The sequence below is a fragment of the Pseudomonas sp. EA_15y_Pfl1_P101 genome (genome assembly GCF_963970835.1).
In the GTDB taxonomy this organism is placed as follows: Bacteria; Pseudomonadota; Gammaproteobacteria; order Pseudomonadales; family Pseudomonadaceae; genus Aquipseudomonas; species Aquipseudomonas tritici.
In genome coordinates this window covers 1-113,388 of sequence record NZ_CAXAPA010000016.1, presented here as the reverse complement: position 1 = coordinate 113,388, position 113,388 = coordinate 1, and the positions used below count along the sequence as shown (strand labels likewise).

The following is a 113,388-nucleotide window of genomic DNA, read 5'->3' as shown; positions in this document are numbered from 1 at the left end:
GTTTATAAAAAATGGGTGTAAGAGAAGTCTTAAAGTAATAAGGAATAGCTTTGGTGCGAGCGGTTTTTTTCGGTAAAAGGTGCGGAGTATGCCGAACTTTTTATTTAAGGTTTTTCAGTCAGTGTCCTGTTCATAGGTGCGTCCGTGAACAGAAAAGATTTTACATTTGACGAGAGAGCGGCCACAAAAAAGCCGATGCAACTGCATCGGCTTTTTTGTTTGCGGGGTAAACCGCGGGTGCTACTACACGTTGAAGCGGAAGTGCATCACATCGCCATCTTTAACGATGTATTCCTTTCCTTCCAAGCGCCACTTACCGGCTTCCTTGGTACCGGCTTCGCCCTTGTACTGGATGAAGTCGTTGTAGGCGATCACTTCGGCGCGGATGAAGCCCTTCTCGAAGTCGGTGTGGATCACGCCCGCAGCCTGTGGCGCGGTGGCGCCGACTTTGACGGTCCAGGCGCGGACTTCTTCGACACCGGCGGTGAAGTAAGTCTGTAGGTGCAGCATTTCGTAGCCAGCGCGGATCACTCGGTTCAGGCCAGGCTCTTCAAGGCCCAGGGCCTCGAGGAACATGTCTTTCTCTTCGCCGTCATCCAGCTCGGCGATTTCCGCTTCGATCTTGTTGCACACCGGGACCACGATCGCGCCTTCTTCGTCGGCGATAGCCTTGACCACGTCGAGCAGCGGGTTGTTCTCGAAGCCGTCTTCAGCAACGTTGGCGATGTACATCACAGGCTTGGTCGTCAGCAGATGGAAGCCCTTGATCACCGCTTTTTCGTCGGTGCTCATGTTCTTCATCAGGCTGCGCGCAGGCCTGCCTTCGGTGAAGTGAGCAATCAGCTGCTCCAGCAGGCCTTTCTGGACCACTGCATCCTTGTCACCGCCCTTTGCGTTACGCGCAACCTTCTGCAGTTGCTTTTCGCAGCTGTCGAGGTCGGCGAAGATCAGTTCCAGGTCGATAATCTCGATGTCACGCTTCGGGTCAACGCTGTTGGAGACGTGAATCACGTTCTCGTCTTCAAAGCAGCGGACTACGTGGGCGATGGCATCGGTTTCGCGGATGTTGGCCAGGAACTTGTTACCCAGGCCTTCACCTTTCGACGCACCGGCTACCAGGCCGGCGATGTCGACGAATTCCATGGTCGTCGGCAGGACGCGCTTGGGATTGACGATGGCCGCCAATGCCGCAAGGCGCGGGTCCGGCATAGCCACGATACCGCTGTTGGGTTCGATGGTGCAGAAGGGGAAGTTCTCCGCTGCAATACCGGACTTGGTCAAGGCGTTGAACAGGGTGGATTTGCCGACGTTGGGCAGGCCGACGATGCCGCAATTGAATCCCATGGTGTTTCCCCTCGGTAAGAGTCAGGCCTTCTGGCTGTGCAGGTTTTTCATCGCGCGGTTCCATTCACCGGCGAAGATATCCGGCAGCACGCCGAGGGCAAAATCGATGCTGGCATCGAGTTTTTCCTGTTCGGCGCGTGGCGCACGACCCAGGACGAAATTTGAAACCATACTGGCAACGCCTGGGTGGCCAATGCCGAGCCGCAGACGGTAAAAATTATTCTGATTACCCAGCTGCGCAATGATGTCGCGCAGGCCATTGTGCCCGCCATGCCCGCCGCCGAGCTTGAGCTTGGCAACGCCGGGTGGCAGGTCCAGTTCGTCATGGGCCACCAGGATTTCCTCGGGTTTGATCCGGAAGAAGCCCGCAAGCGCCGCGACAGATTGGCCGCTGCGGTTCATGTAGGTGGTGGGAATCAGCAGACGAACATCCTGACCCTGATGCGAGAAGCGCCCGGTCAGGCCAAAATATTTGCGATCGGCCGCAAGGTTTACACCTTGTGCGTGGGCGATGCGCTCAACAAAAAGGGCCCCCGCGTTATGCCGGGTCTGTTCGTATTCGGCGCCTGGATTTCCCAGGCCAACGATCAGTTTAATGGCAGTCACGACAGGGGCCCTTCCTTTGGAGTTGTGGATAACATCGCCGCAACCTGGTTGCGGCGAAAGTGGACGACAGAAGCTAACTTATCCAGAGATAAACTTCGCGTTATCGCCCGCTTTCTCGCTACGTTTCGGTCCGCGATGTTTCCTCAAGCTCCGACGTTACAGAGAGAAATTACTCTGCAGCGGGTTCTTCAGCTTCGTCAGCTTCTACGACAACACGTGGAGCGTGGACGTTGGCAACAGCCTTGTCGTCATCGTGAGCCAGAGCGACGAATTCAACGCCTTTAGGGGCTTTGAGGTCGGACAAGTGAATGATGGTGCCGATTTCAGCAGCCGACAGGTCGACTTCGATGAACTCAGGCAGATCTTTCGGCAGGCAGCTTACTTCCAGCTCAGTAGCAGTGTGGGAAACAACGCCACCTTTCTTGATCGGTGCTTCTTCACCGACGAAGTGCACAGGTACGATAGCGCTCAGCTTTTGACCGGCTACAACGCGGATGAAGTCAGCGTGCAGTACGTGGCCTTTGGCTGGGTGGCGTTGCAGAGCCTTGATGATGACGTTCTGCTTTTTGCCACCGACGTTCAGCTCGATGATGTGGCTGTAGGCCGCATCGTTTTCGAGCAGTTTGGCAATTTCTTTAGCCAGCATGCTGATGGATTCAGGGGCTTTTTCGCCACCGTAAACTACAGCTGGAACCAGGCTTGCGAGACGACGCAGGCGGCGGCTCGCACCTTTCCCCAGGTCGGAACGCACTTCAGCATTCAGAGTAAAATCGTTCATGTTGTATCTCCAAAATAACCACATTCGCCCCAGCGTTTGCGACCAGCGCTAAAGGCGATATGGGCAAAAAAGCCCCGCCCCAACAAAATGCTGGGGCGGGGCGCTTTTCGTCAGTGAGGTGTGCCGAAGGTTTGACCCTTAACGGAACATCGCGCTGATCGATTCTTCGTTGCTGATACGGCGAACCGCTTCGGCAACTACCGGTGCGATATCCAGTTGACGGATACGCGAACAGGCTTGAGCAGCAGCGGACAACGGGATGGTGTTAGTCACCACCAGTTCGTCCAGCATGGAATTCTCGATGTTCTCGATCGCTCGACCCGACAGCACAGGGTGTGTGCAGTAGGCGAAGACTTTAGCTGCACCGTGCTCTTTCAAGGCTTTGGCCGCGTGGCACAGGGTGCCGGCGGTGTCGACCATGTCATCAACCAGAATACAGGTACGCCCTTCGACATCACCGATGATATGCATCACTTCAGAGTGATTGGCTTTCTCACGGCGTTTGTCGATGATCCCGAGATCAACGCCCAGGGATTTGGCAACGGCCCGTGCACGCACGACGCCACCAATGTCCGGGGACACGATCATCAGGTTTTCAAAGCGCTGGTCTTCAATGTCATCCACCAAGACTGGGGAGCCGTAGATGTTATCTACCGGAATATCGAAGAACCCCTGGATTTGGTCAGCGTGCAGGTCAACCGTGAGAACACGGTCGATACCTACCACGGTCAGCATGTCAGCAACGACTTTCGCGCTGATAGCCACACGTGCGGAACGCGGACGGCGATCCTGACGAGCATAACCAAAGTAAGGGATTACAGCTGTGATTCGAGTCGCTGAGGAGCGGCGGAAGGCATCAGCCATCACGACGAGTTCCATCAGGTTATCGTTGGTCGGAGCGCAGGTCGGCTGAATAATGAAGACGTCTTTACCGCGGACATTTTCATTGATCTCGGCTGTAATTTCGCCGTCGGAGAATTTACCGACAGAGATGTCACCGAGAGGGATATGCAGCTGACGTACGACACGTCGAGCCAGATCGGGGTTGGCGTTCCCCGTAAAGACCATCATCTTGGACACGCGCAGTACCTAGAGGCTGAGGGTAACCTGGATGAGTATAGGAAAATGGCAGGGGCGGCTGGATTCGAACCAACGCATGGCAGGATCAAAACCTGCTGCCTTACCGCTTGGCGACGCCCCTGTATCTGTTGCAACGAGTGCCTAACACTCGATTCCTTTTAGAGCAGACTTTGCAGCTTACGATGCAACATCGAAACGTTGCTTCCTTTTGCTACAAACCCTGTAAGGGTCTCTGTAAGAAGGGCCGAGACTTTATCAGCTTCAGCTTTGCTTGGGAAGCCCCCAAACACACAACTTCCAGTTCCGGTTAATTTTGCTTCGGTAAATTTACCTAACAAATTCAAAGCGTTACGTACTTCTGGATAACGCCTTGCTACAACCGGTAAGCAGTCATTTCGACTGTTTCCCTTGGGAACGGGGCGCACTTTAATGGGAGGAGAGTTACGTGTCAACAGCGGATCTGAAAAAATTTCTGCTGTACTTACAGATACTTGCGGAACAAGCACAACGTACCACGGTTCTTCGGGGTATTCCGGGCTGAGTTTCTCCCCCACACCCTCGGCGAAAGCCGCGTGCCCACGCACGAAAACCGGGACGTCAGCGCCCAGCGCCAAACCCAGCGCAGCCAGGCGATCGTGGTCCCAGCCCAGTTGCCACAAATGATTCAGTCCCAGCAGTGTGGTCGCGGCATTCGAGCTGCCGCCACCGATACCACCGCCCATGGGCAGGATTTTATCGATCCAGATATCGATGCCGAGCGGGCAGCCGGATTGTTCCTTTATTTTTTTGGCGGCCTTCACAATCAGGTTGCTGTCGTGAGGAACGCCTTCGAACTCGGTGTGTAACTGAATCACGCCGTCGTCGCGGACGGCGAAAGTCAGTTCATCGCCGTAGTCGAGAAATTGAAACAGCGTCTGCAACTCGTGATAACCGTCTTCGCGGCGACCCAGAATATGCAGCATCAAATTGAGTTTGGCCGGGGAGGGCAGGGTCAGCGTTTGTACTGCCACGTTATTGCCCCAGCTTGCGCGGTTGCCAGTCTTTGATCACCAGCGTGACGTCAAGGTCGGTACCGTGCAGTTTGATGCGCTCGGGCAACCAGTAACCGCTTTGTTCTACGTAGCTTAGGTATTCGACTTGCCAGCCATCCTGTTCCAGGGTAGCCAGGCGGCTGTCGCCATTCAGGCTCAGACGGCTTTTGCTGTCAGGCGCTGGCAGGCCGCGTACCCACCAGACCAGATGGGACACTGGCAGCTTCCAGCCAATCTGTTCTTCAAGCAGTACTTCCGGCGAGGTCGCCTCATAGCGCCCCTGGTTGGCCACTTCGAGGCTGACTTGCCCCGGACGGCCGGTCAGGCGTGCGGCACCCCGGCCGAGCGGGCCGGAAAGACGAATGTCGTAGTAGTCCTGGCGTTGCAGCCAGAACAGCGTGCCGCTGCCGGAATCTTTGGGGGCGCGAACCCCGACTTTGCCTTCGATCTGCCAGCCATCGATGCTGCTGAGCTGGTCTTTGTGCTGTTTCCATTGCGCCGGGTTGCCCTGGCCCTCAACGGATTCACGGGCGCCGAAACCCGCGCAACCGGCGAGCAGGGCGATAAAACTGAACACTACGATGTGGCGCAAGAACATAAGCTTAAAGGGTCTCGGAACCGGTCAGGCGCTTGATGGTGCTGCGCAGGATGGTGCTTTCGGGTTGTTCCTTGAGGAATTTTTCCCAGATTTGTCGTGCTTCGCGCTGTTTGCCATTGGCCCACAGCACTTCGCCCAGGTGAGCGGCGACTTCCTGGTCGGGGAAGCGTTCCAGTGCCAGGCGCAGCAAGCGTTCGGCTTCGTCCAGGTTGCCCAGGCGGTAATTCACCCAGCCCAGGCTGTCGAGTACGGCCGGGTCTTCAGGGTTGAGCTTGTGGGCTTGTTCGATCAGCGCCTTGGCTTCGTCGTAACGCGTAGTACGGTCGGACAAGGTGTAACCCAAGGCATTGAGGGCCATCGCATTGTCCGGGTCGCGCTTGATGATCAGGCGCAGGTCTTTTTCCATCTGCCCCAAGTCATTGCGTTTTTCCGCCTGCATGGCGCGGGTGTACAACAGGTTCAAATCGTCAGGGAATTGCAACAAGGCTTGTTGCAGCAACTTCCAGGCGCGCTCACCCTGATTGTTGGCCGACAAAGTCTCGGCCTGGATCAGGTACAGTTGGATCGCGTAGTCCGGCTCGGCATCGCGGGCGGCGGTCAGGCGTTTTTCCGCCTCATCGGTGCGACCGTTGCTCATCAGGATATCGGCCTGGCGCAATTGGGCTGGCAGGTAGTCATTGCCGGGGCCGACCTGGGCATATTCGAGCAGGGCGGCCTGCGGATCATTGCGTTCTTCGGCGATGCGGCCGAGGTTCAGGTGCGCCGAGTCCACATGGCTTTCGCGCTGGATCAGCTCTTCCAGGTAACCCTTGGCCTCGTCCCACGCCTTGGCTTCCAGGCATACCAGCGCCAGGGAATAACGCAATTCGTCGTCGTCCGGGTATTGCTGGACCAGATTGGCGAACTGCACTTTGGCGTCCTCCATGCGGTCCTGCTCTACCAGCATGCGTGCGTAAGTCAGGCGCAGACGCTTGTCGTCCGGGTACTTCTTGATACTTTTTTCCAGCAGCGGAATCGCTTCCTTGCCGCGATTGAGGTTCTGCAACAGGCGTGCGCGCAACAGTATCGGTGCAACCTCGCCTTCTTCCGGCGGATTCTGTTCCAGCAGTTTGAGCGCTGCGTCGGCTTCGTCACCCTGCTGCAGCAGCAAGGCCTTGCCGAAAATCAGCTGGCTGTTCTTCGGATGTTTTTGCAGCAGGCGGTCGAAACTCTTCATCAGGCCATTGCGCGTGTCCTGGTCGGTGTCGGCAGCTGACAGCGCGAGGAAGTCGAAATGGGTGTCGCCTTTGCCCTGCAGGACTTTCTCCATGTAGACCATGGAGTCGTCATAGCGCCCGGCGCGCGCCAGTTGGATCGCCGCCGCGCGCTGTGCTTCCAGGTCGTCCGGTGCGTTTTTCGCCCAGATCAGCGACGTGTCCAGCGCAGCCTGGTCGGCGCCCAGGTACTCGGCGATGCGAAACGCCCGCTCGGAAATTCCCGGATCCTGGGTGTTGATGGCCTGGGTCACGTAGTTGTCCAGCGCAATATCGAAGCGATTGCGCTGGCCGGCCAGCTCCGCGCTCAGCAGGCTGAACACCGTTTCTTCACTGAACGATGAATAAACCTTGGGCTTTTCAGGGGCGGGGGTGCTGTCTTCTACGGGCGGTGTACCGTCCGGCGACACGGGTGCCATGGCCTGGCAGCCGCTGAGGAAGACAAAAGCAAGGAGCAACGCGGAAGATCTATTCATATAGGAAGAGGACGACTAACCTGCGGTCGGATCATCATGACACAAGCCTTCGGCCAAACATAACCGAGACTCAGTGGACGCCTTTCATAGGCACAACATATAGGGACAATAGACGACGGTGGTTGTTCTGAATCTTTCGAAGTAGGACAATTGTCGGCTTCCCGACATCATCAGCGATATTGAATGGCCTTCCTCGCACTCGGTATTAACCACAAGACTGCCTCCGTAGACGTGCGCGAGCGCGTTGCGTTTACGCCAGAGCAGTTGGTTGAGGCCTTGCAGCAGCTCTGCCGGCTCACCGACAGTCGCGAAGCTGCGATCCTTTCAACCTGCAATCGCAGCGAGCTTTATATAGAGCAGGAACATCTTTCAGCGGATGTGGTGCTGCGCTGGCTGGCCGATTTTCACCATTTGAGTCTCGATGACCTGCGTGCCTGCGCTTATGTGCATGAAGAGGATGCGGCAGTTCGTCACATGATGCGTGTGGCGTCCGGCCTCGATTCGCTGGTGTTGGGTGAGCCGCAGATCCTCGGCCAGATGAAGTCCGCCTACGCCGTAGCGCGCGAGGCCGGAACCGTCGGCCCGTTGCTGGGGCGCTTGTTCCAGGCCACGTTCAACTCCGCCAAGCAGGTGCGCACCGACACTGCTATCGGTGAAAACCCGGTGTCGGTGGCGTTTGCTGCGGTGAGCCTGGCCAAACAGATTTTCAGTGACTTGCAACGCAGCCAGGCCTTGTTGATTGGCGCGGGGGAGACCATCACCTTGGTCGCCCGTCACCTGCATGACCTGGGGGTCAAGCGGATCGTGGTCGCCAACCGCACGCTTGAGCGCGCCAGCATCCTTGCCGAACAGTTCGGCGCGCATGCCGTGTTGTTGTCTGACATCCCGGCCGAACTGGTGCGCAGCGATATCGTCATCAGCTCCACTGCCAGCCAGTTGCCGATCCTTGGCAAAGGCGCGGTCGAAAGCGCGCTGAAGCTGCGCAAGCACAAACCGATCTTTATGGTGGACATCGCCGTTCCCCGCGATATCGAGCCCGAAGTCGGCGACTTGGACGACGTTTATCTCTATAGCGTTGACGATCTGCACGAAGTGGTCGCCGAAAATCTCAAGAGCCGCCAGGGTGCAGCCCAGGCTGCTGAGGAAATGGTCAGCACCGGCGCCGAAGATTTCATGGTGCGCCTGCGTGAATTGGCGGCGGTGGATGTGCTCAAGGCGTATCGTCAGCAAGGCGAACGCCTGCGCGACGAGGAGCTGATCAAAGCCCAGCGCTTGCTGGCCAACGGCAGCAGCGCTGAAGAGGTGCTGATGCAACTGGCCCGGGGCCTCACCAACAAGTTGCTCCACGCCCCCAGCGTACAATTAAAAAAGCTAACTGCCGAAGGCCGCCTCGATGCGCTGGCCATGGCCCAGGAACTCTTTGCCCTCGGTGAGGGCGCGTCAGAAAGCTCTTCGGATAACAAACCGCAATGAAAGCGTCACTGCTCAACAAACTGGACGTGCTCCAGGACCGTTTCGAAGAACTGACCGCCTTGCTCGGCGATGGCGAGGTCATTTCCGATCAGACCAAGTTCCGCGCCTATTCCAAGGAATACGCCGAAGTTGAGCCAGTTGTGGCCACCTACAAAAACTTGCTGAAAGTGCAGGCCGATCTTGAAGGCGCCCAGGCGCTGCTCAAGGACAGCGACCCGGACATGCGTGAAATGGCCGTGGAAGAAGTCCGCGAGGCCAAGGAAAAGCTGGCCGAGCTGGAAGGCGACCTGCAACGCATGTTGCTGCCCAAGGATCCGAACGACGGGCGCAACGTGTTCCTGGAAATCCGTGCCGGCACTGGCGGCGATGAGGCGGCGATCTTCTCCGGCGACCTGTTCCGCATGTATTCGCGTTATGCCGAGCGTCGCGGCTGGCGGGTCGAAATCCTGTCCGAGAACGAAGGCGAACACGGCGGCTATAAAGAAGTCATCGCGCGGGTTGAAGGCGATAACGTCTACGGCAAGCTCAAGTTTGAGTCCGGTGCACATCGCGTGCAGCGCGTTCCGGCGACTGAATCTCAAGGCCGCATCCACACCTCGGCGTGCACCGTCGCGGTGTTGCCTGAGCCGGACGAGCAGGAAGCCATCGAGATCAACCCGGCTGACTTGCGTGTCGATACCTACCGCTCGTCGGGCGCCGGTGGCCAGCACGTCAACAAGACTGATTCGGCGATCCGTATCACCCACTTGCCATCGGGTATCGTGGTGGAGTGCCAGGAAGAGCGTTCCCAGCACAAAAACCGTGCGCGGGCGATGTCGTGGTTGTCGGCCAAGCTCAATGACCAGCAGACCAGCGCCGCCGCGAACGCAATTGCCAGCGAGCGCAAGTTGCTGGTGGGTTCTGGCGACCGTTCCGAGCGTATCCGCACCTACAACTTTGCCCAGGGCCGGGTCACCGACCACCGCGTTAACCTCACCCTTTATTCCCTTGACGAAATTCTCGCGGGTGGCGTCGACGCGGTGATCGAGCCGTTACTCGCCGAGTATCAGGCCGATCAATTAGCGGCGATAGGTGAGTAAATGACCATCATTGCCAGCCTGCTGCGTGCCGCTGATCTGCCCGACTCGCCCACCGCGCGCCTGGATGCCGAATTGTTGCTGGCGGCTGCGCTGGGCAAGTCCCGCAGCTACCTGCACACCTGGCCGGAAAAAATTGTCAGCACTGAGGACGCGTTGACCTTTGCCGGCTACCTTCAACGCCGTCGCGGCGGTGAGCCGGTGGCGTATATCCTCGGCCAGCAAGGCTTCTGGAAACTGGACCTGGAGGTCGCGCCGCACACGCTGATCCCGCGTCCGGACACCGAACTGCTGGTGGAAACCGCCCTGGAACTGTTGCCAGCCACGCCCGCCACGGTCCTCGACCTGGGCACCGGCAGCGGGGCCATCGCGTTGGCCCTGGCCAGCGAGCGCCCAGCCTGGCAGGTCACCGCTGTCGACCGAGTATTGGAAGCGGTGGCCCTGGCCGAGCGCAATCGCCAGCGCCTGCACCTCAATAACGCAGCGGTGCTGAACAGCCACTGGTTCAGCGCGCTGCAGGGTCATACCTATGACCTGATCATTAGCAACCCGCCGTATATTGCCGACAATGATCCACACCTGGTGGCCGGTGACGTGCGCTTCGAGCCAGCCAGCGCATTGGTGGCCGGTCGTGACGGTTTGGATGACCTGCGCCGGATCATCAAAGACGCCCCCGCTCACCTGAATGCCGGCGGCCGGCTGTTGCTGGAGCACGGTTACGACCAAGCCCCGGCTGTGCGCGATCTGCTGTTGAGTGAAGGCTTTGAAGAGGTACACAGCCGTATCGATCTCGGCGGACACGAGCGCATCACGCTGGGACGCCGGCCGTGCTGAGCGATCAGGAGCTGTTGCGCTATAGCCGACAGATTCTGTTGCAGCATGTCGACATCGACGGCCAGTTGCGCCTGAAAAACGGCCGTGCATTGATCGTTGGTCTTGGTGGGCTGGGCGCACCCGTTGCGCTGTACCTGGCGGCCGCGGGTGTGGGTGAGTTGCATCTGGCGGACTTCGACACGGTCGACCTGACCAACCTGCAACGCCAGATCATCCATGACACCGACAGCGTTGGGCAGACCAAGGTCGACTCGGCCCTGCGCCGCCTGAGCGCCATCAACCCCGAAATCAAGCTGACTGCCCACCGCGCTGCGCTGGATGCCGATTCCTTGGCTGCCGCGGTTGGTGCGGTCGATGTTGTGCTCGATTGCAGCGACAACTTCTCCACGCGCGAGGCGGTCAACGCTGCTTGCGTTGCCACCGGCAAGCCATTGATCAGCGGCGCGGCGATTCGCCTTGAAGGCCAATTGTCAGTGTTCGACCCGCGTCTCGCCGAAAGCCCGTGTTACCACTGTTTATATGGGCACGGCAGCGACACCGAGCTCTCCTGCAGCGAAGCCGGCGTAGTTGGTCCGCTGGTGGGCGTGGTGGGCAGCCTGCAGGCGCTGGAAGCCTTGAAACTGCTGGCCGGTTTCGGCGAACCCTTGGTGGGCCGCCTGTTGCTCATCGATGCCTTGACCACGCGTTTTCGCGAGCTGCGCGTTAAGCGTGACCCCGGCTGCAGCGTGTGCGGGACCCAACATGGTTAAGGGCGCGCCCATCGGTGTGTTCGATTCCGGTGTTGGCGGCTTGTCGGTACTGGCCGAAATTCAGCAATTGCTGCCCCATGAGGCGTTGCTGTACGTGGCCGACTGCGGGCATATCCCCTATGGCGAGAAAACCCCGGCGTTTATTCGTGAGCGTTCGCGGCAGGTTGCGGCATTTCTGCGCGACAAGGGCGCCAAGGCATTTGTGATTGCCTGCAACACCGCGACCGTCGCGGCAGTCGCCGACTTGCGCCAGGACTATCCCGACTGGCCACTGGTGGGCATGGAGCCCGCCGTAAAACCTGCTGCCGCCGCCACCCGCAGCGGCGTGGTCGGTGTGCTTGCCACTACCGGCACCCTGCACAGCGCCAAGTTCGCTGCGCTGCTGGACCGCTTCGCCACTGATGTTCGGGTCATCACCCAACCCTGCCCAGGCCTGGTGGAGCTGATTGAAACCGGCGACCTGAACAGCCCCGCCCTGCGCCAGTTATTGCAGGGTTACATCGAACCGCTGCTCAGCGCCGGTTGCGACACCATCATCCTCGGCTGCACCCACTATCCCTTCCTCAAGCCGCTCCTGGCGCAGATGCTGCCCCCCAGCATCATCCTTATCGACACCGGTGCCGCCGTGGCCCGCCAGCTCAAGCGTTTACTGAGTGAGCGCGATCTTCTGGCCGTCGGCGACCCTGAACCTGCACAGTTCTGGACCAGTGGCGATCTGCAACATTTCAGAAACATCCTACCTACATTATGGAAAACTTCCGGAAATGTGAGTGATTTCAGCTTGTGAAAAATTCGTGAAAAAATCACGGTTTTCGACTGAACTTCTGCATTAACGGCGACTTCTATAGCACGTTAGCCTGTACATAAAATCTTACAACGTCGTTTGAAGGGATGTTTCATATGAAGCGTTTTCTCTGTTTGGCTGCGCTTGCGGCTGCGGTAATGGGACACTCTTTTTCGGCGCACGCCGCCGGGTTGGAGTTTGGTCTGGGGGCAACCAGTGATTCAACGCTGACCTATCGGCTGGGGTTGACGTCCGATTGGGACAAGAGCTGGATGCAGAGCGATACGGGTCGCCTGACGGGCTATTGGAGCGGTGCTTACACTTACTGGGAAGGTGACGATCGCGCCGGTGCCAGCAGCCTGTCGTTCTCGCCCGTGTTTGTGTATGAGTTTGCCGGACAGTCGGTCAAACCCTACATCGAAGCCGGGATCGGCGTAGCGGTGTTCTCCCGTACCCAGCTGGAAGACAACAACATTGGCCAAGCCTTTCAGTTCGAAGACCGCCTGGGTTTTGGTCTGCGGTTTACCGGTGGGCATGAAGTGGGCATTCGTGCCACGCACTATTCCAACGCCGGGATCAGCAGCAATAACGACGGGGTAGAGAGCTACTCGTTGCATTACACCATGGCGCTGTAATCTTCAGGCCACTGAAGATCCCCTTGTGGGAGCGGGCTTGCTCGCTTCCACATTTGGATTTCTACCTGTTTCAAGGTCAGCGATACGCCGTCGCAATCCCTTCGCGTTCGGTCAAGCACTCCGGCGCACCCATCTCGAACTCTCGGCAAATCAACGGCCGTCGCTCATAGATCGTGCACATCATCGTGTCCCGATCCAGCGCTGCGCACCAGCCGTCTTCCAGGCGCAGCATCACTTCGCCGCCCCAATCGTCGGTATCGATATAGCGCTCCGGCACGCCGGTGTCGGTAATCAGCATCACTTCCAGCTGGCAGCAGCAGGCCGCGCACGTCGAGCAGGTGACGGCGGGTTCAGCGATTTGGGTGTGGGGGATGTTGGACATGGCGGCAGCTTCCAGCTTTGAGCGGCAAGCTGCAAGTAAAAGCCGACCGACTTCAGTTTTTTCTGGCAACGCTTGCCAGGAGTATGAAGAGTAAAGCCCACAGCAGTGCCAATCCCACCAGGCTCGGCCCCAGGGCGTAACCGAAGCTTACCCCGGCCAGCTGACTGCCTGCGAAATAAGACATCGGACCGCCGACGGCCCCCAGTAACGCTGCGAGCCACCGAGGTTGGGTGCTCCAAGCCAGGCAATGACGCAGCGTGGTTGCCAACAGCGCCCATAGCATCACTAACCACAGCGGAATCAAAGGCCCAGGCTCACTGAACTGAAAAAAGCCGACGGTGCGTAATGACGTATCGACCAACGTGCCCAGCAAGGTCACGCCCAGGATCAACCTGCCGTCTTGCGCCCATGAACTTATCCACAGCAGATGAATGCCCAGTACAGCCAGCCCTACCAGTAACCATAAGCTGTCACCGCCGAGCACACAGGCGAACCAGCCGCACTGAAACAGCACGGCATTGGCCAATGTCTTAAGCACTGAAGCGGCCAAGCAACGGCGGGTTGATCGCCGACGGTTTGGCCAGCAGCAATTGCGCGGTGCCAATGGTGCGCTCCATAAAGCCGCCTTCGCAGTAACACAGGTAAAACTCCCACAGCCGAAGGAAGTATTCGTCGTAGCCCAATTCGGCGAGGCGGCCATGGGCGCGGCGAAAATTCTCATGCCACAGGCGCAAGGTTCGTGCGTAATGCAGGCCGAAATCCTCCATGTGCAGCAGGTTCATATCGGTGTCGCGGCTGACGATGTGCAGCATGTTCTGCACACAGGGCAAAGCGCCGCCTGGGAAGATATAGCGCTGGATGAAATCCACACTGCGCTTGGCCTGTTCAAAGCGTTGCTCACGAATGGTGATGGCTTGCAGCAACATCAGGCCGTCACTTTTGAGCAGGTGCGCGCACTGTTTGAAGTAGGTCGGCAGAAAGCGATGGCCCACTGCTTCGATCATCTCGATGGACACCAGCTTGTCGTACTGGCCGGTCAGGTCGCGGTAATCCTTCAGCAACAAGGTGACCTGGCTTTGCAGCCCCAGGACCTCGATGCGTTTTTCAGTGTAGGCAAACTGTTCCTTGGACAAGGTCGTGGTGGTGACCTTGCAGCCGTAATGCTGCGCCGCATACAGCGCCATGCTGCCCCAGCCGGTGCCGATTTCCAGCAGGTGGTCGCTGGGCTTGAGCGCCAGCTTCTGGCAGATGCGCTCAAGCTTGTTCAGTTGCGCCTGCTCCAGGGTGTCGTCGGGGGTCAGGAATTGCGCCGCCGAGTACATCATGGTGGGGTCGAGGAATTCTTCGAACAGGTCGTTGCCGAGGTCGTAGTGGGCGGCGATGTTTTTTTGCGAACCCTTGTGTGTGTTGCGATTGAGCCAGTGCAGGCCCTGGGTGAACGGCCGGGCCAGGCGTGCTAGGCCGCCTTCCATCGCATCCAGCACATCCAGGTTGCTGACCATCACGCGCACCACGGCGGTCAGGTCCGGGCTGCTCCAGTAACCGTGAATAAACGCCTCGCCAGCGCCAATAGAACCGTTGGCCGCCACTAGGCCCCACACGGCGGGGTCGAGTATCTGGATCTCCCCCAGCAAGTGCGCTTCGCGCGCGCCGAATACTTGCTGCTCGCCATCCTCGATCACCACCAACTGGCCATGGCGCAATTGGCTGAGTTGGCGCAGTACGCCTTTGCGCAACAGCGCGGTGGTCATGCCGTTGACGTTCAGGCGGTTGGCCTTGACCGATACGTTAGGGGATTTCATGGCGGCGATCCTTGGAATAACCGACTGCGGTGCGGGAGGCGCCATCGGCGGCCCGGTGAGGAAAAATCGGTGTGCGTTTAAGCAACAGGCGCATGGCTTGCCAGTAGATCGCCAGGCAGGTCTTGGCGGTCATCCAGGGGAAGCGCCTTAGGTAACGATGCAAACTGGTGCGGTTCAGCGCTTCCTTGTGCAGGCTCAAGGTGGCGTCGAACACTTTCAGCTCGCCCTGCCAGTCGGCCATGTGCACGCCGAGTTTGGCGGCGGGTGCGCTGAAGCTCATGCGGTATTCCAGGTCGCGCGGCAAAAACGGCGACACATGGAAGGCCTTGGCCACGGCGAAGTGCTGGTGTTCATCTGCGCCGAGGGTCTGGGCGGGCAGCACGTAGTGATAGCGCTCGCGCCATGGGGTGTTGGTCACTTCACACAGGATCGCGGCCAGACGTCCGTCGGCCTCGAAGCAGTAGAAGAAACTCACAGGGTTAAAAGCCAGGCCCCAACTGCGAGCCTGGGTCAGTAGGCAGATAACGCCCTGAGGTGTACGCCCCAGTGCCTTGCCGACTTCCTGGCGCACGGCATCGCTCAAGCTCATGCCGGTGCGCGTCAATTCACGCAGGTAATCCTGTTGGCGAAAACCAAAGGGCGCCAGCCAACTGCGCCCGGCCAGGGGCGAGAGCCCAAGCACTTCGTGTTCTTCGCTCAAGTCCAGGTACAGCAGGCCGATGCGGTAGCGAAAGGCGTGGGCCTTGGGCGCAAATCGGCGATGGGCAATCCAGCCGCTGTACAGGGCGCTGTTCACAGGGTTTCCCCAAACGCCTGGGCGACGCGCAAAGCGCTGACCACGCCGTCTTCGTGGAAACCGTTGGCCCAGTAGGCACCGCAATAGAAGGTGTTACGCACGCCAGACACTTCCTCCCAACGGCCTTGGGCCGCCACCGCTGCCAGGCTGTATTGCGGATGGGCGTAGGTGTAGCGCGCCAGGACCTTCAGCGGGTTGATCATCGACGTCTGGTTCAGGCTCACGCAAAAGGTCGTGGCGCTGTCTATGCCTTGCAGTATGTTCATGTCATAGGTCACCGCCGCCGGCGCCTGCCCATTGCCGGTCAGCCGATAATTCCAGCTGGCCCAGGCCAGTTTGCGGTCGGGCAGCAGGCGGGTGTCGGTGTGCAGCACCACTTCGTTATCGGCATAGGGCAGGGCGCCGAGGACCGCTTGTTCGGCTGGGCTTGGATCGGCCAGCAGCGCCAGGGCCTGGTCGCTGTGGCAGGCGAAGACCACTCGATCAAATGCCTCGCTGCCGGCCGGGCTGTGGATAACCACGCCGTCGTCGGTACGCTCAACGTTATGCACAGGGCAATTGAGGCGGATCTGTTCGCGGAAGCTGCGGGTCAGCGGTTCGATGTAACGGCTGGAGCCACCCTCGATCACGCACCATTGCGGGCGGTTACTCACCGAGAGCAAGCCGTGATTCTTAAAGAAGCGCACAAAGAACTGCAAGGGGAATGCAAGCATGTCAGCCAGGGACATCGACCAGATCGCCGCGCCCATCGGCACGATGTAGTGCCGGACAAACCGCTCGCCGTAGTGACCGGCGTTGAGGTAGTCACCCAGGGTCATTTCGGCGCTGATGCGTTGGTCTTGCAGGTCCAGCGGTGCCTGGCGATTGAAGCGCAAGATGTCGCGCAACATGCCCCAGAAGCCCGGCGAAAGGATATTGCGACGCTGGGCAAACAGGCTGTTAAGGTTGTTGCCGTTGTACTCGAACCCCGTCTGCTCATCGCACACCGAAAAGCTCATCTCGGTAGGTTTGAACGTTACCCCTATCTGCTCCAGCAGGCGGATGAAGTTGGGGTAGGTCCAGTCGTTAAACACGATGAAGCCGGTGTCTACCGCGTAGCTTTTGCCCTCGACGGTCACGTTGACCGTGTGGGTATGCCCGCCAATACGATCACCCGCTTCGAACAGCGTAATCTCATGCTGGCGGCTGAGCAGGTAAGCACTGGTCAGCCCCGCGATGCCGCTGCCGATGATGGCGATCTTCACAGGTCGTCCTTTTTCGGCGGCGGACTGCGCAACATGCGTTTACCGATGATCAACTGCGCGCGATTCGGCAATTTCGACAGCGGCCAGAGGGTGGCGATAAAGAGTGCAGGAAAGGCGATTTCCAGCGGGCGTTTTTCCAGCTTGGCGAAGATGTGCCGCGCGGCTTTGTCTGCCGACCAACTGAGGGGCATGGGGAAGTCGTTGCGTTCGGTCAGCGGCGTGTCGACAAAGCCTGGGCTGATCACGGTAACGTCGATGTTTTCCGGCGAAAGGCTGATGCGCAGTGCCTCGAACAGGTAGCGCAAGCCGGCCTTGGACGCGCCATAGGCTTCGGCGCGAGGCATCGGCAGGTAAGTCACGGCGCTGGCGACACCCACCAGGTGGGGGCTGCGCCCTGCCCGCAAAAGCGGCAGGGCTGCTTCGATGCAATAGCTGCTTGCCAGTAGGTTGGTGCGCACCACGTGCTCGATGATTGATGAATCAAACTGCTTGGCGTCCACATATTCACAGGTGCCGGCATTGAGGATCACCGTGTCCAGGGAACCCCAGGCCACGCCGATATGTTCGCCGATCTCGCGCACGGTCTGGCTGTTGGTCAGGTCGCCGGCCACCACCAGCACTTGGCCGGGGTAACGTTGGGCGAGTGCTTCCAAAGGCTCTTTGGTGCGGGAGCTGAGTGCGACGTGTGCGCCGCTGTTGAGCAGCTCCACGGCCAGCGCTGCACCGATACCACTGCTGGCGCCGGTCAGCCAATAACGACGGGGCGGTACTGCGTTCATCCCACTCTCCTTTTCAGCCAACTGACGAGTCTGCCCAGTACCGGCAAATGTTCGTACAGCATGGCGCCGGCATCGAAGTAGTCACGGTGGCGGTACACCTTGTCACGCCACATCAAGTGCGAGCAGCCTTCCACCCGAATCACCTTGCCCTTGGCCAGGCGCGGGTGGCAGAAACTCATTTTCCAGCGCAGGTAACCTTCGCCCTCGGCCACTTGGTCGAAACCGTGGAAGTCGAAGCGTAGCTGGCTGACGTTGCCATACAGCTCGCTGAAGTAACGGTGCAAGTCGGGCAGCCCATGGACTTCGTGGAGCGGGTCGGTAAAGACGATGTCCTTGCTGTACAAGCTGTCGAGCAGGTGCAGGTTGTGCTTGTCCAGCGTGGCAAAGGCCTGTGCGAAGCGGCGCAGGAAATCACTCATATTCGCCCCCTGCGGCTTGTCGCGAGGGCAGGCTACGGAAGGCGGCCAGGGCGCGTTCGCGGGATTTCTTCAGGTCGACAATTGATCGTGGGTAGTCGGCCACGCCGAACAAACCACCGGCTGTATCCGGGTTGTGCACGCCCTTTTTATTCAGTGCGGCAAGTTCCGGCAGCCAGTGCTTGATGAAGACGCCTTCGCTGTCGAATTTTTCCGACTGGCTCAAAGGGCTGAAAATCCGGAAGTACGGCGCCGAGTCGGTGCCGGTGGATGAACTCCACTGCCAGCCGCCGTTATTAGCGGCCAGGTCACCATCAATCAGATGGCGCATAAAGAAGCGCTCGCCTTCGCGCCAATCGATCAGCAGATTTTTAGTCAGGAACATCGCCACGACCATGCGCAGGCGGTTGTGCATCCAGCCAGTTTCAAGCAGTTGACGCATGGCGGCGTCGATGATCGGCAGGCCGGTGCGCGCTGCCTGCCACGCGGCGAGATCTTTGGGTGCATTGCGCCAAGCCACGGCTTCGGTTTCGGGGCGGAACGCACGGTGTCGCGACACCCGTGGGTAACCCACTAGGATGTGCTTGTAGAACTCGCGCCACAGCAATTCGTTGATCCAGGTGATGGCGCCCATGTCGCCACTCTCGAACTCGCCACCGTTGGCTTGTAACGCGGCGTGCAGGCATTGGCGCGGCGAAATCACCCCCGCCGCGAGGTAGGCAGAGAGCTGGCTGGTGCCGGGCTTGGCCGGGAAGTCACGCTCGTCCTTGTAGTAGCTGATCTGCTGGTCGGCGAAGGCGTCGAGGCGCCGCTGGGCCTCGTCTTCACCGGCGGGCCAGAGGGCACGCAGCGTGTCGCTGGGCGGCTCGAAACCTTCGACCGTGTTCGGGATGGGGTCGCTTTTCAGCTTGAGCGCAGCCTGGGCCTTTGGCGCAGCGACCCTCTGGGGTAACGCGCTGTGCAGGCGGGTGTAGCAAACCTTGCGGAACTGGCTGTACACCTGAAAGTAAGTGCCGGTCTTGGTCAGCACACTGCCAGGCTGGAAGAACAGTTGATCCAAGTAGCTGTGGAAAGTGACACCTGCCTCTTCCAATGCCTTGGACACTGCCGCATCGCGACGGCTTTCATGAATGCCGTATTCCTCGTTGACGTGCACCGACTCCACCGAGAGTTCGCGGCACAGCGTGCCCAGCACGCTGGGCGCCTGGTCCCAGGTGGCGGCGGTGCGAATCAGCAGGGGAATGTTCAGCTCGCCCAGCGTTTTACTCAGCGCTTGCAGGTTGCGCAGCCAGAAATCCACTTTGCACGGCGCATCGTCGTGGGCCAGCCATTGCTCGGGTGTGACCAGGTAGACGGCCGCCATCGGACCCCGCTGGCTCGCGGCGGTCAGGGCGGTGTTGTCGTGTTGGCGCAAGTCTGTGCGCAGCCAGATCAGATGCATTTAAAGAAGTCCACGCTGGATCAGTAGCTGATGAGCCGACAACGGCTCTTCGGCGACGAGCAACTCAGGGATGTCATGGGTTAATACCGCCAACTCCGCCTGGTGGATGCACACCGTTGGTCCGACGATCAACTTAGGGCAACTGATGCCGCCCAGAAGTTTCGCGAATGTCGACAACTGCAGCGCCTTGCTCGAATACAGCAACACGGCGCGCGGCCGCAGGTGTTCCACCGCCAGGGCCAGCTCGCCGACGGGCAGCGGCCAGTCGAACACTTCCACCGGGCAGTCGGCACTGCTGGCCAGCCAGGCGCTGAGCCACAAATGCGGTTCCAGTGGCAGGTCGGACTGGTTGACCAGCAGCAATGGCGCACCCTGCAGCTGGCGATTGTTGTGGTAGATGCGCGCACCAAACTTGCTTCGCAGCCAGGACAAGAAAAATACCCGTTCCATCTGCGCGCGGAATTGACCTTGCCAACGCTGTTCCAGCTCCTGCAGCAGCGGTAACAGCAGTTGCTCGCATAAGGTGCGTGGCGGGTACAGTGCCATGGCCTGGTTGAAGGCGTCGTCGACCCGGCGCTCAGTCAATTCACTGATGGCGTGTACCAGGTTCTGGCGCAGGGTGTGCCATTCATTTTCCACGGCATTGGGAATGGCCTGGGCGGAGTCGATCAGGCCTTTGACTTGGCTGACCGGCACGCCACGATTGAGCCAGGTGAGAATGGTGTGGATGCGTTGCACATGCTCGGCGCTGAACAGCCGGTGGCCCTTGGGCGTGCGCTGGGGCACGATCAGGCCGTAACGGCGCTCCCAGGCGCGCAGGGTCACGGCATTAACGCCGGTCTGGCGCGCCACTTCGCGGATTGGCAGCCAGCCTTCTTGGAGGGCTTGGGCGATGTCTTCGCCGGGTTCGTCTAGCAGGGCAGCTCTCATGGTCTAGATCGCATTTCGCAGGCTGAGGTTTTCCGGGTGCGGTTGCAGGTAGGCCTGCTGCGCGATGTAGCGGTCCGGGTGTTGGCGAAAGTGGTGCTTTAGCAGGGTCAACGGCACCACCAGCGGTACGATGCCGTGGCGGTATTGGCCGATGACGGTTTGCATTTCCTGCTTGTCTTCGGCGCTGATGGCCTGTTTGAGGTAACCGCTGATGTGTTGCAATACATTGGAGTGGGTGCCACGGGTCGCACATTTGCTCAGGCCGGTCATCAGGTCGCTGAAATAACAGCTGGCCAATTCGTCGAGGTTGGCGCCCTTGGTCATGCTGCCCAGCAGGTGACCAAGGCTTTTGTAATGCGCCGGGCTGTGGGCCATCAGCAAGTATTTATAGCGCGAATGAAAGGCCAGCAAACGGTGGCGTGTCAGTCCTTCGGCCAGCAGTTGTTGCCAACTGGCGTAGACGAATACACGGGCCAGGAAATTTTCCCGCAGCACGGGGTCATTCAGCCGACCGTCCTCTTCCACCGGCAGGTTAGGGTGGCGTTCACAAAATGCCTGGGCGTAGATGCCACGCCCGCCTCCGTCCACCGGGGTGCCGTTGTCGCGGTACACCTTGACCCGCTCCAGGCCACAGGACGGCGACTTCTGCATAAAGATGTAGCCACACAGGTCGGTGTGTTCCGCGGCCATTTGCTGGCCGTAGTCGTCCAGCGGCTGGGTCACGTTCAGTGCGCGATTAACGGTGCCGACAGCTTGCGGATGGGTCGCGTCGCCCACCAGGCGGATCGGTTCGCGGGGGATACCCAGACCGATCGCCACTTCAGGGCACAACGGCACAAAGTCGAAATAGTCAGCGAGGGTCTGACTGCACAGCAGTGATTGTTTATGGCCGCCGTTGAAGCGCACGTTTTCGCCCAGCAGGCAGGCGCTGATGGCGATCTTCGGTTTGGTAGTGCTGGACATAAACCAACCCTCTGCAAGGTTCCTGTACAACATAAAAATGTTGTACAACTAAGCCTCATCATAGGTTCGGTGCTGTACAAGTCAAATTATTTGTACAAGTTTTGCGTGCGGTCTATTTCCAGCCGATTTTCCAGGCGTCGATATCTTGCAGGGTTTGCCAGGGCAGGCGTTCGCTGCGCCGGGTCATGACGGCTTGCAGTTCTATTTCCAGTACGGTGCCTTCATCGTCGCGAAACAATTCGGTGACCAGAAAGTGTTTTTCCTTGTTTCGGGGGCGTGCTGCTGTCCACTTCGACAGCAGCAATTTGGCGGGATTGATACGGTTCATTGCAGGTGCTCGATCAAGCGTCGCGCGGCTTCCTGGCCGCTGAGCCATGCGCCCTCGACGCGGCCCGACAGGCACCAGTCGCCACACACATACAGGCCGAGGTCGGCATCAGCCAGCACGCCGAATTCGTGGCTGCTGGATGGTCGTGCGTAGAGCCAGCGGTGCGCCAGGCTGAACGACGGCGCGGGCATGGCGCTGTGCAGCAGTTCGGCGAAAGCACCGTGCAGGTGCTCGATCACGGCCTCTCTGGACAGGTCCAGGTGGGCCTTGCTCCAGGCACTGGTGGCGTGCAGTACCCAGGTGTCGAGTGTGGCGTCGCGCCCTGGTTTGCTGCGGTTGCGCGCCAGCCAATCGAGGGGGCTGTCTTGTACAAAGCAGCCTTGCATGGGCGTATCCAGGGGGGTGTCGAACGCCAGGGCGATGGCCCAGGTAGGGTCCATTTTCACACCGGCGGCGGCACTCGCCAGCTTGGGAGCGGCGGCCAGCAGCGCGGTGGCTTGCGGAGCCGGGGTGGCGATGATCACGTGGCTGAACGGGCCGTGGTTCTCGCCGTCGGCGTCCAACAGGTTCCAGTGTTGTTTGCCCTGGAACACTTCGGTGATGCGGCAACCAAACGCCACCGGCAGGTCGTCGAGCAGGGCGCGGGTGATCGCGCTCATGCGGGGAGTGCCGACCCAGCGGATCTGTTCATCGGGGGAGGGTGTGAGTTGGCCGGACTTGAAGTTGTACAGCTGGGGCTTCCATTGCTCGGCCCAACCGTTACTTTGCCAGCGCTGGACTTCGTTGACGAAACGCCGGTCGCGGGCGGTGAAGTACTGCGCACCCATGTCCAGGGCACCGGCATCGCTGCGCTTGCTGGACATGCGGCCACCGCTGCCGCGGCTTTTATCGAAGAGTTGTACAACGTGCCCCGCGTCTTGTAACGCTCGGGCGGCGGAGAGACCGGCGATGCCGGTGCCGATGATCGCGATGGGAACAGTCATGGGAGGCCTCGTTTTACCGTTGGGTACAGACTACGCCGACACCAATAGCTGTACAATATTGTTTTTTGGTATAAGTTTTGGCTTACCTGTTCTTACGGCGTGACCTATGGTTAACCCATAGGCTTAATCCAACGTTACGCCCGTTCAAATTGATCCCTGCTTATAAAATAGACCAGTGATCGGCGGCGAACGTTACATGAGGAGCGTCCCATGCACATTTTGCTGACCGGCGGTACTGGCCTGATCGGCCGCCAACTCTGCCAACACTGGATTGCGCAGGGCCATCGCCTGACGGTGTGGAGTCGTCATCCGGACCAGGTCGCCAAGTTGTGTGGCGACCAAGTGTCGGGGGTTGATCGCCTGCAAGAGGTTATCGGCCCGGTGGATGCGGTCATTAACCTCGCCGGCGCCGCCATCGCCGATCGCCCCTGGACCCACAAGCGCAAGGCCTTGCTGTGGAGCAGTCGTATCAGCCTCACCGAAACCTTGCTGGCGTGGCTTGAAGGTCTGGCACAAAAACCAGCGGTGTTGATTTCCGGCTCGGCGGTGGGCTGGTATGGCGATGGCGGTGAACGCGAATTGACCGAAGCCAGCGGCCCCGTGCAGGACGATTTCTCCAGCCAGCTGTGCATCGCCTGGGAAGAAACCGCCCAGCGCGCCGAAGCCTTGGGCATTCGCGTAGTGCTGGTACGTACCGGGCTGGTGCTGGCGGCTGAGGGCGGCTTTTTGTCGCGGCTGTTGCTGCCTTTCAAACTGGCGCTGGGCGGGCCTATCGGTAATGGTCGGCAGTGGATGCCGTGGGTCCATATAAAGGATCAAATCGGCCTGATTGATTTTCTTCTGCACAAGCCTGACGCCAGCGGTCCTTATAATGCCTGCGCGCCACACCCGGTGCGCAATCGCGAGTTTGCGAAAACCCTGGGCCAGGTGCTGCACCGCCCGGCGTTCATGCCGATGCCGGCCTTTGCGTTGAAGGTGGGCCTGGGCGAGTTGTCCGGCCTTTTGTTGGGTGGGCAGAAGGCGGTGCCCGAACGGTTACTGGCCGCTGGTTTCACTTTCCAGTTCACTGAGTTGCGCGCGGCTCTGGACGACTTGTCCAGCCGCCTCTAGAGATAGGATGTTGCATGACGGATCACGCGTTATTACTGGTCAATCTGGGCTCGCCAAAGTCCACTTCGGTGGCCGATGTGCGCAGCTACCTCAATCAATTCCTGATGGACCCTTATGTGATCGACCTGCCGTGGCCGGTGCGGCGCTTGCTGGTGTCGCTGATCCTGATCAAGCGCCCCGAGCAGTCGGCGCACGCCTACGCCTCCATCTGGTGGGACGAGGGCTCGCCGCTGGTGGTGCTCAGCCGCCGTCTGCAACAGCAGATGACCACGCAGTGGACCCAAGGCCCGGTGGAGTTGGCGATGCGCTACGGCGAACCGTCCATTGAAACTGTGCTGACGCGCCTCGCCGCCCAAGGCATCCGCAAAGTGACCTTGGCGCCGTTGTATCCGCAGTTTGCCGACAGCACCGTGACCACTGTGATTGAAGAGGCCAAGCGGGTTGTGCGCGATAAACAGTTGGACGTGCAATTCTCGATCTTGCAGCCGTTCTACGATCAGCCGGAATACCTTGATGCGCTCGCGGCGAGCGTTCGGTCCTATGTGGAGCAGGATTACGATCACCTGCTGCTGAGTTTCCACGGGCTGCCCGAGCGCCATCTGACCAAGCTCGACCCGACGGGCCAGCATTGCTTCAAGGACGCCGATTGCTGCAAGAACGCATCGGCTGAGGTGCTGCAGACGTGCTACCGCGCGCAATGCTTCAGCGTCGCCCGCGATTTCGCCGAACGGCTGGGTTTGCCGGAGGGCAAATGGTCGGTGGCCTTCCAATCGCGCCTGGGCCGGGCGAAGTGGATCGAACCCTACACCGAAGCCCGCCTGGAAGCCTTGGCCCAGCAAGGTGTGAAAAAGCTGCTGGTAATGTGCCCGGCGTTTGTCGCCGATTGCATCGAGACGCTGGAAGAAATCGGCGATCGCGGGCTGGAGCAGTTCCGCGAGGCCGGGGGCGAGGAGTTGGTGCTGGTGCCGTGCCTGAATGATGATCCACAGTGGGCGAAGGCGCTCAATACCTTGTGTGAAAGAGCGCCCACGACGCTATAACTTAAGCCGAATGAACATCAAACTGTGGGAGCGGGCTTGCTCGCGAATCGTCGCACCGCCGCTCCCACATTTTTTTACTGTGTTTACAGCTTGAGGGTCAGGCTGACCGTGAGATTGCGCGGCTCACCCGGATTGATCCAATAGCTGCTGTAGGACCGCTCGTAGTACTTCTCATCAAACAGGTTGTTCAGGTTCAAACCCACGGTGACATTCTCCGTGGCTTTGTAATGGGCCAGCAGATCCACCGTGTGGTAAGCCGGCAGTTCGAAACGCGTACCTGCTTCACCGGAGCGATCGCCCACGTAGGTAAACGCTGCACCCAAATCGGATCCGCGCAACGCGCCATCCTGAAACTCATACACCCCCAACAGACTGCCGCTGCGCTTGGCCACGCCGAGAATCCGGCTGCCGGCTGGAATGGCTTTGTCGCCCTTGGTGACTTCGGCCTCGATGTAGGCAACCGCGCCGATCACCCGTACCGCATCGGTCACTTGCCCGGTCAGTTGCAGGTCAAAGCCCTGGCTGCGCGCTTTGCCCATGGCGCGATTCAGGTTGGTGGCAGGGTCCAGGGCCAGCACGTTTTCCTTTTCGATATGGAACGCGGCGAGGGTGGCGCTGAGGCGGTCGTCGAACAGCTCGCTCTTGATCCCCACTTCATAACCCACGCCTTCTTCCGGCTTGAAGGTTCTGCCGTTGGCATCCAGGCCGCTGTTGGGTTTGAACGAGGTAGAGGCGTTGGCGAACACGCCGACGTCGGGCGTTAGCTGGTAGAGCAGGCCAGCGCGTTGGGTAAAGGCGTTGTGGGTTTGCCGGCTCTTGGCGTGATTGCGTGTGAAGTCGTCGGTGCTTTGTTCGAAATGCTCGAAGCGCGCGCCAACCATGCCGCGCAAGCGATCGGTGAAGATGATCTGGTCTTGCAGGTTCAGTGCCTGGCTTTTGGTCTGTTCGAAGAAGTCGGTGCCGGAGCGCACGCCGTTGGGTTTGGCCTTGCCGTAGACCGGGTTGTAGATGTCGATGGCATAGTCGCTGCCGCCGATAGCCGTCACGCGTTCCTTCTTGCGGTAGTCCTCGTATTCAGTGCCGACCAGCAGCTCATGCTGCCAGCTGCCAATGTCGAACAACCCACGCAGTTCAAGCTGGGTAATGCTGTCGTGCCAACCCATGGAGCGTTCGCGATAGCGGCGGTTGATAGTGTGGCCGTCGGGATTCAGTGTGCGGTTTTCCGAAGCGTCGCCCCACAGGCTGCCTTGTTTGTAGTGGCTGGCCAGGCGTAGTTTCCAGGCGTCGCTGAGGTGATGTTCCAGCGTGGCCTGGATGCGGTTGTTGTGGTTGTCGATGTCGCCATCATTGGGCTCGCCGAGGAAGGTGGAGCGCGATACGCCGCTGGCGTCGACGATGCCGCGGTCGAAGGTAGAGCTGTGGCGGACGAATTCGCTTTCCACCAGCAGGCTCGTATCCGGGTCCAGTTGCCAACTGAACGAGGGCGCGACGAATACCCGCTTGCTCTGCACGTGATCGCGGAAGCTGTGGTTGTCTTCCACGGCCAGGTTGACCCGCGATAGCACGTTGCCTTCGCTGTCCAGCGGGGTGTTCACATCCACGGCGGTGCGGTAGCGGTCCCAACTGCCGGCGCTGGTTTGCACGGTGGTGAAGGCTTCCGGTTGAGGCTTCTTGGTGACGATATTCACTGTGCCGCCGGGGTCGCCACGTCCATACAGGCTGGCGGCGGGACCCTTGAGTACTTCAATGCGCTCGATGTTGGCCGTATCCGGTGTGCTCGGGTAGCCGCGGTTGGCGCTGAAGCCGTCCTGGTAGAACTCTGACGTGGTGAAGCCGCGCACACTGTATTCGTAGAGGGTGAGGCCGCCGAAGTTGTTTTGCTTGGACACACCGCCGGCAAATTCCAAGGCACGTTCCACGTTGTTGCTGCCCAGGTCGTTGAGCACTGTGGCGGGAATCACGCTGATGGATTGTGGGATGTCACGAATGGCAGTGTCGGTTTTTGTCGCGCTGGCGGAGCGGGTGGCGCGGTAGCCTTTGACCGGGCCGGTGGCGGATTCATAGGCATCGGTGGTGACACTGATGGTGTCGAGTTCCAGGGTGTTTTCTTCAGCGAAAGCGGGTTCGAGCAGCAAGCCTAAGGCCAGGCCAGCCAAGGGCGCGATTTTTCGAGACGGCATGATAGAGCGTTCCAATAGCGATATTGAAACAATATAACATGACTAATGAGAGTGGATTGCTTTGAAATATGAGCTTACAGGTGTCCTCGAGCGGACACCCGTATGAGTCGGCTTATTCCTCTTCTTTAACCGGCGCGGGCGGAGGGCGCAGGCCTATTTCTGCCAGTAGCTTGATCTCCTTGCCGTTGCGCATGACCTGGATCGCCACCTTGTCGGTCGGCTTGATCCGCGCGACCTGGTTCATCGACTTGCGGCCATCGCCTGCCGGTTCGCCGTTGATGCTGAGGATCACATCGCCCAGATGCAGGCCGGCTTTCTGCGCCGGGCCATCGCGGAAGATCCCTGCGACCACAATGCCTGGGCGCCCGGTCAGGCCAAACGATTCGGCCAGCTCCTTGGTCAACGGCTGTACTTCAATCCCCAACCAGCCGCGAATCACTTGGCCGTGCTCAATGATCGATTTCATCACTTCCATCGCCAGCTTTACCGGGATCGCAAACCCGATGCCCTGTGACCCGCCAGACTTGGAGAAAATCGCCGTGTTGATGCCGGTCAGGTTGCCATTGGCATCCACCAGTGCACCGCCGGAGTTGCCCGGGTTGATCGCGGCGTCGGTCTGGATGAAGTCTTCGTAGCTGTTAAGCCCCAACTGGTTACGCCCGGTAGCGCTGATAATGCCCATGGTCACCGTCTGGCCCACCCCGAACGGGTTACCGATGGCCAGCGCCACGTCACCTACTCGCAAGCCGTCGGAACGGCCGAGGGTGATGGAGGGCAGGCTCTTCAAATCGATCTTCAGGACCGCGAGGTCGGTTTCCGGGTCGCTGCCTACTACGCGCGCCAGGGTTTCGCGGCCGTCACGCAGGGCCACGACGATCTGGTCGGCGCCGGTTGTCACGTGGTTGTTGGTAAGGATGTAGCCTTCCGGGCTCATGATCACCCCGGAACCCAGGCTGGATTCCATGCGGCGTTGTTTGGGCCCGTTGTCACCGAAATAGCGGCGGAACTGCGGGTCTTCAAACAGTGGGTGCGCCGGTTTGTTGATGACCTTGGTGGTGTACAGGTTAACCACGGCAGGTGCGGCAATTACCACCGCATCGGCATAAGTCACCGGGCCTCGCACCACCGCGTTGGTTTGCGGCGCCTGTTGCAGGTTCACATCAAGGCTGGGTAGACCCACCAGCTCGGGGAAACGCTGAATAATCAGCATCGCGATCAGCACGCCAGCCAACAATGGCCATCCAAAAAAACGCAGCGCCTTGAGCATCAAGTAAGTCCTGACAGGTTGCAGGGGGCGGGAGAGCGCCCATAATGTCGCGCATTATACGAGGCTGCGAGCGCCTTCGAACGGGATATTTAGGAGTCTTTTATGGCCGTCCCCCTTACCACCCTCGTCGAGGAAGCAGACCGCTACCTCGGCAGCGCAAAAATTGCCGATTATTGCCCCAATGGCCTGCAGGTCGAGGGCCGCCCGCAGGTGATGCGCATCGTGAGCGGCGTGACCGCAAGCCAAGCCTTGCTGGACGCGGCGGTTGAAGCCCAGGCCGACCTGATCCTGGTGCACCACGGCTATTTCTGGAAAGGCGAAAACCCTTGTATCACCGGCATGAAACAGCGCCGCTTGAAGACGCTGCTCAAGCACGATATCAGCCTGTTGGCCTACCATCTGCCACTGGACCTGCACCCCGACGTCGGCAACAACGTGCAGTTGGCGCGTCAGCTCGACATCACCGTCGAAGGCCCACTGGACCCGAACAACCCCAAAGTCGTCGGCCTGGTCGGCTCCCTTGCCGAGCCCCTGTTGCCCCGCGACTTTGCCCGTCGGGTGCAAGAAGTCATGGGGCGCGAGCCGCTGTTGATCGAAGGCAGCGAAATGATCCGCCGCGTCGGCTGGTGCACCGGCGGTGGTCAGGGCTATATCGACAACGCGATTGCTGTCGGCGTCGACCTGTTCCTGAGCGGCGAGGCCTCGGAGCAGACCTTCCACAGCGCCCGCGAAAACGACATCAGCTTCATCGCCGCCGGCCACCATGCGACTGAGCGCTATGGTGTGCAGGCGCTGGGCGATTACCTGGCACGGCGCTTCGCGCTGGAACATATTTTCATCGATTGCCCTAACCCGATCTGAGCCTCACCACGGGACAAACTGTGGGCGCTGGCTTGCCTGCGAACGCATCGCTGCGGTTCACCTGACTGACCGCGGTGCTTGCATCACAGGCAAGCCGGCTGCCACAGGAAGCCCAAACTTGGGGGCATATTCATATACCGTTTCGATCTAGCTGGCGCCCTGAATAGAAGCAGGTGCTGTGCTAGCATGCCCCGCTCGAACACGGCCCGCTGGCCGTCCACAAGATCGTTTTTCCGTGAGTAACCATGGTCGACAAACTGACGCATCTGAAACAGCTGGAGGCGGAAAGCATCCACATCATCCGCGAGGTCGCCGCCGAGTTCGACAACCCGGTGATGCTCTACTCGATCGGTAAAGACTCCGCCGTGATGCTGCATCTGGCACGCAAGGCCTTCTTCCCGGGCAAACTGCCGTTCCCAGTGATGCACGTCGACACCCGCTGGAAATTCCAGGAAATGTACAAGTTCCGCGACAAAATGGTCGAAGAGCTTGGCCTGGACCTGATCACCCACATCAACCCGGATGGCGTGGCGCAGGGTATCAACCCGTTCACCCACGGCAGCGCCAAGCACACCGACATCATGAAGACCGAAGGCCTCAAGCAGGCCCTGGACAAGCATGGTTTCGACGCAGCATTCGGCGGTGCCCGTCGCGATGAAGAGAAATCCCGTGCCAAAGAGCGCGTGTACTCGTTCCGCGACAGCAAGCACCGCTGGGACCCGAAAAACCAGCGCCCGGAGCTGTGGAACGTCTACAACGGCAACGTCAATAAGGGCGAATCCATCCGTGTGTTCCCGCTGTCCAACTGGACCGAGCTGGACATCTGGCAGTACATCTACCTGGAAGGCATCCCGATCGTACCGCTGTACTTCGCCGCCGAGCGCGACGTGATCGAGAAGAACGGCACGTTGATCATGATCGACGACGACCGCATCCTTGAGCACCTGTCCGACGAAGACAAAGCCCGAATCGTCAAAAAGAAAGTCCGTTTCCGTACCCTTGGCTGCTACCCGTTGACGGGCGCGGTGGAGTCCGAAGCCGAGACGCTGACGGACATCATCCAGGAAATGCTCCTGACGCGAACTTCCGAGCGCCAGGGCCGTGTCATCGACCACGATGGCGCAGGCTCGATGGAAGATAAAAAACGTCAAGGGTACTTTTAAGCTTCGAGTTACAAGCGGCAAGCTGCAAGTTAAAGGCGGTATGCGTACTTTGCAGTTTGGTGCTTGCAGCCGGTTTTTGCGAGCCGCTATCGAGTGACTTGTAATGGACTTCGAGAAGTTGGTCGTTTGGCAGAGAAGCAAGTGTTTAGCGGTGGAAATCTACCGGGAGTTTGCACAATGCAAAGATCTTGGTTTTAAGGATCAGATCACTCGGTCAGCACTTTCGGTGCCCTCCAATATTGCTGAAGGTATGGAGCGTTGCAGTGCTAAAGAGAAGGTACGTTTTCTTTGGATAGTGAAAGCTTCTTGTGGGGAGTTACGAACACAGATTCTCATCGGCAGCGACATTGCTTACATCGCCCACCCGCTGGCTGAAAACTGGATTGCAGAAACTCGCGAGCTCTCAAAAATGCTCTGCGGCTTGATCAACAAAATTTCTGACTAGCTGTACGCCGACAAGCTTGCCGCTTGAAGCTTACAGCTCGGAGCTTGAACGCAATGAGCCATCAATCTGATTTGATCAGCGAGGACATCCTCGCTTACCTGGGCCAGCACGAGCGCAAGGAAATGTTGCGCTTCCTGACCTGCGGCAACGTCGACGACGGCAAGAGCACCCTGATCGGGCGCCTGCTGCACGACTCCAAGATGATCTACGAAGATCACCTGGAAGCCATCACCCGCGATTCGAAGAAGTCCGGCACCACTGGGGACGACATCGACCTGGCGTTGCTGGTCGACGGCCTGCAGGCTGAGCGTGAGCAAGGCATCACCATTGATGTCGCCTATCGCTACTTCTCTACCGCCAAGCGCAAATTCATCATCGCCGACACCCCCGGCCATGAGCAGTACACCCGCAACATGGCCACCGGTGCGTCCACCTGTGACCTGGCGATCATCCTGATCGACGCCCGCTACGGCGTGCAGACCCAGACCCGACGCCACAGCTATATCGCCTCGTTGCTGGGCATCAAGCACATCGTGATCGCCGTCAACAAGATGGACATCAATGGCTTTGACCAAAGCGTATTCGAGTCGATCAAGGCCGATTACCTGAAGTTTGCCGATGGCATCGCCTTCAAACCGAGCACCATGGCCTTTGTGCCAATGTCGGCGCTCAAAGGCGATAACGTGGTCAACAAGAGCGAGCGTTCGCCCTGGTACACCGGGCAGTCGCTGATGGAGATCCTCGAAACCGTCGAGATCGCCAACGACCGCAACTACACTGACCTGCGTTTCCCGGTGCAGTACGTCAACCGTCCGAACCTGAACTTCCGTGGTTTCGCCGGCACCCTGGCCAGCGGCATCGTGCACAAGGGCGACGAAGTCGTGGTGCTGCCGTCGGGCAAGAGCAGCCGCGTCAAATCCATTGTCACCTTTGAAGGGGAGTTGGAGCACGCCGGCCCTGGTCAAGCAGTGACGCTGACCATGGAAGACGAGATCGACATTTCCCGTGGCGACCTGTTGGTACATGCCGACAACGTGCCGCAAGTGACCGACGCTTTCGACGCCATGCTGGTGTGGATGGCCGAAGAACCGATGCTGCCGGGCAAGAAATACGACATCAAGCGCGCCACCAGCTACGTGCCGGGTTCCATCACCAGCATCGTGCACCGTGTGGATGTGAACACCTTGGCCGAAGGCCCGGCGAGTTCGCTGCAGTTGAACGAGATTGGTCGGGTCAAGGTCAGCCTCGACGCGGCCATCGCCCTGGACGGTTACGACAGCAACCGCACCACCGGTGCGTTCATCGTCATCGACCGCTTGACCAACGGCACTGTGGCCGCGGGCATGATCATCGCACCGCCAGTCACTCACGGCAGCGCGTCGCAGCACGGCAAGCTGGCCCACGTGGCCACCGAAGAACGTGCCCTGCGCTTCGGCCAGCAGCCGGCCACCGTTTTGTTCAGCGGCCTGTCCGGCGCCGGCAAGAGCACCTTGGCCTACGCAGTTGAGCGCAAGCTGTTCGACATGGGCCGTGCGGTGTTTGTACTGGACGGCCAGAACCTGCGTCACGACCTCAACAAAGGTTTGCCGCAGGATCGTGCCGGGCGCACCGAGAACTGGCGTCGTGCCGCTCACGTGGCGCGTCAGTTCAACGAAGCGGGCCTGCTGACCCTGGCCGCGTTCGTCGCACCCGATGCCGAAGGCCGTGAACAGGCCAAGGCGCTGATCGGCGATGACCGTCTGCTGACGGTGTACGTGCAAGCGTCACCGCTGGTGTGTGCCGAGCGTGATCCGCAAGGCCTGTACGCGGCGGGTGGGGATAACATCCCTGGCGAGTCGTTCCCGTATGACGTGCCGTTGAATGCCGATCTGGTCATCGACACCCAGGCCCTGTCGCTGGAAGACAGCGTCAAACAAGTGCTGGAGTTGTTGCGTCAGCGCGGCGCGATCTAAGAGGGGAGCAGTGACAAGCTGCTAGTTTCAAGCGGCAAGAAAAAGCCCGCCACCGAGTCATCGGTGGCGGGCTTTTTACATTCTCAAGCCCGCTCCCCCATTTTGATCAGTGTTTGCCTGGGAATTCTGTGTGCAGTTTCTCCAGCAATTGATCCTTCTCTTCCCACAACCGATTGATCCACCCCTGGAACGCCAGCCGATACTCCCCATCCTGCTCATAATTCTTTCCAATGAACTCAGCCGGGATCTGCACCTCTTCAAACTGCACCACCACGTCCTTAACGTTCCCGCACAGCAAATCCCAATACCCAGGGCGCCCGGCAGGGTAGTGAATGGTCACGTTGACCAATGACTTCAGCTGCTCACCCATCGCGTCCAGCACAAACGCGATACCACCGGCTTTGGGCTTGAGCAAATAGCGAAACGGCGAGTTCTGCTGTGCATGCTTGCCGGGGGTAAACCGCGTGCCTTCGGCAAAGTTGAAAATTCCCACCGGGTTGTCGCGAAACTTCGCACAAGTCTTGCGCGTAGTTTCCAGGTCCTTGCCTTTTTTCTCCGGGTGTTTTTCCAGATAAGCCTTGGTGTAGCGCTTCATGAACGGGAAGCCCAGCGCCCACCATGCCAGGCCGATGACCGGCACCCAGATCAGCTCCTGCTTGAGGAAGAACTTCAGCGGGCGGATCCGACGGTTCAGCGCATATTGCAGCACCATGATGTCGACCCAGCTCTGGTGATTGCTGGTCACCAGGTAGGAGTGCTGGTAATCCAGGCCCTCCAGGCCTTTAAGGTGCCAGCGCGTGCGCCGGACCAGGTTCATCCAGCCCTTGTTGTTGGTGACCCAGGCCTCATGCGTGTGGTTCATCAGCCATTCGCTGAAACCCTTGGCAAACGGCAGCGCCTTGAACAGTGCGACGATAAACAAGAACGAGCACAGCAGGATCGTGTTCAGCGCCAGCAACAGCGATGCGATCACCCCGCGCACGGCGGCAGGTAGAAAACCCAGCATTTAGATATCCATAGGTCGGTTGGCGGCTTGGATCGCGGTGAGCGCGATCGTGTACACAATGTCGTCCACCTGGGCGCCACGCGGCAGGTCGTTGACCGGTTTGCGCAGGCCTTGGAGCATCGGCCCCAGGCTCACGCAATCGGCGCTGCGTTGTACCGCTTTGTGGGTGGTGTTGCCGGTGTTCAGGTCGGGGAACACGAACACCGTGGCCTTGCCGGCAACCAGGCTGTCGGGGGCCAGTTGGCGTGCCACGGCTTCGTTGGCCGCGGCATCGTATTGCAGCGGGCCGTCGATCAGCAGTGAGCTTTGCTGTTCATGGGCGAGCAGGGTGGCTTCGCGGACTTTCTCTACTTCCTCGCCGCTGGCCGAGTCGCCGCTGGAATAGCTGATCATCGCCACGCGCGGCGTGATGCCGAAGGCAGCGGCCGAGTCAGCGCTTTGCAGGGCGATCTCCGCCAGTTCGGCGGCGCTCGGGTGCGGGTTCATCACACAGTCGCCGTACACCAGCACCTGCTCAGGGAACAGCATGAAAAACACCGACGACACCAGCGTGCAACCCGGTGCGGTCTTGATCAACTGCAGGGCAGGGCGGATGGTATTGGCGGTGGAGTGGATAACGCCGGAAACCAACCCGTCCACTTCATCCAGCGCGAGCATCATGGTTGCAATCACCACGGTGTCTTCCAGTTGCTGCTCGGCCATCGGCGCGTTGAGGCTCTTGCTCTTGCGCAGCGCGACCATCGGTTCCACATAGCGCTGGCGGATCAGGTCCGGGTCGAGAACCTCCAGCCCTTCGGGCAATTCGATGCCTTGGGCGCGGGCGACCGCTTCCACATCCGCCGGCTTGGCCAGCAACACGCAGCGAGCAATGCCGCGTGCCTGGCAGATGGCGGCGGCTTGTACGGTCAGCGGTTCGCTGCCTTCCGGCAACACAATGCGCTTGTTGGCGGCCTGGGCACGCTGGATCAGCTGGTAGCGGAACACCGCCGGCGACAGGCGCATCTCCCGCGGCGTGCCGCAACGCTGGTGCAGCCAGCGCGCATCGAGGTGACTGGCGACGAAATCGGTGATGATTTCCGCGCGCTCGCGGTCATCGATGGGAATTTCTTTATTGAGGCTGTTGAGCTGGTTGGCAGTGTCGTAGGAACCGGTGCTCACCGACAGCACCGGCAGGCCGGCCTGGAATGCGCCTCGGCATAAATCCATGATGCGCGGGTCGGGCAGGGTGTCGCTGGTGAGCAACAGGCCTGCCAGCGGCACGCCGTTGATCGCGGCCAGGCTGACGGCGAGGATGATGTCGTCGCGGTCGCCGGGGGTTACCACCAGCACGCCGGGCTTGAGCAATTCCACGGTATTTCGCATGGTGCGGGCGCAGATGATGATCTTGGTCATGCGGCGGGTTTCGTAGTCGCCGGCGTTTAGGGTCTGCGCGCCCATCAGGTCGGCCACGTCGCGGGTACGTGGGGCGTTGAGTTCGGGCTGGTAGGGGATGCAGCCCAGCAGGCGGAAATCACCGCTGCGCAACAGGGGCGAATGTTCCTTGAGGCGCGCGGAGAAGGCTTCCATGCTTTCGTCGGTGCGCACCTTGTTAAGGATCACGCCGAGTACTTTCGGGTCTTTCGGGCCGCCGAACAGTTGGGCCTGCAATTCCACGCGGCCGGAGAGTTCGGTGAGCACTTCGTTTTCCGGAGCCGAGACCAGGATCACTTCCGCATCCAGGCTCTTCGCCAGGTGCAGGTTGACCCGCGCTGCATAGCTGGCGCTGCGGGTCGGCACCATGCCTTCGACGATCAGCACGTCCTTTCCCACTGCGGCCTGTTGGTACAGCGTGATGATTTCTTCCAGCAACTCGTCGAGCTGGCCGTCGCCAAGCATCCGCTCGACATGGGCCAGGCCCAGGGGTTGTGGCGGCTTGAGGCCGTGGGTGCGCGCTATCAGTTCGGTGGAGCGTTCAGGGCCAGTGTCGCCCGGGTGTGGTTGAGCAATCGGTTTGAAAAAGCCGACTTTCAGCCCGGCTCGCTCAAGGGTACGCACCAGCCCAAGGCTGATGGAGGTCAGACCCACACCAAAATCGGTGGGCGCGATAAAAAAAGTTTGCATGCGAATTCTCTGGAGTTGCATGGCTTGGGTGGCGCTCTATGGCTGAGCGTCTACCGCGAATCAGATGCCAAGGTTATCGTTATTCGTGCACTTGCGCACACCAGCCGCAGGCAAAGGGCTGGCCTATTTTTTCAATACGTTGCGCGGGGTCAAGCACCCAGGCGCGCGACTGCCAGGGCGGCTGGTGGCGCAGGTGCTGAGTGTGGCCGCAGGACAGCTCGGCAACCCAGTGCCGGTCTTCATCCTGATGAAAGCCGGTGATCGCCGAGTGGCTTGTCTGACCCCGTCCGTCCGGGTTCTGTTCGCTTTCGGGCAAATCCTTGTTTAGACTTGTCCGTTCTTCATTCTTATGCAAAAGGTCTCGCCCCATGACGATCGCCGCTAACAAGGCTGTCTCCATCGACTATACCCTGACCAACGACGCTGGTGAGGTCATCGACAGCTCCGCCGGCGGCGCGCCGCTGGTCTACCTGCAAGGCGCAGGTAACATTATCCCAGGCCTGGAAAAGGCGCTGGAAGGCAAGAGCGTCGGTGATGAGCTGACCGTCGCCGTAGAACCTGAAGATGCCTACGGCGAATACTCGGCCGAGTTGGTCAGCACGCTGAGCCGCAGCATGTTCGAAGGCGTTGACGAACTGGAAGTAGGCATGCAGTTCCACGCCTCCGCTCCGGACGGCCAAATGCAGATCGTCACCATCCGTGACCTGGACGGCGACGACGTTACCGTCGACGGCAACCACCCTCTGGCTGGCCAGCGCCTGAACTTCCAAGTGAAGATCGTTGCCATCCGCGACGCTTCCGAGGAAGAAGTGGCTCACGGCCACGTCCACGGTGAAGGCGGTCATCACCACTGATTGATGCATTGATCAGTTGCTAGCAAAAACGCCCCGACTGGTTCGGGGCGTTTTTTTGCCTGTCTGAAAGCGTTCAGTCGGGTTGCCGGGCTTTTGTAGTGAGCGGGCGGTGCGACGATTCGACAAGCCCGCTCACACAGGAGGCAGTGGTAATTTTGGGGCACACACAAAAATGCCCCGGACCTTTCGGTACGGGGCATTTCTTAACTGTTTCACAACCTGGGTTGCGTTGCAGTTGTTACCACTTAGGCTGCAGCAGGAACGCTCAGAGCCTTGATGTGGCCATTCAGGCGGCTCTTATGACGAGCGGCCTTGTTCTTGTGGATGATGCCTTTATCGGCCATACGGTCGATAACTGGCACAGCCAGAACGTAAGCAGCTTGGGCTTTTTCAGCGTCTTTGGTGTCGATGGCTTTAACTACATTCTTGATGTAGGTACGAACCATGGAACGCAGGCTGGCGTTGTGGCTGCGACGCTTCTCAGCCTGTTTTGCACGTTTTTTGGCGGAAGGTGTGTTGGCCACCGTCGAGCTCCTCGAAAGACTTTTTAGGAAATAGCAAACAAAATAGGCCGCGAATCATGCCGATGACTTGATGTGTTGTCAAGAGCGGCTGATGCGAACTGCTGAGTGGTCGATCTGAAGAGGCGGGTGATTTATTTCCGGCGCTTGACCTGTAAACTCGCGAGCTTTGGCTCTGTGCTGTTGCAGGCGCGCAGTATCGCATAAGTGGGCGCTTCTTTCGCCTGCTGTTTATCTATAGGCGCAAACTCTTTCAATGAATCTGCTCAAATCGCTGGCCGCCGTCAGCTCTATCACAATGATCTCCCGGGTTTTGGGGTTTGTGCGTGACACCCTGCTGGCGCGCATTTTTGGCGCCAGCATGGCCACGGATGCCTTCTTTATTGCTTTCAAATTGCCCAACCTGTTGCGGCGGATCTTCGCCGAAGGCGCGTTTTCCCAGGCGTTCGTGCCCATCCTGGCGGAATACAAGACCCAGCAGGGCGAGGAAGCGACGCGCACCTTTATTGCCTATGTCTCGGGCCTGTTGACCTTGGTGCTGATGCTGGTGACCGTGCTCGGCATGCTTGCTGCTCCCTGGGTCATCTGGGCCACGGCCCCGGGTTTCGCCAATACGCCGGAAAAATTCGCGCTGACCACTGACCTGCTGCGCGTGACCTTTCCTTATATATTGCTGATCTCCCTTTCATCGCTGGCCGGGGCGATCCTCAATACCTGGAACCGCTTCTCGGTGCCGGCCTTCGTGCCGACCCTGCTGAACGTCAGCATGATCATCTTCGCGCTGTTTCTCACGCCGTACTTCGATCCTCCTGTGATGGCGCTGGGCTGGGCAGTGCTGGCCGGCGGCTTGGCGCAATTGCTCTACCAACTGCCCCACCTGAAAAAGATCGGCATGCTCGTGTTGCCGCGCCTGAACCTCAAGGACACAGGCGTCTGGCGCGTGATGCGCAATATGCTGCCGGCGATCCTCGGCGTCTCAGTCAGCCAGATTTCCCTGATTATCAACACGGCGTTCGCTTCGCTGCTGGTGTCCGGCTCGGTGTCGTGGATGTACTACGCCGATCGCTTGATGGAATTGCCGTCCGGCGTGCTCGGCGTGGCGCTGGGCACGATTTTGCTGCCGACCCTGGCGCGCACCTATGCCAGCAAGGACCGCCAGGAATACTCGCGCATCCTCGACTGGGGCCTGCGCCTGTGCTTCGTGTTGGTACTGCCATGTGCCCTGGCCCTGGGGATTCTGGCGGAGCCGCTGACCGTGTCGCTGTTTCAATACGGCCAATTCGATGCCCACGATGCATTGATGACGCAGTACGCACTGGTCGCCTATTCCGTAGGGTTGCTCGGCATTATCGTGATCAAGGTGCTGGCCCCAGGCTTCTACGCCCAGCAAAACATTCGTACACCGGTGAAAATCGCGATTTTCACGCTGATCGTCACGCAACTGCTCAACCTGGTATTTATCGGCCCGCTGGCCCATGCCGGCCTGGCGCTGGCGATCAGTGTCGGTGCGTGCATCAATGCCGGGCTGTTGTTTTACCAGCTGCGCAAGCAGCAAATGTTTCTGCCGCAGCCCGGTTGGGGCCTGTTTGCCCTCAAATTGCTGGTAGCGGTGGCGGTGATGTCGGCCGTGCTGCTGGGCTTGATGCACTATATGCCCGCATGGGACGAGGGCCAGATGCTGCAACGCTTTATGCGCCTTGGCGTGCTGGTAGTCGCCGGCGTGGTGGTGTACTTCGGGATGTTGCTGCTGCAAGGCTTCCGCCTGCGAGATTTCAATCGCAAGTCACTGAGCTAGAGAGTTTGCCGCAATAAAACGGTTGTTTTATCGATTCGATCCATTTGGCCTGTGCTGTTGCCTGTCGTCCGGGGCCGGGTGTGGTTATAATCGACCACTTTATGAGCAAGAAGCGCGTTATGCAGCTGGTTCGAGGTCTTCACAACCTGCGCCCTGGACATCGGGGCTGCGTCGCCACTATTGGCAACTTTGACGGTGTTCACCGTGGTCACCAGGCTATTCTGGCCCGGCTGCGCGAGCGTGCAGTCGAGTTGGGCGTGCCCAGCTGCGTGGTGATTTTTGAGCCGCAGCCGCGTGAATACTTTACCCCCGAGACAGCGCCGGCGCGTCTTGCCCGCTTGCGGGACAAGCTGCAATTGCTGGCTGAAGAAGGTGTGGACCGCGTCCTTTGCCTGGCTTTCAACCAGCGCTTGCAAAGCCTGAGCGCCGCCGAGTTTGTCGAACGCATCCTGGTCGATGGCCTGGGCGTGCAGCATTTGGAGGTCGGTGACGACTTCCGCTTTGGTTGCGACCGCGTCGGGGATTTCGATTTCCTGCAACAGGCCGGCGCCAACCAGGGGTTTACCGTCGAAGCCGCGCAAACCGTCGAACTGGATGGCCTGCGCGTGAGCAGTACCCAGGTGCGTAACGCCCTGGCCGCTGCCGACTTCGCTTTGGCCGAGCGTTTGCTCGGTCGCCCGTTCCGCATTGCCGGTCGGGTCCTGCACGGCCAGAAGCTGGCGCGCCAATTGGGCACGCCAACCGCCAACGTGCAACTCAAACGTCGTCGTGTGCCGCTGACCGGGGTGTATCTGGTGAGCGTCGACATCGACGGCCAAGCGTGGCCGGGAGTCGCCAACATAGGCGTCAGGCCCACGGTTGCAGGTGATGGCAAGGCCCACCTGGAAGTTCACCTTTTGGATTTTGCCGGTGATCTGTATGACCGGCGTTTGACGGTGGTTTTCCACCAGAAGCTGCGTGAAGAGCAGCGTTTCGCCTCCCTTGAGGCGTTGAAAACGGCGATCAATGCGGATGTCGCCGCCGCCCGTGCACTAGCCGCACCTAGCGCCCATCGCTAACCGAAGAGCCTTAAATGACCGACTATAAAGCCACGCTAAACCTTCCGGACACCGCCTTCCCAATGAAGGCCGGCCTGCCACAGCGCGAACCGCAGATCCTGCAGCGCTGGGACAGTATTGGCCTGTACGGAAAGTTGCGCGAAATTGGCAAGGATCGTCCGAAGTTCGTCCTGCACGACGGCCCTCCTTATGCCAATGGCACGATTCACATCGGTCATGCGCTCAATAAAATTCTCAAAGACATGATCCTGCGCTCGAAAACCCTGTCGGGCTTCGACGCGCCGTACGTCCCGGGATGGGACTGCCACGGCCTGCCGATCGAACACAAAGTCGAAGTGACCTACGGCAAGAACCTGGGCGCGGATAAAACCCGTGAACTCTGCCGTGCCTACGCCACCGAGCAGATCGAAGGGCAGAAGTCCGAATTCATCCGCCTGGGTGTGTTGGGCGAGTGGGACAACCCGTACAAGACCATGAACTTCAAGAACGAGGCCGGTGAAATCCGCGCCTTGGCCGAAATCGTCAAAGGTGGTTTCGTGTTCAAGGGCCTCAAGCCTGTGAACTGGTGCTTCGACTGTGGTTCGGCCCTGGCTGAGGCGGAAGTCGAGTACGAAGACAAGAAGTCCTCGACCATCGACGTGGCCTTCCCGATCGCCGAAGACGCCAAGTTGGCCCAGGCTTTCGGCCTGGCAAGCCTGAGCAAACCGGCTGCCATCGTGATCTGGACCACCACCCCGTGGACCATTCCGGCCAACCAGGCGCTGAACGTGCACCCGGAATTCACCTACGCCTTGGTAGACGTCGGTGACCGCCTGCTCGTGCTCGCTGAAGAAATGGTCGAGGCTTGCCTGGCGCGTTACGAGCTGCAAGGTTCGGTGATCGCCACCACCACCGGCTCTGCGCTGGAACTGATCAACTTCCGTCACCCATTCTATGACCGCCTGTCGCCGGTGTACCTGGCTGACTACGTCGAACTGGGTTCGGGTACTGGCGTTGTTCACTGCTCGCCGGCCTACGGCGTGGACGACTTCGTGATCTGCAAGAAGTACGGCCTGGTCAACGACGACATTATCAACCCGGTGCAGAGCAACGGCGTCTACGTGCCGTCGCTGGAGTTCTTCGGCGGCCAGTTCATCTTCAAGGCCGACCAGCCGATCATCGAAAAGCTGCGTGAAGTCGGTGCGCTGATGCAAACCGCCACCATCCAGCACAGCTACATGCATTGCTGGCGCCACAAGACTCCGCTGATCTACCGCGCCACCGCGCAGTGGTTCATCGGCATGGACAAAGAGCCGACCCGCGGCGACACCCTGCGTAACCGCGCGATCAAGGCTATCGAAGAAACCAAGTTCGTCCCGGCCTGGGGCCAGGCGCGCCTGCACTCGATGATCGCCAATCGTCCGGACTGGTGCATCTCCCGCCAGCGTAACTGGGGCGTGCCGATCCCGTTCTTCCTGAACAAGGAAAGCGGCGAGCTGCACCCACGTACCGTTGAACTGATGGAAATCGTCGCCCAGCGCGTTGAACAGGAAGGCATCGAAGCCTGGTTCAAGATGGACGCCGCCGAACTGCTGGGTGATGAAGCGCCGCAGTACGACAAGATCAGCGACACCCTCGACGTGTGGTTCGACTCCGGTACCACCCATTGGCACGTCCTGCGCGGCTCACACCCCATGGGCCACGAGACTGGTCCGCGTGCCGACTTGTACCTGGAAGGTTCGGACCAACACCGTGGCTGGTTCCACTCGTCGCTTCTGACCGGTTGCGCCATCGATGACCACGCGCCGTACCGCGAACTGCTGACGCACGGCTTCACCGTCGACGAGACGGGCCGCAAGATGTCCAAGTCGTTGAAGAACGTGATCGAGCCGAAAAAGATCAACGAGACCCTGGGCGCCGACATTATGCGTCTGTGGGTAGCGTCGACCGACTATTCGGGCGAGATCGCCGTGTCGGATCAGATCCTGGCTCGTAGCGCCGATGCCTACCGCCGTATCCGAAATACCGCACGCTTCCTGCTGTCGAACCTGACCGGTTTCAACCCGGCCACCGACATCCTGCCGGCCGAGGACATGCTCGCCCTGGACCGTTGGGCTGTGGACCGTACCCTGTTGCTGCAGCGTGAGTTGCAGGAGAGCTACGGCGAATACCGCTTCTGGAACGTCTATTCGAAGATCCACAACTTCTGCGTGCAGGAGCTGGGTGGTTTCTACCTCGACATCATCAAGGATCGCCAGTACACCACTGGCGCCAACAGCAAGGCACGCCGCTCGGCGCAGACTGCGCTGTATCACATCAGCGAAGCGCTGGTGCGCTGGATCGCGCCGATCCTGGCGTTCACCGCCGACGAACTGTGGGAATACCTGCCGGGCGAGCGTAACGAGTCCGTGATGCTCAACACCTGGTACGAAGGCCTGACCGAACTGCCGGCCGACTTCGAACTGGGCCGCGAGTATTGGGAAGGTGTAATGGCCATCAAGGTTGCGGTGAACAAGGAGCTGGAAGTGCAACGTGCGGCCAAGGCTGTCGGTGGCAACCTGCAAGCCGAAGTCACGCTGTTTGCCGAGGAAGGCCTGACCGCCGACCTGGCCAAGCTGAGCAACGAACTGCGCTTCGTGCTGATCACCTCCACCGCGAGCCTGGCACCGTTTGCCCAGGCTCCGGCAGACGCGGTTGCCACCGAAGTTCCGGGCCTCAAGCTCAAAGTGGTCAAGTCGGCCTTCGCCAAGTGCGCCCGTTGCTGGCACTGCCGTGAAGACGTCGGCGTGAACCCGGAGCATCCGGAAATCTGCGGTCGTTGTGTCGACAACATCAGCGGTGCTGGTGAGGTTCGCCACTATGCCTAATGCCGGTCGTTTCGGACGTCTGGGCTGGCTCGTATTGAGCTTGCTGGTGCTGGTCATTGACCAGATCAGCAAGGCTCATTTCGAGGGCACTCTGGAAATGTTCCAGCAGATCGTAGTCATCCCGGATTACTTCAGCTGGACCCTGGCCTACAACACCGGCGCGGCCTTCAGCTTCCTCGCTGAAGGAGGCGGCTGGCAGCGCTGGCTGTTCGCCATGATCGCGGTGGTGGTCAGTGCGGTGCTGGTAGTGTGGCTCAAGCGTCTTGGGCGCGATGACACCTGGTTGGCGATCGCCTTGGCTCTGGTGTTGGGTGGCGCGCTAGGCAACCTGTTCGATCGCATTGCCCTGGGCCATGTGATTGACTTCATCTTGGTGCATTGGCAGAACCGTTGGTACTTCCCAGCGTTTAATTTTGCCGACAGTGCCATCACCGTCGGTGCAATCATGCTGGCGTTGGACATGTTCAAAAGTAAGAAAACCGGAGAGACCGTCAATGACTGATCAGGTATTGGCTGAGCAACGCATCGGCCAGAACACGGAAGTCACCTTGCATTTCGCACTGCGCCTGGAGAATGGCGACACGGTCGACAGCACGTTCGACAAAGCCCCGGCTACCTTCAAGGTGGGCGACGGCAACCTGCTGCCGGGTTTCGAAGCGGCCCTGTTCGGCTTCAAGGCGGGTGACAAGCGTACCCTGCAGATCCTGCCGGAAAACGCCTTTGGCCAGCCTAACCCGCAAAACGTGCAAATCATCCCGCGTTCGCAGTTCCAGGACATGGACCTGTCGGAAGGCCTGCTGGTGATCTTCAACGATGCGGCGAATACCGAGCTGCCCGGCGTGGTGAAAACCTTCGATGACGCGCAAGTGACCATCGACTTCAACCACCCGCTGGCCGGTAAAACCTTGACCTTTGACGTTGAAATCATCGACGTTAAAGCGCTCTGACCGAGGACGCGGTTAAAACTGTGGGAGGGGCGGTGCGACGTTTCGACTTGCTCGCGAATGCGCTCTGTCAGTTATGCATATGTCCACTGACCCACCGCTTTCGCGAGCAAGCCCGCTCCCACCTTTGATCTTCATTGTCAGTTGAGTTAGCGTCAAACTTGACCCTAAGTGGCTGCAAGACACGAGGCACAGCATGCAAATCAAACTCGCCAACCCCCGTGGCTTCTGCGCGGGTGTGGACCGGGCGATCGAAATCGTCAATCGCGCCCTGGAAGTCTTCGGGCCGCCGATTTACGTGCGCCATGAAGTCGTCCACAACAAATTCGTGGTCGAGGACCTGCGCGCGCGCGGTGCCATCTTTGTCGAAGAGCTGGACCAGGTGCCGGACGACGTAATCGTCATCTTCAGCGCCCACGGTGTTTCCCAGGCCGTGCGTACCGAAGCGGCAGGCCGTGGCCTGAAAGTCTTCGATGCCACCTGCCCGTTGGTCACCAAGGTGCACATCGAAGTCGCGCGCTACAGCCGTGACGGTCGAGAGTGCATCCTGATCGGCCATGCCGGCCACCCGGAAGTTGAAGGCACCATGGGCCAGTACGATGCCAGCAATGGCGGGGCTATCTACCTGGTCGAAGACGAAAAGGATGTTGCCAATCTTCAGGTGCAAAACCCTGAACGCCTGGCGTTCGTGACCCAGACCACTTTGTCCATGGACGACACCAGCCGTGTTATCGACGCGCTGCGCAGTCGCTTCCCGGCCATCGGCGGGCCGCGCAAGGACGACATCTGCTACGCCACCCAAAACCGGCAGGACGCGGTCAAGCAACTGGCCAATGAATGTGACGTGGTCCTGGTGGTCGGCAGCCCTAATAGCTCCAACTCCAACCGCCTGCGTGAGCTGGCTGAGCGCATGGCAACCCCTGCGTACCTGATCGACGGCGCCGAAGACATGCAGCGCAGCTGGTTCGATGGCGTCGAGCGCATTGGTATCACGGCGGGCGCTTCGGCCCCGGAAGTGCTGGTGCGCGGCGTTATCCAGCAGTTGCATGCGTGGGGGGCCACCGGTGCGGACGAACTGGCGGGGCGCGAAGAAAACATCACGTTCTCCATGCCCAAGGAGCTGCGGGTTCGCTCGCTGCTCTGATTACCCGGGTGCCGGAGTAGCTCCGGCACAATGCCTGCTCGGCGCGGTCGCTGCGCAGGCTGATGCGCCCGCTGGGCGCCAGTACGACCTGATACAGGCTCTGTGGCTTCTCCGAGTCGCACACATGCACAGTACCTGCACGAAATCCTCCCCCTGAAAATATTGGCTCGCCCAGCCTGCTGAAGCGCACCTGGTTCTTGAGCGGGCCATTGCCGACGATCGGTACCTTCCCGCTGTCCTGGCGCTCCAGCAGTACCGGGTTTTTATCGTCCAAGTGGCCGCGTCCGCTCTCATCCACGATCACCCGCCAACCCCGGCTCCAGTCGTCGTTCAGCGCGTGAATGACCACCGCTCGGTTGCGTGCGACGGCTTCGGTGCGTGCGTAGCGCAGCCCTCCCGCTAAGGACTGTGCCGCGCTATGTCTTTGCTGTGACTCCAGCAGGCTCTTGAAACTGGGCACTGCCAGGTTAGCCAGGATGCTGCTCACGATCAGTCCGAGTAGCAGTTCAATCAGGGTGAAACCTCGTTGTCGCATATGCCATCCCTCCATGGATTTGAGTACAGCCATAGGTATAGCGCCCGTGCTGTGGTGCTGGATGGTGGCCTTTATGTCCAAAGTATTTCGCTTTGTTCCTGGAGCAGCGCGGGAGAAAAACCGACGCTAGTCTTGGGCCGTACAGCAGATTTCAGCTGCTTTTTTCCGGCCTTCGACACGGATGACGACGGTAATGCTTGCCTGCCCAAACACCCGTTTTTCCCACGCCTTAGCGCGGCATCAGCTCGGCATGACGCTGATCGAGGTGTTGGTTGCGGTGCTGATTCTCACCATCGGGCTGTTGGGTGCGGCGGTGATCCAGCTCAATGCGCTGAAATACACCGACAGTTCCAGGATGACCAGCCAGGCCAGTTTCATTGCCTACGACATGCTCGACCGAATCCGCGCCAATTCCGCTGCCGACTACGCATGGGATCGGTCCGAGCATGCCCCGGCGAGCAGCGCTACCGCCAGCGTGCGCGACCAGGACCTGCATGATTTCGAGGCTAATATTCTCGGCTTCGCTGGGGATAGCGCGAAGGGCGCGGTGTCGATCAGTGCAAACGAAGCCACTGTCAGTATCAGTTGGGATGACAGCAGAGGCGCTAACAGCCCGGGTGCTCGGGAAACATTCATTCTGACCAGTCGCGTCAGTGATAAGCCGGGGGTGACGCAATGAGGCGTCGCACTCGAGGTTTCAGCTTGGTGGAATTGCTGTTGGCTTTGGCGATGGGCTTGGTGCTCGTGCTAGGGGTCAGCCAGGTGGCGATCAGTTCCAGGACCACCCACGACAGCCAGCAGGCCGCCATGATGCTGCAGGATGATGCACGGTTCTTGCTGGGCAAGATGACCCAGGATATCCGTCAGGTGGGCATGTTTGGCTGTTTGGCCACGGAGTTTATCGACAACGCTCCTCCGGCCTTTGATCGGCCTGTCAGTTGGAGTGCCGGGGCGGGTGCAAAGTCGCTGACGCTGGTGACCGCGGATGTCGGCAATGAGAGTGGCAAACCCGATTGGACGGTGCTGTCTGACTGCACAGGCAGCGCCCAAGCGTATGCCGGAAATTCCCCTGTGCCTGCACCCGGACAGATCCGTTTTGCACTGCGCCAGCTCACGTACATCTTCGAAGCAGGCCAATTAAAGGTCAGCACGCCTGCGGCGCCCGCCAAGACAGTGCTGGTGGATAATGTACAGGCTTTTGATATCAGCTTTGGCGTGGTGGCCAAAGCCGCATCAACGGAGGTAGTGCGCTACGACTCGAGTCCCGCCGATGTATCCCTGATACGCAGTGTTCGCATCCTGATGACGCTGCGAGATCCGGCCGAACGGGTTAAAGATCAAACCTACAGCGTCGTGGCGGCGCTGCGAAACCGTCTGGGGTAAGCCACCATGATGCTCACGGAGGGTATTCGTTTGCGCCAGGCGGGCATGGTTCTGCTGACCAGCCTGGTGTTCCTGTTGCTGGTGTCGCTGATCGGTTTGTCGTCGATGCAAGGCGCAGTCACCCAGCAAAAGATCGCCGGTAGTCTCTGGCAGCGCAATCAGTCGCTGCAAAGTGCCGAGAGTGGCTTGAGGCGCGGTGAACAGGCCATACAGCGGTCATTCGCGGCGCTGCCGTTGTGCCCGTCGATGGTTGCCTGTGCGCCGCCGCAAGCAGCATTGTCAGTGGTCGGAGCGGGAGTGGACCCCGTTTCTGGCGTCACCTGGGTTGCGCTTAAGGGCGGTGTATACGGCATTCAATTCCTGGGCCCCGCAGTAGGGGTGGTCCATTTACCGCCGCAAACCCGCGCTGCGGTGTATCGAGTGACAGCTGCGGGGCTGAGCGGCCAGTTGCGCACGGTGCTGGAGAGCGTCTACGTACGGGTGGACGAGGAGGGTGGCTCGCGTTTTCGGCGTGTGGCATGGCGGCAACTTCAATAAGGAGCAATGTAATGGGCATGGATAGCCAGGGTTTCACCCTGATCGAGTTACTGATCGCTGTGGCGCTCATCGCGGTTCTCGCTGGGATCGCTTATCCCGGATACACCGGCCATATGAAAAGGGTGTATCGCGCTGAAATCGTCGCGTTGTTGACCGAGCAAGCTCAACACCTGGAGCGCTTTTATACGAGGAACGGCACTTTTATTGACGCGAACGGCGTCAGTGCGGGCAATGATCGCTATAGAATCAGCGCTGCATTGAACCCTCAGGATTTCCAGTTAGTGGCTACGCCTGCTGTCGACTCGATAATGGTCGGCGACCCTTGCGGCGACTTCAGCCTGACCAGCACCGCTGCGCGGTCCAATCCGGGCGCGGCGCCGGACATGTCGCGCAAGCTGTGCTGGGGGCAATAATGAGGGTGCTGGATGATTGGGCGCCGGGTGCGCTTGTTCCTATTTATCGGCTGGATCAAATGATGGCAGAGCAACAGCAGGTAGTGATAGTCGGTGGCGGGGTCATCGGCTTGTTGACGGCGTTCAACCTGGCGACCCAAGGGCAAGCGGTGGTGCTGCTGGAGCGTGCGGGGTTGGGGCAGGAGTCTTCCTGGGCGGGCGGCGGGATTGTTTCGCCGCTGTATCCGTGGCGCTATAGCCCGGCAGTCACCGCGCTGGCGCATTGGTCCCAGGATTTTTATCCACAGTTGGCAGAGCGTTTGTTTGCTGCGACGGGTGTCGACCCTGAGGTGCACACCACTGGGCTGTACTGGCTGGACCTGGACGACGAAGCCGAAGCCTTGGCTTGGGCTGCACGTGAAGGCCGGCCATTGAGCAAAGTGGATGTATCAGCCGCCCATGATGCCGTTCCGGTGCTGGGCAGCGGGTACTCCCAGGCGATCTACATGGCCAACGTCGCCAATGTGCGCAACCCGCGCCTGGTCAAATCCCTCAAGGCTGCACTGCTGGCGTTGCCCGGTGTGACCCTTCATGAACAGTGTGAAGTAACCGGGTTTGTCCTGGACGCTGGCAATGTGGTGGGCGTGAAGACGGCCGATGGCCCGATCTTCGGTGATCAGGTCGTCCTTGCGGCGGGCGCCTGGAGCGGTGAGTTGCTGGGCACGCTGGGCTTGGCGCTACCGGTGGAACCGGTCAAAGGCCAGATGATCCTGTACAAATGCGCATCGGACTTCCTGTCGAGCATGGTCCTGGCCAAGGGGCGATATGCGATCCCTCGGCGTGACGGGCACATCCTGATCGGCAGTACGCTGGAGCATGAAGGCTTCGACAAGACCCCCACTGAAACAGCGCTGGAAAGCCTCAAGGCGTCAGCGGTTGAGTTGATTCCTGCCTTGGCGGACGCCGAGGTTGTTGGGCACTGGGCCGGATTGCGCCCAGGTTCGCCGGAAGGTATCCCTTACATCGGCCGCGTGCCGGGCTTCAACGGGTTGTGGCTCAACTGCGGGCATTACCGCAACGGCCTGGTGCTTGCGCCGGCGTCCTGCCAATTGTTTGCTGACTTGCTGCTGGCGCGTACGCCGATCATCGACCCGGCGCCTTATGCGCCTGAGGGGCGGATCAGCGCTGGATAGACGTCGGCCCCTGCTCAAGATGCGCCTGGGTGCAATACCACTCCTGGCGCGAGCTCAAGGCGCGATCCTGCGGCAGGTGCACGCCGCAGTGGGCGCAGCGCACCATCAAGGCGGCGTCGGGCTCACTGGCGCGTTGCTGTTTGGCGGCCGGACTTTTGAATTTGCGCCAGAACCATACTGCAGCGGCAATGACGGCAATCCAGAACAGTAGACGAAGCATGATGGGCAGTTTCTCGACAAAGAATGCGCCAGTTTAGCCAAGGACGTGCCAGGCGCACAGCGCAATAATACCGCTCACAAAAAAGGAGCCTCGAAAGGCTCCTTCTTGATGACGCAGGGTGCAATCAGTCAAACACACCAAAGGTCATGTAGCTGAACCATGAGCGGTCCTGGTTGTTGCCCAGGGCCTGTGGCTCTTCCTCTTCGATCACGTCGCCGTTCTCGTCATGCGGCTTGAGGTCCGAAGGGATAGCGTCCTTGGCGTCCTGGTACTGCTTGATCACGTCCTGGTTGGCGCGGGTTTCGCCCGGCGGCAGCGGTGGACGGGACTCAATCAGGCCCAGAGTGTACTTGCTCAGCCACGAACGGTTGTCGGCTTCGGCAACCTGAGGCACCAACTGGCCATCTTTCAGGCTCGGGTGATCCGGGTAGTTGAGCTTCAGGGTTTCCAGGCTGGTGCTGGCCAGTTCGTCCAGGTGCAGACGTTGGTAAGCCTCGGTCATCACCGCCAAGCCGTCACCCACGGAAGGGGTTTCCTGGAAGTTCTCGACAACATAACGGCCACGGTTGGCGGCAGCTACATAGGCCTGACGGGTCAGGTAGTAGTGAGCCACGTGGATCTCGTAGGAGGCCAGCAGGTTGCGCAAGTAGATCATGCGCTGCTTGGCGTCCGGCGCGTAGCGGCTGTTGGGATAGCGGCTGGTCAGCTGCGCGAACTCGTTGTAGGAGTCGCGGGCAGCGCCCGGGTCACGCTTGGTCATGTCCAGCGGCAGGAAGCGCGCCAGCAGGCCAACGTCCTGGTCGAACGAGGTCAGGCCCTTCATGTAGTAGGCGTAGTCGACGTTCGGGTGCTGCGGATGCAGGCGGATAAAACGCTCGGCGGCGGACTTGGCAGCTTCTGGCTCGGCGTTCTTGTAGTTGGCGTAGATCAGCTCGAGCTGAGCCTGGTCGGCGTAGCGCCCGAACGGATAACGCGACTCCAGTGCCTTCAGCTTCGCTGTGGCGCTGGTGTAGCTATTATTGTCCAAGTCTTTCTGAGCCTGTTGGTACAACTCGACTTCGCTCAGGTTTTCGTCGACGACTTCCTTTGTTGACGAGCAAGCAGCAGTCATGGCGAGGATGGCGATCAGCAGCAGGTGTTTCACTTGCATGGCGGCTTGCGTCCCTATGACGGCCGCTGTCTTGGGCGGGGCCGTCCTGTTATGATGAGCGCCCCGTTGAAAGCCTCGGGGCAAAAGACGCCGTATTTAACCACAAGCGCGCAGCCGAAACCAAAGGCTGTGCCACGCCTAGTCTGAGCATGTCCGATAAAATTGAACTTCGCGCAGAGGTGCCGTCCGAATTGGGCGGCCAACGCCTCGATCAAGTCGCCGCACAATTATTCGCTGAGCACTCGCGCTCGCGCCTTTCCGCCTGGATCAAAGACGGCCGCCTGACTGTGGATGGAGCGGTTATCCGCCCGCGAGACACCGTCCATGGTGGTGCGATTCTTGAGCTGACTGCCGAGCAGGAAGCCCAGGGAGAATGGGTCGCCCAGGACATTGAGCTGGACATCGTCTATGAAGATGACGACATCCTGGTCATCAACAAACCCGCAGGCCTGGTGGTTCATCCGGCTGCCGGGCACGCTGACGGCACTTTGCTCAATGCCTTGTTGCACCACGTGCCGGACATCATCAATGTCCCGCGCTGCGGCATCGTGCACCGTCTGGACAAGGACACCACCGGCTTGATGGTGGTGGCCAAGACCATTCAGGCGCAGACGCAGTTGGTCACACAATTGCAAAGCCGCAGCGTCAGCCGAATCTACGAGTGCATCGTGATCGGCGTGGTGGTGGCAGGTGGCAAGATCAACGCCCCGATCGGTCGTCACGGCCAACAGCGCCAGCGTATGGCGGTGATGGAGGGCGGCAAGCAAGCTGTCAGTCATTACCGTGTACTTGAGCGTTTCCGCTCCCACACGCATGTGCGGGTCAAGCTGGAAACCGGCCGCACGCACCAGATTCGCGTGCACATGGCGCACATCAACTTCCCGTTGGTCGGAGATCCGGCCTACGGCGGTCGCTTCCGTATTCCGCCGGCGGCCAGTGTGACAATGGTTGAATCGCTTAAATCCTTCCCGCGCCAGGCACTGCATGCACGCTTCCTGGAGTTGGATCATCCGACGAGCGGTAAGCGGATGAGCTGGGAATCGCCTCTTCCGGACGATCTGGTCTGGTTGTTGTCGCTGCTCAAGCAGGATCGCGAGGCATTTATCGGATGAGTGACTGGCTGATTCCTGACTGGCCTGCGCCGGCTCAGGTGAAGGCCTGCGTCACCACTCGTGCGGGCGGCGTCAGTCTGGCGCCGTTCGACAGCCTCAATCTGGGCGATCATGTCGAGGACAGCCTGGACGCCGTCCTGGAAAATCGCCGTCGGCTTACCGATGCATTCGTTATACAGCCGGCTTGGCTGCGCCAAGTCCACGGTATCAAGGTGGTCGAGGCCGATCCTGGCCAGACTGCCGAAGCCGATGGCAGTTGGACAAGCACTCCAGGCATTGCCTGTACCGCAATGACTGCTGATTGCCTGCCCGCTTTGTTCTGCAACCGCGCCGGCACCCGTGTGGCGGCTGCCCATGCCGGTTGGCGCGGGTTGGCGGCAGGCGTGTTGGAAGCTGCTCTCGACAGCCTGGACGCCGAACCCGCTGACGTGTTGGTCTGGCTCGGCCCGGCCATTGGCCCACAGGCCTTCGAAGTCGGCCCTGAAGTGCGTGAAGCCTTCATGCAGCAACTGCCGATTACCGCCAAAGCCTTTGTGCCCAGCCGCACTCCCGGCAAGTTCATGGCCGACATCTATCAGTTGGCCCGTCTGCGCCTTGTCGCGCGCGATGTCACGGCTGTTTACGGTGGCGGTTTCTGCACGGTGACCGATCCACGCTTCTTTTCTTTCCGCCGCAGTTCGCGCACCGGTCGGTTTGCCTCCCTTATCTGGCTCGAGCGCTAGACTCTTCTGATCTGCGTCAACTACCCGTAGCTTGAATCTCCCAGAATCGACCGCATCTATAGGGGTATCTGGCAGGTTTCTTCATTCAGGATGTTTTATAGCTCCGGCCTGCTCAAAAGGAAGGTGACTAATGCGTATTGATCGTTTAACCAGCAAATTGCAGTTGGCCTTATCAGACTCCCAATCCTTGGCGGTGGGCCTTGACCATCCGGCCATTGAGCCTGCGCACCTGATGCATGCACTTATGGAACAGCAAGGTGGTTCTATCAAGCCCTTGCTGATGCAGGTGGGCTTTGACGTCAACAGCCTGCGCAAGGAGTTGAGCAAAGAGCTCGACCAACTGCCGAAAATCCAAAACCCGACCGGCGACGTGAATATGTCCCAGGACTTGGCGCGTCTGCTCAATCAGGCAGACCGTCTGGCCCAGCAGAAAGGCGACCAGTTCATTTCCAGTGAGCTGGTGTTGCTCGCCGCGATGGACGAGAACAGTAAGCTTGGCAAATTGTTGCTGGGCCAGGGCGTGAGTAAGAAGGCCCTGGAAAACGCCATCAACAACCTACGTGGCGGTGACGCGGTAAACGACCCCAACCACGAGGAGTCGCGTCAGGCCCTGGATAAATACACTGTCGACCTGACCAAGCGTGCCGAAGAGGGCAAGCTTGACCCGGTGATCGGCCGTGACGATGAAATTCGTCGCACTATCCAGGTGCTGCAACGCCGCACCAAGAACAACCCGGTGCTGATCGGTGAGCCTGGTGTGGGTAAGACCGCGATTGCCGAAGGCCTGGCTCAGCGCATTATTAATGGCGAAGTGCCAGACGGCCTGAAAGGCAAGCGCCTGCTGTCCCTGGACATGGGGTCGTTGATTGCAGGTGCCAAGTTTCGCGGTGAGTTCGAAGAACGCCTCAAATCCCTGCTTAATGAACTGTCGAAGCAGGAAGGGCAGATCATTCTGTTTATCGACGAACTGCACACCATGGTCGGCGCCGGTAAAGGTGAGGGCTCCATGGATGCCGGCAACATGCTCAAGCCTGCCTTGGCGCGGGGTGAGTTGCACTGCGTCGGTGCTACCACGCTCAACGAATATCGCCAGTACATCGAAAAAGACGCCGCCCTTGAGCGTCGCTTCCAGAAAGTGCTGGTGGAAGAGCCGAGCGAAGAAGACACCATCGCGATCCTGCGTGGCTTGAAAGAGCGCTACGAGGTTCACCACAAGGTGGCGATCACCGACGGCGCGATCATTGCGGCGGCCAAGTTGAGCCATCGCTATATCACTGACCGTCAGTTGCCGGACAAGGCCATCGACTTGATCGACGAAGCGGCCAGCCGTATCCGCATGGAAATCGATTCCAAGCCGGAAGTACTCGACCGTCTGGATCGGCGGCTGATTCAACTGAAAGTCGAGTCCCAGGCCCTTAAGAAAGAAGAAGACGAAGCGGCGAAGAAACGTCTGGAAAAACTTCAGGAAGAAATCGTGCGTCTGGAGCGCGAGTATTCCGACCTGGAGGAAATCTGGACCTCGGAGAAAGCTGAAGTGCAGGGTTCTGCGCAGATCCAGCAAAAGATCGAGCAGTCCCGCCAGGAACTGGAAGCCGCGCGTCGTAAAGGCGACCTGAACCGCATGGCCGAGTTGCAATACGGGGTGATCCCGGACTTGGAGCGCAGCCTGCAGATGGTCGATCAGCACGGTAAAAGCGAGAACCAGTTGCTGCGCAGCAAGGTGACCGAGGAAGAAATTGCCGAAGTCGTTTCCAAGTGGACCGGCATTCCGGTGTCGAAGATGCTCGAAGGCGAGCGCGACAAATTGTTGAAAATGGAAAGCCTGTTGCACCAGCGGGTCATTGGTCAGGAAGAGGCCGTGGTGGCGGTGTCCAACGCAGTGCGGCGTTCCCGTGCCGGGTTGTCCGACCCGAATCGCCCAAGTGGTTCGTTCATGTTCCTCGGCCCGACCGGCGTGGGTAAGACCGAGCTATGCAAAGCCTTGGCCGAGTTCCTCTTTGATACCGAAGAAGCCATGGTGCGCATCGATATGTCCGAATTCATGGAGAAGCACTCGGTGGCTCGCTTGATTGGCGCCCCACCAGGCTATGTGGGCTACGAGGAGGGCGGTTACCTGACCGAAGCCGTGCGGCGTAAGCCTTACTCGGTGATCCTGCTGGATGAGGTCGAGAAGGCGCATCCGGATGTGTTTAACATCCTGTTGCAAGTGCTGGAAGATGGACGCCTGACGGACAGTCACGGGCGTACCGTGGACTTCCGCAACACGGTGATCGTGATGACCTCCAACCTGGGCTCGGCGCAGATCCAGGAGCTGGTAGGTGATCGTGAGGGCCAGCGCGCTGCTGTAATGGATGCATTGACCACGCACTTCCGTCCGGAATTCATCAACCGGGTCGACGAAGTGGTGATCTTTGAGCCTCTGGCACGTGACCAGATCGCGGGTATCACCGAGATCCAGCTGGGGCGTCTGCGCAGTCGTCTGGCTGAGCGCGAACTGTCGCTGGAGCTGGGCAGTGACGCGTTGGAGAAATTGATCGCGGTTGGTTACGACCCGGTGTATGGGGCACGGCCGTTGAAACGTGCGATCCAGCGCTGGATCGAGAACCCGCTGGCCCAGTTGATTCTGTCGGGTAGCTTCATGCCGGGCACCAGCGTCACGGCGACTGTGGAAAACGACGAAATCGTCTTCCACTGAGCCCAGGCTGTTGGCTGATAAGACAAGGCCTCGCATTGCGGGGCCTTTTTTTTCGATAGGGCGTTGAACTGTAAGGCAAAGGCTTGTAAAGTGCGCCCCGCAGCAACGTCAGCCCACGGGTTTCTTCTCCCCAAGAAGAAATTAGAAACAAGCGCAAATCATTGTCTTAAAAGCAATTTAAAGGGTTGACAGGGGTTTTTAAGATTGTAGAATAGCGCGCCTCAGACACATGAACGTAGCGATACGGGAAAGTCGAAGAGAAGGTTACACCGCAGTAAAAATGCTTTGAAATAAGTAACACTTTGAAATGTGTAGTTCCGTGATAGCTCAGTCGGTAGAGCAAATGACTGTTAATCATTGGGTCCCAGGTTCGAGTCCTGGTCACGGAGCCAATTTCAAACCGGGGTATAGCGCAGTCCGGTAGCGCGCCTGCTTTGGGAGCAGGATGTCAGGAGTTCGAATCCCCTTACCCCGACCATATTTGGGTCGTTAGCTCAGTTGGTAGAGCAGTTGGCTTTTAACCAATTGGTCGTAGGTTCGAATCCCACACGACCCACCATTTTTGAGACCAGTTAACGCTGGAATCAGATCTTAAGATCAGAGGCCAAAAGCACTGATCGAAGAAGGCGACTGAAAGGTCGCCTTTTTATTACCGGGGTATAGCGCAGTCCGGTAGCGCGCCTGCTTTGGGAGCAGGATGTCAGGAGTTCGAATCCCCTTACCCCGACCATATTAAAAATCCTCGTGTCGAAAGATGCGGGGATTTTTTTTTGCGCGCATATCCTGACTCCGCGCAAAGTAAATGTGGGAGCGGGCTCCCACGTTTACCAGATCCCATCCGGGGTCGTGTTGTTAGTGCAATTTCAGGCGTGGCTCGGTGCCTCGGCCGATTTTGCTGCCCAGCATCAGCATCGCCGTACGGAAGAAACCGTACAGCGCCATCTGGTGCATCCGGTACAGCGACACGTAAAACATCCGCGCCAACCAGCCTTCCAGCATCACGCTGCCAGTGAGGTTACCCATCAAGTTGCCCACCGCCGAGAACCGCGATAGCGAAATCAGCGATCCATAGTCGGTGTACTTGTACGACGGCAGGTCCTTGCCTTCAATGCGCAGCTTCAGCGATTTTGCCAGCAGCGACGCCTGTTGGTGAGCCGCCTGGGCCCTTGGCGGTACGTTGCGGTCGGTGCCCGCTTGTGGGCAAGCAGCGCAGTCACCAAAGGCGAAGATGTTTTCGTCGCGTGTGGTTTGCAGCGTCGGCAACACTTGCAGCTGATTGATACGGTTGGTTTCCAGGCCGTCGATATCCTTGAGGAAACCTGGTGCGCGAATGCCAGCGGCCCACACCTTGAGGCTGGCTGGAATCACTTGGCCGCTGCTGGTGATCAGGGCGTCGGCCGTCACTTCACTGACCGCCGAGTTAGTCAGCACCGTCACTCCGAGCTTTTCCAGGGTTTTATGCACAGGCCCGCCGATACGCTCCGGCAGGGCAGGCAACACCCGTGGCCCGGCTTCGATCAGGGTGATGTGCATGTTTTCCGGCTTGATGCGGTCCAGGCCATAGGCGGCCAACTCATGGGCGGCGTTATGCAGCTCTGCGGCCAGTTCGACGCCGGTCGCACCGGCGCCGACGATGGCGACGCTGATTTTTTCCACCACATCGGTCTGCCCGGCATGGGCGCGCAGGTAATGGTTGAGCAATTGCTGGTGGAAGCGCTCGGCCTGCTTGCGGGTGTCGAGGAACAGGCAGTGTCGCGCTGCGCCTTCGGTGCCGAAGTCATTGGTGGTGCTGCCGACCGCGATCACCAGGCTGTCATAGCCGAGCACGCGTGCGGGCACCAGCTCACGGCCTTCTTCATCAAGCGTGGCGGCGAGCTGGATCTTCTTTTGTTCACGGTCAAGCCCGCTCATGCGCCCTAGTTGGAACTCGAAGTGGTTCCATTTGGCCTGGGCGACATAATTGAGTTCGTCCTCCGAAGAGTTCAGCGAACCTGCGGCCACTTCGTGCAGCAAGGGCTTCCAGATATGGGTCAGGTTGGCGTCCACCAGCGTGATGCTGGCGGTTCCACGCTTGCCCAGAGTCTTACCCAGGCGGGTAGCCAACTCCAGGCCGCCGGCGCCGCCGCCGACGATAATAATACGATGGGTCATGGGGATATCTCGCAAGGCTAAAAGAAATCTGAGCGGTTACCCCCGCGAGCGCCAGGCAGCTCATAGCGTCAGGTAACTCAAAAGGCGACTCAACAGGCCGAGGCCGATCACCACTACAAGCACCACACAGAGGAGCAGCCATGGCCGGAAAGGCTTGCGCTCGACTCGGTGTTGGGAGAGTTGCAGATACTCTTCGACATGCTGTTGGTCATCGGGGTTCAGGCGGCTGGTCATAAAGGCCTCGTCAGGTAGACGTTGCAAAAGGGCGCCACGTTACAGTCCGGGGGCTCAGAGGCTGATGCCCACGTCGAACACTATGCTGCGGCCCAGGTTGTTGCGCAAGAAATCCGGCGCGTCCGGGTGTGCGAACAGCACCCGTGCAAAGGTCGGCCCCACCAGTGACAGCGAGCGCCAGCCCTGGCGTAGGTATTCCGTCGGTGGCGGGAAGTGGCTGTTAAGGTCGAGCACTTCGCGCTTGAGACTGGAGAAAGCGACGATATCCAGCTCCCCCAGGTCCATGCCGCGCTCTTTATAGTTGTGGGCCTTTTTGCGCAGCGTGGGCGCCAGGCGCATTAAAAACTCATGGGCCGGAATGCGTCGCGGCTTGGCTTCACGTCGTACCAGTTGGCTCAGGGAGAAAGCGCTGCGGCGGCGCAGCAACTCGTCACGCCATTCGTCGTTCAGGCGACGGCCTTCATCCAGTACAAAAAACACTTCGAAACTGGCGTCGCGAAACAGCACGTCCGGCGGTTCTTGCCCCGCGGCGTGAAACTCTTCAGTCCGGTAGGGCACGTTCAAGCCTTGCAGCAGGCGCTGGCACACCCAACGCTCACGCTCCCACTTGCGGGCATTGGACAGGAAAGCGTTGGCTTGTTCGGCCGCCACGGTGAGCAGACGCAAGTAATCTGAGTCATCCATAGCTAGCAGCTTAGCGCTCAAATCATGACCGCAGGAAGTCCCGCTGTAAAAGCTCGGTGTAGACTGGCCACTCGATCGTCAAATCGAACTTTAGGAGTGCGTAGTGAAGTTTTTAGTGTTGCTGATGCTCAGCCTTTTTCCCGTGTGGTCCCAGGCCATTGAAGTGGGTGAGCGCCTGGCGCCCTGGACGTTGCTGGATCAATTCGACCAGCCCTACACCCTGAATGACCAGGCGCAGATCTTGCTGGTGGCGCGCAGCATGGACGCCGCCAAATGGGTGGATGCGGCATTGCAAGGGCAGCCCAAGGGGTATCTGGAGGCAAGGCGCGGGGTGTTTGTCGCCGATATCCAGCGCATGCCCCGACTGATCGCCAAACTGTTCGCAGTGCCGGCCATGCAGTCCTATAACTACCGGGTCATGCTGGACCGTGACGCGCGCATCGCGCCGCGTTATCCGGGCCCTGTGGATAAGGTGCTGTGGCTGCAACTGGATAACGGCAAGCTGGTCGCGCAACGCGAATACAGCTCTGGCGCTGAGCTGCGCCAAGCCCTGGAGCAGGTGAAGCCGTGATCAGTGCGGCCGTGTTGGCGCCGCAAACCCTTGGCATCGGCTGGCTGTTGTACGCGCCGGTGGTGCTGTGGGCAATCTTGCGTTCGCCATGGGTCGAGTTGTTTGCCGACCGCAGACGTCAGCATTTGCTGTTTGGCACGGTGTTCGCGTTGTTCATGCTGTGGCTGGTACGGCGGGATTTCGATACCGGTGTGTCTTACCACTTTATCGGCATGACTGCCGTCACCCTGCTGCTGGATTGGCCACTGGCGATCGTCGGCGGCTTTGCTGCCCAGGTGAGCCTGATGTTGTTGGGGCGCCAGGACCTGGCCGCCCTTGGTGTCAACGGCTTGCTGCTTATCGGGCTGCCAGTGCTGGTTACCGAGGGTTGCGCATTGCTGGTCGAGCGTGCGCAGCCGCGCAATCCCTTTGTGTATATTTTCTGCTCCGGCTTTTTTGCCGCCGCACTGTCGGCGTTGCTCTGCCTGTTGTTCGGGCTTGGGCTGTTGTGGTTCGACGGTCTTTTTGCCATGCCGGAATGGCTGGAGGATTTCGTCGGTTATCTGTGGTTGATCATCTTTCCAGAGGCCTTTATCAACGGCATGGTCATCAGCGCGTTGGTGGTGTTTTGCCCGGAATGGCTGGAGACCTTCAACCGTACTCGCTACCTCTCGGCGCCCTGGAAGGACGACGACTCACAGCGTTGACCCAGATCAAATCCCGCCTAGCCGAGCAGGCCCATGCTCTGCGAAATTGTCCTAGGCAAGGCGGGAGCACGATCATGAGTGTGTACGAGTGGGCACGGCAGGAGTTGCGCAGAAGCCAGGATGCGGCACAGGAAATCGGTTTTGACCCAGGCTTGACCCTGCGTGCCATGCTCAGTGCGGTGGTGCAGCAGAGCAAGGGGGTGCGCAGCTTTGAAGACCTGGCCGACGAGCTGCAATACCTTGCAGAGAACCTCGACGACCAGCAGGAATATGCCTTTATGCGCCCTTAATGGCGCGGCGGCAGGTCTTCGGAAAACAGCTCGTCTTCTGCATCCGGAGCCACCGGGATTTTGTGTTCCTCGGCCGCCCAGGCGCCGAGGTCGATGAGCTTGCAACGGTCCGAGCAGAACGGCCGGTTGAGGTTGGTCGCTTTCCATTCCACGGGTGCGCCGCAGGTTGGGCAATCGACGGTCAAGGGTTGGCTCATGTTCGGCCTCCACGCAAAGTAAGGTAAAAGTGGTGCAGTCGCTCGACCTCGCTGTGCAGCCAGGCGAGGTCCTTGTCGTTGACCAGTATGTCATCGGCATGGTTCAGGCGGTCTTCACGGCTTGACTGCGCCTTGAGGATTGCCTGTACCTGTTGTTCGGTGATGCCGTCGCGCTGCAGGGTACGCTGAATCTGCAGCGATTGCGGCACGTCGATCACCAGGATGCGTTGGGTCATGCTGTTCTGGCCTGACTCAACCAGCAGCGGCGATACCAGGATTGCGTAAGGCGACTGCGCGCGCGCCAGGTGGTTGCGAATCTCCTCGCCAATCAACGGGTGTAGCAAGGCTTCGAGCCAGCGGCGCTCTTCGGGTACTTCAAAGATCAGCTTGCGCAATGCAGCGCGGTCCAACTGGCCGTCAGGCTGCAGCACGCCGGCACCAAAGTGCTCGGCGATGCGCGCCAGTGCCGGCCGGCCAGGCTCGACCACCCAGCGGGCGGCGTGGTCGGCGTCCACCAGGTCAATACCCAGGTTAATAAAGTGTTGGGCGGCGGCGCTTTTGCCGCTGCCGATGCCGCCGGTGAGGCCGAGAATCCAGGGTGCTGCAACAGAAGTGGTCATCTGAAACCGACAGACTGCAAATAGAAGTCGGTTATTTGACCACCCCAGAGCAATGCAATCCAGCCGGCAATTGCCAGATACGGACCAAACGGCATGGGCGCCGATGCCTGGGTCTTGCGCAGACGCATCAGGATCAAGCCTACGCACACCCCAAGCAGGGACGACATCAACAGCGTCATCGGCAGGATCTGCCAGCCACCCCAGGCGCCGAGCAGCGCCAGTAACTTGAAGTCGCCGTGCCCCATGCCGTCCTTGCCAGTGACCAACTTGAACAGCCAGAACACGCTCCATAGGCTCATATACCCGATCACCGCGCCCAACAGGGCGTCCGGCAATGTCGTCAACAGGCCCAACCCGTTGACGATCAGACCCAGCCATAACAACGGCATGACCAGTACATCGGGCAACAGTTGATGGTCTGCATCGATCAGGCTCATCGCCAACAATCCCCAACTCAGCACCATCACCGCTCCCGCCTGCCAGCCAAAGCCGAAATGCCAGGCCACCCAGGCCGAGATCAGCCCGCACGCCAGTTCTGTAAGTGGATAGCGGGCGCTGATCGCGCCCTGGCACTGGGCGCAACGGCCTCTGAGAAGCAGATAACTGAGTAGCGGGATGTTTTCCCAGGGACGTATCGGATGATTGCAGTGCGGACAGCAGGAATTGGGATGCATCAAATTGTAAGTCGGCCCGGCAGGCTCAGCGGGCAAACCGAGCACTTCATGGGCTTGGGCGCGCCATTCACGCTCGAGCATTTTCGGCAGGCGCCACACCACCACATTGAGAAAACTGCCAATCACCAGCCCCAATACCAATGCCATCACGACAAAAGCCAATGGGTGTTCACCCAGCAGCAGGCTCAAAAGGCGCTCCCCAACTGGAAGACCGGCAGGTACATGGCGATCACCAGCGCGCCAACGATACCCCCCAATACCACCATGATCAGCGGTTCCATAAGGTTGGTGAGGTTGTCGACCAAGTTGTCCACATCGGCCTCGTAATGGCTGGCGACCTTTTCCAGCATGCAGTCCAGTGTGCCCGACTCTTCGCCGATGGCCGTCATCTGGATCGCCATTGCGGGAAACAGTCCGCTGGCGACCATGGATTGATTCAGTTGCATGCCAGTGGATACATCGTGTCGCATATGTTCGATTGCCTGTTTGAACGGTCCTGAACCTGCAGCACCAGCCACCGATTCCAGTGCCTGCACCAACGGAACGCCGGCGGCAAAGGTGGTGGAAAGCGTGCGGGCATAGCGAGCCACGGCTGATTTGCTCAGCAGTTTGCCTGCCAGAGGCATTTTCAACAAACCGGTGTCCAGCCATAGACGAAAAGCAGGCAAGGCACGATAGGCGTGGCGCAATCCCAGAGCTCCCGCAAGAGCGCCCAGCGCCATGATCCACCAGGCTTTCTGGATGAACTCGGACAGAGCGATAACCTGCAAGGTAAAACCGGGCAGCTTGCCGTCGACCCCGGCAAACAGGTTCTGGAACTGCGGTACGACGTGGATCAATAGAACGCCGGTGACAACGCTGGCCACCACCAGCACGGCGATCGGGTAGGTCATGGCCTTTTTGATCCTGGCCTTTAATTGCTCGTTCTTTTCCCGATGTATTGCCACGCGCTCCAGCAGTGTTTCCAGTGCCCCGGCCTGTTCACCGGCCGCCACCAGGTTGCAATACAGCTCATCGAAATAGCGCGGTTGTTTGCGCAACGCTTCGGCCAGGCTGGAGCCGGCGGCGATCGCCTGTTTCAACCCTTGCACCTGCTCACGCACAGCTCGGTTGTCGAAGCCTTCGCCGATGATGTCGAAGGCTTGCAGAAGAGGAATGCCGGCCTTCAGCAGTGTGGCCAGCTGGCGAGTGAGTAGGGTGATGTCCGTCGATTTGACCGACGGTGCCAAGCTGGGCAACACGGCAGATTGCTTGCGCACCAAGCCTGGGCTGATGCCTTGCCGGCGCAACTGAGCCTTGACCAAGGCGGGGTTGTGCCCTGCGGTTTGCCCGGACACCTTACGTCCTTTACGGTTGATGCCTTCCCAGGCGTACAGCGTTGAAGCGTTATCCATGACAGGGTTCCGCAGAGAGGTCGTCGAAGATTTATAGCTTAGTCAGGTGACGGATTCGGGCAGGCTGGCAGCGCAGTATAAAATGTCAGAATGTGCGTCCAGTGCGCGATTGAGCGCTTGCGGATGAGTACACTGGCGCCGCTGCACAACACGGGGCGCAGGAAGCGCCTTGTCATGAGTTCTATTCTGGAGAATGAAAGTGATGCGTCAGAAAGGTTTTACTTTGATCGAGTTGTTGATCGTCGTGGCAATCATCGGCATCTTGGCCACCATCGGCCTGCCCATGTACACCACCCACCAGGCCAAGGCCAAGTTCACCGCCGGGTTGGCTGAAATCACCGCGTTGAAGCCTGGGTATGAAGACACCCTCAACCAAGGCACCGTACCCACGCTGGCGTTGATCGGTGGCGTCAGCCCAACCGCCAATTGCAAGATCGATGTGGCAGGGGATGTGGCGACGGGCGCGGGTTCCATCAGTTGCGAAATACTCGACGCTCCCGCGCCAGTACTGGGCAAAACCATCAGCCTGACGCGCAACGCCACCACTGGTTGGAAATGCACCACCACCGCTGACGCGAAATATATCGCCAAGGGCTGCGGCGCCGACGGTGCATAACTGCTAAACCCTCCACAGGGAAGTTGAGGTGGCCGATGTATTTATCCGTACAGCAGCGTGGCAGTATTTTTCTGGTAGCAGTGGTGTGTCTGCTGGTTGTCGGAATTTGTGCACCGTTCAGTGGGCATGACTTACAGCGGGCGATGCAGATTGCCATCGGGGCTTGTGCGGTGCTGTATGGGCTGTTGGTCGCCCCCGTTGAACGGTTGGTAGACCGGCCTACCGCCCTGGGCCTGGCGCTGATTATTGGGCTGGGCCTGGTGTCATCGACGCTGGCCCACCAGACGCTCTGGGCACTGGCCGAAGTGGCTTTATTTGTCAGCTGCGGTGCGATTGCCGTGGCATTTGCCTTGCTGCGTCGCCAGGGCGGTGAGCCTTTGGATCGCGCCTTGATCCTGGTGGTGGTGCTGCTGTGCCTGATCAAGTCGATTCAATACGTGTATGCGGGCGCACTCGCGTTCGCCAGCGCCGAGCGGACGCTGGACCCTGACTTGCTGCTCTCTGGCTTTTCCAACAAGCGATTCTACGGCCAGTTCCAGACGTTCACCCTGCCATTGCTGGCGCTTCCCTTGTTGATCCCGACTCTCTCGCGCTCGCTCAAAGTTGCGGTGTTTGCGTTGCTGTGCGTGTGGTGGCTGATCGCAATGGGTGGCGGCACACGCGGCACCTGGCTTGGCATGGGCGCGGCGGGTGTGGTATTGGCGGTGTTGGGGCCATGGGGTCGGCGCTGGCTGGGGTGGCAGCTGGCCGCAGTGCTTGGCGGGCTGTTGCTGTACTGGCTGGTGTTTACGGTGTTAGCGGATTACCTGGGGATCGAACTCGCCAGTAGCGCCAGCGATCGCCTCACCCTCTCGTTGTCGGGGCGCGGGCCGATCTGGTGGCAGGGATGGCACATGCTCACCGAGCGGCCAGGGCTGGGTTTCGGGCCTATGCATTTTGCCGATATCACCAACAGGATTGCCGCTCACCCCCACCAGGCCATCCTGCAATGGGCCAGTGAATGGGGTGTGCCATCGGCTCTGTGCGTCGCGGTGTTGGCGTGGCGAGGCGGCTGGGCCACATTCGGTATATTGCGTGAGCGCGCGCTGAGCGCCGAGCGTGCGGACCTGCTGCGGCTATGCCTGTTTGCATCGGTGGTTGGCGCGTTGGTGCAGTCCATGGTCGATGGCGTGATTGTGATGCCCAACTCCCAGGTTTGGCTGGCGCTGGTGGTGGGCTGGTTGATGGCGCTGCATGTGTGGCGAACGCCGCCGACCGCTGAGCTGCCATTGGCCCGGAGTGCTTGGAAAACGCTCAGTGTGCTGGCCGTTGGTCTGTTGATTTTTATTGTCGCGCGCGATGTACCTCACATCAAGCAAGCGCAGCAGCAGTACCTGGACGGCCATGACACCTTCCTGCAACCGCGCTTCTGGGCCCAAGGTGTGATTGCCCGTTGACGCCGGTAAGTTGCCGGACTTCCGATGCAGTGCTAGCTTTAGCCCACCGCCCGTGTAGCTCAGCCGGTAGAGCAGCGCACTCGTAACGCGAAGGTCGCAGGTTCGATTCCTGTCTCGGGCAAAAAGGCAACAAAGGCAGCACGTTTTCAGTTGATCCCAGAATGGTTCTGAAGGCCAGACGAGCCGGCATTCGCGCCCGCTCATTTGTATCTGCGCAAACCTTGATGACCCAGATGCATCCCCATTCCTCGATCTAAGAGAACACACATGACCACGACTGAAATGACCCAGGAAGCTCGGCACGAAGAAGCACTCAAGAAATACCTTGAGGACACGCCGCAGCTTAAAGAAGAAATCAAGGACCTGAGCGCCGATGATCAGCGCGATCAGATTCAGTGGGCATTCGAGGACGAGGCCGAGAGCCAAGGCCTTCAGCCTTGGGAGCTGACCCTCAAGTACACCTCGACACCGGAAGAATTCGAAGCGGCACGGCTGGTCTTGCACAAAGAGGCGGCCGAGGTGCTGGGTGTCGATTGGGAAGAGTACTGCGAGATGAATAACTTGGTGGTCTGAGCGTGTAGTGAGCGGGCTTGCCCCGCGCGGGGCAAGCCCGCTCACTACACAAGCATTTCTGAGTGCTTTAGATGCTCAGCCGCATCGACAAATCCACCGCCTTCACATCCTTAGTCATGGCGCCGATTGAGATGTAGTCCACCCCGGTCTCTGCGATAGGCAGCAGGGTGCTTTCGTTGATCCCGCCGCTGGCCTCCAGCTTCGCCTTTCCGCCGTTCAGGCGCACGGCTTCACGCATATCGTCCAGGCTCAACTCATCGAGCATGATGATATCCGCGCCCGCTGCCAGGGCTTCGCGCAGTTCATGCAGGCTTTCCACTTCGACTTCCACCGGCTTGCCGGGTGCGATCTTGTGGGCGGCCGTGATCGCCTGGGCAATGCCCCCGCAGGCGGCGATATGATTTTCCTTGATCAGGAACGCGTCATATAAACCGATACGGTGGTTGTGGCAGCCGCCGCAGGTTACCGCGTACTTCTGCGCCAGGCGTAGGCCCGGCAGCGTTTTGCGGGTATCGAGCAGCTTGACCTGGGTACTGGCGACAAAATCTGCCAGGAATTGGGCGCGGGTCGCGACCCCGGACAGCAACTGCAGAAAATTCAACGCGCTACGTTCGCCGCTGAGCAGCGAGCGTGCCGGACCTTCCAGGTGGAACAGCGCTTGGTTGGGGCTGACGCGTTCACCGTCGGCGACCTGCCAGTGCACGGCGACCCGCGGGTCCAACTGACGGAATACCGAGTCGACCCAAGCCGTACCCGCGATAACAGCGGCGTCGCGCGTGATGATGGTGGCGGTGGCCAGTCGTTCGGCCGGGATCAACTGCGCAGTGATGTCGCCGCTGCCGATGTCTTCCAGCAGTGCGCGGCGCACGTTGGCTTCGATTTCGGCGGTGAGGTCGGCAAGACGGAGATTCGGCATAACAGGCTCCACAAACAAAGTGCCCCGATTATAGGGGCAGTGCGCGTTTGAACCCAGGCTCACCCCTCATTTACCGTGCGATGGCAGAGTTTACTGGCGCAACCCACCTCATTTGCAAGATAATCTTGCGCCTTGCAATTGGCGTCATAGCTTTGACGTTTAGACAAATACCGCCGTTTCAGGAGGCCAGGATGCACAATGACGGAAAGGTGGTGCCAATCAAAAAGGCACACGCCACGCCATCGCCGCTCGCCCGACTTCCGGTGGTGTTGCTGCAGGTCCGCGACAAGGCGGTGCAACAGTTGCAGCAAGGGCTGCAGGAGCTGTTCGATAACGCCGATGACACGTTGTTCGAAATGGCCGACAGGTCGCGCAACATGCTTGACCACCATATTTTCTTTGAAGCCATGCGCGACCTGCGTCTTAAGCGCAAGAATTTTGAGCGCGTGTTCCTGGAGCAGCTATTTGAAGCCTTCGCCAGCCTGGGCCAGGCGGGGCAGGCAGAGCTGCAACGGTTGCCGGTGGTTTCCTATGACGCGCCGTCTGGTTCATCCAAGGATGCCCTGGAAAAAGTCGTGGCGCTTGAAGCCATGCTCGGCCGGGTGCGACACCGTGACGGCCTGGCCCTTGGCCAACTCACTGCGCGATTGAGCGCATTACTGGGCAATCGCCTGGATGAGCGTGAGAACCCGCTGGGGCCCGCGCTGCTGTGTGAGTTTTTCCTGCAGGCGGGACGCAGCCTCGGTGTGGAGATTCGCGTCAAACTGATCATGCTCAAGCTCTTTGAAAAATACGTGCTCAGTGACGCCGGCCAGTTGTATGGCGAAGCCAATCAATTGCTGGTCGCGACCGGCGTATTGCCGGAACTCAAGGCCGTACCGTCCCCTCGGCTTGAGGCGCGTGCGGCCCGCGAACACGCGCGCGAAGAGGCTTCGCCGGCCGCCGATCAGCCCGTCGACGAAAATGGCCAGGAAGCTTTCGCCGCGCTCCAGAAATTACTCGCAGTGGTGCGTGGCAGCGTGGCGCCAACGCTTGAGGCCAGTGCCGAACCGTTGCCTATTTCCACCCGTGACCTGTTACGCCTGCTGTCCCACTTGCAGCAGTACGTGCCGGAGCCTGAGGCCGAGGACGATTTCGACCTGTGTAACCAGCTTGAACAGTTGCTCACCCGTGTCAGCGTCAAGAGTGGTAAGTCGCGGGTCGTAGAGGATGCGGACGAAGACGTAATCAACCTGGTCGCGCTGTTATTCGAATTTATCCTCAACGACCTCACCGTGCCCGGTGCCTTCAAGGCTGTGATCGGTCGCCTGCAGATCCCGATGCTGAAAGTCGCGTTGCTCGACAAGAGCTTTTTCAGCCGCGCCGGTCACCCGGCACGACGCTTGCTCAATGAAATCGCGGCCGCCGTCATGGGCAGCAGTCCGTGTGAAGACGACCAGCGCGACCACCTTTATCTGCGCATCGAGCAGGTCGTGCAGCGTTTGCTCAATGAGTTCGTCGAAGACCCGGCGATTTTTCCCCAATTGCTCGCAGAGTTCAGCGCGTTTACCGCCGATGAACGGCGACGCAGCGACCTGCTTGAACAGCACACCCGCGATGCCGAAGCTGAACACGTGCGCACCGAAGCCGTACGCCAGCGCGTGGCCGATGTGCTTAATCGACGGTTGTTGGGCAAGGTCCTGCCGCGTCCGGTGGTGCAGTTCCTGCAGCAGGCATGGAGCCAGGTGTTGTTGCTGGCCAGTCTCAAGCATGGTGAGCAGTCGGTGCAATGGCAAGCGGCGTTGCGCACCATGGATGAGCTGATCTGGAGTGTCAGCCTGCAGCAAGACACCGAAGCCGGGCGCCATTTGCTGGAGCAACTGCCTGGCTTGCTCAAGGCCTTGCGCGATGGGTTGACCAGTGCCGCGTTCGACCCGTTCAGCACCCGTGAATTCTTTCTGCGCTTGCAGGCCTTGCACGTCCAGGCGCCCGAAGGCTTGGAAGATCTGATCGAAGTGCGCGAGCCGTTTGTCCTCAGCGCGACGTCGCCCGCCCCGGTCATCGACCTGCCGGGCAACGACCCGGAGTTGCTCAGGGCTCAAGAACTAAAGGTGGGTAGCTGGGTGGTGTTCCACACGGACGCGACCGCCGCACTGCGGTGCAAGCTGACGGCGATCATGGCACCGGCCAACACGTATATTTTCACCAGCCGCACGGGGCTCAAGGTGCTGGAGAAGAGTACCGGCCAGTTGGCGCTGGCGTTCAAGCGTGGCACGCTGCATTCCTTGGACGACGGCCCCCTGTTCGAGCGCGCGCTGGCCGCGGTGTTGAATAAACTGCGTCAACTCAATCGCGGCAAGTGATCGCAACCAGAGGGTCGAACGCGGCATACTGGTCATACGTTGTCTCGTTCAAGGAACCTGTATGCAGTTGGACCCCACCAGCGGTTGGTGCCAGGGCATTCGTCATTGCCCTTCGCCCAACTTCAACGAGCGCCCCGCAGGCGAAATCTCACTGTTGGTGGTGCATAACATCAGCTTGCCACCGGCGCAGTTCGCCACCGGTAAAGTGCAGGAGTTTTTCCAGAACCGCCTGGATGTCACGGAACATCCCTACTTTGAAGGGATTGCCGACCTACGGGTGTCTGCGCATTTTCTGATTGAGCGCGATGGCACGGTGACGCAGTTTGTCTCCTGCCTCGACCGCGCCTGGCATGCCGGGGTTTCGTATTTCGAGGGCCGGGAAACCTGTAATGACTTTTCCCTGGGGGTAGAGCTGGAAGGCACGGATAATCAGCCCTTCACCGACGCACAATATGGGTCGCTGATCGACCTGACCCGCCAATTGCTGGCGGCCTACCCAGGCATCACCCCCCAGCGCATTTGTGGTCACAGCGATATCGCGCCGGGACGCAAGACCGATCCCGGCCCCGCTTTTGATTGGACGCGCTTTCGCAGCGCCCTGCAGGATGGAGGACACGCACGATGAGTTTTCTGGTGTTGGTACTGGCCGTATGGATCGAGAAGTTCTCGGCCCTGCGCCAGCGGTTGCAGCGCGATGGTGGTTGGCTGCGCGAACTGGCCAAGCTGGAATCGAGCCCGAGCATGGGCAAGCGTCCCTGGCTGATTCTGGTAGTGCTGGTGTTGTTGCCGGTGGCATTGCTGGCGTTGTTGCTGCTGGTGCTCGAGCCGGTGGCATACGGCCTGTTGGCGCTGCCGGTGCACTTGGTAGTGGTGATCTACAGCCTGGGCCGTGGTGATCTGCTCGCTGGGCTCGGTCCGTTTCGCGATGCCTGGCGCCGTGGCGACCTGCAAGCTGCCGAGCACGTGGCCGAACGTGACCTGAACCTCAGCGCCGACAGTGGCGAACAACTGCTCGAATGCGTTCAGGGCCATCTATTGTGGCAGGCGTACCAGAGCTTTTTTGCGGTGATTTTCTGGTACTTCCTGCTGGGCCCGGTGGCTGCCTTGGCCTATCGCCTGCTTGCCCTGGCCAGTGAGCACAGCAAGAACCCGCTGGTCGCTGAGCGCGCCGGGCAACTGCGCCACGCGTTTGACTGGCTGCCGGTGCGCCTGTTGGCGGCCAGCTTTGCCTTGGTGGGCAATTTCGTCGCGGTTGGCCGCGTGATGCTGCACGAACTGCTGAGCTGGGACATCAGCGCTGCCCAATTGGTGGAAAAAGTCGGCCTGGTCGCCGCCGAAATCCCGCCACCGGCGGTGGGCGCCGATGGCATCATCAGCCTGGATCGCATATGGGAACTGCTGCTGCGCGCCGCAGTGCTGTGGTACGCCGGGTTTGCCATCTGGGCAGTGTTGCCCTAGTCGAGTGAGTGCGGGCACATTATTTTTCGGCTGCCCCGCTGCCGTTAACCTTAAGTTACAAAACTCCCTTTCAAATTGAGCTATACAGATGCTGGCTAACTGCCGCCCTGCGCCTCAATAAAAATAAAAGAAAGGGAGTTCACCTGTGAAGAGCTTGCTCTATCCCGCCGTCGCGCTAATGAACCGCCTGAGCTTCGGCATGAAGTTCAGCTTGATCAGCGTGCTGTTCCTGCTGCCCATGCTGGCGACCAACTATTACCTGGTGCGCGATTCGTGGCGTGAATTCCAGGGCACACGTGTGGAATTGCAAAGCCTCGACTTACTCGGCAGCAGCCTGGCCTTGCGCCGCGACCTGGAAACCCTCAACAACCAAGTCCAAATCAACGCCACCCTCGGCCAGTCCGGCAAGGCCGGCGACCTTGAGGGCAAGATCAGCGCATTGGAAGACAGTGTCCTGAGCCGCTTGCAAAGCCTCAGCGCCATGGCGACCGACCCCGAGCAAGTCGCCGCTTTTGACGGCAAGCGCGACGAGTTGATCGCGGCCTTCAAGGCCCAGCAGCAGGAAACGTCGCTGCTGAGCAAAAGTGCACTGATCGGTAAGTTGCTCAACAAGGCACAGATGCTCAGCCAGATCATCGCCAGCCAATCCGGTTTGAGCCGCGACCCCCAGAGCGATCTGCGCCAGCTCAGCGAATTGATCACCAGCGTGACCCCGCAAGTCACGCAGACCCTGGGTGAAGGTCGGGCAATCGGTGCGTATTCCCTGGGCCAAGGCTTTCTTAATTCATCGTCCAGTACGCGCTTTGACGAACTGTTGCAGCAATTGGAAAAACTCCAGGCCGAATATGGCTTGAAGTTGCAGGATGCCTTGGGCGCCAGCAAGGCGGCGCACACCGCACTCGATGGCCTGGCCAAGGCCAGCAACGCCAGCTTGAAGCAAGGCAGCGAGTTGTTTGAAGAGCAGGTGGTGATGGCGCAAACCCTTGACGCGCCCTGGCAGGGTTTCTACGACGGTGTCAGCCAGTTGATGGCCCAGACCTACCAGTTGGACGACGCCACGCTGGCATTTCTCGGACAGCAGTTGGAGCAACGCCTGGCGCAGAACCGCACGCACATGGTGGTGCTGGTCCTGGCCCTGACGGTGGTGTTCCTGCTGATCTTCTATTTGTACGCAGGGTTTTACGCCTCCACGCGCACAACCCTGCGGCGCCTGGGGGCGATGATGGACAAGGTGGCGGCCGGCGACATGACGGTCGCCTTTGTCGCGGATAGCCGCGATGAGTTGGGCGACCTGGGCCAGGTGTTCAATGGCACCGTCGCGAAGATCCATGACTTGATCGAACGTGTCGGACACACCGTCAGCCAGGTCGAGCTCCAAGCCGGCCAGGTGGAAACGGTCTCAGCCCAGAGCAATCAGGCGGTGTCCGGGCAGCGCACGCAGATTGAGCAAGTCGCGACGGCCATGAACCAGATGTCGTCCACTGCCCAGGAAGTCGCACGCAGTGCGGCGGCGGCGGTCAGCAGTGCCCACAGCGTCAACGATGAAACTGTCAGTGGCCGTAGCCTGGTGCAATCCCAGCAGGGCAGCATCGCGCGGCTGGCCTCGGAGATCGATCAGTCGGTGCGGGTGATTAACCAATTGGCCACCGACAGCCAATCCATCAGCAGCGTGTTGGAAGTGATCAAGAGCATTGCCGAGCAAACCAACCTGCTGGCACTCAACGCCGCCATTGAGGCCGCGCGGGCCGGTGAGCAGGGGCGTGGTTTTGCGGTGGTGGCCGACGAGGTGCGCACCCTGGCCCGGCGTACGCAGCACTCCACAGAGGAAATCGAACAGATGATCAGCCGCTTGCACAGCGGTGTGTCGGCCGCCGTGACGGCCATGGGCAGCAGCCATGAAATGGCCAATGGCACCGTTGAGCAGTCAGAAAGGGTCCAGCAGGCCTTGGAAAATATCCTCGGTGCCGTGGGCATGATCGTCGATCAAAACCAGCAGATCGCTGCGGCCGTGGAGCAACAGACGGCTGTCGCCCACGATATCGACCAGAACATCGTCGCAATCAATCGGGCCGGCGAACATGCCGCCGAGGGCGCGCATCAGACCGAAGCGGCGAGCCGGCAGTTATCGATGCAGGTGATCGAGTTGAAGCAATTGATCGGTGCGTTTCGCGTGTAAGACCTGGGCGTAGGATTTGTCGTCGGATGGCGTGGTGCTTGTCCTGATTTTCCGGCGTCCCTTTTCTGTTCTCCTGAATGGGTGAAAATTGTTTCACTCGATTTCAAGTTCAGGGGAGGCACAGCGATGACCGCTGCAATCGGCATCAAAGGGCACTGCGCCCATTGCGACATCACCTTTGAGCTCAAGCCTTGGCAGTTGAATGCCATTGCTATCGAAGAGCCATTCGATTGCCCGTACTGCCAGTGGGTATTGCGATTGAACTGCCCCCGGCAACTGCGTCAGTTCAAGTCCCTGGACCATTGGGCCTTGGTGCGCCCGAGCATGGTGGTCTTGACCTGTATTGTGCTGATTGTGGTGCTGGTCGCGGAGTGGCTGGGGCTGATCAGTGTGATCGGCCAGTTCAACGTCTCGCTGGTGGTGCTGCTGGTGCATTTCCTGGCGTTGCGTTATGCCCGTTACCGCCAACAGCTAACGCTGGACCTGCAAGGGGTCACGCCGAACCTACCAATTGAACAGCTCGCAGGCATTGCGTGTGCTCGCCTCAGCCAGCAATAGCGGGCTGATACCCATGCGCTCGGCCAGGGCGGTGCAGATAGCTGGCAGGTGCTCGGGGCTGTTGCGTTGGCCGGGGAACATGGCCGGTGCCATATCGGGCGAGTCGGTTTCCAGCACCACCGCGTCGAGCGGCAGTTGCGCCAATACCTTGTGCATACGCAGGGCCTGTGGCCAGGTAGGGGCGCCGCCCAAGCCCAGCTTGAAGCCGAGCTTGATGTACTCGCGGGCTTCTTCTTGGCTACCGGCAAACGCATGGATGATGCCGCCACGGGGTAGGCGGATGCGCTTGAGGGTGGCGATCACAGCGGCGTGGCTGCGACGTACATGCAGTAACGCTGGCAATTGGAAGTCCACCGCCAGCTTCAGTTGAGCTTCAAACAGGCTCTGCTGGCGTTCGCGGTCCAGTTGCTCGAGAAAGTAATCCAGGCCGATCTCACCGACCGCACACAGTTGCCGGTGGCCGTGCAGGCGAGTCAGCCAGTCGCCCAATTCCGACAGGTCGGCGGGACCATGCTCATCAAGGTACACCGGGTGCAGGCCAAAGGCGGCGAACAAACCTTCGTCCGCTTGCACCAGATCCCACGCGCGCTGCCAATTTTGCTGATACACCCCCAGCAGCACCATGCGTCGCACACCCAATGCCCGGCTATGACTGAGGACGTCCCGGCGATCGCTGTCGAAATCCGCAAAGTCCAGGTGGGTGTGGGTGTCGATCAACTCCACGTTCAGGCCTCGTGAATACGCTGCTTGAACGTCCGGCCAATGGCGTGCACACCAGGTTGGTACTGCTCTTCTTCGATAGCGGCCAGGGCCAGGCGCAGGGCGGTTTCGGCGATCTGCTGATGTTGTTGGGCCATGGCGTTGACCGGCAGCGGCAGGAAGTCCAGCAACTGGGTGTCACCAAACGTGCCCAGGCGCAGCGGGCGTGATTTGAGCGGAAAGTCATGCAACGCATCGAACACGCCTTGCAGCAGCACGTAGGACGTGGTCACCAGCGCGTCAGGCAAATGCCCCAGTTGACCCAGAAGTTGCTCCATCAACTGCCGGCCGCAGTCGCGGCTGAACGCATCGCCGTGTTCGACGATCACCTCGCCGGTAAAGCCTTCGAGCGCTTCACGGAAACCAGCGGCACGTTCCTGGCTGATGCTCAGCTCGGGCCGTGCGCCGATCAGCACGATCTGCTTGGGCAGTGGTTGCAGCAGGCTGCTGGTTAATTGCTGGCACGCCTGGCGGTCGTCGCTGACCACTGAGCAGAATTGATCCGCGCGCATTACCCGGTCGATGGCAATCACCGGCAAACCCTTGGCTTGCAGCGCGTGATAACTGTCATCGCTGGCCGGCAGGCAACTGGCCACAAACAACGCATCACAACGGCGGGCGCGGAACAGTTGCAGTAATTGGCGCTCGCTGTCGGCGTCATCGTCGGAGCTGGCGATCAGCAACTGATAGCCACGCGCCCGTGCGCCTTGCTCCAGGAGCTTGGCGATGCGTGCGTAACTTGGGTTTTCCAGGTCGGGCAGGATAAAACCCAAGGTGCGCGTGTGCCGACTGCGCAGCCCGGCGGCCTGGGGGTTGGGGGTAAAGCCATGGGCTTCGACGACAGCGCGCACCCGTTCGACGGTGGCGTTGCTGATGCGTTGCTGTTCGGCCTTGCCATTGATGACGTAGCTGGCGGTGGTCACGGACACACCGGCGAGACGTGCGATATCACTGAGTTTCAAACCGGGATTTCCTTGTTTTTTGGAGCTTGCCCCGACATTTTGTCCAATCGTAACCGATTCCTGTGGACGGCCAATGTCCTGGCTCAAGCGCCGAGCGGTTCTTCAAGGATGAGTAATTAACGCGTAGTCTTCCATAAAGTCTAGATTAAACGTTTCAGCCAGCGTATTTTTACGAAGATCGCGTCTGAGTAGCTACTGCCAATTGACTGCTCGGTCAGTATTCATAAACACCCCTTACACTGTTTGTTTAAAACAATACCTAGTGCGCCACCGCACTAACTAGGAGAATGGCATGCTTGAGCTCACTGTAGAGCAGATTTCCATGGGCCAGGTGGCTGTGGATAAATCTGCTGCCTTGCACCTGCTCGCTGAAAAACTGGTGGCCGACGGCCTGGTCGCCGAGGGTTACCTCAGCGGTTTGCAAGCCCGTGAAGCCCAGGGCTCGACCTTCCTCGGCCAAGGTATTGCCATCCCCCATGGCACCCCCGAAACCCGTGACCACGTATTTTCTACCGGTGTGCGCCTGCTCCAGTTCCCCGAAGGGGTGGACTGGGGTGACGGCCAGATCGTGTACTTGGCGATCGGCATTGCCGCTAAATCCGACGAACACCTGCGCCTGTTGCAACTGCTCACCCGTGCCCTCGGCGAAACCGACCTGGGCCAGGCCCTGCGCCGTGCCGGCACTGCCGAAGCCTTGCTGAAGCTGCTTCAAGGTGCGCCGCAGGAGTTGGCACTGGATGCGCAGATGATCGGCCTGGGTGTGTCCGCCGATGATTTCGAAGAGTTGGTGTGGCGCGGCGCACGCCTGTTGCGCCAGGCCGACTGTGTCAGCAACGGTTTCGCCGCCGTCCTGCAGCAGGTCGACGCACTGCCCCTGGGCGATGGCCTGTGGTGGTTGCACAGCGAGCAAACGGTCAAGCGCCCGGGCCTGGCGTTTGTCACGCCGGATAAACCCATGCGTTACCTCGGCCAGCCGCTCAATGGCTTGTTCTGCCTGGCGAGCCTGGGTGAGGCCCACCAAACGCTGCTTGAACGCTTATGTGCCTTGCTGATTGAAGGTCGCGGCCACGAACTTGGCCGCGCCACCAGCAGCCGCGCGGTGCTTGAAGTGCTGGGCGGCGAATTGCCGCCAGACTGGCCGAGCGCGCGCATCACCTTGGCCAACGCCCACGGCCTGCACGCGCGCCCGGCGAAGATCCTCGCGCAACTGGCGAAAAGTTTTGAAGGCGATATTCGCGTGCGCATCGTCGATGGCCCGGTGGGCGCCGTGTCGGTGAAAAGCCTGAGCAAACTGCTCAGCCTCGGCGCGCGTCGCGGCCAGGTGCTGGAGTTTGTCGCCGAGCCGACGATTGCCGGCGATGCGCTGCCCGCGCTGTTGGCGGCGGTGCAAGAAGGCCTCGGCGAAGACGTCGAGCCGCTGCCGACCCTGAGTGCCCAGCCCGAAATCCTCGACATCGAGCCGGTGCTCAGCGCGCCGCTGGCCGGCAGCCAGATCCAGGCCATCGCCGCCGCGCCAGGCATCGCCATCGGCCCTGCGCATATCCAGGTTCAGCAGACGTTCGATTACCCGCTGCGCGGCGAATCCTCGGCCATTGAGCGCCAGCGCCTGCAAAGCGCACTGGCCGAGGTGCGCGGTGATATCAACGGCCTGATCGAACGCAGCCAATCCAAGGCTATCCGCGAGATTTTCATCACTCACCAGGAAATGCTCGACGACCCGGAACTGACCGACGAAGTCGACACCCGCCTCAAGCAAGGCGAGAGCGCCGAAGCGGCGTGGATGAGCGTGATCGAAGCCGCCGCCAAGCAGCAGGAGTCTTTGCAGGACGCTTTGCTCGCCGAACGTGCGGCTGACCTGCGTGATGTCGGCCGACGCGTGCTGGCTCAACTGTGCGGGGTTGAAACGGTTCAGGCGCCAAGCGAACCTTACATTCTGGTGATGGACGAAGTCGGCCCGTCCGACGTTGCACGGCTTGATCCCTCGCGCGTCGCCGGCATCCTCACCGCCCGTGGTGGCGCGACCGCCCACAGCGCCATCGTCGCCCGTGCCCTCGGTATTCCAGCGCTGGTCGGTGCAGGGCCCGCCGTATTGCTGCTGGCCTCCGGTACGCCGTTGCTGCTGGATGGCCAGCGCGGTCGCCTGCATGTCGACGCTGACGCTGCCACCCTGCAGCGCGCCACGGTTGAGCGCGACACCCGTGAACAACGCCTGCAAGCCGCTTCCGCGCAGCGTCATGAACCAGCGCTGACCCGTGACGGCCACGCCGTGGAAGTATTCGCCAACATCGGCGAAAGCGCCGGTGTCGCCAGCGCGGTGGAGCAGGGTGCCGAAGGCATCGGTTTGCTGCGTACCGAACTGATTTTCATGGCCCACCCGCAAGCGCCGGACGAAGCCACCCAGGAAGCTGAATACCGTCGCGTGCTCGACGGCCTCGGCGGTCGCCCACTGGTAGTGCGCACCCTGGATGTAGGGGGTGACAAGCCGCTGCCGTATTGGCCAATCGCGCAGGAGGAAAACCCCTTCCTCGGCGTGCGCGGCATCCGTCTCACCTTGCAACGCCCGCAGATCATGGAAGCGCAATTGCGCGCATTGCTGCGCTCGGCGGACAACCGCCCGTTGCGCATCATGTTCCCCATGGTTGGCAGCGTTGACGAATGGCGCGCGGCCCGCGACATGACCGAGCGCCTGCGCCTGGAAATCCCGGTGGCCGACCTGCAATTGGGCATCATGATCGAAGTGCCATCGGCTGCTTTGCTTGCGCCGGTATTGGCCAAGGAAGTCGACTTCTTCAGCGTCGGCACCAACGACCTGACCCAGTACACCCTGGCCATCGACCGCGGCCATCCGACCTTGTCGGCCCAGGCTGATGGCCTGCACCCGGCGGTGTTGCAACTGATCGACATCACCGTGCGCGCCGCCCATGCCCATGGCAAATGGGTAGGGGTGTGCGGCGAATTGGCGGCGGACCCGCTGGCAGTGCCGGTGCTGATCGGCCTGGGGGTGGATGAGTTGAGTGTGTCGGCCCGCAGCATTCCTGAAGTGAAGGCGCGGGTGCGCGAATTCAGTCTGAGCGAGGCCCAGGGCCTGGCGCAAAAAGCACTCGCGGTGGGCTCGCCCGCTGAAGTGCGTGCCCTAGTGGAGGCCGTGTAAATGGCAAGGATTCTGACCCTGACGCTGAACCCGGCGTTGGACCTCACGGTACGCCTGGCGCGCCTGGAACCCGGTGAAGTGAACCGCAGTGACGCCGTGCTCACCCACGCCGCCGGCAAGGGCGTGAATGTGGCGCAGGTGCTGGCGGATTTGGGCCATCACGTGAGCGTGGGTGGTTTTCTCGGTGCGGCAAACCCCGAGGCGTTTGATGCACTGATTGCCAGTCGTGGATTTGGCGACGCGTTCATTCGCGTGCCGGGCGAAACCCGGAGCAACATCAAGATTGCCGAACAAGACGGCCGGGTTACCGACATCAATGCGCCGGGGCCTGTGGTGAGTGAGCAGGCGCAACGAGAACTGCTCAAGAGGGTGGCGATGATCGGCCCTGAATTCGATGCGGTGGTGGTGGCCGGCAGCTTACCGCGCGGCGTCAGCCCGCAGTGGTTTCAGGGCTTGCTCGAGGAACTCAAGGCACTCGGTTTGAAAGTCGCCCTGGACACCAGTGGCGAAGCGCTGCGCGCCGGCTTGAAGGCTGGCCCGTGGATGGTCAAACCCAACACCGAAGAGCTGGCCGAAGCCTTGGGAAATGCCACGGACGCTATCAGTCAGTTGCATCAGCAGGGCGTGGAGCATGTGGTGGTTTCCGACGGTGCCGCCGGCGTGAGCTGGTACAGCCCGGCCGGGGCACTGCATGCTAAGCCGCCACAGGTGACGGTCGCCAGTACCGTCGGCGCCGGCGACTCGCTGCTGGCCGGGATGCTGCACGGTGTGCTCAGTGGCGATGCGCCGGAGCACACCCTGCGCCGGGCCACGGCGATTGCCGCCATGGCCGTCACGCAGATTGGTTTCGGCATCAGCGATGACGCGCAGTTGGCGCGTCTCGAAAGCGGCGTACACGTACGCCCGCTGACAGAACAATAAGAGGGTTTGTGATGAAATTAGCCATTGTTACTGCCTGCCCGAACGGCATGGTCACCAGTGTGCTGTGCGCTCGCTTGTTGGACGCTGCCGCGCAGCGCCAGGGCTGGAGCACCAGCGTTGAGGTGGTGGACGTACAGCGCCCGGAACGCCAGTTGTCCCAGGCCACGATTGATGACGCTGAGTGGGTGTTGCTGGTCAGCAGCACCCCCGTCGACATGCAGCGGTTTGTCGGCAAACGCGTGTTCCAGAGCACCCCGGCCCAGGCGCTGGCGGATGTCGACGCCGTGTTGCGTCGCGGCGCCGAAGAGGCGCAGGTCTACGTTGCGGTTGCACCTGTAGCCAAAAATACACCGCGCATCGTCGCGATTACGGCCTGCCCAACGGGCGTCGCCCACACCTTCATGGCCGCCGAAGCCTTGCAGCAGACGGCCAAGCGTTTGGGCTATGACTTGCAAGTCGAAACCCAGGGTTCGGTCGGCGCACGCACGCCATTGAGTCCGCAAGCGATTGCGAATGCCGACGTGGTGCTGCTGGCGGCCGATATTGAAGTGGCCACCGAGCGCTTCGCCGGCAAGAAAATCTACCGCTGCGGCACCGGTATTGCCCTCAAGCAGTCCGAAGCCACCCTCAACAAGGCCCTCGCCGAAGGTGCTGTGGAAAGCGCCGCCAGCGGCGCGGTGGCCAAGAAAGAAAAAACCGGTGTGTACAAACACCTGCTGACCGGCGTGTCGTTCATGTTGCCGATGGTGGTGGCGGGCGGGTTGTTGATTGCGTTGTCGTTCGTCTTCGGTATTCACGCGTTTGAACAAGAGGGCACGCTCGCCGCTGCGCTGAAAACCGTCGGCGATCGCGCTTTCATGCTGATGGTGCCGCTGCTGGCGGGCTACATCGCCTACTCGATTGCCGACCGTCCTGGCATTGCGCCGGGGATGATCGGCGGCCTGTTGGCGGGCACCTTGGGCGCGGGTTTTATTGGCGGCATCCTCGCCGGTTTCCTCGCAGGCTACTGCGTCAAGTTCATTTCGCGTGCGGTGCAATTGCCGCAGAGTCTGGAAGCGCTCAAGCCGATCCTGATCATCCCGTTGCTGGCAAGCCTGTTCACCGGCCTGGCGATGATCTATCTGGTGGGCCCGCCGGTGGCGCGTCTGCTCACGGGCCTTACTGACTTCCTCAGCACCATGGGCACCACCAATGCGGTGCTGCTAGGCATCCTGCTGGGCGGCATGATGTGCGTCGACCTCGGCGGGCCGATCAACAAGGCGGCGTATGCGTTCTCGGTCGGCTTGCTGGCGGCGTCCAGCGGTGCACCGATGGCCGCGACCATGGCCGCCGGCATGGTGCCGCCCATCGGCATGGGCATCGCTACGTTCCTGGCGCGACGCAAGTTCGCCCAGGCCGAACGCGAAGCCGGCAAGGCGGCGATGATCCTCGGCATGTGCTTTATCTCTGAAGGCGCGATCCCGTTTGCCGCCAAGGACCCGCTGCGCGTTATCCCGGCCAGCATCGCCGGCGGCGCCTTGACCGGTGCGCTGTCGATGTACTTCGGCTGCAAACTGGCGGCGCCCCATGGTGGGTTGTTTGTGCTGATCATCCCGAATGCGATGAACCATGCGCTGCTGTATCTGCTGGCGATTGTCGCGGGTAGTTTGTTGACCGGTTTGGTCTACGCGTTGATCAAGCGGCCTGAAGCGGTCGAACTGTCGGTCACGGCCTGAGAAATGTGGGCGCGGGCTTGCTCGCGAATGCAGTGGATCAGCCAGCACATGTGGCGACTGATACACCGTATTCGCGAGCAAGCCCGCTCCCACATTTTGATCTCAACTGATCGCGGGATCAGTGTCATCTCTGATTCATACGCACATGCTTAAGTTTCCCTTTTGATCCTCAAGAGGGCACCTGCATGAGCCACTTCGATCTCGGTCGCCGCCGCGTGATGCAAGCCGTCGGCGCCGGCCTGTTACTGCCGGGCCTGGCCCCGGCAGTGATCGCCTCCGTGAAGGACCGCCCGCAACTCACTGACGGTGTGCAGTCCGGCGACCTGCTCGGCGACCGCGCGATGATCTGGAGCCGCAGCGACCGCCCCGCGCGCATGGTGGTGGAGTGGGACACCCGCAGCGTGTTCAGCAACCCGCGCACATTCATCTCGCCGCTCGCCGACAATCGCACCGACTTTACCGCCCGTGTCGAACTCACCGGGCTGCCCGCCGACCAGGCGATTTTCTACCGCGTGCATTTCGAAGACGCCCAGACCGGTGTCGCCAGCGAACCCTGGTTCGGCCACCTGCGCAGCGTGCCGCAACAGCGCCGTGATATTCGTTTTGTGTGGAGCGGCGACACCGTCGGCCAAGGCTTCGGCATCAACCCGGACATCGGCGGCATGCGCATCTACGAAGCCATGCGCTTGCGCCTGCCGGACTTCTTTATCCACAGCGGCGACACCATCTACGCCGACGGCCCGGTGCCGGCGCAGCTTAAGGTTGAAGATGGGCGCATCTGGCGCAATATCACCACCGAAGCCAAGAGCAAAGTTGCCGAAACCCTGGATGAATATCGCGGCAATTACCGCTACAACCTGATGGACGAAAACGTGCGTCGCTTCAACGCCGAGGTGCCGCAGATCTGGCAATGGGACGACCACGAAGTGGTGAACAACTGGTCGCCGAGCAAGCAGCTCGATGAGCGTTACCAGACCAAGGACATCAACACCTTGGTCGGCCGCGCGCGCCAGGCCTGGTTGGAATATTCCCCGATGCGCCGGCAAAGCGCCGATGGCGGCGGGCGGATTTATCGCAAGCTCAGTTATGGTCCATTGTTGGATGTGTTCGTGCTGGATATGCGCAGTTATCGTGGCCCCAACGATGACAACCTGGGCGGCGAAAAACCCTTCCTCGGTCGTGAGCAATTGGACTGGCTAAAGGGCGAACTCAAGGCGTCCCAGGCGCAGTGGAAAGTGATCGCCGCCGACATGCCCATTGGTCTTGGCGTGCCTGATGGTGAGGTGAGCCCCGGTGTAGCGCGCTGGGAAGCCATCGCTAACAATGACCCGGGTGCGCCGCAAGGTCGCGAGTTGGAAATTGCCGAATTGCTGGGCTTTTTAAGGGCTCAGAAGGTGCGCAACCATGTGTGGTTGACGGCGGATGTGCACTACTGCGCGGCGCATCACTACCACCCGGATCGCGCCGCGTTCCAGGATTTTGAACCGTTCTGGGAGTTTGTCGCCGGGCCGCTGAACGCGGGGAGTTTCGGGCCTAATCCGCTGGATAAAACCTTTGGGCCCGAGGTGGTGTTCGAGAAGGCACCACCGGCACAGAACACCTCACCGTTTGCCGGATTCCAGTTTTTTGGCGAGGTGCAGATTGATGGGCAGACGGCGGAGTTGACGGTCATCCTTCGTGATCTGGATGGCGTCTGCGTATTCGAGCAAAAGCTGCAACCTGCCTGACTTGGAATGCAATCAAAACTGTGGGAGCGAGCAAGTCCGCTCCCACAGTTAGATCTTCATTGTGATTAAGTCAGTAGACATCCCGGCGGTAGCGACCTTGCTCAATCAACCGCGCTACGGCTTCACTGCCGAGAATATCCACCAGCGCCTGATCCACCCCAGCCGCCATCCCCTGCAAACTCCCGCACACATAAATCGCCGCGCCTTCGCTCAGCCATTTACGCAGCACATCGGCTGATTCCCGCAGACGATCCTGCACGTAGACCTTATCGGTCTGATCGCGGGAAAACGCCAGGTCCAGCAACGCCAGATCACCATTGGCCAACCAGCCCTGCAGCTCGTCCTGGCACAGGAAGTCATGGGCGATATTGCGTTCGCCGAACAGCAGCCAGTTGCGTTGCTGCCCGTCGGCAATCCGCGCCTTGAGCAAGCTGCGCAGGCCTGCCAGGCCGGTGCCGTTGCCCAGCAGGATCAGCGGCACCGATGCCTCCGGCAGGTGGAAGCCACTGTTGCGACGCAGGCGCAGGCTGATGCTTGACCCGATGCTGGCGTGTTCGGTGAGCCAGCCGCTGGCCAACCCCAGGCTGCCGTCGGGGTGGCGTTCCTGGCGCACGATCAGCTCCAGCACGCCCTCGCTGGCAATCGAGGCGATGGAGTATTCGCGCATGCCCAGGGGCACCAACGCGTTCACCAAGGCCTGGGCGTGCAGGCCGACCAAGTGGGTGCGGTTGTCCGGCAGTTGGCGCGTGGCGAGCGCCTGGTTGAGGGACTGCGCCATGCCGTCGATCAATACGCCATCGCTGCCGACCAGGCCGAGGCCGCCGAGGAAGTGTTCGATGGCCCAGGGGCAATTGCGTGGCAGCACTTCCACCAGATCACCGGCTTGCCAGCTTTGAGGCGACGGCGAGGTGAGGCCCAGCAAATATACGTTCGAGCCGCTGCTGTCGTGGTTGAGCAGGGTGCGTTGGCTGAGCGTCCAGTTTTCGTACTGGGCGGTCGGCCAGGCTGCCACGGCGGTGTGGCCTGTGAGTTGTCCAAGCTGTTGTTGCCAGTGCAGCAGCGCGCTGGTGTCACCGCTGTCTACTTCCACTGGCGCGAACAGGGGGTTGCCGCCCTGGTGGGTCAGCCAGAAATTCAGGCGCCGTGCAAAACCGCAGAAGTGTTCGTATTGGCGGTCGCCCAATGCCAGTACCGAGTAGTTCAGACCTTTGAGAGACAGGTCCTGACCGAGCACGCTGCGCTCGAAACCACGGGCGCTGTCGGGGGCTTCGCCGTCACCGAAGGTGCTGACCACGAACAACGCATTTTCCGACTGGCGCAAGTCATCCTGGCTGACGCTGCCCAGGGGCTGCACCTTCACCGGCAAGCCTGCCGCTTGTAGTTGCCCAGCCGTTTGCCATGCAAGCTGTTCGGCAAAACCGCTCTGGCTGGCAAAGCCGATCAGCCAGGCCGGGGCATCGCTGGTATTGGCAGTGAGGCCTTGACGTGCATCGCGCACCTGGCGTTTTTTGCGACGACGGTCCAGGTACAGCAGCCAGCCGGTGATGAAGAACAACGGCATCAGCAATGAGCTGACCGTGAGGATAATCCGCCCTGTCAGGCCAAAATAGCTGCCGGTGTGCAGCGCATAAACGCTGGTCAGCAATTGGGCGCCGAGCGTCTTGCTGGCGTATTGGTCGTGGGATTTAACCTCGCCGGTGGCCGGGTCCAGGTTGATCTGGTTCAGCGCGCGGTCATGGGGCGAGTTGCTCAGCAGGTAATAGACCGTGGCCGGTTGCCCCGCGACCGCTGGCATGCGGATGTTATAGGCGCTCAAACCTGGGCCGGCGTTGCTGTAGATGCTGCTCCAGATGGCGTCGTAGTTGGCCACTGGTGCCGCGCCGTCGGGCGCCGGGCCGCGCTTGCGAACCCTTTCATTGTGAGGTGCGTCGGACAACAGTTTGGTCAGGCCCTGACTGTACCAATCGTAGGACCAGGTCAGCCCGGTCAGTGCCGACAGAAGATAGGCCAGCAGGCACCAGGTGCCGAATACCGAGTGCAGGTCCCAGTTGAAGCTGCGGCCCTTTTTGCGCCAGTCCAACGTCAGCCAGGCCCGCCAGCTCGCCACTTGGCGCGGCCAGCGCAGGTACAAGCCGGAGAGGCAGAAGAACACCAGAATCAGCGTGCAGGCGCCGGTGATCTGCCGGCCGGTTTCGCCCATGACCAGGAAACGGTGCAGTTGCAGGATAAAACCGAACGCGTCCTGGCCGACGGCGTCGCCCATGTAGTCGCCGGTGTAGGGGTCGAAGTAGCGCATCTGGCCACGGCGCTCGCCGGGCGGCGGGGTGAAGAACACGCGCGCAGCGTTACCGCTTTCGCTTTCCACCCAGAGCATGGACACGGTCTTGCCTTCAGTGGCCTCCAGTTTGCGCACCAGCTCGGCGGGCGGCAGCACACCCGCTTCGCGTTTCTCGACGTTCAGTACCGTGGGGTTGAGCGCGCGCAGAATCTCATCCTGAAACGAAACCGCAGCTCCGGTGATCCCCATCAAGGCCAGCACCAGCCCGGCAGTAATGCCAAAGAACCAGTGCAACTGGAACAGGGTTTTCTTCAACACGTCTGACCGCCTCGTCTATCTGAATATGTAGGGCACGGCGCGCATTATGCCGTGGCTTGTCGAGAAACATTCTGTGTAACACGCAAAAGCCCCACGCATCCGATGCGTGGGGCTTTTTGATGCGTGGCGCTGCTGTTTAAAAGTGGAAGCTGGTGGTCAACAGTGCCGTGCGACCGGCTGCCTGGTTGGCGAAGTGGGTCGAGAATGCCTTGTCGTAGTAAACCTTGTCGGTCAGGTTTTGCACGTTCAATTGAAGGTCGACGTTCTTGGTCAGCTTGTAGCTGGCCATGGCGTCGTAGCGGGTGTAGGACGGTACGTAAACGGTGTTGCCGGCGTCGCCGTAAACGTCGTCAACGTAGAACGCGCCACCACCGATGGTGAGTTTGGAGGTGACGTCGTAGGTGGTCCATAGGCTGAAGGTGTTCTTCGGCGTGTTTGGCATTTGGTTGCCTTCATTGGAGCCGGCACTGATCACACCGTTACGACCATTACGTCCGGATTTGACCAGCTCGCTGTCGAGGTAGCTGTACCCGGCGAACACCTGCCATTGGTCGGTCAGCTTGCCGCTGGCCGACAGCTCCAGGCCGTCGACCTGAGATTCGCCAGCGTTCTCGTAGGTCAAGGCATCCACGAGGATGCGCGTGTTTTTCTTCTCGGTACGGAATACGGCGGCAGTCAGCGAGAGGCGATCGTGGAACAGGTCCCACTTGGTGCCCAGCTCGTAGTTGACGGTTTCTTCCGGTTGCAGATCGCTGGTGGCGGCACCGGCTGACAGAGGGTTGCCGTCGGAACCTTCACCTACCAGGCCGCCAGCCGGCGTTGCCGAAGTTGCGTAGGACGCATAGATGCTGGCGTTTTCCACAGGCTTCCAGACCAGGCCGGCCTGCCAGTTGAAGAACTGGCTGTCTTCCTTGATCGTGGTACGGCCGGTGGTCGCGTTGGTGTGGGCTACCGTGTCAAAGGTGTCGTAGCGCAGGCCGACGTTCAGCAGCCATTTCGGATCGAGTTCGATGGTGTCGAACACATAGGCGCCACGGCTGGTGGCCTTGGTGTGGGTGCCGTTGTAGTTGCGCGCGACGCTACCGGTCCAGGCGTCATCCGGGTTCGGATTGCTCAGCGAGGTGCACTGGCCACCCCGTCCTCCGCCGGCCACGGTGCAGGTCGGGTTGGTGTTCGGGCTTACGGTATAGCCGCTGACACGCGTTTCTTCACCGGTGAATTCCAGGCCTGTGGAGTAACTGTGCTTGAAGCCCAAGGCCTGGAAGCTGCCGAACAGGTCGGTCTGGTTGGTGGTCGTGGTGGTGGTCGATACGCGGGTATTGGCACGACGCCACACGGTGCCGTATTTGTTGACGTTGAGCTTGCTGTCGTCCGGCTGTGTCAGCACGTAATCCTGGCCGGTGCTGCCATGACGCAGGGTGTTTTTCAGGGTCATGTTGTCGTTCAAATCGTGCTCGATGGAGAACGTACTGATATCGGCGCGGGTCTTGCGGAAGTCGCGGCTCTTGAGGCCGTAGAAGTTGTTGCTGTCGCCGCCGTCGGTGGGTTTGTCATGCACGTGAGCGGTCGCGGTCGCCGAGCTGTAGCCGTAGGGAATCCCCGAGTCCGGCAGATCGTTGCTTTCCATGTGGTAGTAGCTGAGGTTGACGCGGGTTGGGGTGCCCAGACCAAACGTCAGCGACGGCGCTACGCCCCAACGGTCGTAATTCACCGCGTCGCGGCCCGCCACGTTCTGCTCGTGGCTCATCAGGTTCAGGCGGAACGCGGCGCTGTCGTCGAGGAACTGGCGGTTCACGTCGAGTACGTAGCGGCGGGTCTGGTCGGAACCGTAGGTAAAGCCACCGTTGGTGAAGTCCCGCGCTTGCGGGGTCTTGCTCACCAGGTTGAGGCTGCCACCGGCCGAGCCACGGCCGCCGAAGGAAGAGTTCGGGCCTTTGCTGACTTCAATCGACTCGATGTCGAAGATCTCCCGGCTCTGGCCACCGGTGTCGCGCACGCCGTCCAGGTAGGTGTCGCCCTGGGCGTCAAAACCACGGATGAACGGACGGTCGCCCTGGGGGTTCCCGCCTTCTCCGGCGCCGAAGGTAATGCCCGGTACGGTGCGCAAGGCGTCCTGCAACGAGGTGGCCGCGGTGTCCTTGAGCACTTGTTGTGGCACCACGGTGACCGAGCGCGGGGTGTCGACCAGCGGCGCGGTGTATTTCTGCGACGAGGCTTTTTCGACCTGGTAGGAGGTGTTGTCCTGTTCTTCCCCGGTGATGCTGGTGGCGCCCAGGGAGATGCTGTTGCGCTGGCCTTTTTGTTCAGTGTCTTCAGCCGCCTGCGCCAGGTGGGCAACAGAGCTGGCGCTGAGCGCAACGCCGATGGCCGAAGCCAGCATGCGTGGTGAACTGGCAGGTATTTTTGTAGTAGTGCGCGACATGACGTGTCCTTTCCCCAAGGATGTGAGGCCGCGGAATATAGTGGTAACAAGTATTTCTATCAATTGAGATATATTGCTAATTGCACTGAATTTACATTCTTTACACTTTTTGCTTACGGTATTTACGAACTCATTCGTCGACCTGTTTTACAGGGCGGATAAGAATCAATACCATTGGCGCTTCTCTGATCCCAGGTATTGCCCATGCTGCTGCACATCCCCGGCCTGTTCTCTCGCGAGGAAGTACAGCGCATCCGCCATGCCCTGGAAAATGCCGATTGGGCCGACGGTAAAATCACCGCCGGGCATCAATCCGCCAAGGCCAAGCACAACCTGCAGTTACCTGAGGGCCACCCGCTTGCCAAGGAAATCGGCGCGGCGATGCTTGAGCGTTTGTGGCAAACCCCGTTGTTTATGTCAGCGGCGTTACCGCACAAGGTCTTTCCGCCGTTGCTCAACTGCTATACCGCGGGGGGCAGTTTCGACTTTCATATCGACAACGCCGTGCGCCAGCCCAAAGGCAGCCACGAGCGCGTGCGCACCGATCTGTCGTCCACGCTGTTTTTCAGCGACCCGGACGAATACGACGGTGGCGAACTGGTGATCCAGGACACTTTCGGCCTGCAGCGCGTGAAGTTACCGGCCGGTGACCTGGTGCTGTACCCCGGCTCCAGCCTGCACAAAGTCAACGCCGTGACCCGTGGCGCGCGTTACGCCTCGTTCTTCTGGACCCAAAGCCTGGTGCGCGAAGACAGCCAGCGCACCTTGCTGTTCGAAATGGACGGCGCGATCCAGCAACTGACCGCCGATGTCCCCGACCATCCGGCGCTGATCCAGCTTACGGGCACTTACCACAACCTGCTGCGCCGCTGGGTCGAGGTCTGACATGGGCTTTTTATTGCGACGCGAAGAAGTGCTCAACATTGAGCAGCTGCAAAGCATGCTCGACGACTCGCCGGTACGCGCTGCCCAGGCGATCTTGATCGTGGCGAAGGAGGGTGTGGTCGATGCCCAGGCGCTGCTCGGGCAAATCTTGCTGCAAGGGCGCGGCATTGCGCACGATGAGGCGCTGGCGTTGCGCTGGTTTCAGATCGCGGCACAGGGCGGGCATTTGATGGCGCGCAATATGGCCGGGCGTTGCCTGGAACATGGCTGGGGATGCGCTGCGGACGAGGCGGCCGCTGCACGCGAATACCGTATGGCCGCCGAGGCCGGGTTGGATTGGGGCCAGTACAACTACGCCAATCTGCTGGCCACAGGGCGCGGGGTTGCCGAGGACCCACTACACGCACTGGCCTTGTATCTGCAGGCAGCCGAACAAGGACACGCCAAGTCGATGAATCTGCTGGGCCGTTATCTGGAAGAGGGCCAATTCTGCCCACGGGACCTGGATGCTGCAGTGCACTGGTACCGACGCTCGGCCGAAGGCGGTGATTTTCGCGGGCAGTTCAGTTACGCGGCGGTGCTGGCGGACAGAGGCCAGATTGAGACGGCGCTGGCGTGGTTGCGCAAGGCGTTGAGTGGCGGGAATTTGAAGTTTCTGCGAACGGCACACAAGGCTCTGGCGGCGGCAAGTGATCCGCAGGTCAGGGCAATGGCAGACGCCTACCTGCAACGTGCCGACAGCCTTTGCTGACGCATAAAAAAACCCATGACATGTCATGGGTTTTTTATTGGCAGCCGTCTTACACGTAGAACGACTTCAACGGCGGAAACCCATTGAACTCAACCGCGCTGTAGCTGGTGGTGTACGCGCCGGTCGACAGCCAGTACAAACGATCACCAATCGCCAGGTTCAGCGGCAGGCCGTACTTGTAGTTTTCGTACATGATGTCGGCGCTGTCGCAGGTCGGGCCGGCGATGACCACTTCTTCCATCTCGCCTTTCTTCTCGGTCCAGATCGGGAACTTGATGGCTTCGTCCATGGTTTCGATCAGGCCGGAGAATTTGCCCACGTCCGTGTAAACCCAGCGCTCGACGGCGGTGCGCGATTTACGCGCGACCAGCACGACTTCGCTGACCAGGATACCGGCGTTGGCAATCAACGAACGGCCCGGCTCAAGGATGATTTCCGGCAGTTCATCGCCAAAGTCTTCCTTGAGGAAACGGATGATTTCCTCGGCGTAGGTTTCCAGGCTGTTGGTGCGGGTGATGTAGTTGGCCGGGAAGCCACCGCCCATGTTGATCAGCTTGAGGTGAATGCCGTCTTCTTCTTTCAGGCGTTCGAAGATCACTTTGACCTTTGCGATCGCCGCGTCCCACACGCTGATGTCGCGCTGTTGCGAGCCTACGTGGAACGAAATGCCGTAAGGCACCAGGCCCAGGTCGCGGGCGAGGATCAGCAGGTCCATGGCCATGTCGGTCTGGCAGCCGAATTTGCGCGACAAAGGCCAGTCAGCCGTGGTCGAGCCTTCGGTGAGGATACGCACATACACTTTCGAACCCGGCGCGGCCTTGGCGATGTTGCGCAGGTCGGCTTCGGAGTCGGTAGAGAACAGGCGCACGCCCTTCTCGTAGAAGTAGCGGATGTCCTTGGATTTCTTGATGGTGTTGCCGTAGCTGATACGGTCGGCGCTGACGCCGCGGTCCATCACTTTGTCCAGCTCGTAGATCGAGGCGATGTCGAAGCTCGAACCTTTGTCCTTGAGCAGGTCGATGATCTCGACGGCCGGGTTGGCCTTGACTGCGTAGTAGACCTTGGCGAATTCGAAACCGGCGCGCAGGTCATCGTAGGCCTGGCTGATCATCGCGGTGTCGATCACCACGAACGGGGTTTCTTGCTTGTCGGCGAATGCCTTCATTTTGTCAAAAGTGGCGCGCGCGAAATAATCTTCGACGTTGATCGACATGCTGGGAACTCCTAAGGGCAAACTGTTTTAGTCAATGGGTGCAAATGAACGTCCTCCGTATCCCCACTTTGGTTCGCCTACTTCCCAAGGCATGTCGCCGAAAGCAAAAAGGCCATGGGCGTAACCGCTTCCCTTGGCCTTGCTGTCTCGTCGTCAGTACTTGAGCCGGATGGATCGTTTCCAGCATGGACGTTCGGCGCGAACTTTAGGGCTTGATGGGCGTGGGATCAACTAAAAATGTCGCGTTTTTGCACGCGTTCGTCGCGAGGACCGGTACAGCTACTTATGTAACCGACCGGTGTGACGGAATGATGTTCCCCGAAGCGGGCGAATTCGCGGGAATTGCTGACACCCGGCAGATCCAAATGTGGGAGCGGGCTTGCTCCCACAGTTTTAACCGAGTTGTGTCAGGTCAGGCTAAAGCAGTCTCAGCAGGCGAAACGATACTGGTCTTGCCCCCACGCGATTTACCCGAGCTCAGGTACTCAGCAATCGACTCCTGTGTCACCTCGCCCAGGAACACCCGCTCCGCATCCATCACCGGCAACCACGAGCGGTTGAACTCGTACATGCGCGACAACAGGATGCGCAAATGCTCGTCATACGCCGCCGTGGCGTTGAATTCGCGCAGGTACTGCCCGCAAGTACCGGTCTGACGGTGCAGGTCGCGACGTCGTACGTACCCCAGCGCCTTGTTCTCGGCACAAGTGACCACCACATAGCGGCGGTCAGTTTCATCCATCAATTCCAATGCTTCGGCCACCGGTGTTTCCGGGCTCACAGACGGCGCGTTGTCCGCTGCGTCTTCGGCTTTCACCAGCAATAGGCGCTTGAGGGTGCTGTCCTGGCCCACGAAGTTGCTGACGAACTCGTCGGCCGGGTGCGCCAGCAAGGTGTCCGGGTGATCGATCTGCAGCAGCTTGCCGGCGCGGAAGATCGCGATCTTGTCGCCCAGCTTGATGGCTTCGTCGATGTCGTGGCTGACCATGATCACGGTCTTGTTCAGCGTGCGTTGCATCTCGAAGAATTCGTTCTGGATCATCTCGCGGTTGATCGGGTCGACCGCGCCGAACGGCTCATCCATCAGCAGCAGCGGCGCATCGGCCGCCAGTGCGCGGATCACGCCGATACGCTGTTGCTGGCCGCCCGACAATTCGCGCGGGTAGCGATGCAGGTATTGCTTGGGTTCCAGCTTGATCATGCTCATCAACTCGCGGGCGCGGTCGTGGCATTTCTGCTTGTCCCAGCCCAGTAGTTTGGGCACGACCACGATGTTTTCCTCGATGGTCATGTTCGGGAACAGGCCGATCTGCTGGATCACATAACCGATGTTGCGGCGCAGTGTCACTTCGTCGAGGTCGGTGGTGTCTTCGCCGTTGATCAGAATCTTGCCCGAGGTGGGCTTGATCAGGCGGTTGATCATTTTCAGCGTGGTGCTCTTGCCGCAGCCCGAAGGGCCGAGGAATACGCAAATCTCGCCTTCGTTGACGGTCAGGCTTACGTCGTTGACGGCAGAAACAGTCTTGCCGTTGCTTTGAAAAGTCTTGGTCAGGTGTTGAAGTTCGATCATTTGAGCAGTCCTTTTGGAGTCAGCGAGCGTTGCAGCCATTGCAAAAGCAGGTCGGCGAAGATGGCCAGGAGACTGACCAGCACGGCGCCAACGATCAGCATCGACATGTCGCTGCGGCTGATGGAAGCCAGAATAAGTACACCCAGGCCACCGGCGCCGATGGTGGCGGCGATGGTCATTACGCCAATATTCATCACCACGGCGGTGCGTACACCGGCGAGGATCACCGGCACGGCGATAGGCAGCTCGACCATGCGCAGGCGCTGGCCGAAGGTCATGCCGATGCCTTTGGCGGCTTCACGGATGCCCGGTTCCACACCAGTGAGGGCGAGGTAGGTGTTACGCATGATCGGCAACAGGGAGTAGAGGAACACGGCGGTGATCGCCGGCATGGGCCCCAGGCCCTGGCCGAATTTGGAGTAAAACGGCAGCAACAGGCCGAACAGGGCAATGGAGGGCACGGTCAGTAGCACTGTGGCGCTTGCCTGCAGTGGGCCGGCCAGGGTTGGGAAACGCGTCATGAGTACGCCCAGGGGCACGCCGACGACAATCGCCAGGATCACGGCGAGGCCGACCAAGGTGATGTGCTGCCAGGTCAGATGCAGGACGAGTACCCAATCAAGATGGGAAAAGGCGTTCAGAAATTCCATGTCTTCTCCTCTTAATTAGTTGATCGGATGTTGGCGCAGGAAATCTGCGGCCACGCTGGACGGGCTTTCATGGTCGACGTCGACGCGTGCGTTCAACTGGCGCATGGTTTCATCGTCGAACAGCGCGGCCAACGGCTTGAGGTCAGCCGCCAGTTGCGGGTGAGCATCGAGGTACGCCTGGCGCACCACCGGCGCGGCGGTGTAGTCGGGGAAGTAATGTTTGTCGTCTTCCAGCAGCTTCAATTTGAAGGCACTTAGGCGACCGTCGGTGGTGTAGACCAAACCGGCAAACACCTGGCCATTACGTAGCGCGGTATAGACCAGGCCGGCGTCCATCTGGCGTGTGTTTTCGCGGGTCAGGTTCATGTCGTACAGCTTGACCATGCCGTCCATACCGTCGGAGCGGTTAGCGAACTCTGTGTCAAGGGCCACCAGGCGTGTACCTGTGGTGGTTTGCGCCAGGGCTTGGGTCAAGTCGCTGATGGTGTTGATCTGCGGAAATTCCTTGGCCACGTTTTCTGGCAGCGCCAACGCGTAGGTGTTACTGAATTTCGACGGCGACAGCCAGGCGAGGCCTTTTTTCGCGTCGAGTTCCTTCACTCGTGCGTAGGACTGTTCGCTGTTGAGTTTCTCGTCCACATGGTTGTAATTCACCAGTGACACCCCGGTGTATTCCCAGAGCATATCCAGTTGCCCGCTTTCCTGGGCACTGCGTGCCAGATTGCTACCCAGGCCGCCGGTTACGCGCGTGTCGTAGCCCTTGGTGCGCAGGTACTGGGCAGTGATTTCGGCGAGCAAGGTCTGCTCGGTGAAGACGCGGGCGCCGATGCGGATCACCGGCTTTTCAGCGGCTTGCGCAAAACCTGCGAACAGCAGGACGCAGCTCAATATCAAGGTCAGTTTTTTCATGTTGGTTCCTGTTTCAGGCCTAAGACGGACGCAACCCGCGTTCCAGCCAGAGGCGGCTGGTCATAGTCACCAAAGCGTCGAGCAGCAATGCCAACAACGCGGTGCATGCGGCACCGAGCAGCAACTGCGAGTGGTTGTTCAGGGCTATGCCAGGGAAGATCAGGCTGCCGAGGCTGTTGGCGCCAATCAGGAACGCCAGCGGTGCCGTCCCCACATTGATCGCCAGGGCCACGCGTACACCGCCGATGATGATTGGGACAGCGTTGGGCAGTTCCACGCGAAACAGCACCTGGCGCGGCGTCATGCCAATGCCGGTGGCGGCTTCTTTCAGGGAGCCCTGGACGTTTTTCAGGCCTTCGTAGGTGTTGCGCACGATGGGCAGTAGGGAAGCGAGGAACAGCGCGAAGATCGCCGGCCCGCTGCCGATGCCGAGGACGCCCAGGGCGATGGCCAGTACGGCCAGGGGCGGGACGGTGTTGCCGATGTTGAAGATCTGCATGAAGCGTTCTGCGCGCCCAGCCATGTTCGGTCGGCTTAGCAGGATACCGGCGGGGATGCCCACAATCAGGGCGGCCAGCATGGAGACAAGCACCAGGATCAAATGAGCTTGCAGGTAAAACAACAAATCGCCGTGGTACCGTTCGATCGTGTCTATGCCGATCCAGTGGACCAGCAGGGCCAGGAGAGCGACGACAACCGCTCCTCCCATAAGCCCTTTGCCATAGCGAATAGCCACAGGCGGACTCCTTTTTTTCTTCTGTCGGCGTCCACATTTCCGAGCGGCAATGCCATTGCTGGCTGCCTCTGAATGTGGTCGCGAAATGCAGCTCGCCGATACCGGCAACGCGGTATGCGATCGAGCCATGAGCGCAGCCTCGTCAGGCTAACTTGCTGATTTATCAGCCCCTGTTCCGAGTACGGCATGAGGGGAGTGGACGTCTCTACCTTTTAAAAGGTTCCACACTTGGCAGCATTTAGCCACCCCCAATGGGCTGAACGGTGGTCTGGCCGCCTGGGTTTGCGCTATACTCGCCGCCCTTTTTTGACTCACCTGCCAGGCGATTTCCCATGACCCACCAGGCCGCCGAAGTCGCGAAACGCCGCACTTTCGCCATTATTTCCCACCCCGATGCCGGTAAAACCACCATCACCGAGAAGCTGTTGCTGATGGGCAAGGCAATCGCGGTGGCAGGCACGGTGAAATCCCGCAAATCCGACCGCCATGCCACCTCTGACTGGATGGAAATGGAAAAACAACGGGGTATCTCCATTACCACGTCGGTCATGCAGTTCCCGTATCGCGACCACATGGTCAACCTGCTCGACACCCCGGGCCACGAAGACTTCTCCGAAGACACCTATCGCACCCTGACCGCGGTCGACTCCGCGTTGATGGTTCTCGACGGCGGTAAAGGTGTCGAGCCACGGACCATCGCGCTGATGGACGTGTGCCGTCTGCGTGATACGCCGATCGTCAGCTTCATCAACAAACTCGACCGCGACATCCGCGACCCGATCGAGCTGTTGGATGAAATCGAAGCCGTCTTGAAGATCAAGGCCGCGCCGATCACCTGGCCGATTGGTTGCTACCGCGACTTCAAGGGCGTGTACCACCTGGCCGATGATTACATCATTGTCTACACCGCCGGCCACGGTCACGAGCGCACCGACGTCAAGATCATCGAGAAACTCGATTCGGACGAAGCCCGCGCCCACCTGGGTGACGAGTACGACCGCTTCGTCGACCAGTTGGAACTGGTGCAGGGCGCCTGCCATGAATTCAACCAGCAAGAATTCCTCGACGGTCAGCTGACCCCGGTGTTTTTTGGGACGGCCTTGGGTAACTTCGGTGTCGACCACGTGCTCGACGCCGTGGTGGACTGGGCACCCAAACCCCTGGCCCGCGTTGCCAACGAGCGCACCGTTGAGCCTGTTGAAGAGAAATTCACCGGCTTCGTGTTCAAGATCCAGGCGAACATGGACCCGAAACACCGCGACCGTATTGCCTTCATGCGCATCTGCTCCGGTAGATACGAAAAAGGCATGAAGATGCGCCACGTGCGCACCGGCAAGGACTTGCGTATCGGCGACGCCCTGACGTTCTTCTCCTCCGAGCGTGAACAGCTCGAAGAAGCCTACGCCGGCGACATTATCGGTCTGCACAACCACGGCACCATCCAGATCGGCGACACCTTCACCGAAGGCGAAGCGCTGGGCTTCACCGGTATCCCGCACTTCGCCCCGGAACTGTTCCGCCGCGTGCGCCTGCGCGACCCGCTGAAATCCAAGCAACTGCGCCAAGGCTTGCAGCAACTCGCGGAAGAGGGTGCCACCCAGGTGTTCTTCCCCGAGCGCAGCAACGACATCATCCTCGGCGCCGTCGGTGTGCTGCAGTTCGATGTGGTCGCCAGCCGCCTGAAAGAGGAATACAAGGTCGAGTGCTCCTACGAGCCGATCACCGTGTACTCCGCGCGCTGGATCGATTGCAGCGATAAGAAGAAGTTGGAAGAGTTCTCCAACAAGGCCGTGGAAAACCTGGCGATCGACGGCGGTGGTCACCTGACCTACCTGGCGCCGACGCGGGTCAACCTGGCGCTGATGGAAGAGCGCTGGCCGGATGTGAAATTCCGTGCGACGCGTGAGCATCACTAAGGTCTGAGCGATATATAAGAGGGCGAAGCTGTGATGGCTTCGCCCTTTTTTATCGGCTTTTGATCGTTCCCTCGCAGAGCGTGGGAACGATCAATTGGCGAGAACCCTGCATCGGGTCTAGCTTTCACACATTGACTGCGAAGGAGACCACCGTGCGAAATGCTCGATACGCTATTTGTCTGATGTTATTGGCAGGCCCGGGGCTGACAACGCTCCCGGCACTGGCCGGCGATGGCACGCCCCAATGGAAGGACACCGGCCCTGTCACCAAGAGAAAGGCCAACGAGGTCAATTCCGGCAGTTGGAAACCGCAGCCCCAGCCCACAGACGTTAAAGATCCGGAAAACCCGATCAACGAAGGCGAAGACAGTGCGACCTTTGATGACGGCGAAACCTGAGACGCGGCGCCAACCCAAAAAGAAGCCCTACCCGCCAGGCTGATGCGCAACCTGATGGGAAGGGCTGTAGAACACGTGCAATGCCCTGAGCTCAAGACTCAGGGCATTTTTGTTGCAGGGTCAGGCGACAAACTGCTCCGCATAGTGGCAAGCCACCTGGCGGTTATCCAAGGCGCGCAGTTGCGGCTCCTCGGTGCTGCACCGCGCAGTTGCGTACGGGCAGCGCTTGTGGAAGGCGCAGCCGGGCGGCGGGTTCAGCGGGTTGGGCAGTTCGCCAACGATTTTGATTTTCGGCTTGTTCGGGTCCGGGTGAATGGTCGGGGTCGCCGACAGCAACGCCTGGGTGTACGGGTGCAGCGGGCGGGCGTAGATGTCTTCCTTGGGGCCGACTTCCACCGGGCGACCGAGGTACATCACCATCACATCATCGGCAACGTGTTGCACCACGGCCAGGTTGTGGGAAATGAACACGTAGGCCGTGTTGAATTCCTGCTGCAGGTCCATGAACAGGTTCAGCACCTGGGCCTGGATCGACACGTCGAGTGCAGACGTTGGCTCATCCGCCACCAGCACTTTCGGTTGCAACATCATCGCGCGCGCGAGGGCGATACGCTGGCGCTGACCACCGGAGAACATGTGCGGGTAACGCTGATAATGCTCAGGGCGCAGGCCCACTTGCTTCATCATCGCCTGCACTTTTTCGCGGCGTTCGGCGGCGGACAGGTTGGTGTTGATCAGCAGCGGCTCGCCGAGTTGATCGCCGACTTTCTGCCGTGGGTTCAATGAGGCGTAGGGGCTTTGGAACACCATCTGCACGTCTTTGCGCAATTGCTTGCGCTGGGCCTTGTCGGCGCCGGCGACTTCCTGGCCGGCGATTTTCAAGGACCCGGAAGATGGCTCCTCAATCAGCGTGAGCGCACGGGCCAGGGTGGATTTGCCGCAACCCGACTCGCCAACAACGGCGAGGGTCTTGCCGGCTTCCAGCTCAAAGGACACGCCATTGAGCGCACGTACCAGAGCATGGCCCTTGAACAGGCCACGGGACACTTCGTAGTGACGGGTAAGGTCGCGGGCGGTAAGAACGACGGCCATTACGCCACCTCCTGGTTCAAGGGGTAGAAGCAGCGCGCGAGGCTGTTGGTTTTCGGGTCAAGGTCAGGACGCTGGGCACGGCAGGATTCCTGCACGTACGGGCAACGTGGTGACAGTAGGCAACCCTGCGGGCGGTCGTAACGACCAGGAACGATACCCGGCAGCGTGGCCAGGCGCGTGGCGCCGAGGCTGTGCTCCGGGATCGCCTTGAGCAGCGCTTCGCTGTAGGGGTGCGCCGGAATGTCGAACAACTGCGGCACCTGGCCGACTTCCACGGCTTGGCCGGCGTACATCACGCACACGCGCTGGGCGGTTTCCGCCACGACCGCGAGGTCGTGGGTGATCAGCACCAGGCCCATGTTCTGTTCTTTCTGCAGGGCCAGCAGCAGTTCCATGATCTGCGCCTGGATGGTCACGTCCAGCGCGGTGGTCGGTTCGTCGGCGATCAGCAGCTTCGGCTCGCCGGCAATCGCCATCGCGATAGCCACACGCTGGCTCATGCCGCCGGACAGTTGGTGCGGGTAGGCGTCCATACGGCTGGCGGCGCCTGGGATTTCAACCTTTTCCAACAGTTCGATGGCACGCTTGCGCGCTTGCTTGCCGGACATCTTCAAATGCAGGCGCAAGACTTCTTCAATCTGGAAACCCACGGTGTAGCTGGGGTTCAGCGCGGTCATCGGGTCCTGGAACACCATCGACAGGTCTTTGCCGACGATCTGGCGACGCTGGCGGTTGCTCAGCTTGAGCATGTCCTTGCCGTCAAAGTTCAGCGCGTCGGCGGTGACGATGCCGGGATGCTCGATCAGGCCCATCAGCGCCATCATGGTCACGGATTTACCCGAACCCGACTCGCCAACGATCGCCAGTACTTCGCCTTTGTCGACCGAAACGTCGAGGCCATCGACCACCGGCACGGCGGTCTTGTCGCCGAAGCGGACGTTGAGATTCTTGATTTCTAACAGTGACATGGGAATCTCCTCAGGCGGCGTTCTTGAGTTTCGGGTCCAGCGCATCGCGCAGGCCGTCACCCATCAAGTTGATTGCCAGCACGCTGAGCAAAATGGTCAGACCCGGCAGGCTCACCACCCACCAGGCGCGTTCGATGTAGTCACGGGCCGAAGCCAGCATGGTGCCCCACTCCGGGGTTGGCGGTTGAACGCCAAGGCCGAGGAAGCCCAGGGCCGCGGCATCGAGGATCGCCGAGGAGAAACTCAAGGTGGCCTGTACGATCAGCGGCGCCATGCAGTTGGGCAGCACGGTGATGAACATCAAGCGTGGCAGGCCGGCGCCGGCGAGGCGGGCGGCGGTCACGTAGTCGCGGTTCAGTTCGCCCATTACCGCAGCGCGGGTCAGACGCACGTAGGACGGCAACGAGACGATAGCGATGGCGATCACAGTGTTGATCAGGCCAGGGCCGAGGATCGCGACAATGGCAACGGCCAGCAGCAGCGAGGGCAAGGCCAGCATGATGTCCATCAAACGCATGATGGTCGGGCCGAGCAAGCGCGGGAAGAACCCGGCGAACAGACCCAGCAGGATCCCCGGGATCAGCGACATCACCACCGACGACAAACCGATCAGCAACGACAGACGCGAGCCCTGAATCAGGCGCGAGAGCAAATCACGGCCCAATTCGTCGGTGCCCAACAGAAATTGCATCTGCCCGCCTTCCAGCCAGATCGGCGGTGTCAGCAGGAAGTCGCGGTACTGCTCGCTTGGGTTATGCGGCGCAACCCAGGGCGCGAAGATCGCGCAGAACACGATCAGCAACATGAACAACAGGCCGGCAACCGCGCCCTTGTTCTTGGAGAAGGCTTGCCAGAATTCTTTGTACGGAGACGGGTACAGCAGGCTTTGATCGACTGCTGACACTGGAGTAGGTGTGGTCATGGTCATGATCTCAGCGCTGGTGACGGATGCGTGGGTTGGCGAAGCCGTAGAGGATATCCACCACGAAGTTCACCAGGATCACCAGGCAGGCGATCAGCAGAATGCCGTTTTGCACCACCGGGTAGTCTCGTGCGCCAATGGCTTCGATCAGCCATTTGCCGATGCCGGGCCACGAGAAGATGGTTTCGGTCAAGACCGCACCGGCCAGCAGCGTGCCGACTTGCAGGCCGACCACGGTCAATACCGGGATCAGCGCGTTACGCAGGCCGTGCACGAACACCACGCGCGCCGGCGACAGGCCCTTGGCCTTGGCGGTGCGGATGTAGTCTTCGCGCAGTACTTCGAGCATCGACGACCGGGTCATCCGCGCGATCACTGCCAGCGGGATGGTGCCAAGCACGATGGCCGGCAGGATCAGGTGGTGCAGTGCATCCCAGAATGCGTCCGGCTCGTCAGCCAGCAGGGTGTCGATCAGCATGAAGCCGGTGCGCGGCTCGATGTCGTAGAGCAGGTCGATACGCCCGGAAACCGGAGTCCAGCCCAGGCTCACCGAGAAGAACATGATCAGGATCAGGCCCCACCAGAAGATCGGCATCGAATATCCCGCCAGGGAGATGCCCATCACCCCGTGGTCGAACAGGGATCCTCGTTTAAGTGCCGCGATCACCCCGGCCAGCAGGCCCAGGATACCGGCGAACAACAGGGCGGCCATGGACAGTTCCAGGGTCGCCGGGAAGAGGGCGGTGAATTCGGTCCACACGCTGGTACGGGTGCGCAGCGATTCGCCAAGGTCGCCTTGGGCGAGCTTGCCGACATAGTCCAGATATTGGGCATACAGCGGCTTGTTAAGGCCAAGGCGTTCCATTGCCTGTGCGTGCATCTCGGGGTCGACTCGTCGTTCGCCCATCATGACTTCGACGGGGTCGCCAGGGATCATGCGAATCAACGCAAACGTCAGCAACGTGATGCCGAAGAACGTGGGGATCAGTAACCCCAGTCGGCGGGCAATAAAACTAAACATCTTGTTGTGTACCTCAATCAGCCGGTTAGGCAGGTCCGGCGCCGTCAATAGCGACGGCGCCGAGCGTTTTTCTTATTTACTTCACCTGGGTGGTGGCGAAGTTATTGTTCGTCAGAGGGCTTTGGGTATAACCCTCGACGTTCTTGCGCATGGCGGTGAACATTTTCGGGTAAGCCATGGGAATCCATGGTTGGTCCTTGTCGAAAACGTCCATTGCTTGTTCATAGAGTGCAGCGCGTTGTGCGGGTTCAGCGACAGCGCGCGCCTTGTCGATCAAGCCTTGAAACTCTTTGTTACACCAGCGCGCGTAGTTTTCGCCGTTTTTCGCTGCATCGCAACTCAGGTTCGGCGTGAGGAAGTTATCCGGGTCCCCGTTATCCCCCGCCCAACCGGCAGAAACCATGTCGTGCTCGCCGCCTTTGGCGCGCTTGAGCATCTCGCCCCATTCCATGACTTTGATATTCACCTTCAGACCAATCTGCGCCAGATCTGCCTGCATGCGCTGTGCGCCGAGCATCGGGTTAGGGTTGGTCGGGCCGCCACCATTCCGAGTGAACAGGGTGAACTCGGTGCCTTCCGGCACCCCGGCTTCCTTGAGCAGGGCGCGGGCCTTGTCCAGGTCGCGCGGTGGGTTTTTCAGCTTGTCGTTGAAACCCAGCAGCGTAGGTGGAAACGGGCCAGTGGCATCGACAGCGTTACCTTTGCCGTACAGCGATTCGTTGTAGCCCTTTTTGTCGAACGCGATGTTGATCGCGTGACGCACCCGCGCGTCGCTCATGTATTTGTGGGTGGTGTTCAGGGCGGTGTAGGCGGTGGTCATCGCCGCCAGTTCATCGACCTTCAGGTTCGGGTCTTTCTTGATGCTGGGCAGGTCATCGGGCTTGGGATACAGCGCGACCTGGCACTCGTTGGCCTTGAGCTTCTGCAGGCGCACGTTGTTGTCGACCGCAATGGCCAGGATCAACGGATCGGCCGGCGGCTTGCCACGGAAGTACTCCGGGTTGGCCTTGAAGCGTACCTGGGCATCTTTCTGGTAGCGGATGAAGATGAACGGGCCTGTGCCGATCGGCTTGCTGTTGAGCTCATCGGTCTTGCCTGCGGCGAGCAGCTTGTCAGCGTATTCAGCGGAGTGGATGGCGGTAAACGGCATCGCGACATCGGCCAGGAACGGTGCTTCAGGGCGAGTCAGGGTGAAGACCACTGTGTGGTCATCAGTCTTCTCGACACTTTTGAGCAGTTCCTTAAAGCCCATGCTTTCGAAATAGGGGAAACCCGTAGCGGATTTGTTATGCCAAGGGTGTTTCGGGTCCAACTGGCGCTGGAAGCTCCAGAGCACGTCATCGGCATTCAAGTTGCGCGTGGGTTTGAAGTAGTCGGTAGTGTGGAACTTGACGTCATCGCGCAAGTGGAACGTATAGGTCAGGCCGTCGTCGCTGATTTCCCAGGACGTGGCGAGCGCGGGAACGATTTCAGTGGTACCAGGCTTGAAGTCCACCAAACGGTTGAACATGGTTTCAGCGGCAGCGTCAGCGGTCACAGCTGTGGTGTACAGGACCGGGTCGAAACCTTCCGGGCTGGCTTCGGTGCAGACCACCAGTGGTTTGGCCGAAACGCCGATCGCCACGCTCAACAGCGCGGCAGCCATGGCGGCTTGTAGTGGGAGCAATTTCATTCGGAGCCCTCTGCAATCGATGGGACCAGACAAACGTAGACGGCGGGCTCGTCCTGAGCCCGCCGTCTACCTGGCGCTAATTAAAGGATGTTGAATGGAACGGTGGTGACCAGACGGAACTCTTTGATGTTGCCATCAGCTTGTTGCGCGCTGGCGCGGTGAGTCACGTAGGTTGCGCGCAAAGTCGTGGCCTTGAGTGGGCCGCTCTGGATCGCGTAGGACGAGCCAACACCGTATTCCTGGTGTTTCTCGCCGTCCATCAGGCGTAAGTCGCTGCGCGAATCACCGGCGGTGCCGTAGGCGGTGCCGTTGTAGTGAGTGCCGTCGATGCCCCAACCGCGAGCCGAGTAGACGTTGAACTTCAGGCCTGGCACGCCGTATTCGGCCATGTTGATGGCGTAGGCGACCTGGAAGGACTTCTCGTTCGGGCTGTTGAAGTCCGAGGTCAAGGAGTTGGCCAGGTAGATGCCGTTGGTTTCGTGCAGGTAGTCGAAGTACTCGTCACCGTTAACTTCCTGGTACGAGAAGGTCAGGCTGTGAGCCTGGTGGGTCAGCCCCAGGGACAACGAGTAAGTGTCGTTGTCGATGTTGCCCATCTTCTTGCTGCCGGTATCGGTGGTTTTGTAGTAGTTCAGGCCGGTGGTGAGTGCCAGGGTTTGTGCATCACCCAATTCATGGGTTGCACCGAAGTAGTACTGGTTCCAGAAGTCTTCGACGTTAGCCGCGAAAACGCTGGTTTTCAGGCTCTTGAACGGCTGGTAGTTGAAGCCCAAGGTTTTGACTTTGTCGGTTTCCTGGCCATTGCCGTATTCGGAACGGAATTTCGACAGGCTCTGTTCGGTACGCGGCGAAACGCGATCGAAGATACCGCCCTGGAAGGACAGGTTGCTCAGCTCTTCGCTGTTGAAGCTCACACCTTCGAAGCTCGAAGGCAGGGCACGGTTGCCGATGGTGTCGACGATGCCGCTGCTGAAGTTCTGACGACCGGCGGTCAAGGTGGTGTTGGACACACGGAACTTGACGTTGGCCAGGCCCAGTTTGCTCCACTGATCTACTGCGTCACCGTAGGCGTGAGCCAGGGTACGGTTGGAGCCACCGGCGATGTCTTTTTGGTCGCGGTCCAACGCGATGTAGTTGTAGGCAGCCACTTCGGTGCTGACGCCAACGGTGCCTTGGGTGAAGCCCGAGGTGTAGTTGAGGATAGTACCTTGGGCCCAGTTGTAGCGGCGGGAGACACGGGTCGATCTCTCTGCGGCTTCATCTGCAGCATTTTTGTAGTAGCTGAACTTCTGGCCACGAAATTTCATTTCGTTGGAGTACCAGTTACGGGTAGTACCGCCCAGGCTTTGACCGTCGATAAAGCCTTTGGCCTCGCTTTGCGCGCTGGTGCCGGCCAGGGTAGTCGGAACGAAGTCCTGGCTCACGGGTTCAGCGTAGGCGGTGGCCGTGATGCTGCTGATGGCCAGGGCCAGAAGCGCTTTGCTGCTCAGTTTCATGAATGAAGCTCCTTTGGTTCTCTTTTTAATGCCGGTCTTTTTTGGTGATCCGGCTATTGGGTGTGTAACTCGTTCAAGCCTATGCAAACGTTTGCCGTAGGAAAAATCCTAATAGAAGGCCGCACGTTTGCAGCAAGGCGATGTTCGCCCTGCGCAATCCGGTTATTTTCTTATGGGGTGATACTGACGCCCGAGAACACGTTGCGGCCGAAGGGGCTCACTTTGAAACCTTCGACTTTGGTGCTTAACGGCTGGTTGACCGTCGAGTGGGCGACTGGCGTGATGGGCACCTGCTGCTTGAGCAGTTGCTGCGCCTGTTTGTACAGAACAGTTCTTTGTTCGCGGTCGGTCACGACCTTGGCTTGCTTGATCAACTTGTCGTACGCCGGGTCACACCACATGGAGTAGTTGTTCCCGCCGATGGCGTCGCAGCTATAAAGAGTGCCCAGCCAGTTGTCCGGGTCACCATTGTCGCCGGTCCAGCCGATCAGGCTGATGTCGTGCTCACCGTTCTTGGTGCGCTTGATGTATTCGCCCCACTCGTAGCTGACGATCTTGACCTTGAGGCCGATTTTGGCCCAGTCGCTTTGCAGCATCTCGGCCATCAGCTTGGCGTTGGGGTTGTACGGCCGTTGTACCGGCATTGCCCACAAGGTGATCTCGGTACCTTCCTTCACGCCGGCGGCCTTGAGCAGTTCCTTGGCTTTTTCCGGGTTGTAGGCGGCGTCCTTGATGCTGTCGTCGTAGGACCATTGCGTCGGCGGCATGGCGTTGACCGCCAGTTGCCCCGCGCCCTGGTACACGGCATTCAGAATGCTCTGCTTGTTTACCGCCATGTCCAGCGCCTGGCGCACTTCGAGCTGGTCGAATGGCTTGTGGCGCACGTTGTAGGCGATGTAGCCGAGGTTGAAGCCTGGCTTGGTCAGCAGTTGCAGGTTCGGGTCCGCCTTGAGGGCGTCCACGTCAGCCGGGCGCGGATGCAGGGTTACCTGGCATTCGCCGGCCTTGAGTTTTTGCACCCGCACCGAAGCGTCGGTGTTGATGGCGAAGATCAACTGGTCGAGCTTGACCCGGCTCGGGTCCCAGTACTGTTTGTTGGCCAAATAACGGATCTGCGAATCTTTCTGATAGCGCTGGAAAACGAAGGGGCCAGTGCCGATCGGCTTCTGGTTGATATCGCTCGGCTTACCGCTCTTGAGCAACTGCTCGGCGTATTCGGCCGACAGGATCGCAGCGAAACTCATGGCAATGTTCTGCACGAACGCAGCGTCGACCGTGTTCAAGGTCATCACCACGGTGTGCGGGTCGGTTTTCTCGACCTTGGCAATGTTCTTGTTCAGGCTCATCCCGTTGAAGTACGGAAACTCGGTTGGGTAGGCCTTGCGAAACGGATGCTCAGGGTCAAGCATGCGGTTGAACGTGAACAGCACGTCGTCAGCATTGAAGTCCCGCGTTGGCTTGAACTCCTTGTTGCTGTGGAACTTCACCCCTTCGCGCAGGTGGAAGGTGTACGTCAGGCCGTCTTCGGAAATATCCCACTTGGTAGCCAGCCCGGGCACCACATTGGTCGCGCCTTTTTCAAACTCAACCAAGCGGTTGTACAGCGGCTCGGCCGCATCGTTATCGGTGGCGGTGGTGTATTGCGCGGTGTCAAAACCTGCTGGGCTGCCTTCCGAGCAGAACACCAGGCTCTTCTTGTCGGCGGCTTGGCCCATCGTGGCCACAGCCAGCAGGCTGGTGCCAAATATTGCGGATAGAGCGGTGGTATGGCGCATGACGATCCCGATCCTTGTTTGTAGTTGTCATCAGCGAGCAATCACCTTGGCGTTCGGCCAGGGGGACATCACTGATCCCACACGCAGCAAGTACCCTTCCGAGGTTGGTGCCTCTGCTGTCCTACGACGTTATGGGTCGCGGACCTGGCAGTAAATGCACCAAATCGGATTGACCTTGTAGGTAACGGAGTCGCGCATCGCAGTTCGCTGCTGTAGGACGCAACGATTGCAAGCGTGGTCCGTTTCCTACGGGTCAGGCGGATGCAATAACGGCGACGTTATGCAACGTCGCCGTTATTGGTCCTTACTTGCCGCTGACGCTCACGCCGTAGAAGGAGTTCAAGCCAAACGGGCTGATCTTGAAGTCCTGCACGGTGTTGCGCATGGGTTGATACACCGTCGAGTGCGCGATAGGTGTCATCGGGACAGCATCTTTGAGGATATGTTGCGCCTGCTTGTACAGCTCGGTGCGTTTGGCGACATCCGACGTAGCCTTGGCTTCTTTCACGATGCCGTCGAATTTCTTGTCGCACCATTTGGAAAAGTTGTTACCCGACAGCGAGTCGCAGCCGAACAGCACGTTCAGCCAGTTGTCCGGATCACCATTGTCACCGCTCCAGCCAATGATCATGGCCTGGTTCTCGCCACCTTTGGAGCGCTTGATGTACTCGCCCCACTCGTAGCTGGTAATTTTTACGTTGAGACCGATCTTCTTCCAGTCGTTTTGCAGCATTTCAGCCATCAGCTTGGCGTTCGGGTTGTACGGACGCTGAACTGGCATGGCCCACAGAACGATTTCGGTACCTTCCTTGACGCCGGCTTCCTTGAGCAGCGCCTTGGCTTTCTCAGGGTCGAACTTGGCGTCCTTGATGGTGGTGTCATACGACCATTGGGTCGGTGGCATGGCGTTCACGGCCAGTTGGCCAGCGCCCTGGTACACGGAGTCGATGATCTGCTGCTTGTTCACCGACATGTCCAGCGCCTGGCGCACGCGCAGGTCGGCCAGCGGGTTTGGCTGGTCGCTGCCCTTGACCTTGTCCATAACGTTGTAGGCGATGTAACCCAGGTTGAAACCGGCCTGGTGCGGCAGTTTCAAGTCCTTGTCTTCACCCAGCGCCTTGAGGTCGGCCGGGCGTGGGAACAAGGTGATCTGGCATTCGTTTTTCTTGAGTTTCTGGATACGCACCGACGGGTCGGTGGTGATGGCGAAGATCAGGTTGTCGATCTTCACGTCTTCAGGTTTCCAGTAGTCCTTGTTGCCGGTGTAACGAATGTTCGAGTCTTTCTGGTAGCTCTTGAACACGAACGGGCCAGTGCCGATTGGCTTCTGGTTGATGTCCGCAGGCTTGCCTTCCTTGAGCAGTTGAGCGGCGTATTCAGCCGACTGGATCGAGGCGAAGCTCATTGCCAGGTTCTGGATGAACGCGGCGTCCACAGTGCCAAGGGTGAACTTGACGGTGTGCTCATCGACTTTCTCGATGTTCTTGATGTTGGTGTCCATCCCCATGTCCGTGAAGTACGGGAACTCAGTGGGGTAGGCTTTGCGGAACGGATCGTCCTTGTTGATCATGCGGTTGAACGTGAACAGCACGTCATCGGCGTTGAAGGTACGGGTCGGCTTGAAGTACGAGGTGGTGTGGAACTTGACGCCATCACGCAGGTGAAAGGTGTAGGTCAAGCCATCCGAGGACACGTCCCAGCTGGTGGCCAGCCCAGGAATCACAGCGGTGCCGCCGCGTTCGAACTGGGTCAGGCGGTTGAACATGGTTTCGGCCGAGGCATCGAAGTCTGTTCCGGTGGTGTACTGGCCTGGATCAAAACCGGCCGGGCTCCCTTCGGAGCAGAACACCAGGTTAGTCGCCGCTTGGGCGAAAGGTGCCGCGGCCATTAGGCCAGCGCTAACAATTAACGGAATGACTGCGTTTCTAAGCATGTTGGCCTCATGATTTGTTGTCATTTTTGATGGTGAGGGCGACCTCGTGAGTCGGCCTGCGGATACTTATGCAGGCGCCATACCCATTGCAAGATGCTGAACCGTTCCGAGGGTGAAAGAGTGGTACGAACGTACAGGAATGTCGCAATTATGAAAGTTTGTACATATTTGCGCATATTTCGAGGGTTTTTTCGGTGCAAGCAGCGCACTAAAAAAGACCAACCGAGGCGTCTGGCGCACTCGGTTGGGGCGTTGCTGTTACTTATCTAGACTCACGCCATAGAACGGCGTCAACCCGAAGGGGCTGATCTTGAAGTCTTTGACTTCCTTGCGTATGGGTTGGAAAACCGTCGAATTCGCGATAGGTGTTATAGGTACTTGTTCCTTAAGGATTTTCTGTGCCTGTTGATACCACTTGATGCGCTGCTCGCGGTCATTGCTGATCTTGGCTTGTTGAACGAGTTTGTCGTACGCCGGGTTACACCATTTAGCGTAGTTGCTGCCCTTGACCGCGGCACAACTGTAGAGCACGCCAAGCCAGTTATCCGGGTCGCCATTGTCGCCCGTCCAGCCATAAATCATCGCGTCGTGCTCGCCGTTTTTGGCGCGCTTGATGTATTCGCCCCATTCATAGCTGACGATGTTGGCCTTGATGCCAATTTTTGCCCAATCCTGTTGAATCATTTGGGCCGACATGCGCGCATTCGGATTGGACGCGCGCTGGACGGTCATTGCCCACAGGTTGATGGTCGTACCTGGTGCAACCCCTGCTTCTTTTAGTAGCGCTTTGGCCTGGGTCGGGTCGTAGGGCGCGTCCTTGATCGCGGGGTCATAAGACCACTGCGCAGGTGGGAGTGCATTCTGCGCCAATTGCCCGGCGCTCTGGTACACGGCTTTGATAATCGCGGGCTTGTCGATCGCCATGTCCAGGGCCTGGCGCACCTTGAGCTGGTCAAGCGGCGGATGGGTCACGTTGTAGGCCAAAAAGCCCAAGTTGAAACCGGCTTGCTGCAGCACGCGCAAGTTCGGGTCCTGCTTCATCACTTCGATGTCGGCGGGGCGTGGATAGCCGCTGACCTGACATTCGCCGGCCTTGAGCTTTTGCAGGCGTGACGCGGCATCCGGGGTAATGGCGAACACGAGGTTGTCGAGTTTCACATCTTCGGGCTTCCAGTACTGTTTGTTGGCCACGTAGCGGATCTGCGAATCCTTCTGGTAGCGCTTGAACACAAACGGCCCAGTGCCCACCGGCCTCTGGTTGATGTCGGAGGCTGTGCCTTGTTTGAGCAGTTGCGCGGCGTACTCGGCGGATTGCACTGAAGCGAAGCTCATGGCCAGGTTCTGCACGAACGACGCATCGACGTTGTTCAGGTTGAAGCGCACGGTGTGTTCGTCGAGTTTGTCGACGCTCTTGATCGTGGTGTTCAAGCCCATGTCGGTGAAGTAAGGCGACTCGGAAGGGTAGGCCTTGCGGAACGGGCTTTCGGCATCCAGCAGGCGATTGAAGGTGAACAGCACGTCATCCGCGTTGAAGTCGCGGGTAGGCGTGAAGAAATCCGTGGTGTGGAACTTGACGCCATCGCGCAGGTGGAAGGTATACGTCAGGCCGTCCTTGGAAACATCCCAACTTGTCGCCAGGCCAGGTTCGACTTCGGTGCCACCGCGCTTGAACTGGGTCAGGCGGTTGAACACGGTTTCGGCAGATGCATCAAAATCGGTGCCGCTGGTGTACTGGCTGGGATCAAAACCGGCGGGGCTGGCTTCGGAGCAGTAGACCAGGGTGCTGGCCGCCTCGGCCAACGGCATAAAGGCCAGCAGGCCTGCGGCGAGGAGGAGCGGTGTTAAGGCGATTCTTTCCATGCAGACCCCTGAAGTGACAGGCATACATAAGCTGCCCAAACGAAAACGGCGTCACCGAGGGTAACGCCGTTCAGGTTTGTCAGGTAGGGGTCACTGCATCTGCACTTCGATCACGCCATCGGCACTCATGGTCACTTGGCTGGTGCCGGCTTCGACCTCCGGTGTCGGTGCCGAATCGGCCATCGCTGCCTTCATCATCATGCCGCCACGGGCATAAGGCGTTGGGTAGCCGTTGGTGTTGAAGTTCAAGTTGACGATCTTGTAGCCCTTGCCGCCCAATGCATCGGTGGCCAGTTGCGCGCGAGCCTTGAAGGCGGCAACCGCATCCTTGAGCAGTGCATCTTCACTGGACTTGCGCGTGGCGTCGGCGATGGCGAAGTCCATGCTGTCCATTTTCAGGGTGGTCAGCAGTTCGCCGGTGAGCTTGGACAGCGCCGGGAAGTCCGCGCTTTCCAGGCGCAGTTCGGCACGCTCACGCCAGCCGGTGATCTTCTGGTTCTTGTTGTCGTAGATCGGGTAGCTGTTACGGCTGCCTTGGCGCAGGGTCACGGCTTTGACTTCGCGGGCCTGGCCGAGGGCCTTGTTCATCGTTTCAGTGATTTCGGCGGCGAGTTTGGCCGGGTCGCTGTTCTGGGATTCTGTGTACAGCGTGACGATCATCTTGTCGCGGGCCACTTCCTGGCTGGCCTCGGCGCGCAGGGAGATCTGGTTGTAATGCAGCTCATCGGCAGCCAGGGCCGGAAGGCTGGCCAGGGCGCTGACGCTGAGCGTGATAACGGCTGCACTGCGAGTGAAACGAGACATGAAAGCTCCTTGGGATGTTCGTGTTCGGTAAGACTGTAGACGATGGCGTTGGGTTCTTCGGGTTTAGGAATTAGAAAAAAAACAGCTGCAAGTTTCAAGCGGCGGCGCCCACTGCGTCAAAGAGCCACACACCCAATGCCCAAGGCGCCGCTTCGTTTATACTCCTGCCGATCCGCCTGCAGCGCTCACCGGGAGAGCTCATGCTCGCCGCCGTAAAACTGACTTCCGCCACCCGCCAGAACCTCTGGCGCCTGACGTTCATACGTACCCTGGTACTGGCCGCACAAGCCGGCTCCGTGGGGCTTGCCTATTGGTTTGACCTGCTGCCACTGCCCTGGCTGCAACTGGGCGTAACCCTCGGGTTTTCCATCGTCCTTTGTGTGTTTACCGCGATCCGCTTGCGTACCACCTGGCCGGTCACCGAGCTGGAATACGCGCTGCAACTGGCCTGCGATCTGTTTATCCACAGTGTGTTGCTGTATTTCTCCGGTGGTTCCACCAACCCGTTTGTGTCTTATTACCTGGTGCCACTGACCATTGCCGCCGTGACCTTGCCGTGGCGCTACTCGGTGGTGCTGTCGGGCATCGCGCTGACCCTGTATACGTTGCTGCTGGCGCAGTTCTACCCGCTGCAAACTTTTCCTATCGCCCGCGAAAACCTGCAAATCTACGGGATGTGGCTGAGTTTTGCCCTGTCTGCTGCGGTCATCACCTTCTTCGCCGCACGCATGGCCGAAGAACTGCGGCGCCAGGAAGAACTGCGCGCCATTCGCCGTGAAGAGGGCCTGCGCGACCAACAACTGCTGGCCGTCGCCACCCAAGCCGCCGGCGCCGCCCATGAATTGGGTACGCCGTTGGCCACCATGAGCGTGCTGCTCAAGGAAATGACCCAAGACCATCACGACCCGGCCCTGCAAGATGACTTGAGCGTGTTGCAGGAGCAGGTCAAGCAGTGCAAGCAGACCTTGCAGCAACTGGTGAGGGCCGCCGAAGCCAATCGCCGCCTGGCGGTGGAGATGCAGGATGTGACCCAGTGGCTCGACGAAGCGCTGAACCGCTGGCACCTGATGCGCCCCGAAGCCAGTTACCGTTTTCATCTGCTGGGGCAGGGCAGCGTGCCGCGCATGGCGCCGCCGCCGGATTTGACCCAGGCCTTGCTCAACCTGCTGAACAACGCCGCCGACGCCTGCCCCGAAGGCCTGGGCGTACAGTTGGATTGGGATGCCGAAAACGTGACCATCAGTATTCGTGACCACGGTGCAGGTGTGCCGCTGGCGATTGCCGAGCAGATCGGTAAACCGTTCTTTACCACCAAGGGCAAAGGCTTCGGCCTCGGCCTGTTTTTGAGCAAGGCCAGCGTGACCCGCGCGGGCGGCTCAGTGAAACTCTATAGTCATGAGGAAGGCGGTACGCTCACCGAGCTGCGCCTGCCCCGTGTCGCACGAGGAGATATCGATGAGTGACGAGATCCAAGTCGAAGGCGAAGAACTGCCGCACCTGTTGCTGGTAGATGACGACGCCACCTTTACCCGCGTGATGGCGCGCGCCATGAGCCGTCGTGGTTTCCGCGTCAGCACCGCAGGTTCCGCCGAAGAGGGCCTGATCATCGCCCAGGCCGACTTGCCGGACTACGCTGCGCTTGACCTGAAAATGGACGGTGACTCCGGCCTGGTGCTGTTGCCCAAGCTGCTGGAGCTCGACCCGGAAATGCGTGTGGTGATCCTCACCGGCTACTCCAGCATTGCCACTGCCGTCGAAGCCATCAAGCGCGGCGCGTGCAACTACCTGTGCAAGCCGGCAGACGCTGACGACGTACTGGCCGCCTTGCTGTCCGAGCACGCTGACCTCGACACCCTGGTGCCGGAAAATCCGATGTCGGTGGACCGCTTGCAGTGGGAGCACATCCAGCGCGTGCTGACCGAGCACGAAGGCAATATATCCGCCACTGCCCGTGCCCTGGGCATGCATCGCCGCACCTTGCAGCGTAAGTTGCAGAAGCGCCCGGTACGTCGCTGAACCTAAGCTGAACAGTCTGCTTCAGGCCGCACAGAGCCCTGAACCGATCACTTATGATCGGTTCATACGCCTGTGACCTTATCCCTACCGAGCCTGAACGATGAATCAGAACGCTGAGTACTCCGCGGTCAACGACGCGGTGCGTGGGCAATTTTTACGGCGGGTGTGGGGGCTGATCACGCCTTATTGGCGCAGTGAAGAGAAGGGCAAAGCCTGGCTGCTGCTGTTGGTGGTGCTGGGGCTTTCGCTGTTCAGCGTCGCCGTGTCGGTATGGTTCAACAGCTGGAACCGCGATTTCTATAACGCCCTGGAGCACAAGGACTACGACGCCTTCACCCATCTGCTGATGTACTTCAGCGTGATTGCGGTAGTAGCAATCGTGACCGGTGTGTTCACCTCCTATTTGCAACAGATGCTCACCATCCGCTGGCGCCGCTGGCTGACGGAAACCTACTTTGCCCAATGGCTGAGCCACAAGAATTACTACCATCTGGAATACGGCGGCTACACCGATAACCCCGACCAGCGTATCTCCGAAGACCTCAACGCCTTTACCAGCAGCACCCTCAACCTGGGGCTGGGTTTTATCAGCAACCTGGTGAGCCTGGTGTCGTTCTCGGTGATTCTGTGGGGCGTGTCCGGCAGTATCGAAGTGTGGGGCATCACTATTCCCGGCTACATGTTCTGGGCGGCGCTGGTTTACGCGGTGGTCGGCAGTTGGTTGACCCACTTGATTGGTCGAAAACTGATCGGCCTGAGCAACCGTCAACAACGGTTTGAGGCCGACTTGCGTTTCAGCCTGGTGCGGGTGCGCGAAAACGCGGAAAGCATCGCGCTGATCAATGGCGAGCGCAACGAACACCAGCAATTGAGTGCGCGTTTCGGGCGGGTGTGGAGCAATTTCTGGAGCATCATGCAGCTCAAGAAGCGCCTGAATTTCTTTACCAGTGGTTACTCCCAGATCGCGATCATCTTTCCCTTTGTGGTCGCGGCGCCGCGTTATTTTTCCGGCAAAATCGAACTGGGCGTACTGATGCAGGTGGCCCAGGCGTTTGGCAGTGTTCAGGGCAGCCTCAGTTGGTTTGTCGACGCCTATACGATGCTGGCCAGTTGGCGCGCCACCTGTGATCGTCTGCTGAGTTTCGGCCAGGCCATGCAAGACAACGAAAACCGCACCATGGGCATTGGCTTGCAATATCAAGGCGGTGATTTGCAGGTCGAGGACCTGAGCCTGGACCTCGCCGACGGCCGTCATTTGCTGCAGGGCGCCGACCTGACCGTCGCCGAGGGTGAGCGCTTGATGCTCAGCGGTCGTTCCGGCAGCGGCAAGTCGACCTTGCTGCGGGCCATGGGCAACCTGTGGCCCAACGGCCACGGTAATATTCGCCTGCCGGCCGAGCGCTATCTGTTCCTACCGCAAAAACCGTACTTGCCGATTGGCACGCTGAAGGCGGTGTTGAGTTATCCACAGGACGACAGCGTCTACCCGGCAGAACGTTATGCACAGGCCCTCGAGACGTGCCGTCTACCCCATCTGGTTGCTCGTCTGGACGACGCCAACCACTGGCAGCGCATGCTCTCACCGGGCGAGCAGCAGCGCCTGGCCTTCGCCCGTGCGTTGTTGTATGCGCCGCAATGGCTGTACATGGATGAGGCGACGTCGGCTATGGATGAAGAGGATGAGGCAACGCTGTATCAAGCGTTGATTGATGAGCTGCCGGGGCTGAGCATTGTCAGTGTGGGGCATCGCAGCAGCCTCAAGCGTTTCCATGTGCGGCATGTGCGGATTGAGGGTGGGCGGTTGCAAGAACAACCATTGGCGTAAGGTCAAACTCGGTCAATGTGGGAGGCCCCACTACATCTTCGACGTAGCGCTGTCGCGCATCAAACTGGTTCATCGTAAGGTTATAGAACGCGTGCGGGGCAAAGGCCGTAGCCAGCACTGGTGTGTCAGCACCCGAGTGGG

At 59.9% G+C, this 113,388-nt stretch carries 104 protein-coding genes, 6 tRNA genes and 1 pseudogene; 55 read left to right on the top strand and 56 right to left on the bottom strand.

The features are described from left to right. Window positions 1–243: 243 nt before the first annotated feature. The 8 genes from ychF to AACY36_RS22970 form a co-directional block, all read right to left on the bottom strand. Window positions 244–1,344, bottom strand: coding sequence for a redox-regulated ATPase YchF (ychF, locus tag AACY36_RS23005; RefSeq protein WP_339419602.1), 1,101 nt, complete (start codon window positions 1,342–1,344; stop codon window positions 244–246). 21 nt (window positions 1,345–1,365) lie between these two features. Further along, window positions 1,366–1,950: an aminoacyl-tRNA hydrolase gene (pth, locus tag AACY36_RS23000; protein WP_017529915.1), complete on the bottom strand. Its 585-nt coding sequence runs from the start codon at window positions 1,948–1,950 to the stop codon at window positions 1,366–1,368. A gap of 169 nt (window positions 1,951–2,119) precedes the next feature. Then, on the bottom strand, window positions 2,120–2,728 hold the full coding sequence (locus tag AACY36_RS22995) for a 50S ribosomal protein L25/general stress protein Ctc (protein ID WP_339419601.1): 609 nt from the start codon (window positions 2,726–2,728) through the stop codon (window positions 2,120–2,122). 138 nt (window positions 2,729–2,866) lie between these two features. After that, window positions 2,867–3,808, bottom strand: coding sequence for a ribose-phosphate pyrophosphokinase (locus tag AACY36_RS22990; protein ID WP_003208392.1), 942 nt, complete (start codon window positions 3,806–3,808; stop codon window positions 2,867–2,869). Between the two features lie 46 nt (window positions 3,809–3,854). Further along, window positions 3,855–3,929: transfer RNA gene (locus AACY36_RS22985), tRNA-Gln, on the bottom strand. Window positions 3,930–3,966: 37 nt separating this feature from the next. Beyond that, window positions 3,967–4,770, bottom strand: a complete 804-nt coding sequence (ispE, locus tag AACY36_RS22980) for a 4-(cytidine 5'-diphospho)-2-C-methyl-D-erythritol kinase (RefSeq protein WP_370467897.1) — start codon at window positions 4,768–4,770, stop codon at window positions 3,967–3,969. A 49-nt stretch (window positions 4,771–4,819) separates the two neighbouring features. Next, on the bottom strand, window positions 4,820–5,437 hold the full coding sequence (gene lolB, locus AACY36_RS22975; RefSeq protein WP_049710107.1) for a lipoprotein insertase outer membrane protein LolB: 618 nt from the start codon (window positions 5,435–5,437) through the stop codon (window positions 4,820–4,822). Between the two features lie 4 nt (window positions 5,438–5,441). Next, complete coding sequence (locus AACY36_RS22970) at window positions 5,442–7,166, bottom strand: tetratricopeptide repeat protein (RefSeq protein WP_339419596.1); 1,725 nt, start codon at window positions 7,164–7,166, stop codon at window positions 5,442–5,444. 183 nt (window positions 7,167–7,349) lie between these two features. Here AACY36_RS22970 and hemA point away from each other — a divergent pair, with 183 nt between their 5' ends. The 6 genes from hemA to AACY36_RS22940 all read left to right on the top strand — a co-directional run bounded on the left by hemA (window position 7,350) and on the right by AACY36_RS22940 (window position 12,717). After that, window positions 7,350–8,639 (top strand): glutamyl-tRNA reductase, encoded by a 1,290-nt coding sequence (gene hemA / locus AACY36_RS22965; protein ID WP_339497610.1) that lies wholly within the window; start codon window positions 7,350–7,352, stop codon window positions 8,637–8,639. Beyond that, complete coding sequence (prfA, locus tag AACY36_RS22960) at window positions 8,636–9,718, top strand: peptide chain release factor 1 (protein ID WP_010565625.1); 1,083 nt, start codon at window positions 8,636–8,638, stop codon at window positions 9,716–9,718. The genes hemA and prfA overlap by 4 nt, the downstream gene beginning before the upstream one ends. Further along, window positions 9,719–10,549 (top strand): peptide chain release factor N(5)-glutamine methyltransferase, encoded by an 831-nt coding sequence (gene prmC / locus AACY36_RS22955; protein ID WP_339419591.1) that lies wholly within the window; start codon window positions 9,719–9,721, stop codon window positions 10,547–10,549. It abuts the gene before it with no gap. Continuing rightward, the gene (locus AACY36_RS22950) at window positions 10,543–11,298 is read left to right on the top strand and encodes a molybdopterin-synthase adenylyltransferase MoeB (RefSeq protein WP_339419589.1); all 756 of its coding nucleotides are present in this window, start codon (window positions 10,543–10,545) and stop codon (window positions 11,296–11,298) included. The genes prmC and AACY36_RS22950 overlap by 7 nt, the downstream gene beginning before the upstream one ends. Further along, window positions 11,291–12,085 (top strand): glutamate racemase, encoded by a 795-nt coding sequence (gene murI / locus AACY36_RS22945; protein WP_339427189.1) that lies wholly within the window; start codon window positions 11,291–11,293, stop codon window positions 12,083–12,085. Before AACY36_RS22950 ends, murI begins: the two co-directional genes overlap by 8 nt. Before the next feature lie 113 nt (window positions 12,086–12,198). After that, window positions 12,199–12,717 (top strand): acyloxyacyl hydrolase, encoded by a 519-nt coding sequence (locus tag AACY36_RS22940; RefSeq protein ID WP_339419586.1) that lies wholly within the window; start codon window positions 12,199–12,201, stop codon window positions 12,715–12,717. A gap of 76 nt (window positions 12,718–12,793) precedes the next feature. Here the strand turns inward: AACY36_RS22940 and AACY36_RS22935 are convergent, their stop codons facing one another. From AACY36_RS22935 to AACY36_RS22880, 12 genes are all read right to left on the bottom strand, one after another. After that, window positions 12,794–13,099: a YkgJ family cysteine cluster protein gene (locus AACY36_RS22935; RefSeq protein ID WP_339419584.1), complete on the bottom strand. Its 306-nt coding sequence runs from the start codon at window positions 13,097–13,099 to the stop codon at window positions 12,794–12,796. 52 nt (window positions 13,100–13,151) lie between these two features. Beyond that, window positions 13,152–13,637 carry a DUF2878 domain-containing protein gene (locus AACY36_RS22930; protein WP_339419583.1) on the bottom strand — a complete coding sequence of 162 codons (486 nt, stop codon included), beginning with the start codon at window positions 13,635–13,637 and terminating at the stop codon, window positions 13,152–13,154. Then, window positions 13,630–14,901, bottom strand: a complete 1,272-nt coding sequence (locus AACY36_RS22925; protein ID WP_339419581.1) for a cyclopropane-fatty-acyl-phospholipid synthase family protein — start codon at window positions 14,899–14,901, stop codon at window positions 13,630–13,632. The genes AACY36_RS22930 and AACY36_RS22925 overlap by 8 nt, the downstream gene beginning before the upstream one ends. After that, a complete protein-coding gene (locus AACY36_RS22920; protein WP_339427188.1) occupies window positions 14,888–15,697 on the bottom strand; it encodes a DUF1365 domain-containing protein in 810 nt (269 codons plus the stop codon). Before AACY36_RS22920 ends, AACY36_RS22925 begins: the two co-directional genes overlap by 14 nt. Then, window positions 15,694–16,941: an NAD(P)/FAD-dependent oxidoreductase gene (locus AACY36_RS22915; RefSeq protein ID WP_339497608.1), complete on the bottom strand. Its 1,248-nt coding sequence runs from the start codon at window positions 16,939–16,941 to the stop codon at window positions 15,694–15,696. Before AACY36_RS22915 ends, AACY36_RS22920 begins: the two co-directional genes overlap by 4 nt. Continuing rightward, window positions 16,938–17,720 carry an SDR family NAD(P)-dependent oxidoreductase gene (locus tag AACY36_RS22910; RefSeq protein ID WP_339419575.1) on the bottom strand — a complete coding sequence of 261 codons (783 nt, stop codon included), beginning with the start codon at window positions 17,718–17,720 and terminating at the stop codon, window positions 16,938–16,940. The genes AACY36_RS22915 and AACY36_RS22910 overlap by 4 nt, the downstream gene beginning before the upstream one ends. Then, on the bottom strand, window positions 17,717–18,139 hold the full coding sequence (locus AACY36_RS22905) for a nuclear transport factor 2 family protein (protein WP_339419573.1): 423 nt from the start codon (window positions 18,137–18,139) through the stop codon (window positions 17,717–17,719). Before AACY36_RS22905 ends, AACY36_RS22910 begins: the two co-directional genes overlap by 4 nt. Next, the gene (phrB, locus tag AACY36_RS22900; protein ID WP_339419571.1) at window positions 18,132–19,577 is read right to left on the bottom strand and encodes a deoxyribodipyrimidine photo-lyase; all 1,446 of its coding nucleotides are present in this window, start codon (window positions 19,575–19,577) and stop codon (window positions 18,132–18,134) included. Before phrB ends, AACY36_RS22905 begins: the two co-directional genes overlap by 8 nt. Beyond that, a complete protein-coding gene (locus tag AACY36_RS22895) occupies window positions 19,578–20,507 on the bottom strand; it encodes a MerR family transcriptional regulator (protein WP_339419569.1) in 930 nt (309 codons plus the stop codon). 3 nt (window positions 20,508–20,510) lie between these two features. Further along, complete coding sequence (locus AACY36_RS22890; RefSeq protein ID WP_339419567.1) at window positions 20,511–21,470, bottom strand: YbgA family protein; 960 nt, start codon at window positions 21,468–21,470, stop codon at window positions 20,511–20,513. A 112-nt stretch (window positions 21,471–21,582) separates the two neighbouring features. Further along, window positions 21,583–21,798 (bottom strand): TIGR02450 family Trp-rich protein, encoded by a 216-nt coding sequence (locus tag AACY36_RS22885; protein ID WP_049710090.1) that lies wholly within the window; start codon window positions 21,796–21,798, stop codon window positions 21,583–21,585. Next, window positions 21,795–22,781: an NAD(P)/FAD-dependent oxidoreductase gene (locus tag AACY36_RS22880; protein ID WP_339419564.1), complete on the bottom strand. Its 987-nt coding sequence runs from the start codon at window positions 22,779–22,781 to the stop codon at window positions 21,795–21,797. The genes AACY36_RS22885 and AACY36_RS22880 overlap by 4 nt, the downstream gene beginning before the upstream one ends. 210 nt (window positions 22,782–22,991) lie before the next feature. On the opposite strand from AACY36_RS22880, the gene AACY36_RS22875 reads away from it, so the two are divergent. Both AACY36_RS22875 and hemH read left to right on the top strand, forming a co-directional pair. Continuing rightward, window positions 22,992–23,891, top strand: coding sequence for a TIGR01777 family oxidoreductase (locus tag AACY36_RS22875; protein ID WP_339419562.1), 900 nt, complete (start codon window positions 22,992–22,994; stop codon window positions 23,889–23,891). 14 nt (window positions 23,892–23,905) lie between these two features. After that, window positions 23,906–24,931 (top strand): ferrochelatase, encoded by a 1,026-nt coding sequence (gene hemH / locus AACY36_RS22870; protein ID WP_339419561.1) that lies wholly within the window; start codon window positions 23,906–23,908, stop codon window positions 24,929–24,931. 83 nt (window positions 24,932–25,014) lie between these two features. Here hemH and AACY36_RS22865 read toward each other — a convergent pair whose 3' ends face one another. Continuing rightward, a complete protein-coding gene (locus tag AACY36_RS22865; protein WP_339419559.1) occupies window positions 25,015–27,111 on the bottom strand; it encodes a TonB-dependent siderophore receptor in 2,097 nt (698 codons plus the stop codon). Between the two features lie 112 nt (window positions 27,112–27,223). Beyond that, window positions 27,224–28,378 (bottom strand): Do family serine endopeptidase AlgW, encoded by a 1,155-nt coding sequence (gene algW / locus AACY36_RS22860; protein WP_339419557.1) that lies wholly within the window; start codon window positions 28,376–28,378, stop codon window positions 27,224–27,226. A 102-nt stretch (window positions 28,379–28,480) separates the two neighbouring features. Here algW and AACY36_RS22855 point away from each other — a divergent pair, with 102 nt between their 5' ends. The 4 genes from AACY36_RS22855 (at window position 28,481) to cysN (ending at window position 32,799) form a co-directional block, all read left to right on the top strand. Next, window positions 28,481–29,239, top strand: coding sequence for a Nif3-like dinuclear metal center hexameric protein (locus AACY36_RS22855; protein ID WP_339419555.1), 759 nt, complete (start codon window positions 28,481–28,483; stop codon window positions 29,237–29,239). Between the two features lie 245 nt (window positions 29,240–29,484). After that, window positions 29,485–30,402, top strand: a complete 918-nt coding sequence (gene cysD, locus AACY36_RS22850; protein ID WP_049710083.1) for a sulfate adenylyltransferase subunit CysD — start codon at window positions 29,485–29,487, stop codon at window positions 30,400–30,402. Window positions 30,403–30,505: 103 nt separating this feature from the next. Next, window positions 30,506–30,847 (top strand): four helix bundle protein, encoded by a 342-nt coding sequence (locus AACY36_RS22845; RefSeq protein ID WP_339419553.1) that lies wholly within the window; start codon window positions 30,506–30,508, stop codon window positions 30,845–30,847. Between the two features lie 53 nt (window positions 30,848–30,900). Continuing rightward, window positions 30,901–32,799 carry a sulfate adenylyltransferase subunit CysN gene (gene cysN, locus AACY36_RS22840; protein WP_339419551.1) on the top strand — a complete coding sequence of 633 codons (1,899 nt, stop codon included), beginning with the start codon at window positions 30,901–30,903 and terminating at the stop codon, window positions 32,797–32,799. Window positions 32,800–32,905: 106 nt separating this feature from the next. Here cysN and AACY36_RS22835 read toward each other — a convergent pair whose 3' ends face one another. The 3 genes from AACY36_RS22835 to AACY36_RS22825 all read right to left on the bottom strand — a co-directional run bounded on the left by AACY36_RS22835 (window position 32,906) and on the right by AACY36_RS22825 (window position 36,275). Continuing rightward, window positions 32,906–33,805: an acyltransferase gene (locus AACY36_RS22835; RefSeq protein ID WP_339419549.1), complete on the bottom strand. Its 900-nt coding sequence runs from the start codon at window positions 33,803–33,805 to the stop codon at window positions 32,906–32,908. After that, the gene (gene pta, locus AACY36_RS22830; protein ID WP_339427187.1) at window positions 33,806–35,905 is read right to left on the bottom strand and encodes a phosphate acetyltransferase; all 2,100 of its coding nucleotides are present in this window, start codon (window positions 35,903–35,905) and stop codon (window positions 33,806–33,808) included. A gap of 79 nt (window positions 35,906–35,984) precedes the next feature. Continuing rightward, window positions 35,985–36,275 carry a DUF3565 domain-containing protein gene (locus AACY36_RS22825; RefSeq protein ID WP_339419699.1) on the bottom strand — a complete coding sequence of 97 codons (291 nt, stop codon included), beginning with the start codon at window positions 36,273–36,275 and terminating at the stop codon, window positions 35,985–35,987. Between AACY36_RS22825 and AACY36_RS22820 the strand changes: the two genes are divergently transcribed. Beyond that, complete coding sequence (locus AACY36_RS22820) at window positions 36,274–36,759, top strand: FKBP-type peptidyl-prolyl cis-trans isomerase (RefSeq protein ID WP_058412780.1); 486 nt, start codon at window positions 36,274–36,276, stop codon at window positions 36,757–36,759. The genes AACY36_RS22825 and AACY36_RS22820 overlap by 2 nt on opposite strands. 245 nt (window positions 36,760–37,004) lie before the next feature. Here AACY36_RS22820 and rpsT read toward each other — a convergent pair whose 3' ends face one another. Beyond that, window positions 37,005–37,283 carry a 30S ribosomal protein S20 gene (rpsT, locus tag AACY36_RS22815; RefSeq protein WP_003188401.1) on the bottom strand — a complete coding sequence of 93 codons (279 nt, stop codon included), beginning with the start codon at window positions 37,281–37,283 and terminating at the stop codon, window positions 37,005–37,007. Window positions 37,284–37,536: 253 nt separating this feature from the next. Between rpsT and murJ the strand changes: the two genes are divergently transcribed. From murJ to ispH, 6 genes are all read left to right on the top strand, one after another. Next, entirely contained in the window at window positions 37,537–39,075 is a 1,539-nt protein-coding gene (gene murJ, locus AACY36_RS22810; RefSeq protein WP_339427186.1) for a murein biosynthesis integral membrane protein MurJ, read from the top strand. A gap of 119 nt (window positions 39,076–39,194) precedes the next feature. Continuing rightward, a complete protein-coding gene (gene ribF / locus AACY36_RS22805; protein ID WP_339427185.1) occupies window positions 39,195–40,133 on the top strand; it encodes a bifunctional riboflavin kinase/FAD synthetase in 939 nt (312 codons plus the stop codon). A 14-nt stretch (window positions 40,134–40,147) separates the two neighbouring features. Next, window positions 40,148–42,979, top strand: coding sequence for an isoleucine--tRNA ligase (gene ileS, locus AACY36_RS22800; RefSeq protein ID WP_339419534.1), 2,832 nt, complete (start codon window positions 40,148–40,150; stop codon window positions 42,977–42,979). Beyond that, window positions 42,972–43,481 (top strand): signal peptidase II, encoded by a 510-nt coding sequence (lspA, locus tag AACY36_RS22795; RefSeq protein ID WP_339419532.1) that lies wholly within the window; start codon window positions 42,972–42,974, stop codon window positions 43,479–43,481. The genes ileS and lspA overlap by 8 nt, the downstream gene beginning before the upstream one ends. Window positions 43,482–43,488: 7 nt before the next feature. Continuing rightward, window positions 43,489–43,926 carry an FKBP-type peptidyl-prolyl cis-trans isomerase gene (fkpB, locus tag AACY36_RS22790; protein ID WP_010213263.1) on the top strand — a complete coding sequence of 146 codons (438 nt, stop codon included), beginning with the start codon at window positions 43,489–43,491 and terminating at the stop codon, window positions 43,924–43,926. Between the two features lie 193 nt (window positions 43,927–44,119). Next, complete coding sequence (gene ispH / locus AACY36_RS22785; RefSeq protein ID WP_049710073.1) at window positions 44,120–45,067, top strand: 4-hydroxy-3-methylbut-2-enyl diphosphate reductase; 948 nt, start codon at window positions 44,120–44,122, stop codon at window positions 45,065–45,067. Here the strand turns inward: ispH and AACY36_RS22780 are convergent. Further along, window positions 45,021–45,602 carry a GspH/FimT family pseudopilin gene (locus tag AACY36_RS22780; RefSeq protein ID WP_339419530.1) on the bottom strand — a complete coding sequence of 194 codons (582 nt, stop codon included), beginning with the start codon at window positions 45,600–45,602 and terminating at the stop codon, window positions 45,021–45,023. The two genes, ispH and AACY36_RS22780, sit on opposite strands and share 47 nt — an antisense overlap. A 193-nt stretch (window positions 45,603–45,795) precedes the next feature. On the opposite strand from AACY36_RS22780, the gene pilV reads away from it, so the two are divergent. The 5 genes from pilV (at window position 45,796) to thiO (ending at window position 49,107) form a co-directional block, all read left to right on the top strand. Continuing rightward, a complete protein-coding gene (gene pilV, locus AACY36_RS22775; RefSeq protein WP_339419527.1) occupies window positions 45,796–46,281 on the top strand; it encodes a type IV pilus modification protein PilV in 486 nt (161 codons plus the stop codon). Further along, window positions 46,278–46,985, top strand: coding sequence for a PilW family protein (locus AACY36_RS22770; RefSeq protein WP_339427184.1), 708 nt, complete (start codon window positions 46,278–46,280; stop codon window positions 46,983–46,985). Before pilV ends, AACY36_RS22770 begins: the two co-directional genes overlap by 4 nt. 6 nt (window positions 46,986–46,991) lie before the next feature. Further along, window positions 46,992–47,522, top strand: a complete 531-nt coding sequence (locus tag AACY36_RS22765) for a pilus assembly PilX family protein (protein ID WP_339427183.1) — start codon at window positions 46,992–46,994, stop codon at window positions 47,520–47,522. A gap of 11 nt (window positions 47,523–47,533) precedes the next feature. After that, on the top strand, window positions 47,534–47,935 hold the full coding sequence (locus AACY36_RS22760; RefSeq protein WP_339419521.1) for a type IV pilin protein: 402 nt from the start codon (window positions 47,534–47,536) through the stop codon (window positions 47,933–47,935). A 62-nt stretch (window positions 47,936–47,997) separates the two neighbouring features. Beyond that, the gene (thiO, locus tag AACY36_RS22755; protein ID WP_339427182.1) at window positions 47,998–49,107 is read left to right on the top strand and encodes a glycine oxidase ThiO; all 1,110 of its coding nucleotides are present in this window, start codon (window positions 47,998–48,000) and stop codon (window positions 49,105–49,107) included. Here the strand turns inward: thiO and AACY36_RS22750 are convergent. After that, a complete protein-coding gene (locus AACY36_RS22750) occupies window positions 49,094–49,327 on the bottom strand; it encodes a PP0621 family protein (protein ID WP_339419518.1) in 234 nt (77 codons plus the stop codon). The genes thiO and AACY36_RS22750 overlap by 14 nt on opposite strands. 124 nt (window positions 49,328–49,451) lie before the next feature. After that, window positions 49,452–50,477 carry an outer membrane protein assembly factor BamD gene (locus AACY36_RS22745; RefSeq protein ID WP_339419516.1) on the bottom strand — a complete coding sequence of 342 codons (1,026 nt, stop codon included), beginning with the start codon at window positions 50,475–50,477 and terminating at the stop codon, window positions 49,452–49,454. A 149-nt stretch (window positions 50,478–50,626) separates the two neighbouring features. Between AACY36_RS22745 and rluD the strand changes: the two genes are divergently transcribed. From rluD to AACY36_RS22710, 7 genes are all read left to right on the top strand, one after another. Continuing rightward, the gene (gene rluD / locus AACY36_RS22740) at window positions 50,627–51,589 is read left to right on the top strand and encodes a 23S rRNA pseudouridine(1911/1915/1917) synthase RluD (protein ID WP_049710064.1); all 963 of its coding nucleotides are present in this window, start codon (window positions 50,627–50,629) and stop codon (window positions 51,587–51,589) included. Further along, a complete protein-coding gene (pgeF, locus tag AACY36_RS22735) occupies window positions 51,586–52,311 on the top strand; it encodes a peptidoglycan editing factor PgeF (protein ID WP_339427181.1) in 726 nt (241 codons plus the stop codon). Before rluD ends, pgeF begins: the two co-directional genes overlap by 4 nt. A gap of 130 nt (window positions 52,312–52,441) precedes the next feature. After that, window positions 52,442–55,006: an ATP-dependent chaperone ClpB gene (gene clpB, locus AACY36_RS22730; RefSeq protein ID WP_339427180.1), complete on the top strand. Its 2,565-nt coding sequence runs from the start codon at window positions 52,442–52,444 to the stop codon at window positions 55,004–55,006. Between the two features lie 316 nt (window positions 55,007–55,322). Beyond that, window positions 55,323–55,398: transfer RNA gene (locus tag AACY36_RS22725), tRNA-Asn, on the top strand. Between the two features lie 9 nt (window positions 55,399–55,407). After that, window positions 55,408–55,484, top strand: a tRNA-Pro gene (locus AACY36_RS22720). Between the two features lie 5 nt (window positions 55,485–55,489). Then, window positions 55,490–55,565, top strand: a tRNA-Lys gene (locus AACY36_RS22715). A gap of 94 nt (window positions 55,566–55,659) precedes the next feature. Next, window positions 55,660–55,736, top strand: a tRNA-Pro gene (locus AACY36_RS22710). Between the two features lie 122 nt (window positions 55,737–55,858). Here the strand turns inward: AACY36_RS22710 and AACY36_RS22705 are convergent. Genes AACY36_RS22705 through AACY36_RS22695 form a run of 3 tightly spaced genes read right to left on the bottom strand, consistent with a single transcriptional unit; the run spans window position 55,859 to window position 58,075 of the window. Further along, on the bottom strand, window positions 55,859–57,157 hold the full coding sequence (locus AACY36_RS22705; RefSeq protein WP_339417394.1) for an NAD(P)/FAD-dependent oxidoreductase: 1,299 nt from the start codon (window positions 57,155–57,157) through the stop codon (window positions 55,859–55,861). A gap of 60 nt (window positions 57,158–57,217) precedes the next feature. Next, the gene (locus AACY36_RS22700; protein WP_339417395.1) at window positions 57,218–57,391 is read right to left on the bottom strand and encodes a DUF3094 family protein; all 174 of its coding nucleotides are present in this window, start codon (window positions 57,389–57,391) and stop codon (window positions 57,218–57,220) included. Between the two features lie 54 nt (window positions 57,392–57,445). Further along, window positions 57,446–58,075 carry a DUF1780 domain-containing protein gene (locus AACY36_RS22695; protein ID WP_339417397.1) on the bottom strand — a complete coding sequence of 210 codons (630 nt, stop codon included), beginning with the start codon at window positions 58,073–58,075 and terminating at the stop codon, window positions 57,446–57,448. 103 nt (window positions 58,076–58,178) lie between these two features. On the opposite strand from AACY36_RS22695, the gene AACY36_RS22690 reads away from it, so the two are divergent. From AACY36_RS22690 to AACY36_RS22680, 3 genes are all read left to right on the top strand, one after another. Further along, entirely contained in the window at window positions 58,179–58,646 is a 468-nt protein-coding gene (locus tag AACY36_RS22690) for an FAD/FMN-containing dehydrogenase (protein ID WP_339427179.1), read from the top strand. Further along, on the top strand, window positions 58,643–59,332 hold the full coding sequence (locus tag AACY36_RS22685) for an energy-coupling factor ABC transporter permease (RefSeq protein WP_339417399.1): 690 nt from the start codon (window positions 58,643–58,645) through the stop codon (window positions 59,330–59,332). The genes AACY36_RS22690 and AACY36_RS22685 overlap by 4 nt, the downstream gene beginning before the upstream one ends. Window positions 59,333–59,406: 74 nt before the next feature. Beyond that, entirely contained in the window at window positions 59,407–59,622 is a 216-nt protein-coding gene (locus AACY36_RS22680) for a hypothetical protein (RefSeq protein ID WP_003171680.1), read from the top strand. On the opposite strand, the gene yacG is transcribed toward AACY36_RS22680, so the two are convergent. Genes yacG through AACY36_RS22660 form a run of 4 tightly spaced genes read right to left on the bottom strand, consistent with a single transcriptional unit; the run spans window position 59,619 to window position 62,507 of the window. Continuing rightward, complete coding sequence (yacG, locus tag AACY36_RS22675) at window positions 59,619–59,819, bottom strand: DNA gyrase inhibitor YacG (protein WP_003188437.1); 201 nt, start codon at window positions 59,817–59,819, stop codon at window positions 59,619–59,621. The two genes, AACY36_RS22680 and yacG, sit on opposite strands and share 4 nt — an antisense overlap. Further along, on the bottom strand, window positions 59,816–60,439 hold the full coding sequence (gene coaE / locus AACY36_RS22670; protein ID WP_339417400.1) for a dephospho-CoA kinase: 624 nt from the start codon (window positions 60,437–60,439) through the stop codon (window positions 59,816–59,818). The genes yacG and coaE overlap by 4 nt, the downstream gene beginning before the upstream one ends. Further along, window positions 60,436–61,302 carry a prepilin peptidase gene (locus AACY36_RS22665; RefSeq protein ID WP_339427178.1) on the bottom strand — a complete coding sequence of 289 codons (867 nt, stop codon included), beginning with the start codon at window positions 61,300–61,302 and terminating at the stop codon, window positions 60,436–60,438. The genes coaE and AACY36_RS22665 overlap by 4 nt, the downstream gene beginning before the upstream one ends. Continuing rightward, the gene (locus AACY36_RS22660; RefSeq protein ID WP_339417403.1) at window positions 61,299–62,507 is read right to left on the bottom strand and encodes a type II secretion system F family protein; all 1,209 of its coding nucleotides are present in this window, start codon (window positions 62,505–62,507) and stop codon (window positions 61,299–61,301) included. The genes AACY36_RS22665 and AACY36_RS22660 overlap by 4 nt, the downstream gene beginning before the upstream one ends. 202 nt (window positions 62,508–62,709) lie before the next feature. On the opposite strand from AACY36_RS22660, the gene AACY36_RS22655 reads away from it, so the two are divergent. The 4 genes from AACY36_RS22655 to AACY36_RS22640 all read left to right on the top strand — a co-directional run bounded on the left by AACY36_RS22655 (window position 62,710) and on the right by AACY36_RS22640 (window position 65,132). After that, window positions 62,710–63,123: a pilin gene (locus tag AACY36_RS22655; RefSeq protein ID WP_339417595.1), complete on the top strand. Its 414-nt coding sequence runs from the start codon at window positions 62,710–62,712 to the stop codon at window positions 63,121–63,123. Between the two features lie 35 nt (window positions 63,124–63,158). Then, window positions 63,159–64,559: an O-antigen ligase family protein gene (locus tag AACY36_RS22650; RefSeq protein WP_339417405.1), complete on the top strand. Its 1,401-nt coding sequence runs from the start codon at window positions 63,159–63,161 to the stop codon at window positions 64,557–64,559. A gap of 48 nt (window positions 64,560–64,607) precedes the next feature. Then, a tRNA-Thr gene (locus tag AACY36_RS22645) sits at window positions 64,608–64,680 on the top strand. 146 nt (window positions 64,681–64,826) lie between these two features. Next, window positions 64,827–65,132, top strand: coding sequence for a DUF6388 family protein (locus AACY36_RS22640; protein WP_339417407.1), 306 nt, complete (start codon window positions 64,827–64,829; stop codon window positions 65,130–65,132). 67 nt (window positions 65,133–65,199) lie between these two features. Here AACY36_RS22640 and nadC read toward each other — a convergent pair whose 3' ends face one another. Next, window positions 65,200–66,048, bottom strand: a complete 849-nt coding sequence (gene nadC, locus AACY36_RS22635; protein WP_339427177.1) for a carboxylating nicotinate-nucleotide diphosphorylase — start codon at window positions 66,046–66,048, stop codon at window positions 65,200–65,202. Window positions 66,049–66,239: 191 nt separating this feature from the next. Here nadC and AACY36_RS22630 point away from each other — a divergent pair, with 191 nt between their 5' ends. The 6 genes and pseudogenes from AACY36_RS22630 to AACY36_RS22610 all read left to right on the top strand — a co-directional run bounded on the left by AACY36_RS22630 (window position 66,240) and on the right by AACY36_RS22610 (window position 72,582). Next, complete coding sequence (locus tag AACY36_RS22630; protein ID WP_339427176.1) at window positions 66,240–68,390, top strand: DUF1631 domain-containing protein; 2,151 nt, start codon at window positions 66,240–66,242, stop codon at window positions 68,388–68,390. Window positions 68,391–68,451: 61 nt separating this feature from the next. Beyond that, window positions 68,452–69,015, top strand: coding sequence for a 1,6-anhydro-N-acetylmuramyl-L-alanine amidase AmpD (ampD, locus tag AACY36_RS22625; protein ID WP_339417412.1), 564 nt, complete (start codon window positions 68,452–68,454; stop codon window positions 69,013–69,015). Further along, a complete protein-coding gene (ampE, locus tag AACY36_RS22620) occupies window positions 69,012–69,848 on the top strand; it encodes a regulatory signaling modulator protein AmpE (protein WP_339427175.1) in 837 nt (278 codons plus the stop codon). The genes ampD and ampE overlap by 4 nt, the downstream gene beginning before the upstream one ends. Window positions 69,849–70,026: 178 nt before the next feature. Then, a pseudogene (locus tag AACY36_RS28395) lies at window positions 70,027–71,118 on the top strand (methyl-accepting chemotaxis protein); the annotation flags it as partial. Then, window positions 71,095–72,024: a methyl-accepting chemotaxis protein gene (locus tag AACY36_RS28390; protein ID WP_370467847.1), complete on the top strand. Its 930-nt coding sequence runs from the start codon at window positions 71,095–71,097 to the stop codon at window positions 72,022–72,024. The pseudogene AACY36_RS28395 and the gene AACY36_RS28390, both read left to right, overlap by 24 nt. A gap of 126 nt (window positions 72,025–72,150) precedes the next feature. Beyond that, window positions 72,151–72,582: a hypothetical protein gene (locus AACY36_RS22610; protein ID WP_339417415.1), complete on the top strand. Its 432-nt coding sequence runs from the start codon at window positions 72,151–72,153 to the stop codon at window positions 72,580–72,582. On the opposite strand, the gene AACY36_RS22605 is transcribed toward AACY36_RS22610, so the two are convergent. Together AACY36_RS22605 and cra are read right to left on the bottom strand one after the other, a co-directional pair. Continuing rightward, window positions 72,529–73,305 carry a TatD family hydrolase gene (locus AACY36_RS22605; protein WP_339427173.1) on the bottom strand — a complete coding sequence of 259 codons (777 nt, stop codon included), beginning with the start codon at window positions 73,303–73,305 and terminating at the stop codon, window positions 72,529–72,531. The genes AACY36_RS22610 and AACY36_RS22605 overlap by 54 nt on opposite strands. Before the next feature lie 2 nt (window positions 73,306–73,307). Further along, a complete protein-coding gene (gene cra / locus AACY36_RS22600; protein WP_339417419.1) occupies window positions 73,308–74,303 on the bottom strand; it encodes a catabolite repressor/activator in 996 nt (331 codons plus the stop codon). 292 nt (window positions 74,304–74,595) lie between these two features. Between cra and ptsP the strand changes: the two genes are divergently transcribed. The 4 genes from ptsP to AACY36_RS22580 all read left to right on the top strand — a co-directional run bounded on the left by ptsP (window position 74,596) and on the right by AACY36_RS22580 (window position 81,817). Beyond that, window positions 74,596–77,454 carry a phosphoenolpyruvate--protein phosphotransferase gene (ptsP, locus tag AACY36_RS22595; RefSeq protein WP_339436123.1) on the top strand — a complete coding sequence of 953 codons (2,859 nt, stop codon included), beginning with the start codon at window positions 74,596–74,598 and terminating at the stop codon, window positions 77,452–77,454. Further along, a complete protein-coding gene (gene pfkB, locus AACY36_RS22590; RefSeq protein ID WP_339417424.1) occupies window positions 77,455–78,375 on the top strand; it encodes a 1-phosphofructokinase in 921 nt (306 codons plus the stop codon). Between the two features lie 11 nt (window positions 78,376–78,386). Continuing rightward, window positions 78,387–80,090 (top strand): PTS fructose-like transporter subunit IIB, encoded by a 1,704-nt coding sequence (locus AACY36_RS22585; protein WP_339417426.1) that lies wholly within the window; start codon window positions 78,387–78,389, stop codon window positions 80,088–80,090. A gap of 185 nt (window positions 80,091–80,275) precedes the next feature. Further along, entirely contained in the window at window positions 80,276–81,817 is a 1,542-nt protein-coding gene (locus AACY36_RS22580; protein WP_339417427.1) for an alkaline phosphatase D family protein, read from the top strand. 70 nt (window positions 81,818–81,887) lie between these two features. On the opposite strand, the gene AACY36_RS22575 is transcribed toward AACY36_RS22580, so the two are convergent. Both AACY36_RS22575 and AACY36_RS22570 read right to left on the bottom strand, forming a co-directional pair. Further along, a complete protein-coding gene (locus tag AACY36_RS22575) occupies window positions 81,888–84,413 on the bottom strand; it encodes a sulfite reductase flavoprotein subunit alpha (protein ID WP_339497606.1) in 2,526 nt (841 codons plus the stop codon). A 136-nt stretch (window positions 84,414–84,549) separates the two neighbouring features. Then, on the bottom strand, window positions 84,550–86,835 hold the full coding sequence (locus AACY36_RS22570; protein WP_339497604.1) for a TonB-dependent receptor: 2,286 nt from the start codon (window positions 86,833–86,835) through the stop codon (window positions 84,550–84,552). Window positions 86,836–87,039: 204 nt separating this feature from the next. Here AACY36_RS22570 and AACY36_RS22565 point away from each other — a divergent pair, with 204 nt between their 5' ends. Beyond that, window positions 87,040–87,720, top strand: a complete 681-nt coding sequence (locus tag AACY36_RS22565) for a Fe2+-dependent dioxygenase (RefSeq protein ID WP_339417430.1) — start codon at window positions 87,040–87,042, stop codon at window positions 87,718–87,720. A 1-nt stretch (window position 87,721) separates the two neighbouring features. Then, window positions 87,722–88,471, top strand: a complete 750-nt coding sequence (locus AACY36_RS22560; RefSeq protein WP_339497602.1) for a tetratricopeptide repeat protein — start codon at window positions 87,722–87,724, stop codon at window positions 88,469–88,471. 49 nt (window positions 88,472–88,520) lie between these two features. On the opposite strand, the gene AACY36_RS22555 is transcribed toward AACY36_RS22560, so the two are convergent. The 5 genes from AACY36_RS22555 to AACY36_RS22535 all read right to left on the bottom strand — a co-directional run bounded on the left by AACY36_RS22555 (window position 88,521) and on the right by AACY36_RS22535 (window position 93,522). Further along, window positions 88,521–89,684, bottom strand: coding sequence for a type III PLP-dependent enzyme (locus AACY36_RS22555; protein WP_032861941.1), 1,164 nt, complete (start codon window positions 89,682–89,684; stop codon window positions 88,521–88,523). A gap of 412 nt (window positions 89,685–90,096) precedes the next feature. Next, on the bottom strand, window positions 90,097–91,254 hold the full coding sequence (locus AACY36_RS22550; RefSeq protein ID WP_339497600.1) for an osmoprotectant ABC transporter ATP-binding protein OsmV: 1,158 nt from the start codon (window positions 91,252–91,254) through the stop codon (window positions 90,097–90,099). After that, window positions 91,251–91,904, bottom strand: a complete 654-nt coding sequence (locus AACY36_RS22545; RefSeq protein ID WP_339417433.1) for an ABC transporter permease — start codon at window positions 91,902–91,904, stop codon at window positions 91,251–91,253. Before AACY36_RS22545 ends, AACY36_RS22550 begins: the two co-directional genes overlap by 4 nt. Window positions 91,905–91,919: 15 nt before the next feature. Next, entirely contained in the window at window positions 91,920–92,813 is an 894-nt protein-coding gene (locus AACY36_RS22540) for a glycine betaine ABC transporter substrate-binding protein (protein WP_339427167.1), read from the bottom strand. Window positions 92,814–92,832: 19 nt separating this feature from the next. Beyond that, entirely contained in the window at window positions 92,833–93,522 is a 690-nt protein-coding gene (locus AACY36_RS22535; RefSeq protein WP_339427209.1) for an ABC transporter permease, read from the bottom strand. 359 nt (window positions 93,523–93,881) lie between these two features. Between AACY36_RS22535 and AACY36_RS22530 the strand changes: the two genes are divergently transcribed. Both AACY36_RS22530 and AACY36_RS22525 read left to right on the top strand, forming a co-directional pair. Next, the gene (locus AACY36_RS22530; RefSeq protein WP_339417435.1) at window positions 93,882–95,465 is read left to right on the top strand and encodes a peptide chain release factor 3; all 1,584 of its coding nucleotides are present in this window, start codon (window positions 93,882–93,884) and stop codon (window positions 95,463–95,465) included. Between the two features lie 152 nt (window positions 95,466–95,617). Further along, window positions 95,618–95,863: a hypothetical protein gene (locus tag AACY36_RS22525; RefSeq protein ID WP_339417437.1), complete on the top strand. Its 246-nt coding sequence runs from the start codon at window positions 95,618–95,620 to the stop codon at window positions 95,861–95,863. A 120-nt stretch (window positions 95,864–95,983) separates the two neighbouring features. Here the strand turns inward: AACY36_RS22525 and AACY36_RS22520 are convergent, their stop codons facing one another. The 10 genes from AACY36_RS22520 to AACY36_RS22475 form a co-directional block, all read right to left on the bottom strand. Beyond that, entirely contained in the window at window positions 95,984–96,955 is a 972-nt protein-coding gene (locus AACY36_RS22520) for a peptide ABC transporter ATP-binding protein (RefSeq protein ID WP_016976250.1), read from the bottom strand. Then, window positions 96,955–97,923, bottom strand: a complete 969-nt coding sequence (locus tag AACY36_RS22515; RefSeq protein ID WP_339417438.1) for an ABC transporter ATP-binding protein — start codon at window positions 97,921–97,923, stop codon at window positions 96,955–96,957. Before AACY36_RS22515 ends, AACY36_RS22520 begins: the two co-directional genes overlap by 1 nt. 10 nt (window positions 97,924–97,933) lie before the next feature. After that, window positions 97,934–98,845: an ABC transporter permease subunit gene (locus tag AACY36_RS22510; protein WP_339417440.1), complete on the bottom strand. Its 912-nt coding sequence runs from the start codon at window positions 98,843–98,845 to the stop codon at window positions 97,934–97,936. A gap of 10 nt (window positions 98,846–98,855) precedes the next feature. Further along, on the bottom strand, window positions 98,856–99,866 hold the full coding sequence (locus AACY36_RS22505) for an ABC transporter permease subunit (protein ID WP_003171721.1): 1,011 nt from the start codon (window positions 99,864–99,866) through the stop codon (window positions 98,856–98,858). 76 nt (window positions 99,867–99,942) lie between these two features. Continuing rightward, the gene (locus AACY36_RS22500) at window positions 99,943–101,538 is read right to left on the bottom strand and encodes an ABC transporter substrate-binding protein (RefSeq protein ID WP_339427165.1); all 1,596 of its coding nucleotides are present in this window, start codon (window positions 101,536–101,538) and stop codon (window positions 99,943–99,945) included. 80 nt (window positions 101,539–101,618) lie between these two features. Beyond that, a complete protein-coding gene (locus tag AACY36_RS22495; protein WP_339436118.1) occupies window positions 101,619–103,034 on the bottom strand; it encodes an OprD family outer membrane porin in 1,416 nt (471 codons plus the stop codon). Between the two features lie 170 nt (window positions 103,035–103,204). Continuing rightward, window positions 103,205–104,749 (bottom strand): ABC transporter substrate-binding protein, encoded by a 1,545-nt coding sequence (locus AACY36_RS22490; protein ID WP_370467846.1) that lies wholly within the window; start codon window positions 104,747–104,749, stop codon window positions 103,205–103,207. A 364-nt stretch (window positions 104,750–105,113) separates the two neighbouring features. Next, window positions 105,114–106,742: an ABC transporter substrate-binding protein gene (locus AACY36_RS22485; protein WP_339427163.1), complete on the bottom strand. Its 1,629-nt coding sequence runs from the start codon at window positions 106,740–106,742 to the stop codon at window positions 105,114–105,116. Between the two features lie 258 nt (window positions 106,743–107,000). Continuing rightward, window positions 107,001–108,602 carry an ABC transporter substrate-binding protein gene (locus AACY36_RS22480; protein ID WP_339497598.1) on the bottom strand — a complete coding sequence of 534 codons (1,602 nt, stop codon included), beginning with the start codon at window positions 108,600–108,602 and terminating at the stop codon, window positions 107,001–107,003. Window positions 108,603–108,692: 90 nt separating this feature from the next. Continuing rightward, window positions 108,693–109,406, bottom strand: a complete 714-nt coding sequence (locus AACY36_RS22475) for an SIMPL domain-containing protein (protein WP_339417447.1) — start codon at window positions 109,404–109,406, stop codon at window positions 108,693–108,695. Window positions 109,407–109,606: 200 nt separating this feature from the next. On the opposite strand from AACY36_RS22475, the gene AACY36_RS22470 reads away from it, so the two are divergent. From AACY36_RS22470 to AACY36_RS22460, 3 genes are all read left to right on the top strand, one after another. Further along, window positions 109,607–110,869 (top strand): ATP-binding protein, encoded by a 1,263-nt coding sequence (locus tag AACY36_RS22470; RefSeq protein ID WP_314569373.1) that lies wholly within the window; start codon window positions 109,607–109,609, stop codon window positions 110,867–110,869. Next, a complete protein-coding gene (locus AACY36_RS22465) occupies window positions 110,862–111,422 on the top strand; it encodes a response regulator transcription factor (protein WP_339417449.1) in 561 nt (186 codons plus the stop codon). The genes AACY36_RS22470 and AACY36_RS22465 overlap by 8 nt, the downstream gene beginning before the upstream one ends. 100 nt (window positions 111,423–111,522) lie before the next feature. Continuing rightward, window positions 111,523–113,247, top strand: a complete 1,725-nt coding sequence (locus AACY36_RS22460) for an ABC transporter ATP-binding protein/permease (RefSeq protein WP_339417451.1) — start codon at window positions 111,523–111,525, stop codon at window positions 113,245–113,247. The last annotated feature ends 141 nt before the right edge of the window (window positions 113,248–113,388 follow it).

Coding starts and splice junctions, on each gene's coding strand:
- ychF (WP_339419602.1), bottom strand. CDS start 1,344: ATGGGATTCAATTGCGGCATCGTCGGCCTGCCCAACGTCGGCAAATCC.
- AACY36_RS22995 (WP_339419601.1), bottom strand. CDS start 2,728: ATGAACGATTTTACTCTGAATGCTGAAGTGCGTTCCGACCTGGGGAAA.
- ispE (WP_370467897.1), bottom strand. CDS start 4,770: ATGCTGCATATTCTGGGTCGCCGCGAAGACGGTTATCACGAGTTGCAG.
- lolB (WP_049710107.1), bottom strand. CDS start 5,437: ATGTTCTTGCGCCACATCGTAGTGTTCAGTTTTATCGCCCTGCTCGCC.
- AACY36_RS22970 (WP_339419596.1), bottom strand. CDS start 7,166: ATGAATAGATCTTCCGCGTTGCTCCTTGCTTTTGTCTTCCTCAGCGGC.
- hemA (WP_339497610.1), top strand. CDS start 7,350: ATGGCCTTCCTCGCACTCGGTATTAACCACAAGACTGCCTCCGTAGAC.
- prfA (WP_010565625.1), top strand. CDS start 8,636: ATGAAAGCGTCACTGCTCAACAAACTGGACGTGCTCCAGGACCGTTTC.
- prmC (WP_339419591.1), top strand. CDS start 9,719: ATGACCATCATTGCCAGCCTGCTGCGTGCCGCTGATCTGCCCGACTCG.
- murI (WP_339427189.1), top strand. CDS start 11,291: ATGGTTAAGGGCGCGCCCATCGGTGTGTTCGATTCCGGTGTTGGCGGC.
- AACY36_RS22940 (WP_339419586.1), top strand. CDS start 12,199: ATGAAGCGTTTTCTCTGTTTGGCTGCGCTTGCGGCTGCGGTAATGGGA.
- AACY36_RS22935 (WP_339419584.1), bottom strand. CDS start 13,099: ATGTCCAACATCCCCCACACCCAAATCGCTGAACCCGCCGTCACCTGC.
- AACY36_RS22925 (WP_339419581.1), bottom strand. CDS start 14,901: ATGAAATCCCCTAACGTATCGGTCAAGGCCAACCGCCTGAACGTCAAC.
- AACY36_RS22910 (WP_339419575.1), bottom strand. CDS start 17,720: ATGAACGCAGTACCGCCCCGTCGTTATTGGCTGACCGGCGCCAGCAGT.
- AACY36_RS22905 (WP_339419573.1), bottom strand. CDS start 18,139: ATGAGTGATTTCCTGCGCCGCTTCGCACAGGCCTTTGCCACGCTGGAC.
- phrB (WP_339419571.1), bottom strand. CDS start 19,577: ATGCATCTGATCTGGCTGCGCACAGACTTGCGCCAACACGACAACACC.
- AACY36_RS22895 (WP_339419569.1), bottom strand. CDS start 20,507: ATGAGAGCTGCCCTGCTAGACGAACCCGGCGAAGACATCGCCCAAGCC.
- AACY36_RS22890 (WP_339419567.1), bottom strand. CDS start 21,470: ATGTCCAGCACTACCAAACCGAAGATCGCCATCAGCGCCTGCCTGCTG.
- AACY36_RS22885 (WP_049710090.1), bottom strand. CDS start 21,798: ATGAACCGTATCAATCCCGCCAAATTGCTGCTGTCGAAGTGGACAGCA.
- AACY36_RS22880 (WP_339419564.1), bottom strand. CDS start 22,781: ATGACTGTTCCCATCGCGATCATCGGCACCGGCATCGCCGGTCTCTCC.
- AACY36_RS22875 (WP_339419562.1), top strand. CDS start 22,992: ATGCACATTTTGCTGACCGGCGGTACTGGCCTGATCGGCCGCCAACTC.
- hemH (WP_339419561.1), top strand. CDS start 23,906: ATGACGGATCACGCGTTATTACTGGTCAATCTGGGCTCGCCAAAGTCC.
- AACY36_RS22865 (WP_339419559.1), bottom strand. CDS start 27,111: ATGCCGTCTCGAAAAATCGCGCCCTTGGCTGGCCTGGCCTTAGGCTTG.
- algW (WP_339419557.1), bottom strand. CDS start 28,378: ATGCTCAAGGCGCTGCGTTTTTTTGGATGGCCATTGTTGGCTGGCGTG.
- AACY36_RS22855 (WP_339419555.1), top strand. CDS start 28,481: ATGGCCGTCCCCCTTACCACCCTCGTCGAGGAAGCAGACCGCTACCTC.
- cysD (WP_049710083.1), top strand. CDS start 29,485: ATGGTCGACAAACTGACGCATCTGAAACAGCTGGAGGCGGAAAGCATC.
- AACY36_RS22845 (WP_339419553.1), top strand. CDS start 30,506: ATGGACTTCGAGAAGTTGGTCGTTTGGCAGAGAAGCAAGTGTTTAGCG.
- cysN (WP_339419551.1), top strand. CDS start 30,901: ATGAGCCATCAATCTGATTTGATCAGCGAGGACATCCTCGCTTACCTG.
- AACY36_RS22835 (WP_339419549.1), bottom strand. CDS start 33,805: ATGCTGGGTTTTCTACCTGCCGCCGTGCGCGGGGTGATCGCATCGCTG.
- pta (WP_339427187.1), bottom strand. CDS start 35,905: ATGCAAACTTTTTTTATCGCGCCCACCGATTTTGGTGTGGGTCTGACC.
- AACY36_RS22820 (WP_058412780.1), top strand. CDS start 36,274: ATGACGATCGCCGCTAACAAGGCTGTCTCCATCGACTATACCCTGACC.
- AACY36_RS22825 (WP_339419699.1), bottom strand. CDS start 36,275: ATGGGGCGAGACCTTTTGCATAAGAATGAAGAACGGACAAGTCTAAAC.
- murJ (WP_339427186.1), top strand. CDS start 37,537: ATGAATCTGCTCAAATCGCTGGCCGCCGTCAGCTCTATCACAATGATC.
- ribF (WP_339427185.1), top strand. CDS start 39,195: ATGCAGCTGGTTCGAGGTCTTCACAACCTGCGCCCTGGACATCGGGGC.
- ileS (WP_339419534.1), top strand. CDS start 40,148: ATGACCGACTATAAAGCCACGCTAAACCTTCCGGACACCGCCTTCCCA.
- lspA (WP_339419532.1), top strand. CDS start 42,972: ATGCCTAATGCCGGTCGTTTCGGACGTCTGGGCTGGCTCGTATTGAGC.
- ispH (WP_049710073.1), top strand. CDS start 44,120: ATGCAAATCAAACTCGCCAACCCCCGTGGCTTCTGCGCGGGTGTGGAC.
- AACY36_RS22780 (WP_339419530.1), bottom strand. CDS start 45,602: ATGCGACAACGAGGTTTCACCCTGATTGAACTGCTACTCGGACTGATC.
- pilV (WP_339419527.1), top strand. CDS start 45,796: ATGCTTGCCTGCCCAAACACCCGTTTTTCCCACGCCTTAGCGCGGCAT.
- AACY36_RS22770 (WP_339427184.1), top strand. CDS start 46,278: ATGAGGCGTCGCACTCGAGGTTTCAGCTTGGTGGAATTGCTGTTGGCT.
- AACY36_RS22765 (WP_339427183.1), top strand. CDS start 46,992: ATGATGCTCACGGAGGGTATTCGTTTGCGCCAGGCGGGCATGGTTCTG.
- AACY36_RS22760 (WP_339419521.1), top strand. CDS start 47,534: ATGGGCATGGATAGCCAGGGTTTCACCCTGATCGAGTTACTGATCGCT.
- thiO (WP_339427182.1), top strand. CDS start 47,998: ATGGCAGAGCAACAGCAGGTAGTGATAGTCGGTGGCGGGGTCATCGGC.
- AACY36_RS22750 (WP_339419518.1), bottom strand. CDS start 49,327: ATGCTTCGTCTACTGTTCTGGATTGCCGTCATTGCCGCTGCAGTATGG.
- AACY36_RS22745 (WP_339419516.1), bottom strand. CDS start 50,477: ATGCAAGTGAAACACCTGCTGCTGATCGCCATCCTCGCCATGACTGCT.
- rluD (WP_049710064.1), top strand. CDS start 50,627: ATGTCCGATAAAATTGAACTTCGCGCAGAGGTGCCGTCCGAATTGGGC.
- pgeF (WP_339427181.1), top strand. CDS start 51,586: ATGAGTGACTGGCTGATTCCTGACTGGCCTGCGCCGGCTCAGGTGAAG.
- clpB (WP_339427180.1), top strand. CDS start 52,442: ATGCGTATTGATCGTTTAACCAGCAAATTGCAGTTGGCCTTATCAGAC.
- AACY36_RS22705 (WP_339417394.1), bottom strand. CDS start 57,157: ATGACCCATCGTATTATTATCGTCGGCGGCGGCGCCGGCGGCCTGGAG.
- AACY36_RS22700 (WP_339417395.1), bottom strand. CDS start 57,391: ATGACCAGCCGCCTGAACCCCGATGACCAACAGCATGTCGAAGAGTAT.
- AACY36_RS22695 (WP_339417397.1), bottom strand. CDS start 58,075: ATGGATGACTCAGATTACTTGCGTCTGCTCACCGTGGCGGCCGAACAA.
- AACY36_RS22680 (WP_003171680.1), top strand. CDS start 59,407: ATGAGTGTGTACGAGTGGGCACGGCAGGAGTTGCGCAGAAGCCAGGAT.
- yacG (WP_003188437.1), bottom strand. CDS start 59,819: ATGAGCCAACCCTTGACCGTCGATTGCCCAACCTGCGGCGCACCCGTG.
- coaE (WP_339417400.1), bottom strand. CDS start 60,439: ATGACCACTTCTGTTGCAGCACCCTGGATTCTCGGCCTCACCGGCGGC.
- AACY36_RS22660 (WP_339417403.1), bottom strand. CDS start 62,507: ATGGATAACGCTTCAACGCTGTACGCCTGGGAAGGCATCAACCGTAAA.
- AACY36_RS22655 (WP_339417595.1), top strand. CDS start 62,710: ATGCGTCAGAAAGGTTTTACTTTGATCGAGTTGTTGATCGTCGTGGCA.
- AACY36_RS22650 (WP_339417405.1), top strand. CDS start 63,159: ATGTATTTATCCGTACAGCAGCGTGGCAGTATTTTTCTGGTAGCAGTG.
- AACY36_RS22640 (WP_339417407.1), top strand. CDS start 64,827: ATGACCACGACTGAAATGACCCAGGAAGCTCGGCACGAAGAAGCACTC.
- nadC (WP_339427177.1), bottom strand. CDS start 66,048: ATGCCGAATCTCCGTCTTGCCGACCTCACCGCCGAAATCGAAGCCAAC.
- AACY36_RS22630 (WP_339427176.1), top strand. CDS start 66,240: ATGCACAATGACGGAAAGGTGGTGCCAATCAAAAAGGCACACGCCACG.
- ampD (WP_339417412.1), top strand. CDS start 68,452: ATGCAGTTGGACCCCACCAGCGGTTGGTGCCAGGGCATTCGTCATTGC.
- ampE (WP_339427175.1), top strand. CDS start 69,012: ATGAGTTTTCTGGTGTTGGTACTGGCCGTATGGATCGAGAAGTTCTCG.
- AACY36_RS28390 (WP_370467847.1), top strand. CDS start 71,095: ATGACGGTCGCCTTTGTCGCGGATAGCCGCGATGAGTTGGGCGACCTG.
- AACY36_RS22610 (WP_339417415.1), top strand. CDS start 72,151: ATGACCGCTGCAATCGGCATCAAAGGGCACTGCGCCCATTGCGACATC.
- ptsP (WP_339436123.1), top strand. CDS start 74,596: ATGCTTGAGCTCACTGTAGAGCAGATTTCCATGGGCCAGGTGGCTGTG.
- pfkB (WP_339417424.1), top strand. CDS start 77,455: ATGGCAAGGATTCTGACCCTGACGCTGAACCCGGCGTTGGACCTCACG.
- AACY36_RS22585 (WP_339417426.1), top strand. CDS start 78,387: ATGAAATTAGCCATTGTTACTGCCTGCCCGAACGGCATGGTCACCAGT.
- AACY36_RS22580 (WP_339417427.1), top strand. CDS start 80,276: ATGAGCCACTTCGATCTCGGTCGCCGCCGCGTGATGCAAGCCGTCGGC.
- AACY36_RS22570 (WP_339497604.1), bottom strand. CDS start 86,835: ATGTCGCGCACTACTACAAAAATACCTGCCAGTTCACCACGCATGCTG.
- AACY36_RS22565 (WP_339417430.1), top strand. CDS start 87,040: ATGCTGCTGCACATCCCCGGCCTGTTCTCTCGCGAGGAAGTACAGCGC.
- AACY36_RS22560 (WP_339497602.1), top strand. CDS start 87,722: ATGGGCTTTTTATTGCGACGCGAAGAAGTGCTCAACATTGAGCAGCTG.
- AACY36_RS22555 (WP_032861941.1), bottom strand. CDS start 89,684: ATGTCGATCAACGTCGAAGATTATTTCGCGCGCGCCACTTTTGACAAA.
- AACY36_RS22550 (WP_339497600.1), bottom strand. CDS start 91,254: ATGATCGAACTTCAACACCTGACCAAGACTTTTCAAAGCAACGGCAAG.
- AACY36_RS22545 (WP_339417433.1), bottom strand. CDS start 91,904: ATGGAATTTCTGAACGCCTTTTCCCATCTTGATTGGGTACTCGTCCTG.
- AACY36_RS22540 (WP_339427167.1), bottom strand. CDS start 92,813: ATGAAAAAACTGACCTTGATATTGAGCTGCGTCCTGCTGTTCGCAGGT.
- AACY36_RS22535 (WP_339427209.1), bottom strand. CDS start 93,522: ATGGGAGGAGCGGTTGTCGTCGCTCTCCTGGCCCTGCTGGTCCACTGG.
- AACY36_RS22530 (WP_339417435.1), top strand. CDS start 93,882: ATGACCCACCAGGCCGCCGAAGTCGCGAAACGCCGCACTTTCGCCATT.
- AACY36_RS22520 (WP_016976250.1), bottom strand. CDS start 96,955: ATGGCCGTCGTTCTTACCGCCCGCGACCTTACCCGTCACTACGAAGTG.
- AACY36_RS22515 (WP_339417438.1), bottom strand. CDS start 97,923: ATGTCACTGTTAGAAATCAAGAATCTCAACGTCCGCTTCGGCGACAAG.
- AACY36_RS22510 (WP_339417440.1), bottom strand. CDS start 98,845: ATGACCACACCTACTCCAGTGTCAGCAGTCGATCAAAGCCTGCTGTAC.
- AACY36_RS22505 (WP_003171721.1), bottom strand. CDS start 99,866: ATGTTTAGTTTTATTGCCCGCCGACTGGGGTTACTGATCCCCACGTTC.
- AACY36_RS22500 (WP_339427165.1), bottom strand. CDS start 101,538: ATGAAATTGCTCCCACTACAAGCCGCCATGGCTGCCGCGCTGTTGAGC.
- AACY36_RS22495 (WP_339436118.1), bottom strand. CDS start 103,034: ATGAAACTGAGCAGCAAAGCGCTTCTGGCCCTGGCCATCAGCAGCATC.
- AACY36_RS22490 (WP_370467846.1), bottom strand. CDS start 104,749: ATGGGCCAAGCCGCCGACAAGAAGAGCCTGGTGTTCTGCTCGGAAGGC.
- AACY36_RS22485 (WP_339427163.1), bottom strand. CDS start 106,742: ATGCTTAGAAACGCAGTCATTCCGTTAATTGTTAGCGCTGGCCTAATG.
- AACY36_RS22480 (WP_339497598.1), bottom strand. CDS start 108,602: ATGGAAAGAATCGCCTTAACACCGCTCCTCCTCGCCGCAGGCCTGCTG.
- AACY36_RS22475 (WP_339417447.1), bottom strand. CDS start 109,406: ATGTCTCGTTTCACTCGCAGTGCAGCCGTTATCACGCTCAGCGTCAGC.
- AACY36_RS22470 (WP_314569373.1), top strand. CDS start 109,607: ATGCTCGCCGCCGTAAAACTGACTTCCGCCACCCGCCAGAACCTCTGG.
- AACY36_RS22465 (WP_339417449.1), top strand. CDS start 110,862: ATGAGTGACGAGATCCAAGTCGAAGGCGAAGAACTGCCGCACCTGTTG.
- AACY36_RS22460 (WP_339417451.1), top strand. CDS start 111,523: ATGAATCAGAACGCTGAGTACTCCGCGGTCAACGACGCGGTGCGTGGG.